105 protein-coding genes, 2 tRNA genes, 4 pseudogenes and 1 riboswitch (1 of these 112 cut by a window edge) are annotated in these 115,343 nt (G+C 51.8%); of the genes and pseudogenes, 50 read left to right on the plus strand and 61 right to left on the minus strand.

The annotated features are described in order from the left end of the window. The first annotated feature begins 279 nt into the window (after positions 1-279). Positions 280-987 carry a DUF554 domain-containing protein gene (locus ACQ29O_RS19470; RefSeq protein ID WP_000234470.1) on the plus strand — a complete coding sequence of 236 codons (708 nt, stop codon included), beginning with the start codon at positions 280-282 and terminating at the stop codon, positions 985-987. A 105-nt stretch (positions 988-1,092) separates the two neighbouring features. After that, positions 1,093-1,168: transfer RNA gene (locus tag ACQ29O_RS19475), tRNA-Phe, on the plus strand. Positions 1,169-1,326: 158 nt separating this feature from the next. Here the strand turns inward: ACQ29O_RS19475 and ACQ29O_RS19480 are convergent. The 4 genes from ACQ29O_RS19480 to ripC all read right to left on the minus strand — a co-directional run bounded on the left by ACQ29O_RS19480 (position 1,327) and on the right by ripC (position 4,515). After that, complete coding sequence (locus ACQ29O_RS19480) at positions 1,327-1,707, minus strand: VOC family protein (RefSeq protein WP_000582672.1); 381 nt, start codon at positions 1,705-1,707, stop codon at positions 1,327-1,329. A gap of 64 nt (positions 1,708-1,771) precedes the next feature. Next, on the minus strand, positions 1,772-3,097 hold the full coding sequence (ripA, locus tag ACQ29O_RS19485; protein ID WP_000982336.1) for an itaconate CoA-transferase RipA/Ict: 1,326 nt from the start codon (positions 3,095-3,097) through the stop codon (positions 1,772-1,774). 24 nt (positions 3,098-3,121) lie between these two features. Beyond that, positions 3,122-3,649 (minus strand): (R)-specific enoyl-CoA hydratase RipB/Ich, encoded by a 528-nt coding sequence (ripB, locus tag ACQ29O_RS19490; RefSeq protein ID WP_001094307.1) that lies wholly within the window; start codon positions 3,647-3,649, stop codon positions 3,122-3,124. A gap of 23 nt (positions 3,650-3,672) precedes the next feature. After that, complete coding sequence (ripC, locus tag ACQ29O_RS19495; RefSeq protein WP_001112897.1) at positions 3,673-4,515, minus strand: itaconate degradation C-C-lyase RipC; 843 nt, start codon at positions 4,513-4,515, stop codon at positions 3,673-3,675. A 91-nt stretch (positions 4,516-4,606) separates the two neighbouring features. On the opposite strand from ripC, the gene ripR reads away from it, so the two are divergent. Beyond that, positions 4,607-5,485 (plus strand): itaconate degradation transcriptional regulator RipR, encoded by an 879-nt coding sequence (gene ripR / locus ACQ29O_RS19500; RefSeq protein WP_001746933.1) that lies wholly within the window; start codon positions 4,607-4,609, stop codon positions 5,483-5,485. A 47-nt stretch (positions 5,486-5,532) separates the two neighbouring features. On the opposite strand, the gene ACQ29O_RS19505 is transcribed toward ripR, so the two are convergent. Continuing rightward, a complete protein-coding gene (locus ACQ29O_RS19505) occupies positions 5,533-7,272 on the minus strand; it encodes an arylsulfatase (protein WP_000712462.1) in 1,740 nt (579 codons plus the stop codon). A 68-nt stretch (positions 7,273-7,340) separates the two neighbouring features. Continuing rightward, the gene (locus tag ACQ29O_RS19510) at positions 7,341-8,525 is read right to left on the minus strand and encodes an anaerobic sulfatase maturase (RefSeq protein WP_000933440.1); all 1,185 of its coding nucleotides are present in this window, start codon (positions 8,523-8,525) and stop codon (positions 7,341-7,343) included. Between the two features lie 511 nt (positions 8,526-9,036). On the opposite strand from ACQ29O_RS19510, the gene ACQ29O_RS19515 reads away from it, so the two are divergent. Beyond that, entirely contained in the window at positions 9,037-9,720 is a 684-nt protein-coding gene (locus tag ACQ29O_RS19515) for a helix-turn-helix transcriptional regulator (RefSeq protein WP_001275355.1), read from the plus strand. Between the two features lie 103 nt (positions 9,721-9,823). On the opposite strand, the gene ACQ29O_RS19520 is transcribed toward ACQ29O_RS19515, so the two are convergent. The 4 genes from ACQ29O_RS19520 to ACQ29O_RS19535 all read right to left on the minus strand — a co-directional run bounded on the left by ACQ29O_RS19520 (position 9,824) and on the right by ACQ29O_RS19535 (position 13,757). After that, the gene (locus ACQ29O_RS19520; RefSeq protein WP_000100100.1) at positions 9,824-10,381 is read right to left on the minus strand and encodes a DUF3156 family protein; all 558 of its coding nucleotides are present in this window, start codon (positions 10,379-10,381) and stop codon (positions 9,824-9,826) included. Beyond that, positions 10,359-11,858, minus strand: coding sequence for an APC family permease (locus ACQ29O_RS19525; RefSeq protein ID WP_000475964.1), 1,500 nt, complete (start codon positions 11,856-11,858; stop codon positions 10,359-10,361). Before ACQ29O_RS19525 ends, ACQ29O_RS19520 begins: the two co-directional genes overlap by 23 nt. A 208-nt stretch (positions 11,859-12,066) precedes the next feature. Next, positions 12,067-12,441 carry a cupin domain-containing protein gene (locus ACQ29O_RS19530; RefSeq protein WP_000542978.1) on the minus strand — a complete coding sequence of 125 codons (375 nt, stop codon included), beginning with the start codon at positions 12,439-12,441 and terminating at the stop codon, positions 12,067-12,069. 14 nt (positions 12,442-12,455) lie between these two features. Then, complete coding sequence (locus ACQ29O_RS19535) at positions 12,456-13,757, minus strand: NAD(P)/FAD-dependent oxidoreductase (protein WP_001092818.1); 1,302 nt, start codon at positions 13,755-13,757, stop codon at positions 12,456-12,458. A 161-nt stretch (positions 13,758-13,918) separates the two neighbouring features. Between ACQ29O_RS19535 and ACQ29O_RS19540 the strand changes: the two genes are divergently transcribed. Further along, positions 13,919-15,403: an aldehyde dehydrogenase family protein gene (locus ACQ29O_RS19540; protein ID WP_001286396.1), complete on the plus strand. Its 1,485-nt coding sequence runs from the start codon at positions 13,919-13,921 to the stop codon at positions 15,401-15,403. Between the two features lie 135 nt (positions 15,404-15,538). Here the strand turns inward: ACQ29O_RS19540 and iraD are convergent, their stop codons facing one another. The 5 genes from iraD to ACQ29O_RS19565 all read right to left on the minus strand — a co-directional run bounded on the left by iraD (position 15,539) and on the right by ACQ29O_RS19565 (position 20,670). Continuing rightward, entirely contained in the window at positions 15,539-15,919 is a 381-nt protein-coding gene (gene iraD, locus ACQ29O_RS19545) for an anti-adapter protein IraD (protein ID WP_000988938.1), read from the minus strand. Further along, positions 15,919-16,404, minus strand: coding sequence for an Hcp family type VI secretion system effector (locus ACQ29O_RS19550; protein WP_000338753.1), 486 nt, complete (start codon positions 16,402-16,404; stop codon positions 15,919-15,921). Before ACQ29O_RS19550 ends, iraD begins: the two co-directional genes overlap by 1 nt. Positions 16,405-17,129: 725 nt before the next feature. Continuing rightward, the gene (locus ACQ29O_RS19555) at positions 17,130-18,053 is read right to left on the minus strand and encodes a polysaccharide deacetylase family protein (protein WP_000540888.1); all 924 of its coding nucleotides are present in this window, start codon (positions 18,051-18,053) and stop codon (positions 17,130-17,132) included. Between the two features lie 38 nt (positions 18,054-18,091). Next, the gene (locus ACQ29O_RS19560) at positions 18,092-18,970 is read right to left on the minus strand and encodes a carbon-nitrogen hydrolase family protein (RefSeq protein WP_000089248.1); all 879 of its coding nucleotides are present in this window, start codon (positions 18,968-18,970) and stop codon (positions 18,092-18,094) included. Positions 18,971-19,365: 395 nt separating this feature from the next. Beyond that, positions 19,366-20,670, minus strand: a complete 1,305-nt coding sequence (locus tag ACQ29O_RS19565; RefSeq protein WP_000784371.1) for an MFS transporter — start codon at positions 20,668-20,670, stop codon at positions 19,366-19,368. 404 nt (positions 20,671-21,074) lie between these two features. Between ACQ29O_RS19565 and uxuA the strand changes: the two genes are divergently transcribed. The 3 genes from uxuA to uxaC all read left to right on the plus strand — a co-directional run bounded on the left by uxuA (position 21,075) and on the right by uxaC (position 25,266). Next, positions 21,075-22,259, plus strand: coding sequence for a mannonate dehydratase (gene uxuA, locus ACQ29O_RS19570; RefSeq protein ID WP_000815479.1), 1,185 nt, complete (start codon positions 21,075-21,077; stop codon positions 22,257-22,259). Positions 22,260-22,369: 110 nt separating this feature from the next. Further along, complete coding sequence (locus ACQ29O_RS19575) at positions 22,370-23,842, plus strand: fructuronate reductase (protein ID WP_000437127.1); 1,473 nt, start codon at positions 22,370-22,372, stop codon at positions 23,840-23,842. A gap of 11 nt (positions 23,843-23,853) precedes the next feature. Beyond that, entirely contained in the window at positions 23,854-25,266 is a 1,413-nt protein-coding gene (uxaC, locus tag ACQ29O_RS19580; protein WP_000190182.1) for a glucuronate isomerase, read from the plus strand. Between the two features lie 298 nt (positions 25,267-25,564). Here the strand turns inward: uxaC and ACQ29O_RS19585 are convergent, their stop codons facing one another. Further along, positions 25,565-26,620 carry a methyl-accepting chemotaxis protein gene (locus ACQ29O_RS19585; protein WP_000475253.1) on the minus strand — a complete coding sequence of 352 codons (1,056 nt, stop codon included), beginning with the start codon at positions 26,618-26,620 and terminating at the stop codon, positions 25,565-25,567. Between the two features lie 669 nt (positions 26,621-27,289). Then, positions 27,290-29,146 (minus strand): bifunctional glutathionylspermidine amidase/synthase, encoded by a 1,857-nt coding sequence (gene gss / locus ACQ29O_RS19590; protein ID WP_000033685.1) that lies wholly within the window; start codon positions 29,144-29,146, stop codon positions 27,290-27,292. A gap of 226 nt (positions 29,147-29,372) precedes the next feature. On the opposite strand from gss, the pseudogene yghU reads away from it, so the two are divergent. Further along, positions 29,373-30,238, plus strand: a pseudogene (yghU, locus tag ACQ29O_RS19595) (glutathione-dependent disulfide-bond oxidoreductase). Between the two features lie 67 nt (positions 30,239-30,305). Here yghU and ACQ29O_RS19600 read toward each other — a convergent pair. The 14 genes from ACQ29O_RS19600 to ACQ29O_RS19665 all read right to left on the minus strand — a co-directional run bounded on the left by ACQ29O_RS19600 (position 30,306) and on the right by ACQ29O_RS19665 (position 42,493). Beyond that, the gene (locus tag ACQ29O_RS19600) at positions 30,306-31,016 is read right to left on the minus strand and encodes a molybdate ABC transporter substrate-binding protein (protein ID WP_001220943.1); all 711 of its coding nucleotides are present in this window, start codon (positions 31,014-31,016) and stop codon (positions 30,306-30,308) included. Continuing rightward, positions 31,016-32,068: an ABC transporter substrate-binding protein gene (locus tag ACQ29O_RS19605; protein WP_001032020.1), complete on the minus strand. Its 1,053-nt coding sequence runs from the start codon at positions 32,066-32,068 to the stop codon at positions 31,016-31,018. The genes ACQ29O_RS19600 and ACQ29O_RS19605 overlap by 1 nt, the downstream gene beginning before the upstream one ends. A 75-nt stretch (positions 32,069-32,143) precedes the next feature. After that, positions 32,144-32,392: a hydrogenase maturation factor HybG gene (gene hybG, locus ACQ29O_RS19610; RefSeq protein ID WP_000334889.1), complete on the minus strand. Its 249-nt coding sequence runs from the start codon at positions 32,390-32,392 to the stop codon at positions 32,144-32,146. Positions 32,393-32,419: 27 nt separating this feature from the next. Next, positions 32,420-32,761: a hydrogenase maturation nickel metallochaperone HypA gene (gene hypA / locus ACQ29O_RS19615; RefSeq protein WP_000544946.1), complete on the minus strand. Its 342-nt coding sequence runs from the start codon at positions 32,759-32,761 to the stop codon at positions 32,420-32,422. After that, positions 32,754-33,242, minus strand: coding sequence for a hydrogenase-2 assembly chaperone (gene hybE / locus ACQ29O_RS19620; protein ID WP_000004950.1), 489 nt, complete (start codon positions 33,240-33,242; stop codon positions 32,754-32,756). Before hybE ends, hypA begins: the two co-directional genes overlap by 8 nt. Further along, a complete protein-coding gene (locus ACQ29O_RS19625; protein WP_001221962.1) occupies positions 33,235-33,729 on the minus strand; it encodes a HyaD/HybD family hydrogenase maturation endopeptidase in 495 nt (164 codons plus the stop codon). The genes hybE and ACQ29O_RS19625 overlap by 8 nt, the downstream gene beginning before the upstream one ends. Beyond that, a complete protein-coding gene (gene hybC, locus ACQ29O_RS19630; RefSeq protein WP_000083044.1) occupies positions 33,729-35,432 on the minus strand; it encodes a hydrogenase 2 large subunit in 1,704 nt (567 codons plus the stop codon). The genes ACQ29O_RS19625 and hybC overlap by 1 nt, the downstream gene beginning before the upstream one ends. Further along, entirely contained in the window at positions 35,429-36,607 is a 1,179-nt protein-coding gene (gene hybB, locus ACQ29O_RS19635; RefSeq protein ID WP_000017678.1) for a Ni/Fe-hydrogenase cytochrome b subunit, read from the minus strand. Before hybB ends, hybC begins: the two co-directional genes overlap by 4 nt. Further along, positions 36,597-37,583, minus strand: coding sequence for a hydrogenase 2 operon protein HybA (gene hybA, locus ACQ29O_RS19640; RefSeq protein WP_001081714.1), 987 nt, complete (start codon positions 37,581-37,583; stop codon positions 36,597-36,599). Before hybA ends, hybB begins: the two co-directional genes overlap by 11 nt. 2 nt (positions 37,584-37,585) lie before the next feature. Then, positions 37,586-38,704, minus strand: coding sequence for a hydrogenase 2 small subunit (gene hybO / locus ACQ29O_RS19645; RefSeq protein WP_000145430.1), 1,119 nt, complete (start codon positions 38,702-38,704; stop codon positions 37,586-37,588). A gap of 189 nt (positions 38,705-38,893) precedes the next feature. Next, positions 38,894-39,181, minus strand: a complete 288-nt coding sequence (locus ACQ29O_RS19650) for a DUF2623 family protein (RefSeq protein ID WP_001059120.1) — start codon at positions 39,179-39,181, stop codon at positions 38,894-38,896. 84 nt (positions 39,182-39,265) lie between these two features. Then, a complete protein-coding gene (locus tag ACQ29O_RS19655; RefSeq protein WP_020937179.1) occupies positions 39,266-40,909 on the minus strand; it encodes a methyl-accepting chemotaxis protein in 1,644 nt (547 codons plus the stop codon). Between the two features lie 306 nt (positions 40,910-41,215). Then, on the minus strand, positions 41,216-41,710 hold the full coding sequence (locus ACQ29O_RS19660; RefSeq protein ID WP_000439335.1) for a TIGR00645 family protein: 495 nt from the start codon (positions 41,708-41,710) through the stop codon (positions 41,216-41,218). Positions 41,711-41,989: 279 nt separating this feature from the next. After that, positions 41,990-42,493: an ESA_00282 family adhesion-associated protein gene (locus tag ACQ29O_RS19665; RefSeq protein ID WP_001519110.1), complete on the minus strand. Its 504-nt coding sequence runs from the start codon at positions 42,491-42,493 to the stop codon at positions 41,990-41,992. A gap of 103 nt (positions 42,494-42,596) precedes the next feature. On the opposite strand from ACQ29O_RS19665, the gene ACQ29O_RS19670 reads away from it, so the two are divergent. The 3 genes from ACQ29O_RS19670 (at position 42,597) to ACQ29O_RS19680 (ending at position 44,406) form a co-directional block, all read left to right on the plus strand. Next, a complete protein-coding gene (locus ACQ29O_RS19670; protein WP_000936451.1) occupies positions 42,597-43,007 on the plus strand; it encodes a hypothetical protein in 411 nt (136 codons plus the stop codon). After that, on the plus strand, positions 42,994-43,398 hold the full coding sequence (locus ACQ29O_RS19675; protein ID WP_000665661.1) for a hypothetical protein: 405 nt from the start codon (positions 42,994-42,996) through the stop codon (positions 43,396-43,398). The genes ACQ29O_RS19670 and ACQ29O_RS19675 overlap by 14 nt, the downstream gene beginning before the upstream one ends. A gap of 123 nt (positions 43,399-43,521) precedes the next feature. Then, the gene (locus ACQ29O_RS19680; RefSeq protein ID WP_000019038.1) at positions 43,522-44,406 is read left to right on the plus strand and encodes an SDR family oxidoreductase; all 885 of its coding nucleotides are present in this window, start codon (positions 43,522-43,524) and stop codon (positions 44,404-44,406) included. Positions 44,407-44,518: 112 nt separating this feature from the next. Here ACQ29O_RS19680 and exbD read toward each other — a convergent pair whose 3' ends face one another. Further along, a complete protein-coding gene (gene exbD, locus ACQ29O_RS19685; protein WP_001251479.1) occupies positions 44,519-44,944 on the minus strand; it encodes a TonB system transport protein ExbD in 426 nt (141 codons plus the stop codon). 6 nt (positions 44,945-44,950) lie between these two features. After that, positions 44,951-45,685, minus strand: coding sequence for a tol-pal system-associated acyl-CoA thioesterase (gene exbB, locus ACQ29O_RS19690; RefSeq protein ID WP_020937180.1), 735 nt, complete (start codon positions 45,683-45,685; stop codon positions 44,951-44,953). Positions 45,686-45,936: 251 nt separating this feature from the next. Between exbB and metC the strand changes: the two genes are divergently transcribed. Continuing rightward, positions 45,937-47,124, plus strand: coding sequence for a cystathionine beta-lyase (gene metC / locus ACQ29O_RS19695; RefSeq protein ID WP_000130265.1), 1,188 nt, complete (start codon positions 45,937-45,939; stop codon positions 47,122-47,124). Positions 47,125-47,263: 139 nt separating this feature from the next. Then, a complete protein-coding gene (yghB, locus tag ACQ29O_RS19700) occupies positions 47,264-47,923 on the plus strand; it encodes a DedA family general envelope maintenance protein YghB (protein WP_000268444.1) in 660 nt (219 codons plus the stop codon). Positions 47,924-47,986: 63 nt separating this feature from the next. On the opposite strand, the gene ACQ29O_RS19705 is transcribed toward yghB, so the two are convergent. After that, positions 47,987-48,883, minus strand: coding sequence for an AraC family transcriptional regulator (locus tag ACQ29O_RS19705; RefSeq protein WP_253336097.1), 897 nt, complete (start codon positions 48,881-48,883; stop codon positions 47,987-47,989). 192 nt (positions 48,884-49,075) lie between these two features. Here ACQ29O_RS19705 and yqhD point away from each other — a divergent pair, with 192 nt between their 5' ends. The 4 genes and pseudogenes from yqhD (at position 49,076) to ACQ29O_RS19725 (ending at position 53,323) form a co-directional block, all read left to right on the plus strand. After that, positions 49,076-50,239 (plus strand): alcohol dehydrogenase, encoded by a 1,164-nt coding sequence (gene yqhD / locus ACQ29O_RS19710; protein WP_001058726.1) that lies wholly within the window; start codon positions 49,076-49,078, stop codon positions 50,237-50,239. Positions 50,240-50,344: 105 nt separating this feature from the next. Then, on the plus strand, positions 50,345-51,172 hold the full coding sequence (gene dkgA, locus ACQ29O_RS19715) for a 2,5-didehydrogluconate reductase DkgA (protein WP_000013100.1): 828 nt from the start codon (positions 50,345-50,347) through the stop codon (positions 51,170-51,172). 165 nt (positions 51,173-51,337) lie between these two features. Then, a pseudogene (locus ACQ29O_RS19720) lies at positions 51,338-52,823 on the plus strand (DASS family sodium-coupled anion symporter). A gap of 44 nt (positions 52,824-52,867) precedes the next feature. After that, the gene (locus ACQ29O_RS19725; RefSeq protein WP_000128242.1) at positions 52,868-53,323 is read left to right on the plus strand and encodes an HIT family protein; all 456 of its coding nucleotides are present in this window, start codon (positions 52,868-52,870) and stop codon (positions 53,321-53,323) included. Between the two features lie 157 nt (positions 53,324-53,480). Here the strand turns inward: ACQ29O_RS19725 and ACQ29O_RS19730 are convergent, their stop codons facing one another. Together ACQ29O_RS19730 and ACQ29O_RS19735 are read right to left on the minus strand one after the other, a co-directional pair. Further along, positions 53,481-53,675, minus strand: a complete 195-nt coding sequence (locus tag ACQ29O_RS19730) for a hypothetical protein (protein WP_000525384.1) — start codon at positions 53,673-53,675, stop codon at positions 53,481-53,483. A 202-nt stretch (positions 53,676-53,877) separates the two neighbouring features. Next, the gene (locus ACQ29O_RS19735) at positions 53,878-56,049 is read right to left on the minus strand and encodes a YgiQ family radical SAM protein (protein WP_001274474.1); all 2,172 of its coding nucleotides are present in this window, start codon (positions 56,047-56,049) and stop codon (positions 53,878-53,880) included. Between the two features lie 486 nt (positions 56,050-56,535). Between ACQ29O_RS19735 and ACQ29O_RS19740 the strand changes: the two genes are divergently transcribed. Genes ACQ29O_RS19740 through ACQ29O_RS19750 form a run of 3 tightly spaced genes read left to right on the plus strand, consistent with a single transcriptional unit; the run spans position 56,536 to position 59,361 of the window. Next, positions 56,536-57,519, plus strand: a complete 984-nt coding sequence (locus ACQ29O_RS19740) for a TRAP transporter substrate-binding protein (RefSeq protein WP_000799367.1) — start codon at positions 56,536-56,538, stop codon at positions 57,517-57,519. Between the two features lie 41 nt (positions 57,520-57,560). Then, positions 57,561-58,043, plus strand: coding sequence for a TRAP transporter small permease (locus tag ACQ29O_RS19745; protein WP_001221825.1), 483 nt, complete (start codon positions 57,561-57,563; stop codon positions 58,041-58,043). 10 nt (positions 58,044-58,053) lie between these two features. Then, a complete protein-coding gene (locus tag ACQ29O_RS19750; protein ID WP_000345261.1) occupies positions 58,054-59,361 on the plus strand; it encodes a TRAP transporter large permease in 1,308 nt (435 codons plus the stop codon). A gap of 44 nt (positions 59,362-59,405) precedes the next feature. On the opposite strand, the gene ftsP is transcribed toward ACQ29O_RS19750, so the two are convergent. The 5 genes from ftsP to ACQ29O_RS19775 form a co-directional block, all read right to left on the minus strand. Next, positions 59,406-60,818: a cell division protein FtsP gene (gene ftsP / locus ACQ29O_RS19755; protein ID WP_000010657.1), complete on the minus strand. Its 1,413-nt coding sequence runs from the start codon at positions 60,816-60,818 to the stop codon at positions 59,406-59,408. 73 nt (positions 60,819-60,891) lie between these two features. Further along, positions 60,892-61,629, minus strand: coding sequence for a 1-acylglycerol-3-phosphate O-acyltransferase (plsC, locus tag ACQ29O_RS19760; RefSeq protein ID WP_000965730.1), 738 nt, complete (start codon positions 61,627-61,629; stop codon positions 60,892-60,894). Positions 61,630-61,885: 256 nt separating this feature from the next. Then, positions 61,886-64,144: a DNA topoisomerase IV subunit A gene (gene parC / locus ACQ29O_RS19765; protein ID WP_001281910.1), complete on the minus strand. Its 2,259-nt coding sequence runs from the start codon at positions 64,142-64,144 to the stop codon at positions 61,886-61,888. Between the two features lie 110 nt (positions 64,145-64,254). Next, positions 64,255-65,121, minus strand: a complete 867-nt coding sequence (locus tag ACQ29O_RS19770; protein WP_000998803.1) for an AraC family transcriptional regulator — start codon at positions 65,119-65,121, stop codon at positions 64,255-64,257. 71 nt (positions 65,122-65,192) lie between these two features. Next, positions 65,193-65,585 carry a YgiW/YdeI family stress tolerance OB fold protein gene (locus ACQ29O_RS19775; RefSeq protein ID WP_000731545.1) on the minus strand — a complete coding sequence of 131 codons (393 nt, stop codon included), beginning with the start codon at positions 65,583-65,585 and terminating at the stop codon, positions 65,193-65,195. A gap of 151 nt (positions 65,586-65,736) precedes the next feature. Here ACQ29O_RS19775 and qseB point away from each other — a divergent pair, with 151 nt between their 5' ends. The 4 genes from qseB to ACQ29O_RS19795 all read left to right on the plus strand — a co-directional run bounded on the left by qseB (position 65,737) and on the right by ACQ29O_RS19795 (position 68,776). After that, a complete protein-coding gene (gene qseB / locus ACQ29O_RS19780; protein WP_001221573.1) occupies positions 65,737-66,396 on the plus strand; it encodes a quorum sensing response regulator transcription factor QseB in 660 nt (219 codons plus the stop codon). Beyond that, positions 66,393-67,742, plus strand: coding sequence for a quorum sensing histidine kinase QseC (qseC, locus tag ACQ29O_RS19785; RefSeq protein WP_000779338.1), 1,350 nt, complete (start codon positions 66,393-66,395; stop codon positions 67,740-67,742). The genes qseB and qseC overlap by 4 nt, the downstream gene beginning before the upstream one ends. A 106-nt stretch (positions 67,743-67,848) precedes the next feature. Beyond that, positions 67,849-68,430 carry an NAD(P)H-dependent oxidoreductase gene (locus ACQ29O_RS19790; RefSeq protein WP_000065416.1) on the plus strand — a complete coding sequence of 194 codons (582 nt, stop codon included), beginning with the start codon at positions 67,849-67,851 and terminating at the stop codon, positions 68,428-68,430. A gap of 31 nt (positions 68,431-68,461) precedes the next feature. Then, the gene (locus ACQ29O_RS19795) at positions 68,462-68,776 is read left to right on the plus strand and encodes a putative quinol monooxygenase (RefSeq protein WP_000958587.1); all 315 of its coding nucleotides are present in this window, start codon (positions 68,462-68,464) and stop codon (positions 68,774-68,776) included. A gap of 124 nt (positions 68,777-68,900) precedes the next feature. On the opposite strand, the gene parE is transcribed toward ACQ29O_RS19795, so the two are convergent. The 5 genes from parE to nudF are packed head-to-tail and all read right to left on the minus strand — an operon-like array spanning position 68,901 to position 73,305. Further along, entirely contained in the window at positions 68,901-70,793 is a 1,893-nt protein-coding gene (gene parE, locus ACQ29O_RS19800; RefSeq protein ID WP_020937182.1) for a DNA topoisomerase IV subunit B, read from the minus strand. 27 nt (positions 70,794-70,820) lie between these two features. Next, a complete protein-coding gene (yqiA, locus tag ACQ29O_RS19805; RefSeq protein WP_000105725.1) occupies positions 70,821-71,402 on the minus strand; it encodes an esterase YqiA in 582 nt (193 codons plus the stop codon). Next, on the minus strand, positions 71,402-72,229 hold the full coding sequence (cpdA, locus tag ACQ29O_RS19810) for a 3',5'-cyclic-AMP phosphodiesterase (protein ID WP_000444734.1): 828 nt from the start codon (positions 72,227-72,229) through the stop codon (positions 71,402-71,404). Before cpdA ends, yqiA begins: the two co-directional genes overlap by 1 nt. A gap of 24 nt (positions 72,230-72,253) precedes the next feature. Beyond that, positions 72,254-72,676: a DUF1249 family protein gene (locus ACQ29O_RS19815; RefSeq protein ID WP_000833404.1), complete on the minus strand. Its 423-nt coding sequence runs from the start codon at positions 72,674-72,676 to the stop codon at positions 72,254-72,256. Beyond that, entirely contained in the window at positions 72,673-73,305 is a 633-nt protein-coding gene (nudF, locus tag ACQ29O_RS19820) for an ADP-ribose diphosphatase (RefSeq protein ID WP_001231952.1), read from the minus strand. Before nudF ends, ACQ29O_RS19815 begins: the two co-directional genes overlap by 4 nt. Before the next feature lie 200 nt (positions 73,306-73,505). Here nudF and tolC point away from each other — a divergent pair, with 200 nt between their 5' ends. The 3 genes from tolC (at position 73,506) to ACQ29O_RS19835 (ending at position 77,034) form a co-directional block, all read left to right on the plus strand. Then, entirely contained in the window at positions 73,506-74,981 is a 1,476-nt protein-coding gene (tolC, locus tag ACQ29O_RS19825; protein ID WP_072200835.1) for an outer membrane channel protein TolC, read from the plus strand. A gap of 212 nt (positions 74,982-75,193) precedes the next feature. After that, positions 75,194-75,865, plus strand: a complete 672-nt coding sequence (locus tag ACQ29O_RS19830; RefSeq protein ID WP_020937183.1) for a DUF1190 family protein — start codon at positions 75,194-75,196, stop codon at positions 75,863-75,865. Between the two features lie 5 nt (positions 75,866-75,870). After that, positions 75,871-77,034, plus strand: a complete 1,164-nt coding sequence (locus ACQ29O_RS19835) for a glutathionylspermidine synthase family protein (RefSeq protein WP_000442833.1) — start codon at positions 75,871-75,873, stop codon at positions 77,032-77,034. A gap of 61 nt (positions 77,035-77,095) precedes the next feature. On the opposite strand, the gene ygiD is transcribed toward ACQ29O_RS19835, so the two are convergent. Continuing rightward, entirely contained in the window at positions 77,096-77,884 is a 789-nt protein-coding gene (ygiD, locus tag ACQ29O_RS19840) for a 4,5-DOPA dioxygenase extradiol (RefSeq protein WP_020976779.1), read from the minus strand. Positions 77,885-78,024: 140 nt separating this feature from the next. Between ygiD and zupT the strand changes: the two genes are divergently transcribed. Beyond that, a complete protein-coding gene (gene zupT / locus ACQ29O_RS19845) occupies positions 78,025-78,798 on the plus strand; it encodes a zinc transporter ZupT (RefSeq protein WP_000115874.1) in 774 nt (257 codons plus the stop codon). A gap of 66 nt (positions 78,799-78,864) precedes the next feature. On the opposite strand, the gene ACQ29O_RS19850 is transcribed toward zupT, so the two are convergent. Beyond that, positions 78,865-79,041, minus strand: coding sequence for a hypothetical protein (locus ACQ29O_RS19850; RefSeq protein WP_000469259.1), 177 nt, complete (start codon positions 79,039-79,041; stop codon positions 78,865-78,867). Positions 79,042-79,440: 399 nt separating this feature from the next. On the opposite strand from ACQ29O_RS19850, the gene ACQ29O_RS19855 reads away from it, so the two are divergent. The 3 genes from ACQ29O_RS19855 to dsbI are packed head-to-tail and all read left to right on the plus strand — an operon-like array spanning position 79,441 to position 82,620. Beyond that, positions 79,441-81,237 (plus strand): aryl-sulfate sulfotransferase, encoded by a 1,797-nt coding sequence (locus tag ACQ29O_RS19855; RefSeq protein WP_000460263.1) that lies wholly within the window; start codon positions 79,441-79,443, stop codon positions 81,235-81,237. A gap of 19 nt (positions 81,238-81,256) precedes the next feature. Further along, positions 81,257-81,928 carry a thiol:disulfide interchange protein DsbA/DsbL gene (locus ACQ29O_RS19860; protein WP_000096230.1) on the plus strand — a complete coding sequence of 224 codons (672 nt, stop codon included), beginning with the start codon at positions 81,257-81,259 and terminating at the stop codon, positions 81,926-81,928. A 14-nt stretch (positions 81,929-81,942) separates the two neighbouring features. After that, the gene (gene dsbI, locus ACQ29O_RS19865; RefSeq protein WP_000345576.1) at positions 81,943-82,620 is read left to right on the plus strand and encodes a protein-disulfide oxidoreductase DsbI; all 678 of its coding nucleotides are present in this window, start codon (positions 81,943-81,945) and stop codon (positions 82,618-82,620) included. A gap of 170 nt (positions 82,621-82,790) precedes the next feature. On the opposite strand, the gene ribB is transcribed toward dsbI, so the two are convergent. After that, positions 82,791-83,444 carry a 3,4-dihydroxy-2-butanone-4-phosphate synthase gene (ribB, locus tag ACQ29O_RS19870; RefSeq protein WP_001076978.1) on the minus strand — a complete coding sequence of 218 codons (654 nt, stop codon included), beginning with the start codon at positions 83,442-83,444 and terminating at the stop codon, positions 82,791-82,793. A 105-nt stretch (positions 83,445-83,549) separates the two neighbouring features. Next, positions 83,550-83,748, minus strand: a riboswitch (FMN riboswitch). A 132-nt stretch (positions 83,749-83,880) separates the two neighbouring features. Between ribB and ubiK the strand changes: the two genes are divergently transcribed. Next, a complete protein-coding gene (gene ubiK, locus ACQ29O_RS19875; protein ID WP_000566824.1) occupies positions 83,881-84,177 on the plus strand; it encodes a ubiquinone biosynthesis accessory factor UbiK in 297 nt (98 codons plus the stop codon). Positions 84,178-84,251: 74 nt separating this feature from the next. Here ubiK and glgS read toward each other — a convergent pair whose 3' ends face one another. After that, a complete protein-coding gene (gene glgS, locus ACQ29O_RS19880) occupies positions 84,252-84,461 on the minus strand; it encodes a cell surface composition regulator GlgS (protein ID WP_000928927.1) in 210 nt (69 codons plus the stop codon). Positions 84,462-84,718: 257 nt separating this feature from the next. On the opposite strand from glgS, the gene ACQ29O_RS19885 reads away from it, so the two are divergent. The 3 genes from ACQ29O_RS19885 to ACQ29O_RS19895 all read left to right on the plus strand — a co-directional run bounded on the left by ACQ29O_RS19885 (position 84,719) and on the right by ACQ29O_RS19895 (position 87,336). Further along, complete coding sequence (locus tag ACQ29O_RS19885) at positions 84,719-85,339, plus strand: OB-fold-containig protein (RefSeq protein WP_000171739.1); 621 nt, start codon at positions 84,719-84,721, stop codon at positions 85,337-85,339. An 18-nt stretch (positions 85,340-85,357) separates the two neighbouring features. Continuing rightward, positions 85,358-87,037, plus strand: coding sequence for a flotillin family protein (locus tag ACQ29O_RS19890; protein ID WP_000342895.1), 1,680 nt, complete (start codon positions 85,358-85,360; stop codon positions 87,035-87,037). 239 nt (positions 87,038-87,276) lie between these two features. After that, complete coding sequence (locus ACQ29O_RS19895; RefSeq protein ID WP_192936148.1) at positions 87,277-87,336, plus strand: type I toxin-antitoxin system Ibs family toxin; 60 nt, start codon at positions 87,277-87,279, stop codon at positions 87,334-87,336. 159 nt (positions 87,337-87,495) lie between these two features. Here the strand turns inward: ACQ29O_RS19895 and hldE are convergent, their stop codons facing one another. The 3 genes from hldE to ACQ29O_RS19910 all read right to left on the minus strand — a co-directional run bounded on the left by hldE (position 87,496) and on the right by ACQ29O_RS19910 (position 93,239). Continuing rightward, complete coding sequence (gene hldE / locus ACQ29O_RS19900; RefSeq protein WP_000867680.1) at positions 87,496-88,929, minus strand: bifunctional D-glycero-beta-D-manno-heptose-7-phosphate kinase/D-glycero-beta-D-manno-heptose 1-phosphate adenylyltransferase HldE; 1,434 nt, start codon at positions 88,927-88,929, stop codon at positions 87,496-87,498. A 47-nt stretch (positions 88,930-88,976) separates the two neighbouring features. Then, positions 88,977-91,820, minus strand: coding sequence for a bifunctional [glutamate--ammonia ligase]-adenylyl-L-tyrosine phosphorylase/[glutamate--ammonia-ligase] adenylyltransferase (gene glnE / locus ACQ29O_RS19905; RefSeq protein ID WP_000188308.1), 2,844 nt, complete (start codon positions 91,818-91,820; stop codon positions 88,977-88,979). A gap of 117 nt (positions 91,821-91,937) precedes the next feature. Continuing rightward, positions 91,938-93,239 (minus strand): inorganic triphosphatase, encoded by a 1,302-nt coding sequence (locus tag ACQ29O_RS19910; protein WP_000046227.1) that lies wholly within the window; start codon positions 93,237-93,239, stop codon positions 91,938-91,940. 241 nt (positions 93,240-93,480) lie between these two features. Between ACQ29O_RS19910 and ACQ29O_RS19915 the strand changes: the two genes are divergently transcribed. The 3 genes and pseudogenes from ACQ29O_RS19915 to ACQ29O_RS19925 all read left to right on the plus strand — a co-directional run. Further along, positions 93,481-94,095 (plus strand): TIGR04211 family SH3 domain-containing protein, encoded by a 615-nt coding sequence (locus tag ACQ29O_RS19915; RefSeq protein ID WP_001125341.1) that lies wholly within the window; start codon positions 93,481-93,483, stop codon positions 94,093-94,095. 62 nt (positions 94,096-94,157) lie between these two features. Beyond that, positions 94,158-95,399 (plus strand): multifunctional CCA addition/repair protein, encoded by a 1,242-nt coding sequence (locus tag ACQ29O_RS19920; RefSeq protein ID WP_000708447.1) that lies wholly within the window; start codon positions 94,158-94,160, stop codon positions 95,397-95,399. A gap of 20 nt (positions 95,400-95,419) precedes the next feature. Beyond that, positions 95,420-95,504 (plus strand): annotated as a pseudogene (locus tag ACQ29O_RS19925) (hypothetical protein); the annotation flags it as partial. Here the strand turns inward: ACQ29O_RS19925 and bacA are convergent. After that, positions 95,503-96,324: an undecaprenyl-diphosphate phosphatase gene (gene bacA, locus ACQ29O_RS19930; protein WP_001281933.1), complete on the minus strand. Its 822-nt coding sequence runs from the start codon at positions 96,322-96,324 to the stop codon at positions 95,503-95,505. The pseudogene ACQ29O_RS19925 and the gene bacA sit on opposite strands and share 2 nt — an antisense overlap. 97 nt (positions 96,325-96,421) lie before the next feature. Next, a complete protein-coding gene (gene folB, locus ACQ29O_RS19935) occupies positions 96,422-96,781 on the minus strand; it encodes a bifunctional dihydroneopterin aldolase/7,8-dihydroneopterin epimerase (RefSeq protein ID WP_000355776.1) in 360 nt (119 codons plus the stop codon). Positions 96,782-96,887: 106 nt separating this feature from the next. On the opposite strand from folB, the gene plsY reads away from it, so the two are divergent. Together plsY and ACQ29O_RS19945 are read left to right on the plus strand one after the other, a co-directional pair. Beyond that, positions 96,888-97,466 carry a glycerol-3-phosphate 1-O-acyltransferase PlsY gene (plsY, locus tag ACQ29O_RS19940; RefSeq protein WP_253336076.1) on the plus strand — a complete coding sequence of 193 codons (579 nt, stop codon included), beginning with the start codon at positions 96,888-96,890 and terminating at the stop codon, positions 97,464-97,466. A 16-nt stretch (positions 97,467-97,482) separates the two neighbouring features. Further along, positions 97,483-97,626: pseudogene (locus ACQ29O_RS19945) on the plus strand (fumarate hydratase); the annotation flags it as partial. 122 nt (positions 97,627-97,748) lie between these two features. Here ACQ29O_RS19945 and tsaD read toward each other — a convergent pair. Further along, on the minus strand, positions 97,749-98,762 hold the full coding sequence (gene tsaD, locus ACQ29O_RS19950; RefSeq protein WP_001264392.1) for a tRNA (adenosine(37)-N6)-threonylcarbamoyltransferase complex transferase subunit TsaD: 1,014 nt from the start codon (positions 98,760-98,762) through the stop codon (positions 97,749-97,751). A 227-nt stretch (positions 98,763-98,989) separates the two neighbouring features. Here tsaD and rpsU point away from each other — a divergent pair, with 227 nt between their 5' ends. The 3 genes from rpsU to rpoD all read left to right on the plus strand — a co-directional run bounded on the left by rpsU (position 98,990) and on the right by rpoD (position 103,182). Further along, on the plus strand, positions 98,990-99,205 hold the full coding sequence (gene rpsU / locus ACQ29O_RS19955; protein WP_001144069.1) for a 30S ribosomal protein S21: 216 nt from the start codon (positions 98,990-98,992) through the stop codon (positions 99,203-99,205). A 234-nt stretch (positions 99,206-99,439) separates the two neighbouring features. Beyond that, the gene (gene dnaG, locus ACQ29O_RS19960) at positions 99,440-101,185 is read left to right on the plus strand and encodes a DNA primase (protein WP_000918865.1); all 1,746 of its coding nucleotides are present in this window, start codon (positions 99,440-99,442) and stop codon (positions 101,183-101,185) included. Positions 101,186-101,334: 149 nt separating this feature from the next. Further along, positions 101,335-103,182, plus strand: coding sequence for an RNA polymerase sigma factor RpoD (gene rpoD / locus ACQ29O_RS19965; RefSeq protein ID WP_001519776.1), 1,848 nt, complete (start codon positions 101,335-101,337; stop codon positions 103,180-103,182). Between the two features lie 123 nt (positions 103,183-103,305). Here the strand turns inward: rpoD and mug are convergent, their stop codons facing one another. Next, positions 103,306-103,812 carry a G/U mismatch-specific DNA glycosylase gene (gene mug, locus ACQ29O_RS19970; protein ID WP_000237776.1) on the minus strand — a complete coding sequence of 169 codons (507 nt, stop codon included), beginning with the start codon at positions 103,810-103,812 and terminating at the stop codon, positions 103,306-103,308. A 125-nt stretch (positions 103,813-103,937) separates the two neighbouring features. Here mug and ACQ29O_RS19975 point away from each other — a divergent pair. Then, positions 103,938-104,013 (plus strand) — tRNA-Ile (locus tag ACQ29O_RS19975). A 79-nt stretch (positions 104,014-104,092) separates the two neighbouring features. Here ACQ29O_RS19975 and ACQ29O_RS19980 read toward each other — a convergent pair. Beyond that, positions 104,093-104,860 carry a siderophore-interacting protein gene (locus ACQ29O_RS19980; RefSeq protein WP_000213760.1) on the minus strand — a complete coding sequence of 256 codons (768 nt, stop codon included), beginning with the start codon at positions 104,858-104,860 and terminating at the stop codon, positions 104,093-104,095. Positions 104,861-105,091: 231 nt separating this feature from the next. On the opposite strand from ACQ29O_RS19980, the gene ACQ29O_RS19985 reads away from it, so the two are divergent. Then, positions 105,092-105,739 carry a PadR family transcriptional regulator gene (locus ACQ29O_RS19985; protein ID WP_000983441.1) on the plus strand — a complete coding sequence of 216 codons (648 nt, stop codon included), beginning with the start codon at positions 105,092-105,094 and terminating at the stop codon, positions 105,737-105,739. On the opposite strand, the gene ACQ29O_RS19990 is transcribed toward ACQ29O_RS19985, so the two are convergent. After that, positions 105,736-107,304 (minus strand): methyl-accepting chemotaxis protein, encoded by a 1,569-nt coding sequence (locus tag ACQ29O_RS19990; protein ID WP_000478463.1) that lies wholly within the window; start codon positions 107,302-107,304, stop codon positions 105,736-105,738. The genes ACQ29O_RS19985 and ACQ29O_RS19990 overlap by 4 nt on opposite strands. A gap of 387 nt (positions 107,305-107,691) precedes the next feature. Further along, positions 107,692-109,212, minus strand: coding sequence for a methyl-accepting chemotaxis protein (locus ACQ29O_RS19995; protein ID WP_000094642.1), 1,521 nt, complete (start codon positions 109,210-109,212; stop codon positions 107,692-107,694). A gap of 428 nt (positions 109,213-109,640) precedes the next feature. Between ACQ29O_RS19995 and ygjG the strand changes: the two genes are divergently transcribed. Together ygjG and ACQ29O_RS20005 are read left to right on the plus strand one after the other, a co-directional pair. Beyond that, positions 109,641-111,020, plus strand: coding sequence for a putrescine aminotransferase (gene ygjG, locus ACQ29O_RS20000; protein ID WP_001576371.1), 1,380 nt, complete (start codon positions 109,641-109,643; stop codon positions 111,018-111,020). A 170-nt stretch (positions 111,021-111,190) separates the two neighbouring features. Next, a complete protein-coding gene (locus ACQ29O_RS20005; RefSeq protein ID WP_000121528.1) occupies positions 111,191-113,209 on the plus strand; it encodes an NADPH-dependent 2,4-dienoyl-CoA reductase in 2,019 nt (672 codons plus the stop codon). Between the two features lie 80 nt (positions 113,210-113,289). On the opposite strand, the gene rlmG is transcribed toward ACQ29O_RS20005, so the two are convergent. Further along, complete coding sequence (rlmG, locus tag ACQ29O_RS20010) at positions 113,290-114,426, minus strand: 23S rRNA (guanine(1835)-N(2))-methyltransferase RlmG (RefSeq protein ID WP_000019999.1); 1,137 nt, start codon at positions 114,424-114,426, stop codon at positions 113,290-113,292. Positions 114,427-114,511: 85 nt separating this feature from the next. Here rlmG and ACQ29O_RS20015 point away from each other — a divergent pair, with 85 nt between their 5' ends. Both ACQ29O_RS20015 and ACQ29O_RS20020 read left to right on the plus strand, forming a co-directional pair. After that, positions 114,512-115,009, plus strand: a complete 498-nt coding sequence (locus ACQ29O_RS20015; protein ID WP_000202966.1) for a M48 metallopeptidase family protein — start codon at positions 114,512-114,514, stop codon at positions 115,007-115,009. A 151-nt stretch (positions 115,010-115,160) separates the two neighbouring features. Next, on the plus strand, positions 115,161-115,343 hold the beginning of the coding sequence (locus tag ACQ29O_RS20020; protein ID WP_000951045.1) for a SanA/YdcF family protein. Its footprint extends 510 nt past the window's final position; the window shows 183 of its 693 coding nt (coding positions 1-183); the start codon lies at positions 115,161-115,163; its stop codon lies off the right edge, out of view.

The following is a 115,343-nucleotide window of genomic DNA, read 5'->3' on the forward strand; positions in this document are numbered from 1 at the left end:
CAGTGAGCGTGCGCTGCCCTCACCGCATAGCGGGGATGACAAAAAAAGGAAAGAAAGGGGCAAACCTCGCGCAGTCAGGCGACAGTGAAGACAATATAAAGGCGCTATGTTCATCCCGGCGAGCCCCATGCTGGCAGGAGAAATTTCGCGCAATCATGGCACCTTTCACCAGGCGGCGCAAGGTAAAATCAGCGCTCTATACGTCACAGATAATCAAGCTATTAACAGCTTAATCGCGTGATAATAAGGCAATTTGAAAGACAAATAACAGGAGTCATTGTGGTAATTGGACCTTTTATTAACGCTGGCGCAATTTTATTCGGCGGCGTTATTGGCGCGCTGTTAAGTCAGCGTCTGCCAGAACGGATTCGCGTCTCAATGACGTCTATTTTTGGTCTGTGCTCTCTGGGAATTGGCATTCTGCTGGTGATGAAGTGCGCTAATCTTCCGGTGATGGTGCTGGCGACGCTGGTCGGCGCGCTTATCGGCGAGTTTTGTTTGCTGGAAAAAGGCATTAATGGCGCAGTCGCGAAAATCCAACAATTATTTATGGCATCGGGTAAGAAGCCGACACACGACTCATTTATTCAAAGTTACGTCGCTATCATTGTACTTTTTTGCGCCAGCGGCACCGGTATTTTCGGCGCGATGCATGAAGGGATGACCGGCGATCCAAACATTTTGATCGCTAAATATTTTCTGGATTTTTTCACTGCCATTATTTTCGCCTGTTCGCTTGGCATCGCCGTTTCGGCGATTTGCGCGCCGATGTTGATTATCCAGTTAACGCTTGCCGCCTGCGCCACCCTCATTCTTCCACTGACCACGCCGGCAATGATGGGCGACTTTAGCGCCGTGGGTGGACTGCTGCTGGTGGCTACCGGCTTGCGTGTATGTGGAATCAAAATGTTTCCGGTAGTGAATATGCTCCCGGCGCTGTTGCTGGCGATGCCGATCTCCGCCGCATGGGCGATGTTTTTTGCCTGATTCTGCGTGCAATAACAACAAAGTGGTGATAGATTGTGCAGTCTACGTTGATTTGAAGAAATTTCATTGACGAAGCGAGGCGATTACGGTTTAATGCGCCTCGTTGCCCGGATAGCTCAGTCGGTAGAGCAGGGGATTGAAAATCCCCGTGTCCTTGGTTCGATTCCGAGTCCGGGCACCACCTTTCCTTTTTTATGCTTTCTTATGAATACCTCGATGTCTTCAAGTCAATAAGTTTGAACATAGACTCTTTCCAGAAATTATTGCCATATGATCTCCATTAGACCAATATAAACGGATGCGTGATCATAATAAAGGCAGTAATAGTAAGTTTTAACATTAAACATACTGCGAAATTTCAATTAAGTTTCCATCAGGGTCCCTGATGTAGATAGACATTATCTCGCCTGTGGCTCCAGTTCTCTCAACCGGGCCTTCAACAATGGGAATGCCTGCCTGTAAGATCTCAGACACAACATCATTTATCGGTGTCGATGTAATAAAACATAAATCGGCAGATCCCGGCGTTGGTCTACTCGCTTTTGGTTCGAACTCCATTTCTTGCTGATGGAGGTTAATTTTTTGCGCTCCAAATATTAACGCTTTTCTGTTTTGTTTAAATGTTACCGCAGAAAAACCAAGTACCTCTTCGTAGAATCTTATTGTGGTTGATATATCAGATACCGTTAATACAAGGTGATCAATTCTGTCAATTATCATTTGAATAGACTCATGATGTTTATATTTTAGGGATGCTACATTAAAAAATAGCATTAACCTACTTTTAAATCAGATGCATTTTTTTTGCATCTACTCTAAGTTGCTGCCGAAAATTGGGATGTGCCAATTCAATGATGCTGAGCGCACGCTCGGTTGAAGAGAGCCCCTTCAGGTTTACGGAGCCAAATTCAGTGACTATCCAGTGCGTATCCGTTCGTGGGGTTGTTACAGGCCCCTCAAGGCGGGGAACAATACGAGAAATCGTATCATTCGCGGCCGTTGAGCGGGTCGTAATAATGGAACGACCTCCTTTAGATGCATATGCGCCTCTGACAAAATCCAATTGCCCTCCTGAAGCGCTGTACTGGTGTCCAAACAAATATTCAGAGTTACAGGCACCAGTGAGATCGATTTGTAAGGTAGCGTTAATGGAGACAACATTCTCATTTTGCGCAATGATCCCCGGATCGTTAACATAATCGACAGGCCGACTAAAAAAAGAGGGGTTGTCGTTGAGATAGTCATACATATCCTTTTGTCCCATAGCAAAAGTAAATACAGACATTCCCCGGTCGATATTTTTACGCTGATTGGTAACGACGCCTTGTTGAATCAAACTTACCAACCCCGGATTCAGCGCCTCTGTATGGACCCCCAGATCATTATGTTCCTTGAGCGCATTACAGATGAGCTCCGGTAATGCGCCGACCCCCATCTGGAGACAAGCGCCATCTGGCACAAGAGAAGCGATAATCTGACTGATAGCAATATCTTCGGCTACGGCAGTACGTATTGGTAGTTCAATTAAAGGGACATGGTTTTCAACAATGGCGTCAATTTCTGAAATATGGATTGCAGCACCTTCTCCATGAACGCGCGGCATATATTTGTTAACTTCGACAATAAGCTTTTTAGCTGTCCTCGCAATCCGGGTGGAATAATCGTTTCCAGTTCCAAAATTAAAATAGCCATACTTATCCATAGGGGACACGGTGTGAATAAAGGTATCAATACCAATATCATCAGCTAGTAATCGCGTCGCCTGATGAAAATTTGAAGGTACATAGTTAACTATTTTTCGCCCGGAACTCTCAATCCCCTGACGTATTAAAGCCCGTTCAATACCGGTAATAAACATACTGTAGAGATGAATATAGTCACTTAGCTCATAACGGAAAATAGTGTTCCCGGCAATGCTGGCTGTTTCATAACAGTAAACCCGCAGATCGTTGATTTCTCCCCTTTTCGCTCGCTTTGCCAGCGCATTCAGCAAAGCTGGAGGCTCTGCTGCAAACATTCCCATAGAGAGGTGACTGCCGGAGGTAATTAAAGTAACCGCCTCGTCAGGCGTCACGCATTTTTCGGCATACACTGCATTAACATTCATCATGACTCTAAACCTCAGGGCGATTTCTCAATAAGCGGCGTCTTCTTCAGGCGAACATCCACAGCAATAAACTAACATTGTTCGTTCGAAGCGCATGACCTCTACACCATTCTGGTTAATACCACATGTCCGAACGGTAACGATGCCTTGTCCCGGGCGACTATTTGACAGGCGTTTGCTGAGTACAGTGCTTTCAGCATAAAGTGTATCCCCTGCGAAAACCGGATGGACGGCTTGTACCTTATCCCAGCCAAGATTGGCCACGACCTTGGCGCTGACAGTACGCACGCTCATACCGGTTAAAAGCGCCAGAGTGAACGTTGAATCAACCAGTAACTTTTTCCATTCCGTTTTGCTGGCGTAAGCCGCATCGAAATGGACCGGCTGCACATTGAGAGTGAGCAGGGTAAACCACACATTATCGGCGTCCAGAACCGTCCGGCCGGGACGATGTTCAAAAACATCACCGGGATGAAAATCCTCCCAGTAAAGACCCGAAATTTCTCGGTAGCGCCCCTCGCTAATGGTTTTATAAGCGGGTAATAACGTGTTCATAATCAATTCCTCTGTTAATAAAATCAGGAAAAGATCCCTGCCCGGGCGAGTAATCTCCGGGCCTGACGGGCAACGGCTGCATCTATCATCATGCCGCTAACGATCCCGACGCCTTTGGCATTCTCTGTCAGTACTGCACGAGCATGATTAATTTCTGCCGTTGTAGGAGTAAATGCGGCGTTGATTACACTAATCTGAGCGGGGTGAATAGCCGATTTTGCAGAAAAACCAAAACTGAGCGCCTGCAGCGTTTCCTCTTTCAGACCTGAAAAATCGCCTATATCAAAGAAGGGAGCATCTATTGCAAGAAGCCCTTTCATAGCGCAGGCAGCCACTATTCTGGCCCGCGCCAGCGCAAGAGGCTCCCAGGCGGGTGTCGCGCCAATGTCAGCCGCCATATCTGCGGCGCCAAACATCAACCCGCAGAGTCTGGGGGTGGCGTCCGCAATAGACTCTACGGCATTAAGCCCAACAACTGACTCAATAATGCCAATAAGGCGAGTATCAGAACCAGCCATCATGATAAGACTATCCACGATTTGCAGGTGCGCGGCTGACTCTGTTTTCGGAAGAATAATGTAATCAGGAAAAAAACGGCATTCCAGTAACATATGCAGGTCTTCAATGCCAGCATGAGTATTCATTCCATTAATTCTTAATGCTATTTTCAGCGATGAGTTTGGTCGGGATGAAAGGAACTGCATCGCAATTTTCCGGGCCTGCGCCTTGTCATTCGGGGTGACGGAATCTTCAAGATCGATAATAGAAATATCCGCCGCACTTTCAACTGCTTTTATGAAACGTTCTGGTCGAATTGCTGGGGTAAAAAGCCAGCTACGTGTCGGTGTATGAGAAATATCGGGCATATTGCACCTCCTGTTAACCTCACTATGCGCTCGCTGGTTTCATTATTCCAATATATGATGGTGCCATTCTTAATTGCTTTTGGAGATGAGGATGGAACTGCGCCATATTCGCTATTTTCTCGCCGTCGCTGAAGAGCGGCATTTCACGCGGGCTGCGACAAAATTAGGCATAGGTCAGCCGCCGCTAAGCCAACAGATTAAGGATCTGGAAAGAGAGCTGGGAGCGCAGCTATTCCGGAGAGTGCCTCATGGCGCGGAATTAACCGAGGCTGGAAAAGCATTTTATGATGTTGTTAAAGGGATGCCTGCTACCGCGACAAGAGCCGTGCTGGCGGCGCGGCGTGTTGCCAGGGGGGAATCGGGCGTGTTAAGGGTGGGTTTTACTGCCTCTGCGGCATTTAACAGTGTGGTGCCCGGCGCAATCCGTACTTTCAAGCGGGCTTATCCTGACGTTCGTTTGCAGCTTGAGGAAGGAAATACAACTAAACTGGCTGATGAATTGAATGAAGGATCGCTGGATGTTGCCTTTCTGAGACCCGGTTTTACAGGCAATGAACGGTTCCAGCTCAGGTTACTGTCTGAAGAGCCAATGGTTATTGTGCTGGCAGAAACGCATCCTGCTGCGGCGTGTAAACAGATTGCACTCTCGATTCTCAAAGATGAGTTTTTTTTACTCTTCCCACGTGAAATCGGCCTGTCGCTTTATGACGCAGTGATCAAGGCCTGCGGTAAAGCGGGCTTTGAACCGAAAATTGGTCAACTCGTGCCGCAAATTTCGTCAGTCATTAACCTTGTGTCGGCAGAGATGGGCGTGTCGATGGTTCCAGATTCAATGAGACAGGTTAATGTCAAGGGAGTAGTATACCGCCCCGTTGCAGACCAGATGCCCGTCGCAAAGCTGGCTCTGGCATACCGGCGCGGCGATACATCGCCAACGCTGAGAAACTTCATCCTGAAAGTCACTGGCTGAATGCGGTTATGTGAGCGTTGAATAATCATTTGAAACGTAACCAATAATTATTGGTCCGATTTTGTGTCTAAAGGAATCGCTAACGGAGCAGGAACTGGCTGCAATGTCTGTGGATCGACAGCCAGATAACGCCCGGTTTTACTGTCGATACCCACATAATCGATAAGCTTGCCTTTGGCATAAAGCACCATTGTCTGTTTTGCAAATGCCTCATATGCACTGCTCAGTATTTTCACTTTATCCACATAATCTGCTGCGAGATTATGCGTTTCCAGGGGGGCACGTTGCAGGTTGAATAATTCCCATGGAGCATTACCCGCCTGTGGGAATACTGTGACAAGACGACGCAATTTCCATTCCCCATCTATCCAGGCCGCCTGATTATGGAGTTCAACACCATATTGTGTGCGAGGCGCGTGCAGACTTTCACCGGTCAGATAGCGTTTAAAACTCACGCCGATCATTGGCAGTGTCGGTCTTTCAGATAATGATTTACTGGCATCAATACCTGCAAATTCATAGAGCGTGGGCGCAACATCATACGCCGCCATCGTGGCGTTATCTATGGCGCCATGATGGATGATACCAGGACCGGAAATCATAAAACTGGTATTAATTCCCCCCTGACCGCTGGTCGTTTTGTGATAGCGACCATAAGGCGCATTGCTGACATCAGCCCAGTGGGGACCATAAGAGATAAATGAATTTTTACGACCAATATTTTCGTAACGATTATCGAATTGCTTCCAAAAATCTGGTTCAGATTCATAGTGAAAGCCCTCTGCCGGATTCACCCCATTATCACTTAAGAAGACCAGAATCGTGTTTTTATCGCGCCCGGTCTTTTTTAATGTCTCAATAACGGTGCCAATCTGTGCATCCATATTGGCGATCATAGCAGCGTAAACCTGCATCACCTTCGCCGTATATTTCTGCTGTTCCGGGGTCATTGCCTGCCATTCTTTATCAAGTTCCAGTCCTGGCAGAGGTATGTCATCACGCAGGAAACCCAGTTTCTTCAAACGAGCAATACGCTGACGATAGACGTTTGCATAGCCCTGTTCATACTGACGTTTAAAACGACTAATCCATTCATCCGGCGCCTGCAGAGGATCATGTGGCGCAGTAAAGGCCAACCACGCGAAGATAGGTTGTTCCCGTGGCGTCTCGCTGATCCAGCGATTAATCTGGCTGGCATAGGCTTCGCTGGAGTAAAAACTAGAGGGCAGTGAAATGCGCTGATTGTCACGGGTATAATAGGTATGAAATATCTCCACGGTTCCCAGCGGCACGGCATCATCAAAGTGACTGGCGCCTCCCCCCATCAAGGCGAAAGAATGACGAAAGCCCCGATCTTTTGGCGTCGAGCCTGGCGTAAAACCAAGATGCCATTTACCCGCCATCAGCGTATTGTAACCAGCATTTTTAAAGCGTTCAGCCATGGTCGTCACCCGATCAGTCAGGCGCAATTCATAGCCTTCCTTACCTATGGTATTTTCATACCACCACATACCGCCTATACCCGCTTGCTGACTGGTGTTCCCGGTTAATAGCATCGCACGGGCGGGAGCAGACATGGGAGACGTGTAATATTGACTCATCCGCACGCCGTTCTCAGCCATCGCCTGCAAATTAGGCGTTGGGATTTCCCCACCGAAGGGAGTGATATCAGAATATCCCATATCATCAGCGATAATCACGATAATATCAGGACGTTCGTTTTGCGTACTGTGCGCCGTACCGGAGAAGATAATGCTGAGTGTGGCAAGTGTTACTTCTTTTTTCACGGCTTATTCTCCATTTCAGACTACGGATGTTGTACAAGAGCGGCGGGCAAATGCGGCAAGAGGAACCATCAGCCCGAAAATCTACCCATAACGTCAGCACGCCAGGCTTTCAGTCCATTCAGATCCCGGGGCCAGGCGCGTAGCGGAGCCAGAATCTCCGTGAAAAAAGAGTAATAGCCGCTACAAAGTCGGTTGTAGCCGGCACTGTTGATATGTGCGGGGCAGCCTCCCTGGCAGACTATTTTCACAGAACACCGTTGACACTCCCGGCGCTGGCTTTTCTTAATACCAAAGGGAAGCCGGGTTGCGGAATCTACGGCTGGCGCTAACGTATTATTAGCAAGCTGTCCCAGGTAATGCTGGCTATTAATCAGATGATCGCAGGCATAGAGTTTGCCGTCCGGCTCCATGACCAGATTCGTTCCGCAGCGGGCGGAATGGACACAGGTGGCGCTGATATGCGTAAAATATTGTGCCCATGCCTGTTCAATGTTGATCACAAAAACCCGTCCCATATCGCCGCGTTTGCGCCATTGACGCCAGATATCAATCATGAAACGTCCCCAGTTATCCGCACTCAATTGGTAACGTTGCTGTAGGGCGTTGCCTTCGTTCATCAGTGGCTGAAATTGCAGATAACGAGCGCCAAGGCTAACAACATGATCGTAGATGGCTGCCGCATGGCGAGCCATGTCATCATGCACGACAATCAGTACATTAAAATCGACTCGATAGTGTTGTAACAATGTGATTCCCCGCAACACCGCCGGATAGCTGGCCTCGCCGCGTTTGCCCGGACGATGATGATTTTGCAAGTCTTCACTGCCCTCAAGACTGATGCCAATAGTAAAATTATTGTCGCGAAACAGACGGCACCAGGCATCGTTTAACAACGTCGCATTCGTTTGCAGACTATTACTGATCGTCACGCCGTCAGGCGCATATCGTTGTTGAAGCGCTATTACCTTTTTATAAAAACCGATTCCGGCTAAAAGCGGTTCACCGCCTTGCCAGACAAAATTAATTTCACGCGCACTGGCAGGTTGCGCCGCAATATAGCGACAAATAAAAACCTCCAGCGTTGATTCATTCATTTTTTCTACGGGCGTTTCGCCCTGTGGGTAATAACAATAGCGGCAGGCCAGATTACATGCAGGGCCTATGGGTTTTGCCAGAATATGAAAGGGTATCTGCGCGCGATATTCCGTCATTACGGGGATTTGTTGTTGCCGTAATGTGTTGAGATTCAACATTATTCTGTCCTGTAGTTATCATTTCTGATGCGGAGACATGACTCACATTTCGCAATAGCGTTCGTCTGGCGCTGCGGGCAGAATGCCGAGAGCAGGCTGTATCTATTGATACGCCGGTTTTCTGCATAGCGCATGACGCTATTGAAGTGTTATTTAGCAAATCCTGTCTGAGCCAGAAATTAAGTCTCTGTTAACCTGCGCTATTACAGAAAATCATAGAACAGGCGTCTCAAAAGAATATCGTCCTGAAGGACGAGAACTCACGGCATTTTCAGGAGATGAGTCAACCGCGACAGAAAAAATTATATTAATAATTTTAAATTATTTTTTAGAATAACCAGACAGGATTTAAATTAAAATCATTTATTTTCAATATGTTATAAAAAATACCGCAACATGCGTCACATTATTAACATGTGAATGATTGTGTTAACCGAATGTAAATTGTATGTTTCAACATACCACTATTTTACTGCGCCCCGACGCGCTCATCCGGATGGAAGGAGATAACATGTCAGCCTTATCAACTACTGGCCATAATGACGGGATCACTCTCCATTGCTTACAGAGCATTGCGCAACTCATTCCTCTGTCGTCGGCGGTTTTTTATCGTGTTAATGCTTATTTAAAGCCGGAAGCCTATGTTTTACATAATATTTCTAATAGCACACACCAACAATATCTGGAGCATTTTCAACCATTAGACCCGCTATCGCCTTCCCGATTCGGCCAACAGGTTATTACAGTAGCGACGATGACGCCCGGCATCTGTGCTCGTCATCGCCATTATTATCATGAATTTATGCTACCTAATCATGTGTGCGACATGATTGAGATCTTTATTCGTCGGGGCCATCGTATTATCGCGGGCATTTCATTAATGCGCGATATACCTTTTTCCAGCGAAGAGCGTTTGCGAGCCCAGGCAGTACAACCATTACTGGGACTGGCAATTCATGATTCTCTTCAGGAAGACAACGATCTGGCGTCAATATTGACCGCCAAAGAGCGTGAAATTGTGGGAATGGTCTGCGAAGGGGCCAGCAACAAATTGATTGCCCGTCAGTTGAATATTTCTCTCTCAACAGTGAAAACGCATTTACGTAATATTTTTGCTAAAACAGAAGTGATAAATCGCACGGAACTGGTTTCCCGAACCAGAATGTCTTCGGTACAACATTCACAGCATATGTGAAAGCGTGCTTTTTAACCCGCGTCAATTGCGGGTCTTTTCCCCATTGTCATATATGCCTGAATTAATACCACTCTCTGAGCTGATGCCTCAATAAAATGTCATATTATCTGGCGTCGGTATCCTGTTGCAGCCATTGATTCATGGCCTGATTGATCATATTTATCACACTAAGCAGAAGAACACGCTGGTGCCGCTCAAGCCGCAGATAACGGCGCAGCGGCGGCATTTTACAAACCACTTCGCTACCAGCCCATAGCTCAATGCCGCAATACCATTCCTTATGATGTAAAACCAGCGTAAACCGACGATAATCCAGTTCACTCAGTGCCTGTTGTAAATTGGGGAAACAATTAAGATAGTTAATCAGCCCGGCGGTACTTTTGCTGCCAGTAAAAATGACGGGATAACGTTTCAGCCATCCGGGCTGATGAACGCGAATTTTGCCCTGCAAAGGATAATTGATTGTGCCTTTCACCCTGAATTCACAACTGTGAATACTGGCCATGAATAACCGTTTTTGCTGAACATGGCAGATAACCTGGGTAAATGCATTCAGATGCAGCACGGCGCTATGTTCGGTCAATTTTTCACAACGCCAGCCGCTCAAATCACGTAACACCATATTCATTAATGCGTTCTTAAACCAGGGGACGGAGGACATCTGGCGTCATCTCTTCATTGTTTCGCTTTTCATAATTGCCCATAGCCCGTTCCACGACCTCTTCTACCGGAAGCGGGAGGAAAGGATTAACCCGTTGCACACATAATGTCCAGAATAAGGCATAGGCGGCAGTCAATCCAAGCATAATACCGAATGGTATAAGTACATCCCGACTGTTCATTCCTGGAGGCGCGATATTAATAATGGCGATAATAATACCCACGCTCGAAATAATCTGAGGTAAGGGAAACCAGGGGGCCCGGTAAGCGCGTGGTAAATCGGGGCGCCGAATACGTAAGATAACGACCGATAACGTTACCAGCAGATAAGCTACTCCCCAGGCGCAGACCGCAGCGAGGATCAGCGGAACAATGTGGTCGATATCACCGTTCAGATACCAGGCATGTAAACAGGGAATCGCAACACCGAATGCGATGGCGATGACCGGTGTTTTAAAGCGGGGGTGCAACCAGGTCAGAAACCGCGGCAAAGCGCCGTCCAGCGCCATGCCGTATATAATACGCGGTACTGCCGCCATTAGCGTATTAATCGTCGCACATCCCGCTAACAACAACCCCACGCCCAGCCAGTATTGCCCGACATGTCCCATGACACGATTGGCAAAGGCGGGAATAGCCATCGGCGTATCCAGTAAAAAGATATGGTTTGCCGCATCGACCACCACATTATTTACCTGCCGGTTAATCGCAGCGCCATAGAGGAACATACAACCTGCCACCGCTAAAAGGCCAAGCGCCATCGCTCTGGGAATCGTACGATGCGCTTTTTTAATTTCCGGCGCCATTGGCGTGACCAGTTCACAACCGACGAACATAAACATCGCCATGCCAATATAACCAAACAGACCAGAAAGATTACTGACATCAAGCGGTGCGCCAAACCACCCGGAATGATGAGTGACCGGGGATAACAGGATCCCGCATAAACCGAAGATGGTCAGGGTAGTCCACATACCGAATGTAAGAAACACTTCCACCTTGCCAAATACTTCAACACCAATGGCATTCAGTAACCCGAAAACCACTACCATGCCGACGCCAACCATCCAGGTATTGTGCTGCATGGCCACGTGTTCGCTAACAGACTCAAAGTTCACCAGCGCCATGACGCCAGCGAGAATCGTTTCTGCCGTGCCGGCAAAAATGTGTACGATCAGGTAAGCGCAAAGCGCACCGGTGATAGCGAAAAAACGCCTCATCCCGCAGGAAATATAGTCGTAGACGGAGCCAGTCGTGGGAATAAGCGTTGCCGCTTCGGCAAAGGTGGTAATCTGCGCTTGCATCATAATAAATGCCAGTAATACCGCAAGAGCAAAGGTATCTCCCCCTGAGCCAAAACCACTGGTCACGGTCAGGATCACCGGGCTTGCCATAATCAGCCCGACGGAGCTGGCAAGCGTCGTGGGGAAACCAATAACGCCACGTTCAAGATGGCTGGCAAGTCTGTTTTTAAACATGGTCAACCTCTTCACTATTATTACAACAATAAATTACCGCTCCGGAATAACGCTTATTTATGGCAGGCACCGTATCTAACAGGTATCGTCCTGAAGAGGGATAACGGTAAATAACGTTGTGACGCCGTCCCCGCATGCGCTAATAGCAAGTGGGGAGCGCGTTATTCTCCCCAGTGATGCCAACGCTACTGACGAACAATTAAAGGATTCAACCCTGCTTATGGCTTTCAACTTTTGCCAGATAATGTTTTACAAAACGGGGCGTTAAAACTTTCCATGCCACTTCGGTTCCCTGTTCAACAAACCAACTATCGCCTAGTGAAAAACGTATCGGTTCCTGACCCGCAACAGTGAGTTCCACTTCCCCTTCCAGCACGGTTGCGTGCTCGGTAAAGGGATAAATCATAGTGAAACCGCCGCGGGTCGATGAAAACAGTCCACAGGTAAATACGTCCTCAGGTTTACCGTAAATCATCGCAACGGCGACCTGGGGATCGCCTTCTGTTGGCAACGCCCCCAACAGGCTGACACTCCCGATTGGCTGTAATTCAGGAACAGGTTGATTGAGTTTAAAAGCGTGCATTAATGTTCTCCTGGTTAATTCCGGCCTTTCCAGAAACCGGCTGTTTGATGTATCAGTTTTCCCGCACTGACCAGCAATAGACGTAGACTGTCGCGACCATAAATTGTCGCGTGGGGAATGCTACTCATCAGACGATACCGCTCGGAACCGCCATTTATTCCTTCGGCCAGGATTTTGCATACAATATGGGAAGGCGTGACGCCAAATCCGGAATAACCCTGAACATAAAAAACATTATTGTGCTCACGAAGCGTGCCAATCTGCGGAAACAGATTCGCGCTACAGGCCATCGGTCCGCCCCAGGCAAAATCGATTTTAACGTCTTTCAAATAAGGAAAGACCTCCGTCAACAGAGTGCGGTTCCAGGCAGCAAAATCGTGCGGGGTATATTCAAGAAACCTTGTGGCGCTGCCAAACAGCAGACGGTTTTCTTTTGTGAGACGGTAGTAATTTATCACCGGGCGGATATCACTAAAAGCCCCGCGCAAGGGACTGATCCGCTCAACAAGCTCGCTGGAGAGAGGTTCTGTAGAGACCTGATAAGAATAAGTAACCAGCGTTTTCTTATAAATTTCTGGTTCCAGATTATTGAGAAAACTATCACAGGCCCACAGCAATTTGGCCGCTTTTACGCTGCCCATCGCAGTACGTACCCGCACAGTTTTACCGTAACTGACCTCAACCACAGGTGAATATTCGAATATCTTCACCCCCAGCGAATTCGCAGCCTGAGCGGAGCCCAGCAATAAATTCAGCGAGTGGACATGCCCTCCCCCCATATGCTTGAGAACACCGCAGTAGACGTCGGAACCAATAACCTGCTGCACGTCTTTACCGGTATAGAGTTCAATATCATCTTCCGGCGTAGCAGCTTTGAATTCTTTTTCCCATTGTTGCAGCGTTTTTAACTGCCGCTGGTTGTAGGCCAGATAACCATATCCGGGGACAAAATCAGCCTCAATATGGTATTTACGAATTCGCTCCCGAATAATACCTGCGCCGAGGTTCGAGATTTTAAACAGCGTCTCCATTCCCGCTGCGCCTACATATTTTTTAACGGCTTCGATGTCGTGACCTATACCGGCCATCACCTGACCGCCGTTTCGCCCGGTGCCGCCATACCCAAGATGGCGGGCTTCCAGAACGACAACATTAGTGATCCCCTGCTCCGCCAGTTCCAGCGCGGTATTGATGCCTGAAAAGCCACCGCCAATGATCACCACATCGGCATCAATATCGTCTTGCAGAGCAGGAAAATGCAACGGGTATTTTTTCGTCGCGCCGTAGTAATTCAACGCATCGATTTTTGTATTCATCGCGTTACCTTGTCATCACGCTTGACTAAGACCGCTATCACAGCACGGTAACGTTTTACAAAATATCGTCCGGAAGAATGACGTTCTTTGGAACGATATTCAGTTCCAGGCAAGTATGTTGAGATGGAAAAACGTACATTCCTGACCTACAGGCACTTCTGATGAGCGACGTGACATTACTTGCCGAAGTAACGACTTTTTTACGCCAACGACACGGACAATTTATTGCAGGTGAACGTCAGGCCGGAAACGGCACGAACTTCTCGGTCACTAACCCAGCCACCGGCAAAATCATCGCCGACGTTGTGTCGGCAACCCCTGCGCAGGCAGAAGAGGCCATGCAGAGCGCCAGACGGGCGTTTGATGTCTGGCGTAAAATGCCAACGTTACAACGCGGCGCATTACTGCTGAAACTGGCTGATACTCTTGCCGCTCATCGTGAAGAGTTAGCTCAACTGGAAAGCGTCTGTTCAGGTAAAACGATTACGCTGTCGCGCGGTCTTGAACTCGATCAGTCAGTGGCCTTCCTGCGTTACTTTGCCGGTTGGGCAGGAAAAATAACCGGTGAAACGCTGAATGTCTCCCTGCCATCAATGGGAGAAGAGAGATACACAGCGTTTACCCAACGCCAACCCATTGGCGTGGTCGTCGGTATTGTGCCGTGGAATTTCTCAATTATGATTGCTATCTGGAAGCTGGCCGCAGCGCTGGTATGTGGCTGCACCATCGTCATTAAACCAAGTGAATATACCCCGCTGACACTGCTGCGAGTCGCTGAACTGGCTAAAGAGGCAGGTTTCCCTGATGGCGTAATTAACGTGGTAAACGGTGCTGGCGGTGAGATAGCGCAACAGCTGATCGCGCATCCAGATTGCGCCAAAGTGAGTTTCACCGGGTCAGTTGAGACAGGTGAGAAAGTCCGGCGTTCGGCAACATCGTCAGGAAAACGCGTTACCCTCGAACTGGGAGGGAAAAATGCGGCGCTGTTTCTCAATGATCTCTCGGCACAAGCCATGGTCAACGGTATTCTTGAAGCCGGTTATCTGAATCAAGGACAGATTTGTGCTGCCGCAGAGCGTTTTTATCTGCCCCAGGAAAAACTGGATACGGTCATGACGCTCCTCAGGAAACGGTTATCGGAGATCGTGCCCGGCTCGCCTTTAGATGAAAAAACGGTGATGGGCCCGCTGGCGAATCAGGTTCAGCTTGAAAAAGTGCTGCATCTGATTCAACGCGCACGGGAAGAAGGGGATACTATTGTTTACGGCGGTGAAACTTTACCCGGCGGAGGGTTCTTTTTACAGCCGACAGCGGTAAAAGTGCGTAGTAAAAACAGTACGCTGATGCACGAGGAGACCTTTGGCCCTGTCTGTAGCTTTATCGGTTATCAGAATGAAAAAGAGGCGCTTTCGCATATCAACGCTTCGCCATTCGGCCTTGCTGCAAGTGTGTGGTCGGAAAATATGTCTAAGGCATTACGCTACGCTGAAGATATTGATGCTGGCATGGTGTGGGTCAATATGCATACCTTCCTCGATCCCGCGGTACCCTTTGGAGGGATGAAAGGATCGGGTAGTGGTCGTGAATTTGGCAGCGCGTTTATTGATGACTATACCGAACTTAAATCTGTCATGGTCCGTTATTAACCATCCTGAAAATGATGCAGGCAGATCAACCATACCGAAAGGTGGACTGTCTGCCTGATTATCAGGTTCGCTCGCTGCGTTTTTTTGCTTTTGGGATAATGTTAAACGCCCGGCCCGGCGTTCCTTCCTGCATTACTAGCGCCATCTACCGTTAGAGTAGGCTATCTCCAGCCTTAACGGTTCAGACTCATCCTGTAACATCGCTTCCAAAGACAACGCCAGCGTCTGATGATGGGCATCTTTTACACTGACTTTCAGCATGTTGATGCTCGGTTCATAACGTAAAATAGCAGCGCGAAGCTCACGGCAAAACCAGTTGAGAACCCGTTTGTCACCCACATTCACCTCGTGCCATTCCGGCATACCCCGAGTGAGCAGCGGCGGTAATGTCTCGCCACCTGGCACGGCGCAAGAGTTGAATAAACACATTAACTTGCGTCGTACCAATTCATGTGGGCTTATCCCCTCAACCAAGAGCCTGTCGAATAGCGCGACCGGAATGGTTGGCGTCATCATCATTTCCCTATCTGGTCCATCGCCAGATCCCATACTGACGTTCTGGACTCCTGCTGAGCGCCGTCTGATTTCTCGGCAGTGATTTGCCATTCGATTTTCGTGAAGTTCAGCGACATCGTTTCCACCGGCTTACCGCCGGCGCCGCCGCTAACACTGAGTTGTGATATCAGCACGTTTGTCAGGGTATAAACGATAAGCGACCGCATTTTGCCGTCGTCATTGCGGCACAACGTCAGCACCGCGGTTCTAATTAGCCTCCCGCTACAGCAGTACTCATTGAGCACAGGCGTGGCGAGGTCGACAAATTTGGTGAGCGACATTTCACCAACATGCGCGCGCCCGGAAGTCCGCTCAGTGAGGCTAACATCGTTATTTACCTGCATTGCCACATTGTGGCTATAAGACATGATCTCTATCTGATCTTCAAAGCCTTCAACCTGGCTTTCGCCTTTGATATTGTCGAGCTTTAAAAAAATCGCATCCATGATTTATCTCCTTGTTGATCAGGTGGCAGTTCAGCAGCCAGACGAATACCGGCGGCCAGCGCTTGTGACTCTTATTAAAAGCGCAACGACCAAAAAACACAGCGTGAAAAGCGCCAGGTTTGCAGGGATTTTGCCGACGTTTACCCACGTCTGATGAACGTTATTCCGCTGGTTGCAAAGCAATAGAGGGTTTTGGCCCGCTGTGGCCAAATACAATTGAGGTTATACTGAACGCTCTCTGCCATATTCAATCCCTTTTATCGCAAAGTATCCCTGGTGCCGGTATCACAGCGTCGTTATTCAAAAATTGACATTTCAGAATAATAATCAGCTATATATAAAAAACACATCAAAAAGCAAATATCAACTTAATTTTTACTTATTTAATAAAAAAATCCAAATTGATTTACATCAATTAACACACACAAAAACATTAAAAATAAAAGGGTTAAATGAAAATTAATCACTATGGAAATTTTATTTTTCTTAATACTCACATTATAAATGTTATTTGCTTATTATCCTGTGAAAACTAAAAAATGATTTAAATCAAAAAACAAACTATTCTCGTTGATTAACGTTTTGACCGAAATAAAAAAGATTTTATACGTCCCGGGATAGTCTCCCTTTCTGATGGACAATATGCATTAACGAGCGGGCAAACAGGTAACTTCTGCCCGGGTAATCCGTTACCCGACTGATATTAACATTGTCATGAGGTGATATCATTTGCCCGGCCAGCCATAATCATCCGGAACCGGCGCTACGCCACGAACATCAGGACGGAGCATTTTTTGTCGATCCTCTTCGTCATCCACCCAGACACTGGCTATCTCTTCACAGGTTGCAAACCATACGCCATCATGCCCTTTAATATGTTCAATCAAACGTGACAACATCATCATATGATGCCCATGACCGATTATCTGCGGATGAAGGGCCATCGCATATAAACCGTTTTCCTGATGGTGATAAGCATAGGTAAAAATATCCTTCCAGCGTCGCAGAACACCGTCAGTATCGCTCATCCCCTCCTGGTTGCCGGTATACGCCAGTGCGGGAAAATCATCCAGATACCAGCTAACAGGAATTTCCAGAATCGCGCTGGCCGGGCCTGCGATATTTCCCGTCTCCCAATTCACCTGCCAACGTTGAGGATGGTAAGGCACAAGATCTCTCGCCATCAGGCTACTGTCATAGAGAAAACCGGCTTCCTCCAGAAGATCCAGCGTATTCTCGCTATAATCCCAATAGGGAGAACGGTATCCCACAGGGCGTATGCCGAAATGTCTTTTATAACAGGCGAACGCCAGATCCATAAGTCGGCGTTCTGTATCACGATTCACCAGCGTCGGATTTTCATGATAGTAGCCATGGTGAGCGATTTCATGCCCGGCATCAAAAATTGCTTTAATGATTTCCGGGAAGGTGTCTACAGTGTGTCCGGGAATAAAAAAGGTGGTTTTGATATTATTTTCTTTGAACAATTTCAGAAGCCTTGGTACGCCAACTTGAGCACCAAACTCTCCTCGTGACATAAAGGATGGCGACGGTCGATTAAATCCGCCCAGCCATAAAGACTGAGCATCTACATCAACACCAAGATTGACCGCAATCCTTTTACCCTCAGGTAATTTTAAATATCCCATAACGACCTCCAGCTAATACATAGAAGGGACACATTCTGTTATTTAATGTGTGATGGCCAGATATTATATATGCCTGCTTTTCTGCGTCTGTCCTTGAACGTTGTTGCTGCCCCCCCAAGTCTATTTTCATATAGAACATCGAGGTTAATTTCTCCTGAAATGACATCCTCTTGATTGACGTGCGCCTCTGCGATAATACCTTGTGGATTTTTCCACACGACATCACAGGGGCTTAAAATTGAACTTCGGGCCCAGCAGCCTGGCAGTGGCCCGCCCGGGTTTCCGCCCAGGCAACAGTGAACAAGATAAATTTGATTTTCAATACAACGTGCGTGGCAACAATGCCTGACTCGCCAAAATCCCTGTTCAGTAAACGTAGCGGAAGGCGTTAAAATTAACTCCGCACCCTGTTCCGCCAGCGTCGCGGCACACTCCGGTATTTCTGCTTCATAACAAATATTAAAACCCACCTTTGCAAATGGCAGTTGAAAAACAACCATTTTATCGCCTTCCTGAGTATACCAACCCCGTTCAGCCGGGAAGATATGCGTCTTACTGTGAGCATAATGTTCGCCATCGGGTCCCCATATATGCGCAACATTCTCATAGCGATCTGCTCCAGTCTGCTCCAGATGAGAGCCAGCAATAATGAACTGTCCTCTTTCTTTCGCTTCCTGTTGAAAAAGCTGCTTATAGGCATCCGTGAACTGATCAATTAAAGTAAGGTGTGAAATGGGTCTTTCTTGCCATTTTTTCAATAATGTAAATAACTCAATGGTAAATAGCTCCGGGAAGATAACGACATCAGCACCCTGACTTTTATTAAGAAGTATCCTTACCTTTGTTATGAAATCTTCAAAAGTGTTTATTTCGATAACAATATACTGACAGGCTGAAACAGTAAAATTACGTGACATCGTGATATCCCCGGCATGAAATTTAAACTTAAATTAACGTATAGCGCATGGAGAATATTAGGGAGCGGACATTACGACATCAGGTTATTTTTTGTGAAGCTGCGCAAAATATATGGGGAAAAGAGTAGAAGCATTGAACCTTTATTTACATAAAGGGGACTTTATCGATGATCGCAGCGAGACAGAGAGTCGATAAAAATCCAGGCGAAAAACAATAACCCTTACCACAATATTATTTTCAGCATCTGAAAATAATCAGGCAAACTAAATGATAACGCGCTGGTATAAAACCAACGCGTATTTTTACCGATAAGGGTAATGAAGACGGCCACCCGAAGGTGGCCGTTAGAACCCGGTAGCGCTTCGCTTATCAGGCCAGTGAAACCGAGACAGCTTTAGCGGTGAGACGCCAGCGGCTGTTCCGTCATTGGCGGGTGGTGCTTTTCTGGATCTTTAATCAGTACCCACAGGATGATGGCGCCGATAATATCGAACAGACTGAGTGCAATGAAGAACGGGCCGTAACCGATAATAGCGACCAATGCCCCCATAAACAGGTTGAAGCTTAACTGTCCCATCCATGCCGCAGATCCTGCCAGACCGGCAACCGTCGCGACCTCATTTTTCTTGAACAGGTCAGCGCTCATGGTAATCACGACGGTAGACAGCGTCTGGTGCGCAAAACCGCCAATACTCATCAATGCAATGGCGACATACGGGTTAGTCGTAATGCTGACAAAACCGATCGAAATCATCAAAACAGCGCCGATGGTAAAGCTACAACGACGCGCATTGATCGTGGTCATGTGCATCTTTTCCATGAAGAACTTCGCCAGGAAACCGCCTGCAACGCAGCCAAAGTCCGCCGCCAGGAACGGCAGCCAGGCAAACATGGCGATCTCTTTTAACGGCAGATGCATCACGTTAATCAGATACAGCGGCATCCAGAAACTCAGCGTTCCCCATGCCGGGTCAGCCAGAAAACGGGTAATCGCCAACGCCCAGAAGTTACGCTTTTTAACGATCTCTTTAACGGCCGGTTTTTTATTATCGTCCTGGAGATAGCTTTCCTGGCCGTCTTCGATATAACGCAGCTCTTTGTGGGTGATCCACGGGTGTTTATTTGGCGAGTTATAAATCAGGAACCAGGTGATGGCGAACAGCACGCCGATCCCACCGGTAATCACAAACGCCATTTCAGTACCGATGCCGCTATCAGCAAAGGTCAGCATCGCCCAGACCACCAGCGGCGGCGCCAGCATCGCGCCAATCGAAGTACCGATATTAAACAGTCCCCCCGCAATACCGCGTTCTTTCGTCGGGAACCATTCGGCGCTGGCTTTAATCCCGGCCGGAATCGCTGACGCTTCGGTTAGCCCCATCAGACCACGCAGAAATGCCAGACTTATCCAGCCGCCGGCCAGCGCGTGCGCCATGTTGATCAGCGACCATAACAAGGCAAAGATAAAGAAGCCGATTTTCAGTCCGATGACATCCATCAAATAGCCGGTGATCGGCTGCGCAATGGTGTAACAAAGCTGGAAGGCGCTCACCACCCAGGAATATTGTTGCTCATCAAAATGGAGTTCTTTCATCATCGCTGGCGCCGCAACGCTAAGCGAGCTACGGGACAGGTAGTTTACGATGGTCCCTACGCAGACCAGGCCGATAATCCACCATCTTAATTTTGTCATCTTCATGATAAAGCCTCGTTAAAAAACATTAGCTCCGCGCCGTCTGACCTGTAGCGGGAAAACTGAAATCACAAAAATTGGTTGACCAATCAATATTTTCTCATCCGGACCGGTCAAAATCTGGCGGCAACTCCCGCCCTTAATATTCTTGAAATAAATACATCAACTCATTTCAAGTTGAATGGTGAATGCTTTTCACCCAGCAAAAATTGGCACAGATCAAATAAATAAAATTGGCAGACCGTGAATGATGATATTTGTGATTTGGTTAGCCAATTTAGACAATAAGGTTGACATGAGAAAAATTTTGGTTGAATTTAGGGGTCAGAACGGGTTTACAAAGCACGTTTCGATGTTGGCTGGCAATGGGTCAACCACGAAGACGTTATCGCAAGAAGAGGAAACGAGATATGAAACAAACCTGGCGCTGGTACGGACCTAACGACCCGGTAACGCTGTCAGATGTACGCCAGGCTGGCGCAACCGGCGTGGTAACGGCGTTACACCATATCCCGAATGGAGAAATTTGGTCGATAGACGAGATCCAGAAACGTAAAGCTATCGTTGAAGAGGCGGGTCTGGAGTGGTCTGTGGTAGAGAGCGTACCTATCCACGAAGATATCAAAACCCACACCGGTCAGTACGATTTATGGATCAAAAACTACCAGCAAACGCTGCGTAACCTGGCGCAATGCGGTATCTATACGGTTTGCTATAACTTTATGCCGGTGCTGGACTGGACACGTACGGATCTGGAATACGTATTGCCGGATGGTTCAAAAGCGTTGCGTTTTGACCAGATTGAATTCGCCGCGTTCGAACTGCATATCCTGAAGCGTCCGGGAGCAGAAGCCGACTATACGGCAGAAGAAATTGCTCAGGCAGAGCGACGTTTCGCCACCATGAGCGAGGAAGACAAAGCACGTCTGACCCGCAACATTATTGCCGGTTTACCTGGCGCGGAAGAAGGCTATACGCTGGATCAGTTCCGTCAACACCTGGCGACGTATAAAGATATCGATAAAGCAAAACTGCGTGAACATTTTGCCTATTTCCTGAAAGCCATTATTCCGGTTGCCGACGAGGTTGGCGTGCGTATGGCCGTTCACCCTGACGATCCGCCGCGCCCTATTCTCGGCCTGCCGCGCATTGTCTCTACCATTGAAGACATGCAATGGATGGTGGAAACCGTTAATAGCATGGCGAACGGCTTCACCATGTGTACCGGATCTTACGGCGTGCGCGCCGACAACGATCTGGTTGATATGATCAAACAGTTTGGTCCGCGCATCTACTTTACGCATCTGCGCTCTACGCTGCGCGAAGAGAATCCGAAGACCTTCCACGAGGCCGCCCATTTGCACGGCGATGTGGATATGTATGAAGTCGTTAAAGCGATTGTGGAAGAAGAGCACCGTCGTAAAGCCGAAGGTAGCGACGATCTGATCCCAATGCGCCCGGACCACGGTCATCAGATGCTGGACGATCTGAAGAAGAAAACGAATCCGGGTTATTCCGCCATTGGCCGTCTGAAAGGGCTTGCGGAAGTCCGCGGCGTCGAACTGGCTATCCAGCGCGCTTTCTTTAGCAAATAACCTTCTTTCGCATGGCGCGACGCGTCATGCGATTTCCCCTACTCAATGCAATAGCAACATGCCTCGCCCCGGAGATCGCGGGCGAAGACGTCGAATGACAGGAGTTTGCAATGGAACAGAATATCGCCACCGCCCAGGTTTCCGTCGCCCGCCCAAACTGGGACAAATCACGTCTGGTATCCCGTATTGTGCATCTGGGCTGCGGGGCGTTTCACCGCGCGCACCAGGCGCTCTTTACCCATCATTTACTGGAAAAGAGCGACAGCGACTGGGGCATTTGTGAAGTGAACCTGATGCCGGGTAACGACGCGCGGCTGATCGCGAACCTGAAAGCGCAAAATCTGCTGTACACCGTTGCAGAACGCGGCGCAGAAAGCACCGAACTGAAAATTATCGGTTCAATGAAAGAAGCGCTGCACCCTGAATTCGACGGCCATGCAGGGATTCTGGCGGCAATGGCGCGCCCGGAAACCGCCATCGTCTCCTTAACCGTGACCGAAAAAGGCTACTGCACCGACCCCGCCAGCGGCGAGCTTGATGTCAATAACCCGCTGATCCAAAACGATCTTGCCCATCCACAGCAGCCTAAATCCGCCATTGGCTATATTGTCGAAGCGCTAAACATGCGCCGGGAGCAAGGACTGAAAGCTTTTACCGTGTTGTCATGCGATAACGTACGCGAGAATGGTCACGTCGCGAAGGCTGCCGTCCTCGGCCTGGCAAAAGCTCGCGATGCCGCCCTCGCCGCATGGATTGCCGACAATGTGACCTTCCCCTGCACCATGGTTGACCGCATTGTTCCGGCGGCGACCGAAGAGACGCTACAACTGGTTGCCGACCAGTTAGGGGTTTATGATCCTTGCGCTATCGCCTGCGAACCCTTCCGCCAGTGGGTCATCGAAGATAACTTTGTGAATGGTCGCCCGGACTGGGACACCGTCGGCGCGCAATTCGTTGCAGATGTCGTACCGTTTGAAATGATGAAGCTGCGTATGCTTAACGGCAGTCACTCTTTCCTCGCCTATCTGGGTTATCTCGGCGGGTATGACACTATCGCCGATACCATGACCAACCCGGCTTACCGTCGCGCGGCGCTGGCGCTGATGCTTGATGAACAAGCGCCGACGTTATCAATGCCGGAAGGCACCGATCTGGAAGGGTATGCGAATTTGTTGATCGCGCGTTTCACTAACCCCTCGTTGAAACACCGCACCTGGCAGATCGCGATGGATGGCAGTCAGAAACTGCCGCAGCGTTTGTTGGACCCGGTACGTCTGCACTTGCAACAGGGCGATGACTATCGCCGCCTGACGCTGGGCGTCGCCGGATGGATGCGTTACGTCGGCGGTATCGATGAACAAGGTAAAACCATTGATGTCGTCGATCCGCTGCTCGCGCAGTATCAGGCGATTCATCAGCAATATCAGACGCCGGAAGAACGCGTTCGCGGGCTACTGGCCATCGAGTCTATCTTTGGCAGCGACCTGCCGAAGAACCACGAATTTGTGCAAGCCGTTACCGACGCTTACCAACAGCTATTGCAGAACGGCGCGAAAGCCACGGTAGAAGCGCTGGCTAAGTAAGGAGATAAATCATGGCTACGTTTATGACTGAAGATTTTCTACTTAAAAACGACATTGCCCGCACGCTGTACCATAAATACGCCGCGCCCATGCCGATTTATGACTTCCACTGCCATTTAAGTCCGCAGGAAATCGCCGACGATCGCCGTTTCGATAACCTCGGTCAGATCTGGCTGGAAGGCGACCACTATAAATGGCGAGCGCTACGAAGCGCAGGCGTGGATGAGTCGCTGATCACCGGCAAAGAGACCAGCGATTATGAAAAATATATGGCCTGGGCCAATACCGTACCAAAAACGCTGGGCAATCCGCTGTATCACTGGACGCACCTTGAACTACGCCGTCCATTTGGCATTACAGGTACGCTGTTCGGACCGGATACCGCGGAAAGTATCTGGACGCAGTGTAATGAGAAACTGGCGACGCCGGCCTTTTCCGCGCGCGGTATTATGCAGCAGATGAATGTGCGGATGGTCGGAACCACCGACGACCCGATAGATTCTCTGGAATATCACCGCCAGATAGCCGCCGACGACAGCATTGATATTGAAGTCGCGCCAAGCTGGCGCCCCGACAAAGTTTTCAAAATCGAACTGGACGGCTTTGTCGATTACCTGAGGAAACTGGAAGCGGCGGCAGATGTCAGCATTACCCGTTTCGACGATTTACGTCAGGCGCTCACTCGCCGCCTCGACCATTTCGCCGCCTGCGGCTGCCGCGCGTCGGATCATGGCATTGAAACGCTGCGATTTGCGCCGGTGCCCGACGACGCGCAGCTTGACGCCATTCTGGGCAAACGTCTGGCTGGCGAAACGCTGAGCGAACTTGAGATCGCCCAGTTTACCACGGCGGTGCTGGTCTGGCTGGGCCGTCAGTACGCCGCGCGCGGCTGGGTGATGCAGCTACATATTGGCGCGATCCGTAATAATAATACCCGGATGTTCCGCCTGCTGGGGCCGGATACCGGCTTTGACTCCATTGGCGATAATAACATTAGCTGGGCGCTCTCCCGTTTGCTCGACAGTATGGATGTGACCAATGAACTGCCCAAGACTATCCTCTATTGCCTGAACCCACGTGATAACGAAGTCCTAGCGACCATGATCGGTAACTTCCAGGGGCCGGGAATTGCCGGAAAAGTGCAGTTTGGTTCCGGCTGGTGGTTTAACGATCAGAAAGACGGTATGCTGCGCCAACTGGAGCAACTGTCGCAAATGGGACTGTTAAGTCAGTTTGTCGGGATGCTGACCGACTCCCGCAGTTTCCTTTCTTATACGCGACATGAATATTTCCGTCGTATTCTCTGTAACCTGCTGGGACAGTGGGCGCAGGACGGAGAGATTCCTGATGATGAAGCGATGCTAAGCCGTATGGTTCAGGATATCTGCTTCAATAATGCCCAGCGTTATTTCACGATTAAATAATCGCTATTAATCTGTGAGCACAGGTCTCAGGTATTTCGAGGGGCAGGAAGGCGGTAAGAGAGTGAGAAATTTAGCAGTAACGCACTTTTCCAGCCAAAGTCTGGCCGCCGATAAAAAGCAAAGATGTCGCTGATTAATCCCGAATCACTTACTAAGGTAAGTGATTCGGGTGAACAAACACAGCCATCTTCTGCGTCATGCTTCTTTTCTCTGTCCGGAATAACTCCAGTGCAGAAAGTGCGATACATCAGTCCTTTGATGATGGCTCCTGTTGGTTATACGGTAATAACTCATGACTTCACAGTGTGGTTTCTTTTAACAAATCGACAGCCAGCATTTCCAGCTGGTTAACCACCTCATTACTGGATCGCTCCATTCTGTCGAGTTCTTGCGACATCGCATTCATATCGCCTGCGGCAAAATAGTTCAGCGCAGAGTGGCCAGCGGTATGCACCTCTTTATGAGGCGCTTCCAGACTACGGAAACTGTAGTAATTGCTAAACTGCTGTCCTTCAAAACCGTAGTACCATTTCCCCAGACGACACTGATCGTGCATCGTTATTTTACTGTTTATGTCTTTATTTAAGAGTAATTTGTAGACTTCCATTTTCCAGATAACATGGTCAACTTTGACAATATTCAAAAACTGCACCGTAGAGATGTACTGCATGACCGATTTCATGCTCAGCGATTTATCGATGACGATGCCAATAGACTCCACAATTTGATTTATGTTAGTCGTAATATTATCAATAACCGGCTGTTGGTTATCCAGTACCTCACTCACTCTGGCCGTATTATCTTTGATTACAGAGGTTAACGTACTGACGCTTTTCGAACTGTGTTTAACATCTTCGGACAGGTTTTTCACCTCTTTCGAAATAACGCTAAAACCACGCCCGGCATCCCCTACGCGCGCGGCCTCGATCGCGGAGTTAATCGCTATCAAATTGGTCTGGTTAGCGATCTTCTGTATCTCTTTAATACACGCATTAATTTGCGTTAAGGAGGTATTTAAGTCGCCCATACGACAGCCAATATCCGATGAAGTCGTGCCAATTTCGGTGATAAATTCCACGAGCGATTTTAATGAACTTCTGGCTTTATCATTCTGTTCGTTAAGTTCATTAATGCGTTCTTTTTCAATGTTGAGCTGCTCACAGGACTTAATGATGGCATTACGAATGATATCGATCGTCGAGATCCCCATCAGAATTTTTTGACACAGTATCCGCTCATAAGGCTCAGGAGTATCCACCACCACGTCAGATGCATTAGCGCCAGATTCTGCTGGCGGCGGTATTTTTACAACATTATTATTCCAGTGGCGCAAGCCTAATACTTTTTTAAACATATACCATTCTCCTTATTATATGTGGACATCCTGATCTATGCCTGGATAAAGTATTATCAACTCATGCTAACATAATGAAAAATCGGCTGTCATCTGCCATAACCATACGTTCACCAGAATAAGACAAAACGTCCACTAAACTTAAATAATTACAGAGTAAACTATTCAATAATACCATTAATAGTCATAATGGAAGTCGCTTCGCTTTATACGGAAATATTATTTACAAGGCTGACAACAATAGCTGAATAATAATTAACTGCATTTACTTAGGTGTAGCTATATCTCGCCACGAAGATTGCAGACAGGGTTTAAACGCAAACTTTTGCAATAGAAAAATAACCTAACGTAAACTTTTTATATGACCAATAATATCATTTGGACTCATCAATATATTATGCTGTCCGTTTACCAGCCAAACAGGCATGACCTAAATCCAAAGGAATGGGGGCAGCGTAACCAGCCGCAAAAAGTATCGAGTAGCCGAAAATCAGGAAACGGATGCGCCAACGCGGCGAGCGTCACCGCCTGCGTCAGAAAAGTTAAGAATAATTTGTGATATTATTTCTCATATGTTACCAGTAAATGGCAGGCTGATAGCCGTTCGCTGGTAAACACAACAGGCGGGATATCGGCACCCACGCCGATATCCCGACGAGAATGACCCCGTTACGCTTTGATGACGATTAACGGTTCAATATCGCTCTCTTTTTTAATGACTAATGAATCATCGCCGCGCAGGCACGTACCGCCGTAGTTACCGCCCACGGTAAACGTACAGACCTGAATATACTTCCCGGCGACCTTCGGCAGGCACCACAACTGCTGATAGATATTTTTCTGCGTGGCGAACTTGCCGCTGGTTTTATCCAGGAGCTCTTCCTGATGGCTCACCAAATCAATATTACTACCGCAACGTCCGGCAATCGGTTTTACCGCATAGCCGGTCTGCACCAGCTCATCGTTAACGGTAAAATCCGTGTCGAGCAAATAGCGATGATGCGGGAAGAGCGACCACAGGATGGGCAGGATCGCTTTGTTACCCGGGATCACCGTCCACAGCGGTTCAAACACCAACACTTCCGGGCGCAGTAATACATCAATCAGCCGGACTTCATTTTCCGGGTGCCCGGTACGAATAGGCACTGCGGCATACTCCGTCTCGCTGACTTCGCGTATCTGCTCCATCGCCGTTTCCCACGCCCAGGTTTTCCAGACACAATTCACCAGCCGTCCGTCGCCATCGATCAACTGCCCGGCGTCATCCCAGCGCAACTCGCCCAGACCGCGGAGAATTTTGCTCGCGAAACCGGCCTGATGCAGCGCCTGCTGCATAAACTGCGCGTGATAGTCCTCCTCGATATCATCATCCTGCATGATATGGACGAAAGGACGCGCTTTACTGTGTTTCCAGGCGCCTGCCAGCTCGTTAATTAAGCCCTCCGCCGGGTTATGCCCTTTACCGGTATAGCCCTGCTCAGCCCATTTTTCGAGAATTAATCCCGCTTCGGTATGGCATGATGCGGAATCGGCATTGTATTCATAGACTTTCAGCCCGCGTTCATCCATGCAGAAATCCATACGACCGGTGATCATATGGTGACGACGGCGCTGCCAGGAGAGACGCAGGCGCGGCCAAAGAATTTTGGGGATATCGAATAGCGCCAGCAGATTATCGTCTTTTAAAACTTTGTCCGTGGCGTGCAGGTACATCAAATGCAACTCATTGGTCGCTTTGATAAGCTCCTGTTCAGCGCTCTCGGTGATGGTAAAATACTGGTACGGGTCCTGATTGATAACGTGTCCGTTCGCCTGTACATAGGCTTTTTGTAACGGATCGCGCTCATCCAGCCACGGACCGTCAAACTGACCTTTCTCTGGCAGTCTTGCGCCGCGAATCGCCAGCGACTGATTCGCGATGTCAGGCTGTGACAAACTGTATTGCGTGTCGTCGGTCTGGATCATCCAGCCTAAAATCGTCGTGTCATCAAAGGTGTCGCGCAGGGTGTAACACCCGTTTTCTACGACCATTTCCAGTTCGCGAGTCCACTGCTGCCCTGGCGGCAATGGCGTGTGGATAACGTTTTGCTCAGCAATACGAATTTTGTTATCCAGGAGTTGGGTGATAATCGCAACGTGCCCGGTTTCGTTAAACTCGCCGCCCTTTTGCCAGATGAGCAACGCCCCGGCCTCCGGCGCGCGCGGCGAACCGTTCGGGAAGGCCTGCAAAGGCAAAATATTGTCATTCACGACCTCGCGCAGAAAACGCAGCGAGAAAATTTCCCAGGCCATGCCGACGTCAGTAAAAACAACGCCATAATTCAGAAAGAGAAAACGGCGGGCAAATTCCACGCACTGCCATTTATGCCCCATGTATTCATCGTCGATGTAGCTACGAAAAGCTGCGTCGTCGTCGTCCCACGGATCGAGGGAATTGTAATCTGAAGAGTAGATCGCTACGCCGCCGGGGGCGTAACCCAATAATGTCCCGAAGGGGGCATCCTGACTGGTGGTTCCTTTGCTCATGCACTTACCTCAAAACAAGACCGCCTGAGCAGCCTGGCGTGATTTCGCTCTGATTGTCTGCTCTGTGACACTAACCGGACAGAGGTCGACATAATCATACACCTCAATAAGGCACACTGAGGCCAGAAGGTTAAAATTTCACTCGCCGGAATGTCCCAATCGGTTAAATGTCCGACTAGCAAGCTGCTACACTGCTTCAACACCACCACTGTGAAGGCAGGTCAATATGGCAGATAATACTTATCAACCCGCAAAAGTCTGGACGTGGGATAAATCCGGCGGCGGCGCGTTCGCTAACATTAATCGCCCGGTTTCCGGCCCGACGCACGACAAAACGCTGCCCGTCGGCAAACATCCGTTACAGCTTTATTCGCTGGGACGCCTAACGGCCAGAAAGTGACTATTATGCTGGAAGAGCTCCTGGCGCTGGGCGTGACCGGCGCCGAATATGACGCCTGGTTGATTCGCATCGGCGAGGGCGATCAGTTCTCCAGCGGCTTTGTTGACATCAATCCGAACTCAAAAATCCCGGCGCTGCGCGATAACTCACACAACCCGCCGATTCGAGTTTTTGAGTCGGGCGCAATTCTTGTTTATCTGGCGGATAAGTTTGGCCATTTCCTGCCGCAGGATCTGGCTAAGCGCACAGAAACCCTTAACTGGTTGTTCTGGCTACAGGGCGCGGCGCCGTTCCTCGGTGGCGGTTTCGGTCATTTCTATCATTATGCGCCGGTAAAAATTGAGTACGCCATTAATCGCTTCACCATGGAAGCCAAGCGTCTGCTGGACGTGCTGGATAAGCAGTTAGCTCACCACCCGTATGTCGCGGGAGAAGAGTACACTATTGCCGATATGGCCATCTGGCCGTGGTTCGGCAACGTGGTGCTGGGGAATGTCTATGATGCAGCGGAGTTTCTGGATGCCGGAAGTTATCAAAACGTACAACGCTGGGCGAAGCAGGTAGCCGAACGTCCGGCGGTAAAGCGGGGGCGCATTGTCAACCGGACCAACGGCCCATTGAACGAACAGCTTCACGAACGCCATGACGCCAGCGACTTCGAAAACAATACCGAAGATAAACGTCAAAGTTAAACCATGATGCCGGATGAGGTAGTAATGTCGTCATCCGGCATGGTATTCCCTGCTGACGCTTCGCTTATCAGTTCTGCGAGTGTGTCATATTCGGCGCTTCACTAAACCCATGTTGCATGAGAATCAACCTCGCCCGTGCTGACAGTAAAAAGTCGGCAAGCGTTTTTCCCTGCTCGCTCAGGCAGGCAAAGCCATATTCAGCCACGGGATTATAAGGTTCCGGGATATCAACCACTCGCAGCGAATTAACCTGCCGTAGCCTGGGAGCATAGCTGGCATAGCCGATAAAGATATCGGTGTAATCATGATTGATGAGCCATTCCGCAGCCAGCCGGCCCGCCGGTAACGGCAAAGTCTGCCTGCCGCCAACCAGCGCTACCGCGCGTTTTCGGACCGCTTCGCCCTCCTTGCCCATCCGCGAAAAAAGCTGCTGCGTATAATCGCCGGAAGGATCGCAACCTGCTGTTGAGGTGCCGATCCGCAGATCCCGCCGGGTTAATAGCGACAGCCAGTCCTCGCCTTCACGCATCGCCTGTGCCCGCACGCTCAGGCACAAACGGTTCGTCGTAAAAGGCGCGACCCGCAGCGCCCGCCCGCTTTCCAGCAGCGCCTGCGGATGCGCCAGGTTCGCCGAAGCAAAAAAGTCGCACGCTTCGCCCGCTTCGATGCGTTCACGTAACAGCCCCGCCGGACCGAAATCACATACCGCATCCGCCTGAAATGCCGCCATTAGCTGCGGCCAGACGACGCGCAAGCTCCCCGCAGCCAGTATTCGCATCACTGTACGCCCTGATAGTCAGTACGGTAAAAACGTTGATACCAGTCGTTAGCGGCCTTTTGCATGTCAATATCGTGGAATTTTTCCGGATAGAGTTTTTTCGCCATCCACAGTTCGCCGATTCCCACCGCCTCCGGCATCGGATATCCCCAGGCTTTGGCATAATCCGGCATCAGGTAAACCCGATGATGCTTCACCGCGTCAATGACCTGCCACTGGGGATTGTGCAGGATCTCATTGACGACCTTTGGATAGCGATTCTGGACAAAGATTACCTGTGGATCCCAGGCGATCACCTGCTCCATTGTCACCTGCTTAAAGCCTTTCACCGAGGATGCCGCTACATTCAGCGCCCCCGCATGGGCCATCATCAGACCGGTGTATTTACCGGAACCGTAGGTGGTCAGCTCCGGATTCGCCATATAAGCGCGAACCCGCTCATTTTCAGGAACCGACTGCAAACGGTCGCTGACCATCTTGCGACCTTTATCCATCGCCTCAATCAGCGCTTTCGCCTCCTGCGGTTTATTGACGATATCGCCAATCAGCGTTATTCCTTCACGCAGCCCGCGATTATAAGCCTGCTCTTCATCGGCCAGGGTCGGGTTCATTTTAGCCCGCTCGCCAGCAACATCATGGCGCAGCGAAATCGCCACCACCGGAATGCCAAGACGGCTGATTTTGTCGATCATCTCCTGCGGAGCGTAATTCGTGACAAACACCACCTGCGGGCGCAGCGCCACCAGTTTTTCAGGATCAACGTGCGTTAGATCGCCCAGCGAGGCTTTTTGCGCCAGTTCCGGCGCCAGACGCGCATAGCCGTCGCCTAATTGCTGTTTCCAGTTCGCCATGACCCCAACGATTTTGTCAGTGGCATTCATCTGTACAAGGAGATTGAGCGTTTGATGCTGGAGCACCACCACTCTGTCGACGGTGTCGGGAACCGTGACCTGGCGGCCAAGTTGATCGGTAAAAGTACGCGCCGCCTGTGACATTAACGGCCAGCAAAAAAGCAACGCCAGCAGAGAGAGCTGGCGCAAAAATTTATTCATAGGTTTCGCCCCACAATCGATATATAAATAATTATACAGCGATTATAGAGCGATATAATAGAGGTGATTAAGGGATCACGCGCTGGTGATGTCGTACTCCATGCGGCGCAGCGCATCTAACGTGGCTTTCGCTTCGTCTTCGTCAATGATGCTCATCGCAAAACCAACGTGTACCAATACCCATTGCCCTACCAGATCGGCTGGCTTACCTTCACAAATCAGAGCAATATTGACATCACGTTTGATGCCACACACTTCCACCTGCGCAAGCTGGTGAATATCATCTCCGACGGCCAGCACCTGACCGGGGACGCCAATACACATAATTAACCACCTGAAATAAAATGCGGGTTATTCGACCTCAATACTCTTTACTTTCAACGAATCGCCGGTATCCACCCGCAGGCGATCGCCATGACAACGCGGACATTGCGCGTCATGCCTGAGAATTTCCACCACCTGACTGCAATCCCAGCACCAGGCCTGGGCCGGTCTGTAGTCGATGTGCAATTCGCACCCTTGCGCTAAAGTTCCCTGGCAGGCGATGTCAAAGCTGAAACGAACCGCGCGCTCTTCAACGCACGAAAGCGCGCCTATCTCCAGCCATACGCCGGTGACGCGCGCCACGCCGTGCTGTTCTGCCTGCTGCTGAATAATTTCAACGGCGCTTTGGCAAAGAGACAGCTCATGCATTCTCACAGCTCCGACGGCCAAACAGCAACGCACGCCGGCTTGTCTGCGGCGCATCAGGATTGCTTACCGGCAGGGATAACAGCATCCGCGCGCAGTCATCCGCCAGCCGGACGCCCTCTTCCGGCGACAGGCTACGGGAAAGCGGCGACATCAACGAGCAGGCAAGATATTGTGAAACGCCTTCCAGTTCGCCAACGGTAAAGGTCATCGTGCCATAAGGCAGTTGCAGACCGAGTTTTTCACCGATGGTACGCCCGGGCCAGATCTGGTCCGGGCCAGGGAAGATTAATGCGCTTAACATCCACGGCGTAATTACCGTGCCCGTCCATTGTCCTTCAAACAACGTAAAATCAGAGACATGCACCGGCATAGTCGGATGCAGAAACGAAAGATCGTGCATCGAACGATGGGCTATCTCTTCAAACGCCGCCTGAACCCGGGCGACGGGCGCCGTGTCGAATCCGGAAAACGTTTCAGACATGCGCCGTCTCCTTAGGAATTGCTTCGACGCCGGATTCTCGCAGCGCAGCAAGAACCTGCTCAAGCGCAGGTTCAATCATCGCCTCGACGGTTGGCGTTAAGCCGATGTGCGGTTCCAGCGACTGTGGAATAACGCCGACCAGGGTCAGTTTCTTCGGAAACTCGCCGGTAAAGCGGAGGGCCGACAATACGTCGGCCAGTCCAAGCTGATGGGGGGAGATTTTGTTGGTGAACAGCGCCGGAACTTCATCGTCGCGCAGTACCATAATGGTTCCCGGCGCGTTCTTTTTCGACACGATGGCGTCGGCAATGATCAAATGATCCCGACTCGCCATATCGCCAAGAAGTTCCATTCCCGCCGTACCACCATCCAGAATCTCAACGAAATCCGGCAGGGTGTATCGTTGCTCTAACGCTTCAACAATACGCACCCCGATGGCTTCATCGGTCAGCAAAATATTGCCGACCCCTAAGACTAATATCCGCATTACAAAACCTTCACCGAGACCACTTCATTGCCATCGGCGTCCACCACGTGTACCGCGCACGCCATGCAAGGGTCGAAGGAGTGGATGGTACGTACCACTTCCAGCGGCTTCGCCGGATCGGCGATCGGCGTACCGACCAGCGACTGTTCGTACGGCCCCACGTCATCGTTGAAGTTACGCGGACCTGAGTTCCAGGTCGATGGCACCACCGCCTGATAGTTACTGATAATACCGTCTTTAATCACCATCCAGTGAGACAGCATACCGCGCGGCGCCTCCAGGAAGCCCACGCCTTTGAACTCGCCCGTCGCCGGAATGTTCGGCTTCACAAACGTGGTGTAATCGCCTTTGCCGATATTTACAATCAGCGCGTTGTATTGATCCTGCAATATGTTTTGCAGTTCACAACAGTGAACGGTACGCCCGATGATACGACCCAGCGTAGAGTGAAGTTGCGCCATTTCCAACGTTTTGCCGGTCAGCTTCTGATAAAGCGCAATGATTTCATTGAGCTTGGTCTGCGTGGATTCACGACCTGCAGCCAGTTTACACAGCATGTTCGCCAGCGGCCCGACTTCGACGGTTTTGCCGTAGAATGTCGGCGACTTGACCCATGAGTATTTACCGTCATCCGACCAACCGTCGTAAGCCGGGATCGTAGTGCCTTCCCACGGCGCCTGCGGCGCTTCATCTTTGTACCAGGCGTGCTTCGCGCTCTCCTGAATACCTTTAATCAGGAATTCGTCGGAGTGAGAGGTGATCGGACGGTATGTCGACAGATCGGCATTGGTAATGTAACCGCCCGGGAACAGGAAACTGCCGTTTTTACCGTCGGTCGGGAATTCCGGCGCGCTCAGGTAGTTCACCGCGCCTTTGCCGCGCTCCAGCCATTCCGGATAGTAGGCCGCGATGACTGCGGTATCCACTTTATACACCTGCTCGACAAAATCGCTCAGCTTATCGATAAACGATTTGATGTACATCAGGCGTTCAAGGTTCAACGTACCGATGCTGTCGAGATTGATCGGGTTCGCCACCCCACCGACCGCCAGGTTCTGGATATGCGGCGATTTACCGCCCAGCAACGCCACCACGCGGTTAGCGTCACGCTGACATTCCAGCGCCTGCAGATAGTGGGCGACCGCAATCAGGTTGACCTCCGGCGGTAACTGCATTGCCGGGTGCCCCCAGTAGCCATTGGCGAAAATACCTAGCTGACCGCTGGCGACAAGATCCTTGATCTTGTTCTGAACTTTCGTGAACTCTTGCGCGCTGTTCAGGTGCCAGCTCGACACGCCATCCAGCATCGCGGAGGCTTTTTCCGGATCGGCTTTCAGCGCAGAGGTAATGTCCACCCAGTCCAGCGCAGAGAGCTGGTAGAAATGGACAATGTGGTCATGGGTGGTATGCGCCGCCAGAATAATATTACGGATATACTGCGCGTTGACGGGAACATCAATATTCAGCGCGCTTTCCGCCGCACGAACGGAGGAGATCGCGTGAGTTGTCGTACAAACGCCGCAAATACGTTGCACAATCATCCACGCATCGCGCGGATCGCGGTTCTTCACGATCTCTTCCATACCGCGCCACATGGTGCCGGACGCCCATGCTTTGGATACGACGCCGTTCTCAATTTCGCAGTCAATGCGTAAATGACCCTCAATACGGGTTACCGGATCAATAGTAATTCTCTGGCTCATGCTTTGCTCGCCTCATGACGATTATGATCGTTTTGTTTTAAAGGAGGAAGTATCGGCAGTAGACGAATGAGTACGATGTATGCACAAATCTCAATAGCCACAAAACCAATAGAAATCAACAATTCTTCCCAAGTTGGGAAGTAGTGGTAGCCGCCACCCGGGTTGAATGCCACCAGCGAATAGGTCAGACGCCACGTCGCGCAGCCCAACAGCGCGCTCAGCGCCGACAGGTACAGCATACGAGAGTCATTACGCAGTTTCGCCACACGCAGCACCACTAACGGGAAGACCATCAGGACGACTTCAATCCAGAACATAGCGGAGTAAAAATCGCCGGCAAACGCATAGGACAGCTTGTCGCGATAAATCAGTTCGCCAAAGCGCAGGACGACGAAAATCGCCAGCAGCACGCTGATGGTATTCGTCAGCTTAACAAACAAATTTTTCTCATCCGGACCGTTTCCTTTCAGGCCTGCCTGAACCAGCGAACCCTCAAATATGACAATGGAGAAGCCCATGATAAACGCGGTCAGAACCGAGAACAGCGGCAGCATTTCATAGCTTTGCCATAGCGGATGCACTTTATAGCCCGCCGAGATCATCAATGACCCCATTGAGGACTGGTGCATCGTCGGCAACAGCGCGCCCAGCGCGATAATAAAGAACATCACCTTATTCAGACGCTTGAGCGACACTTTCCAGCCCAGACGTTCAAACAAGGCAGGCGCAAACTCCAGCGCCATCACGCCGATGTAGATGGTCATACAGACCGCCGTCTCAAACAGTACCGAGTTCACGTTGAAGTGACCTGGAATGTAGAAGTACGGCAGGTTCCAGTAACGACCGACGTCGATAGTGATCGACAGGCCGCCCAGCGAGTAACCAAACAAGCTTGCCAGCAACGCCGGGCGCACCAACGGATGGTATTGCCCACGGTTAAAGACATATACCGCCCATGCCAACGCCCAACCGCCGCAGGCAAAGCCAGTGCCGATCAACAGGTCAAAGGCAATCCAGACGCCCCATGGGAAACCGCCGTTCAGGTCGGAAACGGAGCCCAACCCGAAGACCAGACGCTTCACGATAAGGAGCATACACAGGACGATTAACGGTCCAAAAATAATGACCGGTTTACTGATGATTTTTCCGCCCAGCGGTTTTGGATCATGACTCATGATCGTCTCCTCCATCGTGATGGTCGTTTTTGCTATTACGACGAACCAGCACGGTTAAGCCCGCCAGCGCAGCCAGGGGTAGTATCATGCCTTTATAAAGCGTGTGTTGAACATGCTCGGAGCGCGCTCCGGTTGAAAGGTCATCCAGCTTCGGCAGATCCAGATCTTCATAAGGAACGCCTGTCAGCACCAGCACCTGAGTACCACCGCCCTCTTTTTCACCGTAGAGGTGTGGGTAGTATTTAGGCACCGTATGCAGATAGGTGTCGTCCGTTTTCAACGTCTGGCGCGGATAGTGATATTCACTGCCTGGTTTGAGGGCCAGACGTTTTTTCGCTTCCGCCATCAGCTCTTCACGAGTACCGAAAATGACGGCCCCTGCCGGACAAACTTCCACACACCCAGGCAAACCGCCTTTATCCAGACGCTCAACGCCTTTCTGGTTACACAACTCACACTTGTGAAGCGCGCCAAACGGGTTGTTGTAGTCGTACTTAGGTACGTTGTACGGACAGGCGACCATACAGTAACGGCAGCCGGTGCAGACATCTTTGTCATGGTGGACGATGCCGGTTTTCGGATCTTTTTTCAGCGCCGACACCGGGCAAACGGAAACGCAGTTAGGATCAACGCAGTGCATACACTGTTTCTTGATGTAGGCATAGCCGTTCTCTTCCTGATCTTTGTTCACGCCCGTGCCGCTACGCCATACCTGAATAATGTTATTGGTATACGGCGACAGCTTGTCGTTGTTCGACCAGGTCTGCTCCCCTTCCGGGTTACGCGCCGGGAAGTTGATATCCTGACACTTTGTGACGCAGGCCTGACAGCCCACGCACAGAGTGGAGTCATACAGCATACCCAGCGAACCTGGAATCGGCGGACGGTTTTCTGCAGCCGCATGGCTGACAGACGGCGCGGCGCCCAACAGCAATGCTCCACCGGAGGCTGCTTTAATAAAGTCACGTCTGTTCACGGTTATTCTCCCCGTGAGTCAGCGTTATCTTTCTTTTGCTGACGCCCCAGTTCACGTACCGCCATCACGCTGACGCCGGCAACCAGACCGACTACGCCGCCAAGCAGACCGACAGCGCCCGCAGAGATATTGCCGCCTTCTTTCATATTGACGTCAGGTTTCTCTGAACGCGGAGTTTGGTTTTCGACATTAGCAAGCTGGTGAATGCCCTTATGGAAGCCGATACCTTCTTCGTTACAGCCATAGCAAGGATGACCGATCGCCACTGGCCAGACGCCGCCAACGTCACAGAACTGTAACGTAGAACAGTTGCCCCAGGTTTCCGGCCCTTTACAGCCAAGATGGTAGAGACACCAGCCCTGACGGTGGCCTTCGTCGCCAAATTCTTTGGCAAAACGGCCTGCGTCGAAGTGTGGACGACGTTCGCAATGCTCATGAATCAGACGGCCATAGGCAAAGGTTGGACGATTTTTCGCATCCAGCTTCGGCGGCGTGCCGTAAGTGATGATATGCGCGACGGTCGCCAGGAAGTTATGCGGGTTTGGCGGACAACCTGGAATATTGATAACCGTTTTGCCCGGTAAGACTTCCTGCAGACTGACAGCGCCGGTTGGGTTTACGCCAGCCGCAGCAACGCCGCCCCATGCCGAGCAGGAACCGATAGCGATAATCGCGGCTGCGCCGTCAGCGGCTTTGCGGATGTGATCCACGATCGGCTCGCCGGCAACCATGCAGTAGATACCGTTATCTTTTAGTGGGATAGAACCATCCACCACCAGAACATATTGCCCTTTATACTTCTCCAGAGCGTTATGTTTGTTTTCTTCGACCTGGTGACCGAATGCGGCGGAAAGTACCTCGTGGTATTCCAGAGAGATAGTCTCCAGAACGAGGTTTTCAACGGTTGGGTGTGTAGCACGAAGCAGTGATTCGGTACAACCGGTACACTCCTGAGCGCCAATCCAGATAACGGGCGGACGCTGTGGATTGGATACCGATTCTGCCATTTCTGCGGCGGCTTTGCTACTGAGCCCCATAGTAGCGGCCAGTGCTGCACAAAGCTTCATGAAATCACGACGGTTAATGCCGTGAGAAGTGATGAGAGTATTATCTCCAGTCATTTTATAGTTATTCCGTTACGAAGACCTGGCTTTTATTTTGCACTGTTCGCGAAGAAGTTATTGCGATCGGTACGCCATTTACCACACTTTTTTTATGGTTATGTGCGCCATAATACTTCGACGGAACAGTAAAACGAAGGGAAGAGGCGATAGTGTAATTAATTAAAGCAAGATAATACCCCTGTTGGATCAACCTTCGAGTCGATAACCGACCATAAAGAAGCGAACCGCCATCCCGGAATGATTCTCTTTAAAGAAATCCATCACCATTTCTTTATCCAGACCATAGCGACGCGTCAGAATTCCGGCCTCCCACGCGCTAAGTTGACGATCGCCGGTCTTTTCGAACATACGGTGTGTAAAACCCAATACAAAGCCACGTTTATACTCAGAACAGAAATTCACCGCATGATGCGCGCTATATGCATATGGCGCGTGCAACCCAGCCATTAACCCTTTCCCAAAATGATTATTCATCTGACCTCCTTAGTCGCTATATAATAAATTATATAGCTACTGATTAAATGAAGGCCAGCGCATTACGCGCTTTTTTGCTTCACATCAGAAGGAAACCCATTCATCAGTAGACTGTGCGGGAGCCGACGCCATTCTCTGAACGCCAGGCGCCGCTTTCGCCGTTACGCGTTGTTGCGGCTCACTAGCGGAAAGCCGGAACTGCTGTACGGAGCGTTGCAAATCCTCCGTCTGCCGTTCCAGCGCCGCCGCCGCCGCGGAAACCTGCTCAACCAGCGCGGCGTTTTGTTGCGTAACGCTATCCATTTGCGTGATCGCCACGCCAACCTGAGAAATACCTTTACTCTGTTCTTCGGAGGCGGACGCGATCTGTTTCATAATCGTCGTCACTTCCGTGACGCCGCGCAGGATGGCGTCCATCGTCGCGCCGGTCTCCTGGACCAACTGCGCGCCCTGCGCTACGCGACGTACCGATTCGCCAATTAAGGCTTCAATTTCTTTCGCCGCCCCCGCGCTGCGGCTGGCCAGGTTACGTACCTCACCGGCGACCACCGCGAAGCCGCGTCCCTGCTCGCCCGCTCTGGCCGCTTCTACCGCTGCGTTCAAGGCCAGAATATTGGTCTGGAAAGCAATACTATTAATTACGGTAGTAATTTCCGCGATCTGCTGCGAACTGGCGGAAATACCGTTCATTGTTTCTACCACATCGGAAACCAGTTCGCCGCCTTTTCCTGCCGTTAGCGAGGCGGCATCCGCAAGCTGACTCGCCTGGCGAGCGTGTTCGGCGTTCATTTTCACCGTTGCGGTAAGCTGTTCCATGCTGGCGGCAGTTTCTTCCAGCGCGGCGGCCTGTTCTTCCGTTCGGGAAGAGAGATCGTTATTACCGGTAGAAATTTCCGTCGCGCCGCGCCAGATATTGTCGCTTCCGGCGCGGATCGTACTCACGGCTTCGCGTAAACTGTCCTGCATCGCGCGCAGTAGCGGCACCAACCGGCCTACGCAGTTACGCCCCAACGCTTCAATCGGCTGGCTAAGATCGCCTTGCGCGATACGCTGAAACTGCTGACGGATACGCTCCAGCGGTTTCACCATCATTGCAACCAGATAGCGATCGGTAAAAATCAGGATAGCAATGCCCAGAATCACCGCCGTGATAAGCAGGATGCGGATGGTATAGGTTTTACCATCGACCATCACACGGGTGTTATCCAGCATGGCGCCAGCTTCATGACTAAACCGTTCCGCGCTGGCGCCGAACGCGCGACTGAGTGCGGGCGTGACCGTACTGGCATGTTCGCTCCAGGCGGTTAGCGATCCTTGCTGCGCCAGTTGCATTTGAGGAACGACGCCTTTCTCCAGCAAGGCCTGCCAGTTGGACAAGACCTCCCTTGAGATATCAGGGTTCATCGGCCCTGGCAATAGCGATTTCATCTCCTCCAGCTTCTGACGCATATTCTCGAGCGACTGCCGGGCGGGCGCAAAATCGGGCGTGCCGCCGCCGATTTTTACATCCATCGCACGGCTAAGGCGGGTAACAAAGCGGAAATATTGATCGTTACCTTGGCTTAGCACCGTCATTTGCCGCACAAGATGCCGGTCAATATCATTTCCTTCCGAAACTTCGGATAAAGCATGGACGCTGTATAACCCCACCCCCGACCAGAGTAGACAAAAAAGTCCCAGTATCGTCAGCATGACCATACGAATAGTAAAGTTTTGCAGCAAACGCATATGAATTTCCTTGCTGAATATAAGAGATTAGTCATCTGATGATGACGCACTCTCGTTATCGGCAAGGCGCGGAGAATATATAATGCATTCTCCATTTTTTTACAGTTATCGCCGTTTACGTACCCGCAGATGTTATATATCTGTGAACACAGAGAAAATCTTTTAGTCTTATTACTGAGTAAATGAATAGATGTAGTAAAAATATTGCGTAAGGCTGCAGGGAGACGGTTATCCGCCGTTAAAGAAGCGCTGTTTTACAGCCGGGCTCAGCGTCCTTTGCCCGACTGCCCCGCCGTTGACGGCGGCTCAATGGTTATGCCGCGTCAATCTGTCCAGATAGCCCATAACGAATGCCGACAGGACAAAGGTCAGATGGATGATGACATACCACATTAATTTGTTATCCGGGACGTTTTTCGCGTCCATAAACACGCGTAACAGGTGAATGGAAGAGATAGCGACTATCGATGCCGCCACCTTATTTTTTAGCGACGTCGCATCCATTTTCCCCAGCCAGTTCAGCTTCTCCTTGCCCGCAGAGATATCCAGCTGAGAGACAAAATTCTCATACCCGGAGAACATGACCATCACCAGCAATCCGCCGACCAGCGTCATATCAACCAGCGATAACAGCACCAGAATCAGATCGGCCTCCGCCAGGGCAAAAACGTTCGGCAGAACGTGTAGAATTTCCTGGAAAAATTTTAGCGCTAAAGCGATCAGCGCCAAAGAGAGGCCAAAATACACCGGCGCGAGCAGCCAGCGAGACGCATACATTACATTTTCAAGAAAGCGTTCCATAGGGACCTGTCAGGTAACTAAAACCAGCAACAGTATATCTCAACCATGCAACATCAGATCAACATGCCAGTTAAGAGCCTATCCCACCAGGCGTTATTGGCGCAGCCAGTTTGGACACGGACAGCGCGCAAAAACCGGAGCGTACACGTAGTACGTGAGGTTTGACTCGCTACGCTCGCCCTTCGGGCCGCCGCTAGCGGCGTTCAAAACGCTAACGCGTTTTGGCGAGCACTGCCCAGGTCCAAAATGGCAAGTAAAATAGCCCTAATGGGATAGGCTCTAAATCTCATCCGGGTTAACCTGCGGGCGCTGATATTCCGGCCATACCAGCGCGACCAATGCCGGGTAGGCTTCAAGACTGAACTCGCGAAAACACTGGCGTAAATTAAGGACGTCCAAATCCGAATACGGCACCTTTTCTCCGTTCAGACAACGCTTCTTAATATTGTCGTAATACTTATAAACGGCAGAGTTAAGGTCGCTGCAACGACGCTGTGCGTCAAATAATCCAGGCGTTTCATTCAACTCAGTCATTGTCATTCGTTTTATCGTTGCATGAAGGAAATCGATATATTCATGGTTAACGCGCCAGTACCATACCGGCGTTATCGAATTCATTAATACTGAGAAATGATCTTCGCCCTCTTCCTTTGTCATGGGTTCAGTTTGATTTAAATTTACGATTTTTCCACCAGGACGTTTTTTATTAACCTCCCACATCAGGAAGAGTATCGCGCCGGTCAGTAATAGCAATATAATAACAGAATAAAAAATACTGTTCATAGCAGGCTCCATTTTTTTTGATTTTAAAATTACGCCATGTTATTGTCAACGAAACCTACACTATTAAAAATAGTATACCACTGATCGTAAAGGATATTTAGTCATGCTTCCTGAGCATCTGGTTTCCTCTCATTTTCGCCTGTCATCGCCGCCCCCTGAAGCCACAGAAAACAGTAAAAATTTGCCTCAGGGAAAGACAAAACTCAGCGATTACGAGCCCGATATTTTAATTTGCGCTAACGCAACCGGGCAACACAGAAACGTATTATTTGAAGAACGCGACCGTCATATTAAAGAACGTCTGTATTGTGTGGCTAAAATTGAAACGTTTGCCCGCCTGATAAACGCACTACAGGCAGAAGGCTATATTGATGCCCAAACACTAAGTAAAATACTGGCGGATAAAACCGCAATGATAAATGAAAAAGGTAATGCCATTTGGCTTAATTTAATCACTCGCGAAACCAATATGCCGCTATTTTATTCACTGGAAGATAAAGATGAAAGAAGTTGAAGACAATAACGTTTATTTGGCTTTAGACAACCATAAAAGTGATGAATTTATCTTAAAGCAAAATCTTGCAGCGCTAATCGCCAGTAAAAATGCCACCCTGGAAAAGGTAACGCAGGAGGTGGTATCCATACCGGCGGCGTTAGTGCGCCTGAAGTGGCAAAACCGACGAGAGATGTATACGTTACAGGTCAAAGAGGAGATTTATGGCGCGACCATCAATGCTATTATCGAGCAGCATCCTGAATTACGAGACAAAATTATGTCTCGTCTTGAAAGTGACTGGCAGCATCTGCTGGCTCGCGAGACGGCAACCTTACGTCTGACGCGTAAGCTTTCCGATGGCGACTACCGGACGCGCAACGTCACCACCGTCGCACGGCAAGAAAAATAACCTTCATGGCTAGTTAACTCTGTTGTGAATACGGGCGAAGCATAAGGATCGTTCTGATTCTCCCTCTTACGGTAGTAAAAGTGTCTACGCTTAAAGGGTGTTCAACCTGAAGGGAGAAGCTCAATGTCTCATCTATACGACCCTACCACGCAGTATTACACCGGCGAATATCCTAAGCAAAAACAGCCGGCGCCCGGCGTCCAGGCGAAAATGACGCCTGTTCCTGACTGTGGCGAAAAAAGTTATGTCGGCAGTGGTCGCCTTAAAGATCGTAAGGCGCTGGTGACAGGGGGCGACTCCGGGATTGGGCGCGCTGCCGCTATCGCTTACGCGCGTGAAGGCGCAGATGTCGCGATCAACTATCTGCCAGCGGAAGAAGAGGACGCCCAGCAGGTTAAAGAGCTGATTGAGGAGTGCGGTCGTAAAGCGGTGTTATTGCCAGGCGATCTTAGCGACGAATCCTTCGCCCGTTCGCTGGTCCATAAGGCGCGTGAAGCGCTGGGCGGGCTGGACATTCTGGCGCTGGTAGCCGGTAAACAGACGGCAATCCCGGAGATAAAAGATCTGACCAGCGAGCAATTTCAGCAAACCTTCGCCGTTAACGTTTTTGCCCTGTTCTGGATAACCCAGGAAGCGATTCCGCTGCTGCCAAAAGGCGCCAGTATTATCACGACGTCGTCTATCCAGGCGTATCAGCCCAGTCCGCACCTGCTGGATTATGCGGCAACCAAGGCGGCAATCCTCAATTACAGCCGTGGCCTGGCGAAACAGGTGGCGGAAAAAGGAATTCGTGTGAATATTGTCGCGCCTGGCCCTATCTGGACAGCGCTGCAAATTTCCGGCGGTCAAACCCAGGATAAAATTCCGCAGTTTGGTCAGCAGACGCCAATGAAGCGGGCCGGCCAACCGGCAGAGCTGGCGCCGGTGTATGTCTATCTGGCAAGCCAGGAATCCAGTTACGTTACCGCAGAAGTGCACGGCGTGTGCGGCGGGGAGCATTTAGGCTAACGCATGAAGTCGATTAAGGTGGCGCAATTCTGTTAAGCAAGGCGCCATCTTAGGCAATAAAAAAGCCGGGTGGCGACTTCGCCTTACCCGGCCTACAGCGTCAGCAGAATACTTATTTCGCTTTCGCGGTCTCTTCGCCGACCAGACCAATCTTGAGATAGCCCGCCTGATGCAGCATATCCATCACTTTCATCAGGGTTTCATACTCTACGGTTTTATCCGCACGGAAGAAAATCGTAGTATCCTTTTTCCCTTCCGTCAGGGCCGTTAGCTCGGCAATCATCGTATCATCCGTCACCGGATCGTTACCGATAAACATGGTGTTATCCGTTTTCACCGACAGATAAACCGGTTTTTCCGGACGCGGCTGTGGCGTACTGGTAGAAGCGGGCAGATTCACCTTGACGTCCACCGTCGCCAGCGGCGCAGCCACCATAAAGATAATCAGCAGAACCAACATGACATCGATAAACGGCGTCACGTTGATTTCATGCATTTCGCCGTTGTCATCCAGGTTCTCGTTAAGACGCATTGCCATGACGCATTACCCTACCCGTAATTTCTGCGCGGCGCGTACCGGCTGCGCACTGGCGCTCGCATTCAGATCAAGATCGCGGCTTTGCAGCAGCAATACCTGCGCCGCCACGTCACCCAGCGTCGCTTTGTAACTGCCTATCTGACGTGCGAAGATGTTGTAAATGACGACCGCCGGGATCGCGGCTACCAGCCCAATCGCCGTCGCCAGCAGCGCTTCCGCAATACCAGGAGCGACCACCGCCAGGTTGGTGGTCTGCGTTTGCGCAATACCGATGAAGCTATTCATAATGCCCCATACGGTGCCAAACAACCCGACGAAGGGGGAAATGGCGCCGATCGTCGCCAGATAACCGTTGCCTCGTCCCATGTAGCGGCCAACCGCTGCGACGCGACGTTCCAGACGGAGGCCGGTACGTTCTTTAATCCCTTCGTTATCTTCGCTGCCCTGAGAGAGTTCCAGTTCATTCTGCGCTTCATTGATGAGCTGTGCGCTGAGGCTTTTTGCGCTGAAACCTGCCGCAATGTCGGAAGCCTGATCTAAAGAGCGCGCATCGGCTAATTGCAGTTGTTCGCGCTTTAAGCGGCGCTTTTGCGTGAAAAATTCAACGCTTTTACTGAAGAAGATAGCCCAGGTGACGACTGACGCCAGAATCAAACCAATCATCACGCACTTCACGACAATATCGGCGTGCTGATACATGCCCCAGACGGAAAGATCCGTCTGCATCAAATTATTACCCACTCTGTATCTCCAGGACGCAAATCACAAAATCTGAGCATAATAATATCAAAACAACGTCGAATTGATAGTCGTTCTCATTACTATTTACATACTGCCGCACCTTTACTGCTTTTTCTTTGCGCTTACGCATTAAAAAAGCCACCTGTTTTTATTTTGGCAAAATTTTCATCTGTATCACACGTCGCCAGGGTGCAGATGGTTATATTCATGCTAGTTTAGACATCCAGACGGTTAAAATCAGGAAACGCAACATGACGGATAAACAGTTGGATACCAAACTGGTAAACGCAGGACGCAGCAAAAAATACACGCTTGGCTCAGTGAATAGTGTGATTCAACGCGCTTCTTCACTGGTGTTTGACACCGTCGAGGCCAAAAAACACGCTACCCGCAATCGCGCCAACGGCGAATTATTTTACGGACGCCGGGGAACGCTGACCCACTTTTCGCTCCAGGAAGCCATGTGTGAACTGGAAGGCGGCGCCGGATGCGCGCTCTTCCCGTGCGGCGCGGCGGCGGTCGCCAACACCATTCTGGCATTCGTTGAGCAGGGCGACCACATCCTGATGACCAACACAGCCTATGAACCCAGCCAGGATTTCTGCAGCAAAATTCTCGGCAAACTGGGCGTGACGACAAGCTGGTTCGACCCGCTCATCGGCGCTGATATCACGCAACATATTCAACCGAACACGAAAGTCGTATTTCTGGAATCCCCCGGTTCTATTACCATGGAAGTACATGATATTCCGAGCATTGTTAGTGCGGTCAGACGCGTCGCGCCAGAAGCCGTCATCATGATTGATAATACCTGGGCGGCTGGCGTTCTGTTCAAAGCTCTGGAATTCGATATTGATATCTCTATCCAGGCGGGCACTAAGTATCTGATTGGTCATTCTGATGCGATGGTCGGTACTGCCGTTGCAAATGCGCGCTGCTGGGAACAATTGCGGGAAAACGCCTATCTGATGGGGCAAATGCTCGACGCCGACACGGCTTATATGACCAGCCGCGGTCTGCGCACACTCGGCGTGCGACTGCGCCAGCATCAAGAAAGCAGCCTCAAAATCGCCGCATGGCTGGCGAACCATCCTCAGGTCGCGCGCGTTAATCATCCGGCCCTGCCGGGTAGCAAAGGTCATGCGTTCTGGAAACGAGACTTTACAGGCAGCAGCGGCCTGTTCTCCTTTGTGCTCAATAAAAAGCTGACCGAGGCAGAATTATCAGCCTATCTGGATAACTTTTCGCTGTTCAGTATGGCCTACTCCTGGGGAGGCTACGAATCGCTGATTATTGCTAATCAGCCGGAACAGATCGCCGCGATTCGTCCCGCAGGCGGCGTAGATTTTACCGGTACGCTGGTCCGGGTGCATATTGGTTTAGAGAGTGTTGATGATTTGATCGCTGATTTAGCCGCCGGCTTCGCCAGAATTGTGTAAAGTTGCCGGGGATGGACATATATGCAGACAATTTCCGTGGAAAAGTCTGCGTTTGTTGCGTCCGGGATCAAGGCATCCCGGACGATTCAGGAGTACAATAGGCGAATAAAAGCATAAATGCTGTTCCACAGGAAAGTTCATGGCTGTCATTCAAGATATTATCGCTGCGCTCTGGCAACATGATTTTGCCGCGCTGGCGAATCCACACGTTGTTAGCGTCGTCTACTTTGTCATGTTCGCCACGCTATTTTTAGAAAACGGTCTGCTGCCAGCATCATTCTTACCTGGCGATAGTCTGCTGCTACTGGCAGGCGCGTTGATCGCCCAGGATGTGATGCATTTTTTGCCGACGATTGGCATTCTCACCACCGCGGCCAGTCTCGGCTGCTGGCTAAGTTATATCCAGGGACGCTGGCTCGGTAATACGCGTACCGTCAAAGGCTGGCTGGCGCAGCTTCCGGCAAAATATCATCAGCGCGCCACCTGCATGTTTGACCGCCACGGTTTGTTAGCGTTGCTTGCCGGGCGCTTTCTGGCGTTTGTCCGCACTCTGCTGCCAACAATGGCGGGTATTTCCGGCCTGTCCAACCGCCGGTTTCAGTTTTTTAACTGGTTAAGCGGCCTGCTGTGGGTGACTGTCGTGACCAGCTTCGGCTACGCGCTCAGTATGATCCCGTTTGTTAAGCGCCATGAAGACCAGGTAATGACATTTTTAATGATCCTTCCCGTCGCGCTACTGGTCGCCGGACTGTTAGGTACGCTGGTCGTGGTGATTAAAAAGAAATACTGTAACGCCTGACGTATCCATAATCGGCCAGGATGGCCCGATTACGCTTCGTTGACCCGTGGCGGGATGCCCCACTTAGCTCCCTTGCATTGTCCGCATTCTTGCCGCATCTTCGCCCGGCGTAACGCCAAAATAACGTTTAAACTCCCGGCTAAACTGCGATGCGCTCTCATAGCCGACCCGCATCGCCGCGGCGCTGGCCTTCATACCGTCGTAAATCATCATCCGCGCTTTATGCAGTCGGTAGCTTTTTAAATACTGCAACGGCGAGGTGCTGGTGACCGCCTTAAAATTATGGTGAAACGCCGACACGCTCATGTTCGCTTCTGCCGCCAGTTGCTCAACATTCAGGTTCTCGGTGTATTTCATTTCGATCTGTTTAAGTACGCGACTGATCAGGCTAAAGTGCGTCTGGCGACTAACCAGTGCAAGCAGCGCCCCGCCGCGCGGTCCCATCAGCACATGATAAAGAATTTCGCGAATAATTTGTTTTCCCAGAATCCGCGCATCCAGCGGGCGCTCCATCACATCCAGCAATCTTTCCACCGCGCATAAAATCTCGTCCGACAGCGTGGCGGAGTTAATCCCACTGGCCGCCATCGGCAACTGGAAACGTTCATCTTCGCCAATGTCCATGAGCAACTCTTGCAGTTGCAGCACATCAATGTCGAGCCGAATACCGGCCAGTGGTACCTCCGGCGTTGCCCAGGTCTCGCATTCAAAAGGGAGCGGCACGGTCAGTAAGAGATATTCATTAGCGTCATAACGAAACTTGCGCTTGTTAATATAGCCAATTTTATGGCCGGAAAAGAGAAATATGATGCCAGGCTGATACATGACCGGCGTGCGCGGCCCCGGTTCAACACCATACAACAGACGAATGCCCGCCAGCCGCTCGCTGATTATTTTATCATTATTTTTTAAATGATTAATTTTATCCGCCAACTGTAAGCAAATTGCTTCACGATTCATAACGCGCCATTTTTTCATCAAATCCACTCCGCTGGATTGTGCGCATTTTTAGCGATTTTCTCCAGCATTCTGGAGAAATAGGCAAAACATTGGCAGAAATGTGCATTGAGAGACATCCCTCACAAGACCACAATGATGACCATCAGGCAGACAGCCGCCTGCCCTCTTTTTACCCACATAAGGGAATGAGCAATGAACAATTTCAAATTACATACCCCTACCCGCATTCTGTTTGGTAAAGGCGCTATCGTCGATCTTCGCGATCAAATCCCGCAGGACGCCCGCGTGCTGATTACCTATGGCGGCGGTAGCGTGAAAAAGACCGGCGTACTGGCGCAAGTTCAGGAAGCGTTAAAAGGACTGGATGTTCGGGAGTTTGGCGGTATTGAACCGAACCCGTCCTATGAAACGCTGATGAAGGCCGTGCAGCTTGTGCGCGACGAAAATATTACCTTCCTGCTGGCCGTTGGCGGCGGTTCCGTACTGGACGGCACCAAATTTATCGCCGCAGCGGCGCAGTATACGGACGGCGTCAATCCGTGGCACATTCTGGAAACCGGCGGTACTGAGATTCGTAGCGCAATCCCGATGGGGTCTGTGCTGACCCTACCGGCAACCGGCTCAGAATCGAACGCCGGCGCAGTCATTTCCCGTAAAACCACTGGCGACAAACAGGCCTTCCACTCCTCGTTCGTGCAACCGGTGTTTGCCGTACTGGACCCGGTCTACACCTATACATTGCCGCCGCGCCAGGTTGCGAACGGCGTCGTGGATGCTTTCGTCCATACCGTTGAGCAGTACGTCACTTACCCGGTTAACGGCAAAATTCAGGATCGTTTCGCCGAAGGTATTTTACTCACACTGATCGAAGAAGGTCCCAAAGCGCTGCAAGAGCCTGAAAATTATGACGTCCGCGCTAACGTGATGTGGGCCGCTACTCAGGCGTTGAATGGCCTGATTGGCGCTGGTGTTCCGCAGGACTGGGCGACACATATGCTGGGCCATGAGCTTACCGCGATGCACGGTCTCGATCATGCCCAGACGCTGGCTATCATTCTGCCTGCGCTATGGAACGAAAAACGAGACGTTAAACGTGCAAAACTCCTGCAATATGCTGAACGTGTATGGAATATCACCGACGGTTCCGACGACGAGCGTATTGATGCCGCCATTGCCGCCACCCGCCGTTTCTTTGAACAGATGGGCGTGCCTACCCGTCTGTCCGATTACGGTCTGGATGGCAGCACTATTCCGGCGCTACTGGCTAAACTTGAGGCGCATGGATGCACAAATTTAGGTGAAAATCAGGATATTACGCTGGATGTCAGCCGTCGGATTTATGAAGCGGCGCGCTAAGGTTTTTTCGCCTCTGACTTTCGTTTTTGGCCATTTCGTCCAGACTTAAGTCACTTAGTCTCGCCGGACCCGACTCCGGAGAGCCAATTAAAAGAGGAACACATCATGGCTAATCCAACCATTATCAGGCTACAGGATGGCAACGTAATGCCACAACTTGGGCTGGGAGTCTGGAAAGCAAGCAATGAAGAGGTGATCGCGGCGATTCATAAAGCGCTGGAGGTGGGCTATCGATCGATTGATACCGCCACAGCATATCAGAATGAAGAAGGCGTCGGCAAAGCGCTAAAAGCAGCGAGCGTGGCGCGGGAAGAGCTGTTTATCACTACCAAGTTGTGGAATGACGATCAAAAACGTCCCCGCGAAGCCCTGCAGGAGAGTCTGAAAAAACTGCAGCTTGATTATCTCGATCTCTATCTGATGCACTGGCCCGTACCGGCTATCGATCACTATGTCGACGCCTGGAAAGGCATGATCGCGCTGCAAAAAGAGGGGCTGGTAAAGAGTATCGGGGTCTGTAACTTTCAGATCCATCACCTCCAGCGTCTGATCGATGAAACCGGCGTTACCCCTGTGATCAACCAGATCGAGCTTCACCCCTTGATGCAACAGCGCCAGCTACATGCGTGGAATGCGACGCATAAAATCCAGACCGAGTCCTGGAGCCCGCTGGCGCAGGGTGGCGAAGGCGTATTCGATCAGAAAGTGATTCGCGAACTGGCGGATAAATACGGCAAAACGCCCGCCCAGATTGTTATTCGCTGGCATCTGGACTGCGGGCTGGTCGTCATTCCGAAATCCGTCACCCCTTCCCGTATCGCGGAAAACTTTGCTGTCTGGGATTTCCGTCTCGATAAAGATGAATTAGGCGAGATCGCAAAACTGGATCAAGGAAAACGCCTCGGTCCCGATCCGGATCAGTTCGGCGGTTAAGCCGGATTTATCGCACGCCATGCCCGACGATGTCGTCGGGCTTTTTTGCATTCCGAAACATTAAGAAACAATTACGCGCATTTAACAGTATATTTCCCCCACACACAAGCGCAGAATTATTCTGATTTTGTGAATATTTATTCATATTTATTATGAATTTACTTAATACATATAAAATATTTATGGATGTGTAATTGTGGCGGAAAAAAAATCTCAGGGCGTCAAATGGCTCCCATTTATTCTTATTCTGGTTATCGCCGCCGGACTGTGGCAGCTAACGCCCCCTTCCGGGTTAAGCGCGCCGGCCTGGCATTCCGCGATTATTTTTGTCGCGACGATCGCCTCTATCGTGGCGAAAGTGCTGCCTATTGGCGCAGTCGGTATTATCGGCATCACCGTCTTTGCGCTCGCCTATGCTGCCGGCGACAAAACGGCCAGCGGCGCGATTACCACGGCCTTGAGCGAGCTGAACAGTTCGCTGATCTGGCTTATCGTCGTCGCCTTTATGATTGCCCGTGGGTTTATCAAAACCGGGCTGGGTCGGCGTATCGCCCTACAAATGATCCGTCTGTTAGGTAAACGAACGCTGGGTCTGGCTTATGGTCTGGCGTTTGCCGATCTGATCCTCTCCCCCGCGATGCCCAGTAACACCGCGCGCTGCGGCGGCGTGATTTACCCGATCGCCGACTCGCTGGCGCGCAGCTTTGATTCACATCCGGAAGATGAGTCTCGCAGCAAAATCGGCACCTTTCTGATCACCTGTATTGGCAATGTTAACGACGTCACCGCCGCACTGTTTATGACCGGTTATACGGGTAACCTGCTGGCGGTAAAACTGGCGGCGAACGCCGGCGTTACGTTGAGCTGGGGAAGTTGGTTTATCGCCGCGCTCCTGCCTTGCCTGGTCTCTTTTCTTATCGTCCCGCTGCTGGTCTACTGGCTGACGCGTCCGGAAATTAAACATACGCCGGATGCGCCGGATTTGGCGCGCAAAGAGCTGGCGCAAATGGGCAGTATGACGCGCGGCGAGTGGCTCATGCTGGCGACCGTCGGCGTGTTGCTGGTGCTATGGATTTTTGGCAGCTCGCTCGGCGTGGATGCCACGACGGCCTCTTTTGTCGGTCTCTCTATTTTATTACTGAGCGGCGTGCTCACCTGGGAAGACGTTAAAAGCGAAAAAGGCGCCTAGGATACGTTGATTTGGTTTGCCGCGCTGCTGATGATGGCTAACCAGTTGAAGAAACTAGGATTCACCAGCTGGTTTGGCAACCTGATTGGCGACAGCATCGGCAGCACGATGCATGGAACCAGTTGGATAATCATCCTGCTGCTGCTTAACGCAGCCTATTTTTATACCCACTATTTTTTCGCCAGCGGCAACGCGCAAATCGCCGCGCTGTATGCGGTATTTCTGGGCGTCGGTCTGCATCTGAATATTCCGGCGGCGCCGATGGCGCTCATGCTGGCGTTTACCAGCAGCCTGTACTGCTCTCTTACGCAGTATACCCACGCACGCGGCCCCATTCTTTTTGGCGCCGGCTATGTACCGACGGGCGTCTAGTGGCGAACGGGATTTATTATCAGTCTCTTTAATCAGGCGGTCTTTTTGACAGTCGGCCTCGCATGGTGGAAAGTGTTAGGGTTGTATTAAACGCTTAACTCATCGATAAGCCCCTCGGTTAACGGAGAAATGGAATGACCTGCATTTTCTGTCAAATAGTTGAAGGTAAAGCACCTTGTCATAAAGTTTGGGAAGATGAGCATCACCTGGCTTTTTTGTCGATTTTTCCGAATACCGATGGGTTTACCGTAGTGATCCCGAAAAAACATTACCCCAGCTACGCGTTCGATCTACCGCCGCAGGCGTTAGCGGACCTGATGCTGGCGACCCAAAAAGTGGCTAAGAAACTGGATAAGGCTTTCCCGGATGTCAGTCGTACGGGAATGTTCTTCGAAGGTTTCGGCGTAGACCATGTGCACAGTAAATTAAGCCCCATGCACGGTACTGGCGATTTAACCCACTGGAAACCGATTGAATCGCGGCAGAATAAATTTTTCGAACAGTATGAAGGATATCTGTCGTCACACGATCATGAACGGGCTGATGATGAAAAACTGGCCGCGCTGGCGGCCAGAATTCGTGAGGCATAAATACGGAGCACTTCTGCCGGATGGCGGTGTAAGCACCTTATCCGGCCTACAAAACTGTGCTATTCATAGACCTGATAAGCGCAGCACCTTCAGGCATTATACCTTAGATTATATACTTCTTATCTATTTTAATATATCAACCCTAGTAGGTTAAATATTACGGCGCGTGGCTAAATATTTCGTACAAAAACCATCCAGGAATAGCGGCAATAACACCCATTAAAATTATCCCTGCAAGAGTCATTTGCCTATCTTCACGTTTTTCCATACTACATGCTTTAATAGCCATTATGAATATAACAACAGCTATTATAGCAATTACGATAAAACAGGGAATAATAATCATACCCATGATATCCCCTCCTCTGGGGCTGTATAAAAGCATCATGCCTTAATCATTAAGGTAATATATAATTAATTTATACAATCAATAATATTTAAATAAAATATAAAGCTCCCCGTAATTTAGCAATTACTAAAGACCGATACAATATATTTAGATGTCTGTTACTTCCAAAAACATTAGCTTCCAGAAGCAACAGATTCAAAGGTAATTAACGCCCTGCGCCTTTCCCGCGCTTCTTATTAGCGGCAAGCCCCTGCCGCTGACGTTCCACCGGCGTATGCTTGGTCAACGCCGGGCGGGTATTGCGGTTCTGGCGACGCGCTTCGCGCATCTCTTCAATGGTCGGCGCAGGCACCAGACACTCACGGCGACCGCCAATCAAATGCTTTTTCCCCATCGCTTCCAGCGCCTGGCGAATCAGCGGCCAGTTCGCCGGATCGTGATAACGCAGCAGCGCCTTATGCAAGCGACGTTGCCTGTCTCCCTTCGGCACCACCACATCTTCACTCTTATAACCAATTTTACCCAGCGGGTTTTTGCCGGTGTAATACATGGTGGTCGAATTCGCCAACGGCGACGGGTAGAAGTTCTGCACCTGATCCAAACGGAAGCGGTGGCGCTTGAGCCACAGCGCCAGATTCACCATATCCTCGTCCCGCGTGCCCGGATGCGCGGAGATAAAATACGGGATCAGATACTGCTCTTTTCCGGCCTGTTTAGAGTAAAGGTCAAATAACTCTTTAAAGCGATCGTAGCTGCCCATACCCGGCTTCATCATTTTCGACAGCGGACCTTCTTCAGTATGCTCCGGCGCAATCTTCAGATAGCCGCCCACATGATGGCTCGCCAGCTCTTTAATGTAGCGAGGATCTTCTACGGCGATGTCGTAGCGCACGCCGGAGGCAATTAAGATTTTCTTAATGCCTTTCAGCTCACGGGCGCGGCGATAAAGATTGATCGTCGGCGTATGGTCAGTATCCATATGCGGACAGATATCCGGATAGACGCATGACAGGCGACGACAGGTCTGCTCCGCACGCGGCGACTTACAGCGCAGCATATACATGTTCGCGGTAGGACCGCCCAGATCGGAGATCACGCCGGTAAACCCCGGCACCGTGTCGCGGATCGCTTCGATCTCGTTGATAATAGAGTCTTCCGAGCGGCTCTGAATGATGCGCCCTTCATGTTCAGTGATCGAGCAGAAAGAGCAGCCGCCAAAGCAGCCGCGCATGATATTGATCGAAAAGCGGATCATCTCATAGGCCGGAATACGGGCATTGCCGTAAGCCGGGTGCGGCACACGCTGATACGGCAGCGCAAACACGCTATCCATCTCTTCAGTGGAGAGCGGTATGGCGGGCGGGTTGATCCAGACATAGCGGTCGCCGTGTTTTTGCATCAGCGCCCGCGCGCAGCCAGGGTTAGTTTCGTGATGCAGAATACGCGACGCATGGGCGTACAGCACCTTGTCGCCTTTCACCTTTTCAAAGGATGGCAGCAGGATATAGGTTTTTTCCCACGGCTTCGGACGCGGCGGCTGCACGGTAATCGCTTTAGCTTCCTGCTTTTTCGGCGCGACCGGCTTGTTATCCGCGCACGGCAGATCCTCACCATAGGGATGGGGAATTGGATCGATTTTACCCGGCGTGTCCAGACGAGTGGAGTCGACGCCGCTCCAGCCAGGCAGCGCTTCTTTAACCATAATCGCAGTGTTACGCACGTCGCGAATCTGATCGATGGTTTCGCCCATTGCCAGACGGTGCGCCACTTCCACCAGCGGACGCTCGCCGTTGCCAAACATCAGCATGTCGGCTTTGGAATCGACTAACACCGAACGACGCACAGTATCAGACCAGTAGTCGTAATGCGCGGTACGGCGCAGACTGGCCTCAATGCCGCCAAGGATCACCGGGACATCTTTCCACGCTTCTTTGCAACGCTGGGTATAGACCAGCGTGGCGCGGTCCGGGCGTTTGCCCGCGACGTTATCCGGGGTGTAGGCGTCGTCATGGCGCAGCTTACGGTCGGCGGTGTAACGGTTGATCATCGAGTCCATGTTGCCGGCGGTGACGCCGAAGAACAGGTTCGGTTTTCCCAGACGCATAAAGTCGTCTTTGCTGTTCCAGTCAGGCTGGGCGATGATCCCCACGCGGAAGCCCTGCGCTTCCAGCATACGACCGCAAATCGCCATGCCGAAGCTCGGATGGTCGACGTAGGCGTCGCCGGTTACCAGAATAATGTCGCAGCTATCCCAGCCAAGTTGATCCATCTCGTCACGTGACATCGGCAAAAACGGCGCCGGCCCAAAGCAGGCGGCCCAGTACTGCTGCCAGGAGAAAAGGTCGCGATCCGGTTGGATCAGGGAGATAGCGCTCATATTGCTTCCAAAACGATTGGCAAAAAAATAATCAAAGGTCGGGGATTATAAGCCGTATCTATAGCGAAAATGAAGGAGATTATCGCCTTATATGCAGGGCTGGCGCGAAATAGAAACAACTTTAAACGGCCTGGCCTGATGTGTTTGAAATTGGTCTTATGAATATCTCCAAATTGGTATGCAATTAATTATACCCACGTCTAAAAACGCAGTATCGCCATAACAACAAAAAGTAAAAAATATCATATTATCAGTAATATATAAAAAAACTTCGCTGAATTGCTCACGGCACTGTTTTTACCATGACTTTCTTCTGTGAACCAGATCTCTTTCTTTGGTCTATTGATTAAATTAAATTGGCTGACAGAGTTCAGGGGATAAAGAACACCATCACCACGCCTTTCCCCTACGCAATACCTTACGTATCAGCAGGTTATTAATTAATCAACGATAACCACAGGAATCCCAACCTATAAGGAAGCAGATATGAAAAACACACGTTCATTCACAACATCAGCGGTATTACTGGCCGGCTGTTTGCTACTGGCATTTCCAGCGCTCGCCAAAACCACGCTGAAACTGAGCCACAATCAGGATAAAAGCCACGCCGTTCACAAAGCGATGAGCTATCTGGCCGATAAAGCGAAAGCCTATTCGGACGGCGAATTAAATATTCGTATTTACCCCAACGCCACGCTGGGCAACGAACGTGAATCGCTGGAATTGATGAACTCCGGCGCTCTGCAAATGGTGAAAGTCAATGCGGCATCGCTGGAGTCTTTTGCGCCGGAATATAGCGTGTTTAGCCTGCCGTTTTTATTCCGCGACCGCGATCACTACTACAACGTACTGAAAAGCGACTTAGGGAAACGCATTCTCGCGTCCTCCGAAAGCAAAGGCTTCGTCGGCTTAACCTGGTACGACGGCGGCGCCCGCAGTTTTTACGCTGGTAAGCCCATCACTCAACCCGACGATTTAGCCGGTATGAAAATCAGAGTGCAGCAAAGCCCCAGCGCTATCGCGATGGTGAAAGCGCTCGGCGGCGTGCCGACGCCGATGGCGCAAGGCGAACTCTATACCGCGCTCCAGCAAGGCGTGGTCGATGGCGGCGAAAACAACCCCGTGGTTTATGCCGATATGCGTCATGCGGAGGTGGCGAAATTCTATTCCCGCGACGAGCACACGATGGTGCCGGATGTCCTGGTCATCAGTACCAAAGTACTTAACAAATTGAGCGATAAAGAGCGGAAAGCGTTATATAAAGCCGCAGATGAATCCATGCAGCAAATGAAAGACGTCATCTGGCCCGCCGCGGAAAAAGAGGCTTATGAGAGCATGAAGGCCATGAATGCGACCGTTGTTGATATTGATAAATCCGCGTTCAAACAGCGTGTTAAGCCCTTGTTTGATGAGTTCCGCGCGAAAGATGCTCAATCAGCGAAGGATCTGGAATACATCGAGAATATGTAAATCTGCCGGGCAGGGTTCTCCTGCCCTTTACAGGATGTAATATGCGAATACTCACCAATGCACTGAACAAAATACTGGCCGGGTGCTGCTGTATTATTCTGGCGATCATGGTTGCCTGCGTATCCTGGCAGGTGGCGGCGCGCTTTATATTCAACGCGCCAAGCAGCACGCTCGACGAATTCACCCAGATTCTTTTTATGTGGATGATTCTGTTAGGCGGCGTCTATACCGCCGGATTAAAAAAACATTTAGCTATCGATTTGTTAGCGCAAAAACTCTCCCGAACGCCCGCCCTCGTGCTCGACAGTATCATTCAGGTGATTATTACCGTGTTCGCGCTGATTTTTATGGTGTACGGCGGTGATATTATTGTTGAAAAAGCGGCGCACGTCAGCCAAATGTCCCCGGTATTAAAATGGCCTATGGATAAAGTCTATTGGGTCATGCCGATTAGCGGCGTCATCCTGGTGTACTACACCATTGTGAACGTTATTGATAATTATCATCAGCGCCATCTTCGCTAACGAGGGATATATGGACTTTGAATATATTTACCCAATAATTGTTTTATTTGGCAGCTTTGCCATTATGCTGGCGGTCGGCGTTCCTATTACATTCGCTATCGGGCTGTCGTCCTTATTCTCAATCCTGATAGCCCTTCCCCCGGATGCGGCAATCTCGGTTATTTCGCAAAAAATGACCGTCGGTCTCGATGGCTTTACGCTGCTGGCGATCCCCTTTTTTGTGTTAGCCGGCAATATCATGAATACCGGGGGAATCGCCCGGCGCCTGGTGAATCTGGCTCAGGCGTTAGTTGGCCGCCTTCCCGGCTCGCTGGCGCACTGCAATATTCTGGCGAACACCCTGTTTGGCGCGATATCCGGCTCGGCTGTCGCTTCTGCGGCCGCGGTGGGCGGCATCATGTCGCCATTACAGGAAAAAGAGGGCTACTCTCCGGCGTTCTCTACGGCGATCAACGTCGCTTCGGCGCCGATTGGCCTGATGATCCCGCCCAGCAATGTGCTAATTGTCTATTCGCTGGCTAGCGGCGGCACCTCTGTCGCCGCCCTGTTTTTGGCGGGCTACCTGCCCGGCATCTTAACCGCGCTGGCTTTAATGACGGTAGCGGCGCTGTATGCCCATCGCCACCATTACCCGGTTGCCGAACGCATCAACCTGCGGCAGTTTCTGTCGGTATTCCGCGATTCATTGCCCAGCCTGTTGCTGATATTTATTATTATCGGCGGCATTATCGGCGGCGTATTTACGCCAACAGAGGCCTCTGCGATCGCGGTAATCTATAGCCTGGCGCTGGCGGCCATTTATCGAGAAATTAATGTGAGTAAGTTGCGCGATATTCTGCTGGATTCGGTAGTAACCAGCTCTATTGTTCTCTTACTGGTCGGCTGCTCAATGGGAATGTCATGGGCGATGACCAATGCTGATGTTCCTGAACTGATTAATGAAATGATTACCAGCGTGTCCGAAAATAAATGGGTCATCTTGCTGATTATCAATCTCATTTTGTTACTCGTCGGGACGTTTATGGATATTACCCCGGCTATTCTGATCTTTACGCCTATTTTCCTTCCCATTGCTCAACATCTGGGAATCGACCCTGTCCATTTTGGCATTATTATGGTTTTCAATTTAACCATCGGACTGTGTACGCCCCCGGTAGGCACTATTTTGTTCGTCGGTTGCAGTATCGGCAAAATCAGTATTGATAAAGTCGTCAAACCGCTATTACCGATGTTTCTGGCACTCTTTGTGGTCATGGCGATGATTTGCTACTTCCCGCAGTTGAGTCTGCTGCTTCCCACGCTGTTTGCTCCTTCCTGAAAACCCTGACGGGTCTGCGCTATTCAGACCCGTACTCGGACGCTTTACGACGCCGGATTCACCAGCATTTGCCCAATCGAGCCGCGGTCAGCCATTTCCAGCGTCTGGCTGTTGAAATAGAACGGGAAGTGCGGCCAGGACGGCTGACCGTAATAGACCAGCAATTCGACTTGCCCATCCACCCAGACGGTATCTTTCCAGCCTCTATCTTCCGGGAACGGCATAGCGCCGTTGATGTTACGAATCAGGAAAGAGACGCCCTCAATATGGAACGACTGCGGCATATCGGCGCGTACCGTCCAGCGCTCCCAGGTGCCTTGTTGGGCGGTAATATCAATGCGATTCACATCCCACAGTTGGCCGTTAATCCCCGGATCGTCGCCAAGACTGATGTCCCGACTGCGGACAGGCGCGCCGCTCATGATCTCCGTCGGCAACAGACGCATCGGCAGATTATCGGTCACCAGCGGCAGCAATCCGGTTGGCCGTAACGTCAGCACCAGGGTCGAAACCAGAATACTGGAAGGCTCAAAGAAACCGCGAATCCGATCGACTATGCTGGCCGCTTCCCCGCAGGTGATCGAGACTTCGTCGCCGTTGGTCATATCAACCAGGATTTCACGTCGCTCGCCGGGCGCCAGTGACAACTGTTTGACGGAAACCGGCGCAGGTAAAAAGCCCTGATCGCCTGAAATCACATGCAGCGCCCGGCCATCGCTCATCTGAAGCTGATAGCGCCGCGAGTTCGAGGCGTTCAACAACCGTAACCGCACCCAGCCGCGGGACACTTCGACATAGGGGCTTTGCGCGCCGTTCACCAGCAGCGTATCGCCGACAAAACCACCGCTTCCCGGTTCGCTGTACTCCGGCGTCCCAAAGTTATCCAGCCGTTTATCCTGGATAATGACGGGAAAATCATCCACGCCGTAATGGTTCGGAATGGGCAGCGTTTTACTAATGTCGTCTTCGACCAGCCACATTCCGGCCAGGCCGTTATACACCTGCTGCGCAGTGCGGTTAGGCGTGTTAGCGTGATACCACAGCGTCGCGGCGCTCTGACGAATCGGCAACACCGGCGCCCAGTCCGCGTTCGGCGACATCATACGCGCCGGGCCACCCATCAGCGGCCCCGGCACCAGTAAACCAGCAACCGTCATGGAGACATTTTCCGCCAGGCGGTTGCTATAGATGAGTTTAACGTCATCGCCTTTCCAGACGCGGATTGTCGGCCCCAGATAACGACCGTTCACTCCCCAGACCGGCGCGCGCGTGCCTTGCGTAAAGGACCAGTGCGCTCGCTGTAGCGTCATAAACAACGGCTGCCCGCGACGGGACTCCAGCAACGGCGGAACAGGCAACGGCTGTTGCTGACCGGCAGCATTCGCCCTGAGGGGAATCGCGCCTGCACATAGTGCGATTCCCGATGCCTGAAGAAACTGACGCCGACTGAATGACATATAAGCTCCATGTAAAACAGGCTAAAGAGTTGTGCCTGAAAAAATGATTTCTACAATAACAGAGTAAGACTGCTTAAACCTTACCGGTCGCTTCACGTTCCGCAACCTCTTTATCAAGTTCCGCGATTTTTTGCTCCATTAACGCACGGCAGTGGGCCGCCAGCTCGCGAACCTGATCTTTACCATATTCGCTGACATCGACTGGCGGCAGCATTTCCACAATAACCAGTCCGTTGTTCAGGCGGTTTAGATTGACTTTGTTAGAGGTGTTGGAAACGCAGACAGGAATGATCGGCACACCAGCCGCGATAGCCGCATGAAACGCGCCGGTTTTAAACGGCAGCAGACCGCGTCCCCGGCTACGCGTACCTTCAGGGAACATCCAGATAGAAATACGGCGCTTTTTAAAATGGTTAACCACTGCCGCAATGGTGCTATGCGCTTTGGCGCGGTTATTACGGTCAATCAACAGATTACCGGTCAGCCAGTACAGTTGCCCAAAAAACGGGATCCAAAGCAGGCTTTTTTTCCCCACCGTCACCGTTGGCGGCTGCACAATATTCGCCGCCGTGACCATATCATAATTATTCTGGTGGTTAGCAATATAGATAGCATTGCCATAGTTTTCCGCGTCGGCGGGTTTGCGGCACTCCACTTTCAGGCCAAACAGCGGGGCCAGACGACCGAACATATGTCCAAACGTCGCCACGTGTTTTGGGTTACGTGGGCTGAAAAGGCAGTAAATAGAACCGAAAACACAGACCAGAATGGAGTAAATAACGGTAACAATAAGACGAAAAATATATAGCATAACAACCTCTGAAGGCCTAAGAGCCCGGCATTCTACGTCACCTGAAATTCAGGTTAGGATTTTGGTAAGTGTGGCTCTCTGGAAAAACGTATTGTTAATCGCAATGCACGAATAAACAACGGTTTTACGGGAAATTTTAATGTTAATCCGATCTGAAACCGTAGGCCGGATAAGACGCTACTGCGTCGTCATCCGGCAACGGCAGAGCGCCGGATGGCGGCTTAGATGCCTTGTCCGGCCTACGGGCGCCCCTGTCTTACTCTTCGCTGTCGCCATGACTTACGCGATGCGGCGAATCAATCTCAATGCGATCGATACGCTGCAGGCCGCGCATTAATGTGCCACGGCGTCCGCGTTCACCGACTACCTTTTGTAACTCTTCAGGGCGCAGTTTGATTTTGCGCTTCCCGACATGGATAGTCAGAGTGCTTTGTGGCGGCAGCACGTACAGGTGCGCCAGTCCATCATCGCCTTTCGCCGCTTCTGCAGAGGGGATATTAATGATCTTATTCCCTTTGCCTTTCGACAGCTGCGGCAGAGAGTCTACCGGGAACATCAACATCCGTCCGGCCTGGGTAATCGCCAGCAGCATATCGTGCTCGTCTTCAATCACCAGCGGCGGCATGACGTGCGCATTTTCCGGCAGTGTAATCAACGCCTTACCGGCACGGTTACGGGCAACCAGATCGTTAAACGTACAAACGAAGCCGTAGCCCGCATCCGACGCCATCAGCAGTTTCTGGTCATCGCCTTCCATCAGCATATGCTCTACGGTCGCCCCCGGCGGCAGCGTGAGTTTGCCGGTCAGCGGCTCGCCCTGCCCACGCGCCGACGGAAGCGTAATGGGATCAATAGCATAGCTGCGCCCGGTGGTATCAATAAACACCACCGGTTGATTACTCTTACCTTTCACCGCGGCTTTAAAGCTGTCGCCCGCTTTATAGTTAAGCCCCGGCGCATCAATATCATGACCTTTGGCGCTGCGCACCCAGCCCATCTGCGACAGCACGATAGTCACCGGTTCGGACGGCAGCATGTCGTGTTCGCTCATCGCTTTAGCTTCTTCGCGCTCACGCAGCGGAGAACGGCGATCGTCGCCATAGGCATCGGAATCTGCCTGTAGCTCTTTTTTCAGCAAGGTATTCATTTTGCGTTCGGACGCGAGAATGCCCTGCAACTGGTCACGCTCTTTTTCCAGCTCGTCCTGCTCGCCGCGAATTTTCATCTCTTCCAGTTTGGCGAGATGACGCAGTTTCAGTTCGAGAATCGCTTCCGCCTGGGTTTCGCTGATGCCGAAACGCGACATCAGCGCGGGTTTCGGCTCATCCTCGTTACGGATAATCTCGATCACTTCATCGATGTTGAGAAACGCCACCAGCAAACCTTCGAGGATATGCAGGCGCTTAAGCACTTTCTCCAGACGATAGTTCAGACGACGGCGCACCGTGTCGCGGCGGAACGCCAGCCACTCGGTGAGGATCTCCAGCAGGTTTTTCACCGCCGGACGACCATCCAGACCGATCATGTTCAGGTTAATACGGTAGCTTTTTTCCAGATCGGTGGTGGCGAACAGATGGTTCATCACCTGCTCCATATCCACACGGTTGGAGCGCGGGACAATCACTAAACGCGTCGGGTTTTCGTGATCCGATTCATCGCGCAGGTCGTCCACCATCGGCAGTTTTTTATTGCGCATCTGCGCAGCAATCTGCTCCAGCACTTTTGCGCCAGATACCTGATGCGGCAACGCGGTGATCACCACGGCGCCGTCTTCTTTGGTCCATACCGCGCGCATACGCACGGAGCCACGCCCATTTTCGTAAATTTTACGAATTTCCGCACGAGGGGTAATGATCTCCGCTTCGGTCGGGTAATCCGGCCCCTGGACGATATCCAGCAACTGATCCAGCGTCGTTTTCGGCTGCTCAATCAGCGTAATCGCCGCTTTCGCCACTTCTCGCAGGTTATGCGGCGGAATATCTGTTGCCATGCCCACCGCAATACCGGTGGTGCCGTTCAGCAGGATGTTCGGCAGACGCGCCGGTAACATTTTCGGTTCCTGCATGGTGCCGTCGAAGTTTGGCACCCAGTCCGCCGTCCCCTGACCGAGTTCGCTTAACAGCAGCTCGGCGTATTTGGACAGGCGGGATTCGGTATAACGCATCGCCGCGAATGACTTCGGATCATCCGGCGCGCCCCAGTTCCCCTGGCCATCGACCAGCGGGTAACGGTAAGAGAACGGCTGCGCCATCAGCACCATGGCTTCATAGCAGGCGCTGTCGCCATGCGGGTGATACTTACCCAGTACGTCACCAACGGTACGGGCGGATTTTTTAAATTTAGCGGTGGCGTTCAGCCCCAGCTCTGACATCGCATAGACGATGCGGCGCTGTACCGGCTTCAGGCCGTCGCCAATAAACGGCAACGCACGATCCATGATCACGTACATGGAGTAGTTTAAGTAGGCGTTTTCCGTAAATTCATGTAGCGCAAGGCGCTCTGCCATATCGCTCATTAACAGGGGATCCTCAATCTGCATGCTGACCGTTCGGACGGCAATATTGCCGCAGATAATACCCTATCTCACGGTCTGAGTCACAAACCGTGAGACAGGTGGCGAGGAAGTTAACGAAGCGGCAGATAGATATCCGTCAGCAGCTCATGTTCCGCGACCTCATGGACGAAATTCAGGTACTGGAAGAAGACCGGAAAATCGCGCGGCGTCTCACCGCTGGCGGGTAGCCATTCGCGGAATAAATACCACACACTCTCCGGGAGGCTGTCGAGCGATCCCTGATGGCGCACCACCGCGCAGCGCCCGCCAGGAATCTCGCTATTCACCACGCCAACGTCATTTTCGGCTATCGGCTGGCGGACGCTGCCGCAGATATCAAAGCGGAATTGAGCCGGCGGCGTCGTCTGCGGGTCGTGCCAGGCAATACCAAAAGTTTGACTGCTGGCAATCGGCGACTGGCCCGTTTCGCGTCGCCATGCAATAAATTTCGCCGCGCTGGCGTTGACCTTATCCGGATGCCCCAGATGCGTCAGCATCGCGACGCGGGTAGGTGGAAATTCAACGATTTTTACGTCCATGACATGCTGCTCCTGTAACGCAAGTTTAGGAACGCGTTGGTGCCAGGCCAGCCAGTCCGGCGATTGCCGAAACCGGCACGGGCTTTGACCAAACGCGGTTTTGAAAGCACGTGTGAACGACTCCGGATTCTGAAATCCGGCATCCAGCGCGATATCGATAACTTTATCTTGCGGATTAAACGCCAGCCGCCATGACGCCCGGCGCAAACGCAGCCACTGGATATAGCGATAGAGCGGAAGCCCGCTCCAGACGGTAAACTGCCGGTGAAAATGAAACGGCGAGCTGTGCGCCATCCGGCTTAACGCCTCAAGCGACAGAGGCTCATCCAGATGACGCTCAATGTGGTCGCAAACGCGCCGCAGACGTTCGGAATAAGCCGCGCTGATCAGGTCATTCATCACTGCCTCCTTGTGGCCTATTCTGCCCACCGGGCGGCTGTGAATCCTGACCGATCTTGCGCAATGTGGGATTACGGATTCACTTTACGAATCTGTTTTACGTCGATTTCGACAGAGTTCCAGTCTTTATCCACTTCACCCTGAATTTCAACGGTATCCTGCGGGGTTACGGTCAGGCCGTTCCAGCGCTTGTGGTCAATATCCACATTGATAGTACCGGTCGCATCTTTAAACACATACAGGTCGTCGGAAATGTGCTCGACGATATTCCCGCGCAACGTTACCCACGCATCGTCACGCAGCGATTTAGCGCTCTCTACCGTCGTGCTGCTGCCGTTCGGGCCGACAAATCCGCCGCCTTGCGTTTGCGTCGCCGACGGGCCGGAGAAACCGCCCTGCTGAGCCGCCAGAACCGGGGTAGAACACAGTGCCATAACGGCAACGATTGCAGCTAATTTTTTCATGATTACTTTTCCCTTTCATGTCGTTTCAGATCCATTTAATAAGGTAATCCTTAACAACTTCTTAAGGCAAAAAAAGAATCTTTTTTTCTGTACATCGCCTGCGGCGACAAGGTTAACTGACGGTAACGCGAGTTACCGCAAGGAAGAACAGATGCGAATTTTACTGGTAGAAGATGACACACTTATTGGCGATGGCATAAAAGCGGGCCTGAGTAAAATGGGTTTCAGCGTCGACTGGTTTACCGAGGGACGTCCGGGCAAAGAGGCGCTTTACAGCGCGCCTTATGATGCGGTTATTTTAGATTTGACGCTGCCAGGCATGGACGGACGGGATATTTTGCGCGAATGGCGCGAAAAGGGTAAACAGGAACCGGTACTGATCCTGACGGCGCGCGACGCGTTAGCAGAGCGCGTCGAGGGGCTACGTCTGGGCGCCGATGACTATTTATGTAAACCTTTCGCGCTCATTGAGGTCGCCGCCCGTCTGGAGGCGCTGGTACGCCGCGCCAGCGGTCAGGCCAGTAGCGAATTGCGCCACGGCCAGGTGACGCTCAATCCAGGCAATCTCGTCGCGACGCTTGCCGGCGAACCGCTGGCCCTAAAACCAAAAGAGTTCGCGTTGCTGGAACTCTTACTGCGCAACAAAGGTCGCGTGCTGCCGCGCAAGCTTATTGAAGAGAAGCTGTATAACTGGGATGACGACGTGTCCAGCAATGCAGTGGAAGTCCATGTTCATCATTTACGCCGCAAGCTCGGCAGCGAATTTATTCGCACCATGCACGGCATCGGCTACACCCTGGGTGACGCATGAAATTGACGCAACGTCTCAGCCTGCGCGTCAGGCTGACGCTTATTTTCCTGATTCTGGTCTCCATCACCTGGGCAATCTCCAGTTTTGTGGCCTGGAGAAAGACGACGGATAATGTCGACGAGCTGTTTGACACACAGTTGATGTTGTTCGCCAGACGGCTTAGCACCCTCGATCTTAACGAGCTCAACGCCCCGCAGCGCATGGCGCATACGCCAAAGAAATTAAAACATGGGCATATCGATGACGATGCGCTGGCGTTCGCCATCTTTTCCGCTGATGGCAAAATGTTGCTGCATGATGGCGACAACGGCCAGGATATTCCGTATCGCTATCGCCGGGAAGGTTTCGACAATGGCTATCTGAAGGATGACAACGACCTCTGGCGTTTTTTGTGGTTGAACTCGGCGGACGGCAAGTATCGTATCGTCGTCGGTCAGGAGTGGGATTACCGCGAAGATATGGCGCTGGCGATCGTAGCGGCGCAATTAACGCCGTGGCTGATCGCCCTTCCCTTCATGCTGCTGATTTTATTGCTCCTGCTTCACCGCGAGCTCAGACCGTTGAAAAAACTGGCGCAGGCGCTACGCTTCCGGTCGCCGGAATCGGAAACGCCGCTCGACGCCAAAGGCGTACCGAGCGAGGTTCGCCCACTGGTCGAAGCGCTTAATCAGCTTTTTAGCCGCATCCACTCCATGATGGTGCGCGAACGGCGATTTACCTCCGACGCCGCCCATGAATTGCGCAGCCCGCTGGCCGCGCTGAAAGTACAAACCGAGGTGGCGCAGCTCTCGGGCGACGATCCGCTATCGCGTGATAAAGCGCTGACCCAGCTCCATGCGGGGATCGATCGCGCCACGCGGCTGGTCGATCAGCTACTGACGTTATCGCGTCTCGACTCGCTCAATAATTTGCAGGATGTAGCGGAGATTTCGCTGGAAGAGCTGCTGCAGTCCGCGGTAATGGATATTTATCATCCGGCGCAGCAGGCGAATATCGACGTGCGTTTACAGCTTAACGCCCATGACGTCATACGTACCGGCCAGCCGCTACTCTTAAGCCTGTTAGTGCGTAACCTGCTGGATAATGCGATTCGCTACAGTCCGCAAGGCAGCGTCGTCGACGTTACCTTACATGCCCGCAGCTTCACCGTCAGAGATAATGGCCCTGGTGTAGCGCCAGAGATTCTGACGCATATCGGCGAGCGTTTTTACCGCCCGCCTGGCCAAAGTGTGACCGGCAGCGGTCTGGGATTATCAATCGTCCGTCGCATCGCTACGCTGCACGGCATGACGGTGTCGTTTGGCAACGCCGCGGAAGGTGGATTTGAGGCCGTAGTAAGTTGGTAACACAGACTTTTGCCAAAAACGCAAAAGACTTTGCACATTTTGCTAATTTCACCGCACCGCCCGTCAGCGTAGAATCAGCAGCAAACGCATTTCTTGAGGACACAAAATGAGTAACATCCTGATTATCAACGGGGCGAAAAAATTCGCGCACTCCAACGGCCAGTTAAATGACACCCTGACCGAAGTTGCCGATGGGCTGCTGCGCGATCTGGGTCATCAGGTTAAGATCGTCCGCGCCGACAGCGACTATGACATTAAAGAAGAGGTGCAGAATTTCGTCTGGGCTGACGTGGTGATTTGGCAGATGCCAGGCTGGTGGATGGGCGCGCCATGGACAGTAAAAAAATATATGGATGATGTCTTTACCGAAGGTCACGGCACGCTCTATGCCAGCGATGGCCGCACGCGTTCCGATGCCGCTAAAAAGTACGGTTCCGGCGGTCTGGTGCAGGGGAAAAAATATATGCTGTCACTGACGTGGAACGCGCCGATGGAAGCATTTACCGAAAAAGATCAATTTTTCCACGGCGTAGGCGTAGATGGCGTCTATCTGCCATTCCATAAAGCCAACCAGTTCCTGGGCATGGACGCGCTGCCAACGTTTATTGCCAACGACGTGATTAAAATGCCGGATGTTCCGCGCTATACCGCAGAATATCGCAAGCATCTGAGCGAAATTTTTGCTTAACTGGTCATCCTGGAATTAGAAGGAGTTAACCATGCTTACCGTCATTGCCGAAATTCGCACGCGTCCGGGCCAACATCACCGTCAGGCCGTCCTCGACCAGTTTGCGAAAATTATTCCAACCGTTCTTAAAGAAGAGGGGTGCCACGGTTACGCACCGATGGTGGATCATGCCGCGGGCGTGAGTTTTCAGACTCTGGCGCCTGACTCGATCGTGATGATTGAACAGTGGGAAAGCGTTGCGCACCTTGAGGCGCATCTGCAAACCCCGCATATGAAAGCCTACAGCGACGCGGTAAAAGACGATGTGCTGGAAATGAATATTCGTATTCTGGAATCCGGCGTTTAAGTTATTACCCTCGTCTGACGTCTCCCTGATGCGATGCGCAAGTGTCGCCATCAGGCTGCGGCGTCATGTCGAATTCGCTTATCCGGCCTGCGGCGCGCAGACCGGATAAAGCGTGCAACAATCGTTACACGTCGAGATCCGCGAGATCGCCTTTTTCCTGTAGCCAGTTGCGTCGATCTTCAGAACGTTTCTTCGCCAGCAGCATATCCATCATCGCGTTAGTACGCTGATCGTCTTCATCGCTAATGGTGAGCTGCACCAGGCGGCGAGTATTTGGATCAAGCGTGGTTTCGCGTAACTGCATCGGGTTCATTTCACCCAGGCCTTTGAAACGCTGTACGTTCGGCTTGCCTTTCTTACGCTTCAGTTGTTCCAGTACGCCCGCCTTCTCTTCTTCCGTCAGCGCGTAATAGACCTCTTTACCCAAATCGATACGGTATAGCGGCGGCAGCGCGACGTAGACATGACCATTCTTCACCAGCGCGCGGAAATGTCTGACAAACAGCGCGCAAAGCAGAGTAGCGATATGCAAACCATCGGAGTCCGCATCCGCCAGGATACAGATCTTGCCGTAGCGCAGCTGACTCAGATCGTCGCTGTCCGGATCGATACCGATCGCCACGGAAATATCATGCACCTCTTGCGAGGCCAGCACTTCATCGGAAGAGACTTCCCAAGTGTTAAGGATCTTACCTTTGAGCGGCATGATCGCCTGATATTCGCGATCGCGCGCCTGCTTGGCGGAACCGCCCGCCGAATCCCCTTCCACAAGGAACAGCTCGGTCCGATTAAGATCCTGCGCGGTACAGTCCGCCAGTTTCCCCGGCAACGCCGGACCGCTGGTGAGCTTTTTGCGTACCACTTTTTTTGCGGCGCGCAGTCGCCGCTGCGCGCTGGCAATCGCCATCTCTGCCAGTTGTTCCGCCGCCTGCACGTTCTGGTTCAGCCACAGGCTGAAGGCATCTTTCACCACGCCGGAAACAAATGCCGCACATTGACGCGACGACAGACGCTCTTTGGTCTGCCCGGCAAATTGCGGGTCCTGCATTTTCACGGAGAGCACATAAGCGCAGCGATCCCAGATATCTTCCGCCGACAGTTTGACGCCGCGCGGCAGAATATTGCGGTATTCGCAAAATTCGCGCATCGCGTCGAGCAGGCCCTGGCGCAGACCGTTGACGTGCGTCCCCCCCTGCATGGTCGGGATCAGGTTGACGTAGCTTTCCGTCAGTAATTCGCCGCCTTCCGGCAGCCACAATAGCGCCCAGTCAACAGCTTCCGTTTCACCGTTAAAATTACCGATAAACGGCTTTTCCGGCAGCGTCGGCAGGCCGTTTACCGCTTCGCCCAGATAGTCGTTCAGACCATCCTGGTAGCACCAGCGCTGCTCGCTGTTATTCACTTCATCTTTAAAAGTGATTTCCACGCCGGGACACAGCACCGCTTTTGATTTCAGAACGTGCATTAAGCGAGAGACAGAAAAACGCGGGCTGTCGAAGAAACTTTCGTCCGGCCAGAAATGGACGCTGGTGCCAGTATTACGTTTACCGCAGGTGCCGACAACCTGCAAATCCTGCACTTTCTCGCCGTTTTCAAACGCGATGTTATAGACCTGACCGTCGCGGCGCACGGTCACTTCCACGCGCTTTGACAGGGCATTCACGACCGAAATCCCCACCCCATGCAGACCACCAGAGAACTGATAGTTCTTATTGGAGAATTTACCGCCGGCATGAAGCCGACAGAGGATCAGTTCTACCGCCGGAACCCCCTCTTCCGGATGGATATCCACCGGCATCCCGCGTCCGTCGTCAATCACTTCCAGCGATTGATCGGCATGTAAAATGACATCCACGCGTTTGGCGTGACCTGCCAGTGCTTCATCCACACTATTATCAATTACTTCCTGACCCAAATGGTTGGGACGGGTCGTATCGGTGTACATCCCCGGGCGGCGGCGTACCGGCTCAAGCCCAGTGAGTACCTCAATGGCATCAGCGTTATAAGTTTGCGTCATGGTTTAATTAGCAATTCGAATTGATTGTCAGCAACTGTGCAGTCCAAGAAAATCGACAATCTGGTTGAAATAATCTTCGAAGCCCGTGAATGCGTGATTACCACCCTCGGTCACTGTCTGACGGCAGGAGGCGTAATATGCCACCGCCTGGCGGTAATCCAGCACTTCATCGCCCGTCTGTTGCAGTAGCCAGATCAGGTCCGGCGCTTCCAGCGGGTCAATCTGCATGACTTTAAGATCATAAATATGGCGAGACTCTAGCACATATTGCTGCCCGGTGTAGGGGTTCTCGTTCTGACCGAGATAGTCGGTCAGTAATTCAAAGGGCCGCACGGCGGGATTCACCACCACAGCCGGCAGCATAAAACATTGCGACAGCCAGGTGGCGTAATAACCACCCAGCGACGATCCTACCAGCCCTAATGGCGCACCGCCATGCTCAAGCACGAGAGATTCCAGCAACTCCGCCGCATCGGCAGGATACGGCGGTAGTTGAGGGACGATCATCTCGACATGCGGATGACGCTCCGCCAGCCAGTTTTTTAGCTGGCACGCTTTTGCCGAGCGAGGGGAACTGTTGAATCCGTGCAAATAGAGAAGCGTAGACATCAGTATCCTTCCGAAGCGGTATCGGGTCGGAACCGGGTATCCTGCAGGCGATGCACTTCCGTCTCCAGGACGCCGTTCGCCTGGAGCTCCAGCGTACGCCAGCCCGGCGCGATAGTATCCAGCGTAAAGTTCGCGCAGTGCGGTTTGAACTGTACGCAGGTTGACGGCGACGCCAGCAGACGCCGTCCGTTCCAGTCGAGATCCAGCTCCTGGTGAATATGTCCGCATAGCAGATACTTTACACGCGGGAAATTCGCCAGCACGCTATCCAGCTCACCAGCATTACGCAAGCTGTGCTGATCCAGCCAACTGCACCCTGCCGGCAACGGATGGTGGTGCAACAGGAGCAATGTCTGTCTCTCTGGCGCATCGGCGAGCTTACGCTCAAGCCATTCCAGTTGGAACTCGCTCAGTTCGCCATGCGGGACGCCAAACACCTGGCTATCCAGCAACAAAATCTGCCATTGTTCACCGATTAACACGCGTTTAGCCGGGGAAATCCCCGCCTCTTGCAGCGCGCTGTACATTGCCGGCTGAAAATCATGATTGCCCGGTAGCCAAACGCAAGGCGCGCGAAAGCTTGCGATACCCTCAGCAAAATGCTGATAAGCCGCAGCGGATTGATCCTGCGCCAGATCGCCGGTGGCCACGATCAGATCATATTCATACTGTTGCGCCCGAATAGCCTCCAGCACGGCCTGGTAACTTTCCCAGGTATTGACGCCTAACAGCGTTTCATGCTTTTCGGCAAACAGGTGAGTATCTGTAATTTGTAAAATCCTGACTCGGGCCTCACCAGCCAGAGGTAGGGTTAACAGGCTTTCCAAATGGTGTCCTTAGGTTTCACGACGCTAATAAACCGGAATCGCCATCGCTCCATGTGCTAAACAGAATCGTAGCCAGTCGGCCAGAAACTGATTAATTTGATGCTTTTCGTCGCGTTGATGCAACTTTTTATTTGGATAATCATACCGCGCTTTGAAGCGAAAGATCTGCTGGCTTGAACACACTTCAGCCACCATCGCATCATGGTAGAGGCGCACCGTCAGCGACGGCAGGCTCCAGTAGGTGATGGCTGGCGCCGTTTGCTCGATCGTTACAAGCGTAGTGTATCGGGTCGATTCCACAATCGTTAACCGATATTGTACGTTGCCCACCTGATAGCTCACCGTTTCACCGGGGGCGTCATTGCGCGGCAGCAGGCGGCGCAATTGCGAAAAATTGGTTTCGCACAAACGCATCATTTCTGGGAAGTCAGGTGTATAACGCTTCATTTTTTCCACTCGTTTTTTAACTCTTGATGATGCAACTGAAGCCATTGCAAAGCGATGACTGCGGCTGCGTTGTCGATTTTCCCCTCTTCTACCCACTGGTATGCCTGTTCCCGGCTTACCACATGAACCCGAATATCTTCGTTTTCATCCGCCAGACCATGAATACCTACCGCGGTCGTGGCGTCCACTTCACCCACCAGAATAGATGAGCGCTCGCTGGTTCCTCCTGGACTCGCCAGGTAACTGATGACCGGTCGGGTGCGGCCTACGGTCAGCCCCGCTTCTTCCATCGCCTCCCGCCGGGCGACCGCCTCAATGGTTTCGCCTTCTTCTATCATGCCGGCGACCATCTCCAGCAGCCACGGCGTAACGCTTGTGTCGTACGCGGCAATACGAATCTGTTCGACCAGCACCACCTCGTCGCGTTCAGGGTCAAAGGGTAGCAAGACGGCGGCGTGCCCGCGCTCAAAAATTTCGCGCTTTACCTCGCCACTCATTTCTCCGTTGAATAAACGATGGCGGAATCGATACACATCCAATGAAAAAAAACCGCGATAGCGCGTTTCCCGTGCAATAATTTCTACATCGCTTTTGGTGAAAGTAACTGGCAAGTTGTCTGATTTACGCATTGTGCTGCCCTGCTAGCAATAATGATTAAATGATGAATTTCAAGGGTGGTTGACTGCTGTTTTATCACCCTTGTGGTAAATTGGTGCCAATTAAGGCTCGTATGGCACGTAACGCCAACTTTTTGCAGTGGCGGATTCTGCTAGAATCAGCAATTATTTTTACAAATTGATCAGCGCTAAATACTGCTTCACAACAAGGAATGCAAATGAAGAAATTGCTCCCCATCCTTATCGGCCTGAGCCTGTCGGGGTTCAGCACACTAAGCCAGGCAGAGAACCTGATGCAAGTTTATCAGCAAGCACGCCTGAGCAACCCGGAATTGCGTAAATCCGCTGCCGATCGCGATGCTGCATTCGAAAAAATTAACGAAGCGCGTAGTCCTTTACTGCCGCAACTGGGTTTAGGTGCCGACTACACCTACAGCAACGGTTATCGCGATGCGAACGGTATCAACTCCAATGAAACCAGCGCTTCCCTGCAATTAACGCAGACACTGTTTGATATGTCGAAATGGCGTGGGCTCACCCTGCAAGAAAAAGCAGCAGGCATTCAGGATGTCACCTATCAGACCGATCAGCAGACGCTGATCCTCAATACCGCGAACGCGTATTTTAAGGTATTGAACGCTATTGATGTGCTTTCCTATACCCAGGCGCAAAAAGAGGCTATCTACCGTCAGTTAGATCAAACGACGCAACGTTTTAACGTGGGTCTGGTCGCCATTACCGACGTGCAAAACGCCCGTGCGCAATATGATACCGTACTGGCGAATGAAGTGACCGCCCGCAACAACCTGGATAACGCGGTAGAAGAGCTGCGCCAGGTGACCGGCAATTATTACCCGGAGCTGGCGTCGCTTAACGTCGAGCATTTTAAAACCGACAAGCCTAAAGCTGTTAATGCGCTGCTGAAGGAAGCGGAAAACCGTAACCTGTCGCTGTTGCAGGCGCGTTTAAGTCAGGATCTGGCGCGCGAGCAAATCCGTCAGGCGCAGGATGGTCATCTGCCGACGCTGAATTTAACGGCCTCAACCGGCATTTCTGATACCTCTTATAGCGGTTCTAAAACCAACGCCGCCCAGTACGACGATAGCAACATGGGGCAGAATAAAATCGGCCTGAACTTCTCCCTGCCGCTGTATCAAGGCGGGATGGTTAACTCGCAGGTAAAACAGGCGCAGTATAACTTCGTCGGCGCAAGCGAACAGCTGGAAAGCGCGCACCGTAGCGTGGTGCAGACCGTACGTTCTTCCTTTAACAATATTAACGCCTCCATCAGCAGCATCAACGCGTATAAACAGGCAGTCGTTTCCGCGCAAAGTTCTTTGGATGCAATGGAAGCCGGTTACTCGGTCGGTACACGTACCATTGTTGACGTACTGGATGCCACCACCACTCTGTATGATGCCAAGCAGCAACTGGCCAACGCGCGTTATACCTATTTGATTAATCAGTTAAATATCAAATATGCGCTCGGTACGCTGAACGAGCAGGATCTGCTCGCGCTTAACAGTAAGTTGGGTAAACCTATCCCGACGTCGCCGGAAAGCGTAGCGCCGGAAACGCCAGATCAGGATGCTGCCGCAGACGGTTATAATGCCCATAGCGCCGCGCCGGCAGTACAGCCGACCGCCGCTCGCGCCAACAGCAATAACGGCAATCCGTTCCGGCATTGATAAGTTATTCGCTGGCGCTGCGCTTATCAGACCTGTGCCCTTGTAGGTCTGGTAAGCGCGGCGCTACCTGTCATAAAGCCGCGCCTGAACGTAAGACAACGTAAAGATCCTGCTATTCCGCCGCATTCTCGCCTTTTCTCGCTTCAATTTCGACCAGTCATCCTCTATTCTGAACGCATGTTGTATTTACCACAGGGTCCTGGAAGACAAATATGAAACGGACAAAATCCATCCATCACGCATCATTTCGCAAAAGCTGGAGCGCGCGGCATTTAACGCCGGTCGCCCTGGCGGTTACGGCTGTTTTTATGCTGGCTGGCTGTGAAAAAAGCGATGAAACCGTATCGCTGTATCAAAACGCTGATGACTGTTCAGCGGCGAATCCGGGCAAAAGCGCGGAGTGTACAACCGCGTATAACAATGCGCTGAAAGAGGCCGAACGTACTGCGCCTAAGTACGCTACACGCGAAGATTGCGTCGCTGAGTTTGGCGAAGGTCAGTACCAGCAAGCGCCCGCACAGGCTGGCATGGCGCCGGAAAATCAGGCGCAGGCCCAACAATCCAGCGGCAGTTTCTGGATGCCGCTTATGGCAGGTTACATGATGGGGCGTCTGATGGGCGGCGGCGCAGGCTTTGCGCAACAGCCGCTGTTTAGCTCGAAAAACCCGGCCAGCCCTGCATACGGCAAATATACCGATGCGGCAGGTAAAAACTACGGCGCGGCGCAACCGGGCCGGACAATGACCGTACCGAAAACCGCGATGGCGCCGAAACCTGCCACCACAACAACCGTTACCCGCGGCGGTTTTGGCGAATCCGTCGCCAAACAGAGCACCATGCAGCGTAGCGCTGCCGGTACTTCAACACGTTCGATGGGCGGCTGATACGCATGGAAAGAGTCAGTATTACCGAGCGCCCGGACTGGCGCGATAAAGCGACTGAATACGGGTTTAATTTTCACACTATGTATGGTGAACCGTACTGGTGTGAAGACGCTTATTACAAGTTAACGCTCGCCCAGGTGGAAAAACTGGAAGACGTTACCGCCGAGCTGCACCAGATGTGCCTCAAGGTAGTAGAACGCGTCATCGCCAGCGATGAGCTGATGACGAAGTTTCGTATTCCAAAACATACCTGGGGTTTTGTTCGCCAGTCCTGGCAAACGCAACAACCGTCGCTCTATTCCCGCCTCGATTTGGCCTGGGACGGCATCGGCGAGCCTAAGCTGCTCGAAAATAATGCCGACACGCCAACATCGCTGTATGAAGCGGCGTTTTTTCAGTGGATTTGGCTGGAAGATCAGATCAACGCGGGCAATCTGCCGGAAGGCAGCGATCAGTTTAATAGCCTGCAGGAAAAACTGATTGAACGCTTTGCTGAACTTCGCGAGCAGTACGGTTTTCAGTTGCTGCATCTCACCTGCTGTCGCGATACGGTTGAGGATCGCGGCACCATTCAGTATTTACAGGACTGCGCGGCCGAAGCGGAAATCGCCACCGAATTTCTCTATATCGACGATATTGGTCTGGGGGAAAAAGGCCAATTTACGGATCTGCAGGATCAGGTCATTGCGAACCTGTTCAAGCTCTATCCGTGGGAATTTATGCTGCGCGAGATGTTTTCCACCAAGCTGGAAGATGCCGGCGTGCGCTGGCTGGAACCGGCCTGGAAAAGCATTATCTCCAATAAAGCGTTGTTGCCACTGTTGTGGGAGATGTTCCCTGACCATCCGAATCTGTTGCCTGCGTATTTCGCCGAAGACGAACATCCGCCAATGGATAAATATGTCGTGAAACCGATCTTCTCCCGCGAAGGGGCGAACGTATCGATTATTGAGAACGGTAAAACGATCGAATCCGTGGAAGGCCCGTATGGCGAAGAGGGTATGATCGTGCAACAGTTCTATCCGCTGCCAAAATTCGGCGACAGTTACACCCTGATTGGTAGCTGGCTGATTAACGATCAGCCCGCCGGAATTGGTATCCGTGAAGATCGGGCGCTGATCACCCAGGATCTCTCCCGCTTCTATCCGCATATTTTTGTCGAAGGATAGATTCTCCTGTAAGCCCGATGCGCGTAGCGCCATCGGGCAATCATTCAGCGCCTTATCCGGCCTACCCCATCTGCACCGACAACATACTTATACTGCCCATCTCAATACCGTCGACCGGGATGGTGATAGGTTCCTTGCCGTCCCAGGCGCCAAGTACATACAGCAAAGGTAAAAAGTGCTCCGGCGTCGGGTTCGATAAGGCCCCCCCTTCATGTTGCAGATAATTCACCAGCGGGTGCTGTTCTACCGGCCCCTGCCACGTCAGATTGGCTTTCACAAAGTCATTAAATGACGCCGCCCAGGGATACGGTATATTGTCACCGTGCCAACGCACAGTCCGCAGGTTATGAACCACATTCCCGCTGGCCACCAGCATCACGCCTTCGTCACGCAGCGTCGCCAGTTTACGGCCCACCTCAAAATGCCATGCCGCCGGTTTGGTACTATCAACACTAAGCTGCACCATCGGGATATCCGCATTCGGATACATCTTGATCAATACGCCCCAGGAGCCGTGATCAAATCCCCACGCTTCTTTATCGAGCGCGACGGGAACGGGAGCCAACAGTTCAACCAGACGCTGCGCCAGCGCAGGCGATCCAGGGGCCGGATAATGCGTGTCATACAGCGCCTGCGGAAAACCGCCAAAATCATGGAGAGTTTGCGGCCTTTCCATCGCTGTGACGCCCGTCCCGCGGGTATACCAATGCGCCGACACCACCACTATCGCCTGTGGTCGCGGCAGGGCTTCCCCCAATCGCCGCCAGGCGCGGGTATAATCATTATCGTCCAGCACGTTCATCGGGCTGCCATGCCCAAAAAACAATGCTGGCATACACGTTAAAGACATGATGTTATCCTTACAGGAAAGACATTTTGTTAACATCACCATACGCTTTCTTCACAGAGGAAGAACTCAGATAACTATGATGAAGATCATCAGTTATTTTGAAGGTCAGGTTCGGACGGCAAATTGATAAGGAGTAATGGATGTCAGTACCACTTATTCTGACCTTACTGGCGGGCGCCGCCACCTTTATTGGCGCGTTTCTTGGCGTTCTCGGCCAAAAACCGTCTAACCGCGTGCTGGCTTTTTCGCTGGGCTTCGCCGCAGGGATCATGCTGCTTATCTCGCTGATGGAGATGCTGCCCGCCGCGCTTGATACCGAGGGGATGTCGCCTGTACTGGGCTACGGAATGTTTATTATCGGCCTGTTGGGCTACTTCGGGCTGGACCGCCTGCTTCCTCACGCTCATCCGCAGGATCTGGTGCAAAAAAGACAGCAGCCGCTTCCCGGCTCGATAAAACGCACTGCGATTTTATTGACGCTCGGCATTAGCCTGCACAACTTTCCGGAAGGGATCGCCACCTTTGTCACTGCCAGCAGCAATCTTGAACTGGGTTTCGGCATCGCACTGGCGGTGGCGTTGCACAATATTCCTGAAGGTCTGGCGGTTGCCGGCCCGGTTTATGCCGCGACGGGCTCAAAACGTACCGCGATTTTTTGGGCCGGTATCTCCGGCATGGCGGAAATTCTTGGCGGCGTACTGGCGTGGCTGATTTTGGGCAGCCTGGTTTCACCGATCGTTATGGCGGCTATCATGGCGGCAGTCGCCGGCATTATGGTGGCGCTCTCCGTCGATGAACTGATGCCGCTGGCAAAAGAGATCGATCCTAACAATAACCCCAGCTATGGCGTGCTTTGCGGTATGTCCATCATGGGGCTCAGTCTCGTCATTTTGCAGACGATAGGTATCGGTTAAGAGAAACGTCGCGCCGGATGCAGGCCTTTAGCCAAGCAACATCCGGCTGCCCGTCAAGGATATGCGCTATTTCTGCTCATTCATCACGCTGTCGCCTTCGCTCGTCTGGCGAAAACGTTTCGTTCGCGCTTCAAGTAATGCATCTCTGTCCTGCCGAAACGCTCTGCAATAACGCTTCATATGGCAAATATACCCTACTACCACCAGAACGATTAATATTATCCAATACCAGGCAATAAACATCCTTTTTACCCTTAAAATTTAACATCACTAAACATTTAACGTTAAAATTTTACATACCCTTATTTTGACGTATTCATATACTGGCATATTTGTGGAACAAATAAATGATTTTGATCATATAAATCAGTGGTGAAACACAATAATGAAAGAGGTATTAAGCAGAAAACAATGTCGATAAGATCACACTTCGTACTAATTTATATTGTTCTTAAAATATCACACTCCTACTATCGACTCACTCAGGCAATTAAAAAATATTGATACAGAATATACTTTAAAATAAGTAACAGCATCATGACTTATATTTAAAGACCAATCATTTACCTCATTTATTATTCATAAAAACATAGTATATTCAGAAGTATTATATTTAGAAGTTGTATATAAGGAGATATATCCATGTTTGACCAATACCGGAAAACAATACTTGCCGGCGCCGTCGCACTGACATGCGGACTCACCGCAGCCAGTACGTTTGCCGCAGGTTTTCAACCGGCACAGCCCGCAGGGAAATTAGGCGCAGTCGTTGTCGATCCTTACGGAAATGCCCCTCTCACCGCGCTGGTGGAATTAGATAGCCATATTATTTCAGACGTTAAAGTTACTGTACATGGCAAAGGGGAAAAAGGCGTTCCTGTTACTTATACCGTTGGGAAAGAGTCTTTAGAAACCTATGACGGTATTCCTATTTTTGGCCTTTATCAGAAATTTGCCAACAACGTCACGGTAGAATATAAAGAAAACGGCAAAGCCATGAAGGATGACTATGTGGTGCAGACGTCCGCCATCGTCAACCATTATATGGATAACCGTTCTATTTCAGATCTTCAGCAAACGAAAGTTATTAAAGTCGCGCCAGGATTTGAAGATCGCCTTTATCTGGTAAATACCCATACCTTTACGCCGCAGGGCGCTGAATTTCACTGGCACGGCGAAAAAGATAAAAATGCGGGTATTCTTGATGACGGTCCGGCGGGCGGTGCTTTGCCTTTCGATATCGCCCCTTATACGTTTGTGGTTGACACCCAGGGTGAATACCGCTGGTGGCTGGATCAAGATACCTTCTACGACGGCCACGATATGAATATCAACAAACGCGGCTACCTGATGGGTATTCGTGAAACGCCTCGCGGCACCTTTACCGCGGTGCAGGGCCAACACTGGTACGAGTTTGACATGATGGGGCAAATTCTTGCCGATCACAAACTGCCGCGCGGGTTCCTGGATGCGTCTCATGAATCCATCGAAACCGTGAACGGCACCGTACTGCTGCGCGTCGGCAAACGCGATTACCGCAAAGAAGACGGCATACATGTTCATACGATTCGTGACCAAATCATTGAGGTTGATAAGTCTGGCCGCGTAGTAGACGTTTGGGATTTAACCAAAATCCTCGACCCTATGCGTGATGCGCTGCTCGGCGCGCTGGATGCGGGCGCAGTATGCGTGAACGTCGATCTGGCCCATGCCGGACAGCAGGCGAAACTCGAACCGGATACGCCGTATGGCGATGCGCTTGGCGTTGGTGCCGGTCGTAACTGGGCGCACGTCAACTCTATCGCTTATGACGCGAAAGACGACTCCATCATCCTTTCTTCCCGCCATCAGGGTATTGTAAAAATTGGTCGCGATAAGCAGGTGAAATGGATACTGGCACCGTCTAAAGGCTGGAATAAGCAGCTAGCCAGTAAATTGCTGAAACCGGTAGACGATCATGGTAAGCCGTTGACCTGTGACGAAAACGGCAAGTGTAAGGACACCGATTTCGATTTCACCTATACCCAACATACGGCATGGCTTTCCAGCAAAGGCACGTTAACGGTCTTTGATAACGGCGATGGTCGCGGCCTGGAGCAACCGGCTCTACCGACCATGAAATATTCCCGTTTTGTCGAATATAAGATCGATGAGAAGAAAGGCACCGTACAACAAGTTTGGGAATACGGTAAAGAACGTGGATATGATTTCTATAGTCCTATTACCTCGGTTGTTGAATATCAAAAAGACCGCGACACCATGTTCGGCTTTGGCGGTTCTATTAACCTGTTCGACGTTGGTAAACCCACAGTCGGCAAACTGAATGAGATTGACTATAAAACGAAAGAAGTGAAAGTTGAAATTGATGTGCTGTCGGATAAACCCAACCAGACTCACTATCGTGCATTACTGGTTCATCCAACGCAAATGTTTAAATAAATAACGGGAAGGAATTAATATGTCATCTAAATGGATTACCTCTTTATTTAAAAGCGTAGTATTAACCGCGGCATTGGTCACTCCTTTTGCGGCATCGGCTTTTACCGAGGGCACAGATTATATGGTTCTGGAGAAACCGATTCCTAATGCGGATAAAACGCTGATTAAGGTATTTAGCTACGCCTGCCCTTTCTGCTACAAATATGACAAAGCCGTAACAGGTCCGGTTTCTGATAAAGTAGCCGATCTCGTTACGTTCACTCCGTTCCACCTGGAAACAAAAGGCGAATATGGCAAACAGGCCAGCGAAGTATTTGCAGTCCTGATCGCCAAAGATAAAGCTGCCGGGATTTCGTTATTTGATGCTAAATCACAATTCAAAAAAGCGAAGTTCGCCTGGTATGCGGCTTACCATGATAAGAAAGAGCGCTGGTCAGATGGGAAAGATCCGGCGGCATTTATTAAAACCGGGCTGGACGCCGCAGGCATGAGCCAGGCTGATTTTGAAGCGGCGCTGAAAGATCCTGCCGTTCAGGAGACTCTGGAAAAATGGAAAGCCGCCTATGACGTTGCCAAAATTCAGGGTGTTCCGGCTTACGTCGTCAACGGCAAGTACCTTATCTATACCAAAAACATCAAATCCATCGATTCTATGGCTGAACTCGTTCGGGAACTGGCCACTAAAAAATAAGCAGGGAAACGATTATGGATTTTATTAAGGGATTATGGCGAGACCTACGCGCAAGACCAGTAGATACGCTGGTGAGATGGCAGGAACAGCGCTTTCTGTGGCTGTTAATGGCCATCGCGATGGGAGGGTTAATTATCCTGGCGCACTCGTTCTTCCAAATCTATCTCTACATGGCGCCGTGCGAACAGTGTGTTTACATTCGTTACGCGATGTTTGTGATGGTAATTGGCGGGGTGATTGCGGCGATAAATCCCAAAAATATCGTGCTGAAGCTGATTGGCTGCATCGCGGCGTTTTATGGCAGCATTATGGGCATTAAGTTTTCTATTAAGCTTAATGGTATCCATCATGCGGTACATAATGCGGACCCCGATTCACTTTTTGGCGTGCAAGGATGTTCGACTGACCCGACCTTTCCTTTCAACTTACCGTTGGCGGAATGGGCACCGGAGTGGTTTAAACCTACCGGAGACTGCGGTTATGACGCGCCTATCGTCCCTGATGGCGTAACGCTCAGTAGCGTACAGCAGTGGTTTGTCGATCTCTACCAGCAGTCCGAAGGCTGGTATCTGCTTCCGCCCTGGCACTTTATGAACATGGCGCAGGCATGTATGTTGGCCTTTGGGTTGTGCCTGATTCTGCTGCTGGTGATGAGCGGCGCCTGGGCATTGAAACTGGCCAGAGGCAAATAACCTGAATAGATAAACCAAAGCAGAGGTCTGCATTCAGGCCTCTGCTTTTCTCACAATAATTTTACCATTCAGCTTATTCGTCGTTCTTTGAAACTGAACAATATGGCACCGAAGGAATACAAAAAAGCCGATGACATCTCATCGGCTTTTTTCAACCATGATCCGTTCGATCAGCTGGCTTTGCGCTCATGCGCCTGGCGGTAAGCCACCAGATCTTCAATCGTGACTACCGCCATATTATGCTGGCCTGCAAACGCGATACACTCCGGCGCGCGCGCCATCGTCCCATCGTCGTTAGTCAACTCGCACAGTACACCTGCAGGTTTAAAACCGGCCAGCGTCATCAGATCGATGGTCGCCTCCGTATGACCCCCGCGCGTCAGCACGCCGCCCGCCTGAGCGCGCAGTGGGAAAACGTGCCCCGGACGGTTAAGATCGGACGGTTTTGCGCCATCCTTAATTGCCGCACGCACCGTAGTGACACGGTCAGCGGCGGAAACGCCGGTGGTCACGCCTTCTGCGGCTTCAATGGTCACGGTAAAACCGGTGCCGTAGGCGCTGGTGTTGTTTTCCACCATCATTGGCAAGTCGAGCTGCTTACGACGATCTTCAGTAATACACAGGCAAACAATACCGCTACCGTGACGAATGGTTAACGCCATCTGTTCTACGGTCATCGTCTCTGCGGGGAAAATCATATCGCCTTCGTTTTCACGATCTTCATCATCAAGCACCATCACACCGCGTCCTTCACGCAGCGCATCCAGTGCAAGTTCAACACGTTCAAAAGGCGTACCAAAAGAGGAAAGTAGCGTCTGATTCATGGTAAAAAAACCTCATTAACATTATGGTTACCAGAATCAGGGCAGTCTTAGGAGTGCCGACAAGCGGCAAAAAAATAACGTGAGCGGGTCCATGCCCGACTGGATCGTTACCCTCTCCCATCCGGACTTTAACCGTCGGCCCCGGAATTACACCGGATCTGCTGACCTTTTCGCTATGGCAAAAAGCGCTCGCGGGCTTTCAACCTGCTCTCCGCGTTCCGTCACGGCGCGCCGTGATGAGAAATGCGTTAAACATCGCTGATTTACCGCCGGTGGGGAATTTCGCCCCGCCCTGAGAATAAGCGGGTTAACTATAACACTATTGATTACCTTCATCAACGCCTTTACTCCGTATGACGTCACACAATTCTGGTTTATGGCGTCCACATATCGCACTACAATAAGAGCTAACACTTACCAGTTCAGGGAAACCACAATGATTGACCCGAAAAAAATTGAGCAAATCGCACGCCAGGTTCATGAGTCAATGCCGAAAGGTATTCGCGAGTTCGGGGAAGATATCGAGAAAAAAATCCGTCAAACGCTGCAATCTCAGCTGACGCGTCTCGATCTAGTGAGCCGCGAAGAGTTTGATGTCCAGACTCAGGTCTTGCTGCGCACCCGGGAAAAACTGGCGCTGCTGGAGCAACGCCTCAGCGAACTGGAAGCTCGCGACAAGCCTGAAGAAGTAAAACCTGCGCCCGCCATCCCGCCAGTCGATCCACAAGAGTAAAAACGTGAACGGGCCTGACGGCCCGCTCATATAAGATCTGAATAATGTCCTGCGCCTGTATAAGGGAGCCTGCATTAGTGTTCTAATTCTAACCTTTTCGCCTGAGTCGCCTGCTGGCAGTAAAGCGCGTAACGCTTGCAAAACCAGTCGCGATGCTCCTCGTCCATATTGCCGGTTACCGCCTGGATATCAACAGGACGCCCCTCCGCCTGCATTCTGGCAAAACTGCGCGCCAGAAAATCAAAATTATTTAGTGAATAGACGTTATTGTTGTTCATCAGCATACCCTCCAGTTATTGAATTCTGTTAAGGCTATATGCTTTTTCTAATTTCAGTATTTCCCTATATGTACGGCGGTTTTATACATAACGTGCGCAAATTTAATGCGCAAAATCACAATATTCACCAAAGATAACGACGGATAAATCGCTTTTCGGACTTAAGGAGATATGGGTCACATGATATTGTAACGCAATGAAATAACAAGCATGAAAATTATCACGCGAACATCCTTCTGAAGGCGGCGACAAGGATAGAAAATATGACCTTATTTGCGGAGTATAACAGCCCCTATCTGTTTGCCATCGCGTTCGTTTTCTTTATCGGCGTGCTGGAGATGATTTCGCTGATTTTTGGCCACTTTCTTTCAGGCGCGCTCGACGCCCATCTCGATCATTATGACGCCCTGTCATCCGGCCCTGCGGGCCAGGCGCTTCATTATCTGAATATTGGACGCGTTCCCGCCCTGGTCGTCCTCTGTCTATTGGCCGGTTATTTCGGCCTCTTCGGTATCCTCATCCAGCATGGCGGGATCATGCTCTGGCAAGCGCCGCTCAGCAATCTGCTGCTGGTCCCGTTGAGCATTGTCCTGTCGGTCTTTGCCGTGCATTACAGCGGAAAAATCCTCGCGCCCTGGCTACCCAGAGATGAAAGCTCCGCCCTCCGGGAAGAGGAATTTATCGGCGGCATGGCGATTATTACCGGCCACGCCGCCGTCGCCGGTACACCTTGCGAAGGAAAATTTACCGATAAGTTCGGCCAGATTCACTATTTACTGCTGGAACCCGAAAAGGGAAAAGAATTTAAAAAAGGGGACAAGGTGCTGATTGTCTGCCGACTTTCCGCAACGCGTTATTTGGCTGAGCGTACCTTCTATGTTTAATTGAGAGGAACTTACATAATGGATGATGTTTTTGGCATATTGCCATCATGGATGTTTACCGCCATCGTTGCGGTTATCGTCTTACTAATTATCGGGATCATTTTTGCTCGCCTCTATCGCCGCTCATCTGCGGAACAGGCGTTTGTCCGTACCGGGCTTGGCGGGCAAAAAGTGGTGATGAGCGGCGGCGCTATTGTGATGCCAATCTTTCACGAAATTATTCCGATCAATATGAATACCCTAAAACTTGAAGTCAGCCGTGCTACCGTCGACAGCCTGATCACCAAAGATCGTATGCGCGTTGACGTGGTCGTTGCTTTCTTCGTACGTGTAAAACCCTCTGTTGAAGGTATTGCCACCGCCGCACAAACGCTTGGCCAGCGAACGCTGTCGCCGGAAGATCTTCGTATGCTGGTTGAGGATAAATTCGTTGACGCCTTACGCGCTACCGCGGCCCAGATGACGATGCATGAGCTACAGGATACGCGTGAAAACTTCGTTCAGGGAGTACAAAACACCGTTGCGGAAGATTTGTCGAAAAACTGCCTGGAGCTGGAAAGTGTCTCATTAACCAACTTTAACCAAACGTCCAAAGAGCATTTCAATCCAAACAATGCCTTTGATGCCGAAGGTCTGACGAAACTGACGCAGGAAACCGAACGCCGCCGTCGTGAACGTAATGAAGTGGAACAGGATGTGGAAGTGGCGGTGCGCGAAAAGAACCGCGACGCGCTTGAGCGCAAGCTGGAAATCGAGCAACAAGAAGCCTTTATGACTCTGGAGCAGAAGCAACAGGTTAAAACCCGCACCGCCGAACAAAACGCTAAAATTGCCGCTTTTGAGGCCGAGCGCCATCGTGAAGCAGAACAGACGCGCATTCTTGCTGAGCGGCAGATCCAGGAGACGGAGATCGAACGTGAGCAAGCAGTACGGTCCAGGAAAGTTGAGGCCGAGCGTGAAGTACGTATTAAAGAGATCGAACAGCAACAGGTGACAGAAATCGCCAACCAGACGAAATCTATCGCCATTGCCGCCAAATCCGAGCAGCAATCACAAGCAGAAGCGCGCGCCAACGACGCGCTGGCCGATGCGGTTCGCGCCCAGCAAAACGTAGAAACCACCCGCCAGACCGCCGAAGCGGATCGCGCCAAGCAGGTCGCTCTGATCGCCGCGGCGCAGGATGCGGAAACCAAAGCGGTCGAACTGACCGTTCGGGCAAAAGCAGAGAAAGAAGCGGCAGAATTGCAAGCCGCCGCCATCATCGAACTGGCGGAAGCAACGCGTAAAAAAGGTCTGGCGGAAGCCGAAGCGCAACGGGCGCTGAATGACGCTATCAACGTACTATCTGACGAACAAACCAGCCTCAAATTTAAACTAGCGCTCTTACAATCGTTGCCTGCTGTTATTGAGAAGTCTGTTGAACCGATGAAATCCATCGACGGCATTAAGATTATTCAGGTCGATGGCCTCAATCGCGGCGCGACGGCGGGCGACGTCGCCGCTGGCGGCGCTAACGGGGGAAACCTGGCGGAACAAGCGTTATCTGCCGCGCTCACCTATCGTACCCAGGCACCGCTGATCGATTCGCTGTTAAACGAGATTGGCATCGCTGGCGGCTCGCTAAAGGCGCTGACCACGCCGTTGGTTTCATCGGCAACGGATGAGATTAATCGCGAAGCAACGGTAAAAGAGCAATAACTCCCCGCTATATCTCCTGTCCCTGGCCATAAGGCCGGGGATTTTTTTATCTTTTTTCCACCTTGTCTGTACAAAGCGTTATGACCAGCAGGCCATTTTGCGTGGGCGATCCAGTAACGCAAAATCGGCGGGATAAAGCCCTTGCGCCAGACAGGCCACTCACCAACAATCGCGATGTCAGCAAGGGGCTGAAACGGGAAAGCCCCTCCCGAGGAAGGGGCTGTAATAAGGAAAGGGTTATGATGCACCAGGTCATCATACTGATTGTTCTGTTACTGATAAGTTTCCCAGCTTACTAACAGCCAATCAGAGGGGGGAGAGATCCCCTCTCACCCTTATTCCTTTACTTTAGGTCGAAAAAAAAGCAGCGTCAACCGCGAGATACGCGTCGAAACAAAATGTCCGACGCACCTTCAAAATCAGCGCCCGCAGCGTCTGTAACGCCTGATGACGCGGTTTTACTTCTCGCTCTCGGTCTGGATCTTTTTGATGATATTGGTCGTGGAACAACCATCTTCGAAGTTCAGCACCATGACTTCGCCGCCGTTGGCCCAGACCTCTTCGCTGCCCGCGATCTCTTCCGGCTTATAGTCGCCGCCTTTTACCAGCAGATCCGGCAGAATACCGGCAATCAGTCGTTGCGGCGTATCCTCTTCAAAAGAGACAACCCAGTCGACCGACTCCAGCGCGCCCAGCACGATCATACGCTGTTCGAGCGGATTAACCGGACGGCTGTCGCCTTTCAGACGTTTAGTCGAGGCGTCACTATTGACCGCAACAATCAGGCGGTCGCCCAGTTTGCGCGCGTTCGCCAGATAAGAGACGTGGCCCGCGTGCAGAATATCGAAAACGCCGTTGGTCATGACCACTTTCTCGCCACGCTTACGCGCGCTGGCGACGGCCTGTCTCAACTCCTCTTCGGTCATAACGCCGAAGCCGGTATCCGCGCGTCCGCGCACTGCGTTTTCCAGCTCAATAGGGGAAACCGTTGACGTCCCGAGTTTACCTACCACTACGCCCGCCGCCGCATTGGCGAAATAACACGCCTCTTCCAGGGTATTTCCCGCCGCCAGCGTCGCCGCCAGCACGCCGATCACCGTATCGCCCGCACCGGTAACATCATAAACTTCCTGCGCCTGCGTCGGCATATGTAGCGGCGCTTTATTCGGTTGCAGCAGCGTCATTCCCTGTTCGGAACGCGTGACCAACAGCGCGGAAAGGTCGTAATCGGCAATGAGCTTCATGCCGCGTTCAACCAGTTCGTCTTCGCTTTTACATTTCCCCGCGACCGCCTCGAATTCAGAAAGGTTTGGCGTCAGCAGCGTGGCGCCGCGGTAACGTTCAAAATCCGTTCCTTTCGGATCGATGAGCACCGGCACGCCCGCCTGGCGCGCCAGGGAAATCATAGTCTGCACGCTGGTCAGAGCGCCTTTGGCATAATCGGACAACACCAGCGCGCCGATCGATCCCAGCGCCTGGTTGATACGCTCATGCAACGGCTGCGGGTCCACCCCCTCAAAGCCTTCTTCAAAATCAAGACGAATGAGCTGCTGATTACGTGATAGCACGCGCAGTTTAGTAATTGTCGGATGCGTCGGCACAGAAACGAAGTCGCACTTCACATTGACCTCCGCCAACGTTTTGCTCAGCGCGCGCGCGGCGTCATCAATACCCGTCAGGCCGACCAGACGGGCGTTCGCTCCCAGAGACGCAATGTTCATCGCCACGTTCGCCGCGCCGCCCGGACGTTCCTCAACGGTATTTACCTTAACCACGGGCACCGGCGCTTCCGGTGAAATACGGCAAGTGGGGCCATACCAATAGCGATCCAGCATTACATCACCCACAACCATGACGCCTGCACGTTCAAACGCTGGCAGATTTACTTTCATTCCTGTCTCCTGAGAGATTCAAAATTTGCGCGCGATAATAGCATAATTCAAACGGCTACCAGCCACTTCCGCCAGCTTGCCTGCACCAGCGCGCGCTCTTTGCTAAAACACGTCTGCGCCACATGACCGGGAAGCTCCTGCAACGCCAGGTGGTGCAGTTCATCACGCAGTGTGGTGTAGGCTACCGTCAGCGCCTGCGCCTCGTGTTCATCCATAATGCCGTTTTGCGCCAGAAGCTCCAGGATGCGCACGTTATCAGACCAGCGCGTTAATTTAGGTTTTTCATGAGCGTAGCGCAGTACCAGATATTGCGCGATAAACTCAATATCCGTAATACCGCCTTCATCAGCTTTAATATCAAAACGATAACGATGCTTATTGCCGAGATGCGCCCGCATTTTCTCGCGCATTTCACGCACTTCAGTCTGCAATGTCTTGCCGTCGCGCGCCGTCGTCATGATAGTGCGGCGCACCGTATCAAACTGTGAGGTAAGCTGCGGGTCGCCATATACCACGCGAGCGCGTACCAATGCCTGATGTTCCCAGGTCCAGGCTTCATGCTGCTGATAATCGGCAAACGCGTCCGCTGAAGTCACCAGCATTCCCGCCGCGCCAGAGGGGCGTAGACGCGCATCCACCTCATACAAAATGCCGGAGGAAGTGCGCGTACTGAACAGATGCATGATGCGCTGCGCCAGGCGCAGATAAAACTGCCGCCCGTCGATTTCGCGTTCGCCGTTGGTCATGACGTCCATCGGACAGTCATGCAGGAAGATGAGATCCAAATCGGAACTGTAGCCCAGCTCCCATCCGCCCAACTTGCCATAACCGACAACCGCAAACCCCCGCCCCTGGCGCTCGTCCAGATGCGCTGGCTGACCATAACGCGCAACCATTTGCGTCCACGCCTGCTGCACCACAGCATCAATCATCGCCTCCGCCAACCATGTGAGGTGATCGCTTACTTTCATCACCGGCAGCGTACCGGCAATATCCGCCGCCGCAATCCGCAAAAGCTGTGCCTGTTTAAACTGGCGTAATGCCTCCAGTTGTTGTTCTTCGTCCTCTTCCGGCACGCGCAGCAAATATTGGCGTAATTCGTCGCGGTAAGCGTCGGTAGCCGTCGGCTGATAAAGAGTGCCGGGGTCGAGCAGTTCATCAAGCAACAACGGATAACGCGCCAGTTGGCTCGCTATCATTGGCGAAGCGGCGCAGAGCATAATCAGGTGTTTCAGCGCGCCGGGAAATTCGCTCAGCAGCTCCAGATAGGTGGTGCGAGTGACAATCCCCGCCAGCAACGGCGTTATCCGCGATAGCGTAACAGCGGCGTCTTCGCGAGAACAGACATCAGCAAGCAGGTGCGGCATCAGTTGGTCCAGCACTTGCCGCCCGCGCGGGCCGATAGGGCGTTTATCCAGTTCCTTACGGAAGTCAGCGATGAGGGTCAGAACTTGTCGCCGATCCTCATCGGCTAAATGCGCCAGCACTGGCGTCGAATCATCCTCCTGTAGCGCATCCTGCCATACTTCACGCCACGGCTCTGAACGTTCTTCCTCCTGCGGGGTATCGGCTTCATCATCGCCAATTAATTCGTTGAATACGCGGCGTACATTAGCCATATGATCCGTCAGTTCGCCAACAAGCTGCGGCCAGTTCTCCGCCTTCATTCCCCAGGCCAGCCGCGCCCGATTCAGATCGTCGGCAGGCAACGTTTGCGTCTGTTCGTCATTGATGCTTTGCAGCAGATTCTCCAGACGACGTAGAAAAAGATAGGCCACGCGCAGTTGCGCCACGTCATTCTCAGGCAGCAAATGCAGCGCAGCGATAGCATCCAGCGTTGGCAGTAACGAACGCGACTGTAGCGACGGCTCGCGCCCGCCGCGGATGAGCTGGAATACCTGCACGATAAACTCAATTTCCCGAATACCGCCCGCGCCAAGTTTAATGTTGTCTTTCAAACCGCGGCGTCGCACTTCGCGGGCGATCATCCCTTTCATATTACGTAGCGACTGGATGACACTGAAATCGATATAGCGGCGGAAAACGAAAGGCCGCAGCATGGCGCGTAATTCACGAGACCAGGCGTCGTCGTTATCGCCCATTAGCCGCGCTTTCACCATAGCGTAGCGTTCCCAGTCGCGTCCTTGCTCCTGATAGTAATCCTCCAGCGCGGCAAAACTCAGTACCAGCGGGCCGCTGTCGCCAAACGGTCGCAGGCGCATGTCCACCCGATAGACAAAACCATCCATTGTGGGCTGATCCAGCGCTTTGATCAGCCGCTGCCCGAGACGCGTAAAAAACTGGGCGTTATCGAGTTCACGACGCCCGCCCCGAGTCTCGCCATGTTCCGGCCAGGCGAAAATCAGATCGATATCAGACGAAAAATTCAGTTCGCCGCCGCCCAGCTTGCCCATGCCTAAAATCAACAGCGGCTGCGGAACGCCCTGCGGGTTACAGGGGGTTCCCCATTCGCGGCAACAGGCGGCATACAGCCAGTCGCGCGCCCCCACAATGAGCGTCTCCGCCAGATGGCTCAACTGTTGTAAAATAGTCTCATCGTCCACCAGCGACAGCGTCTGCGCCCAGGCGATGCGTACCATGATGCGACGACGAAAAAACCTCAGTTCACGCATCAGCGAGGCGTCGTCACAGACACCTGCCAACGCCTCCTGTAACCAGCCAGCATAATGTCGCCATTCATCAGCCTGCGGCGATGCGGATTCCAGTTCGGCAAGCCACTCCGGATGCGCTATCACGCTATCCAGCGCAAAATCGCTAAATGTAAGTACTGACTTCGCCTGCACGCTAAGCGATGTCTCAGTAAATCCTTCTGGTAGGCGCTCAACAACGGTCTGCCAGTACTGCGATAAGGGTGAAGAGAGCGGCGTCATTTAGGGGATATCCTTTAAATAATGCCGGATGGCGGCGTTTCGCCTGATCCGGCCTACAAGTCCGCATACCGTAAGCCTGATAAGCGCAGCGTCATCAGGCGCTTTCTACGGTTCTGATTATCGTTTTCCGCTGTGCAACCAGAACGGCTGCTGGTTAATGGCCTCATTACGGAAATGTTCAATTTCAATACGTTGTCCGGTAAGAATGGCGTGACGCAATCCCTGCCAGTTTTCCAGCCATGCCTGCGCGACCATCGCATCATAATACCCGGCCAGCAGTAAAACGCTGTCGATATCGCGAGTCAAACGCGGCAACTGGTCGCGATACTTATCACCCAGAGGTTGTCCAAAAACTTTTTTTAATTCAGCAGCATGACGAGAAAGATGAATGTCGGCGAAACGCTTAAAAGAATCGGCCATTTTGGCCTGCGCCTTCGCGTCCAGAAATGGCTGCCAGGCTTTCGTCACCAGCCATTCCGTCAATGCCAGTTTCGCCATCGCCGTTTGCGTACTATAAACGGCTGTGACGGCGGACACCGCGGATGTCATCGTCGCTTCCGCCTGGGTAAGTAGATCACGTAAGTGAGCGCTCGCTTTACGTGGAACAATGCCACCAAAAAGCATTAAGGCATGGCGCACTAATCCCATAGCATCCAGCACATGTTCTTCCGCCGACTCGTCGCCGCGCAGCCAGAGCTCTTCATGGTACTGCCACTGTGACAACGCCAGATCCAGCGAGACCTCCAGCCCTTGCTCTACCGTGGCTTTCGCGGCAGTCCGCAGAATTGCCGTTGGTGTATTCTCTCGCGGCGCATTCCCCTGCGCCAGGTGATAACCTCGCGCCGCCTTACTCAGACTGCCCTGACGCAAACCGGTTTGCGACAGCAGTTGCTTCGCCAGTTTTAACACGGCGCGCGTATCGCCGCGAAGCAACTCAAGCTCCAGCTCACAAATCGGTTCGGCAAACTCGCCCGCTTTTACGTCGCCGAGATCGAGCGCAATTTCAATCCTGCTGCCATCAACGTCCAGACACCATTTTTCCCGGTAAAAATCGGTACTGAACAGCGGCTGTACGCTTGATGCCAGGCCGGCGGGCAGGTTACCATCCGGCCAGACCTCCGCCGGAAGTTGCGTCAGATCCAGCACGGGTTCGCTTAGCGCGACATTGTATTCGGGTCGCTGGTGCAGCCCGCCCGTTACCCGGCCGGCAATTTTCATGGTCATTTCATAGCGCCCATTTTCACCACGAATACGCAGCCCCATATCATGGCGGCGTAGCCAGTTATCAGGCGTTTCGAAGTAGATATTCAGCAACTGGCTGGGCGCATGATGCTCGCCGCCGAGCGTATGAAGATGATTTCGCAGCGCATCTACGGCGTCGTGATTGACGATAAACTTTAATTCGATTTCCTGAGCCATGGCCTTGTACTTATGGGTTATGTCACATCTGGGAAGATTCTTGGCGAACTTACCCGCATTATTTTTGTCAGTAGATAGTATTTTGCGCCAAATTGCCATGCAACGAGCAATTTGACGGGCGTAAAAGTTTGACGTAGCGGCAAAGGCGACACAGATGATTCCGATTGATGTCGACTACTTTGCGTAGCGACACTGATGCCGTTACTATCGTTCCACTTTCTCTGACAATAACGACAGCCTGATGCCAAAATTACGCCTGATTGGACTAACTTTACTTGCGCTTAGCGCCACCGCCGTCTCTCATGCTGAAGAGACGCGTTACGTTTCTGATGAACTGAATACCTGGGTCCGCAGCGGTCCGGGAGATAATTATCGCCTTGTGGGTACCGTCAACGCCGGCGAGGAAGTCACGCTCTTACAGAGCGATGCCAACTATGGTCAAATTAAAGACAGTTCTGGTCGTACTGCCTGGATACCGTTAAAAGAACTGAATACCACACCAAGCCTGCGTACCCGCGTGCCGGATCTGGAAAATCAGGTCAAAACGTTGACCGATAAACTCAACAATATTGATACCACGTGGAATCAGCGCACCGCCGATATGCAGCAGAAAGTGGCGCAAAGCGACAGCATCATCAACGGGCTAAAAGAAGAGAACCAGAAGCTGAAAAACGAGCTGATTGTCGCGCAGAAAAAAGTTAGCGCCGCGAATCTGCAACTGGATGACAAACAGCGCACCATTATTATGCAGTGGTTTATGTATGGCGGCGGCGTATTGGGTATTGGCTTGCTGTTAGGGCTGGTGCTGCCGCATATGATCCCAAGCCGTAAACGCAAAGACCGCTGGATGAACTAAATCGCCTTCTCTGCGGCACTGTCTTATCATTAGAGGATGATCGTTTTTAAAAGGAAAGTGGCGTGAAGATTTATCTGGTCGGTGGTGCGGTTCGGGATGCGTTGTTAGGGCTACCGGTTAAAGATAAAGATTGGGTCGTTGTCGGCGCCACGCCGCAGGAGATGCTTGATGCGGGCTACCAGCAGGTAGGCCGTGATTTTCCTGTGTTTCTCCACCCGCAAACTCACGAAGAATATGCGCTGGCGCGTACCGAGCGTAAATCCGGTTCCGGCTACACGGGCTTCACCTGTTATGCCGCGCCGGACGTTACCCTGGAAGCCGACCTCCAGCGTCGCGATCTGACCATTAATGCTCTGGCGCGCGACGATGACGGCCAGATTATCGACCCTTACCACGGGCGCCGGGATCTGGAGGCGCGTCTACTGCGACATGTCTCTCCCGCGTTTGGCGAAGATCCCTTGCGCGTATTGCGCGTGGCGCGTTTTGCCGCCCGTTACGCTCATCTTAGTTTCCGTATCGCCGATGAAACACTGGCGCTAATGCGCGAAATGACCGCGGCAGGCGAGCTGGAACATCTGACGCCGGAACGGGTATGGAAAGAGACGGAAAATGCGCTTACCACCCGTAATCCGCAGGTTTACTTCCAGGTATTGCGCGACTGCGGCGCCCTGCGCGTCCTGTTTCCGGAAATCGACGCCCTGTTTGGCGTACCCGCGCCGGCAAAGTGGCATCCGGAAATTGATACCGGAGTTCATACGTTGATGACGCTGTCGATGGCCGCCATGCTCAGTCCGCAGCTTGATGTTCGTTTCGCCACGCTTTGTCATGACCTGGGCAAAGGCTTAACGCCGAAAAACCTCTGGCCGCGCCATCATGGCCACGGCCCGGCGGGCGTGAAACTGGTCGAACAGCTATGCCAGCGTTTGCGCGTCCCCAATGACCTACGTGATTTAGCTAAACTGGTCGCCGAGTACCATGATCTGATCCACACCTTTCCGATACTCCAGCCGAAAACGATCGTTAAGCTGTTTGACGCCATTGATGCATGGCGTAAACCGCAGCGCGTCGAGCAGATTGCGCTGACCAGCGAAGCCGATGTCCGTGGACGTACCGGCTTTGAAGCGTCGGATTACCCGCAGGGGCGCTGGCTGCGCGAAGCCTGGCAGGTGGCCCAAGCGGTACCGACGAAAGAGGTGGTGGAGGCCGGATTTAAGGGCATTGAGATTCGCGAGGAGCTGACGAAGCGACGAATTGCAGCGGTCGCCAACTGGAAAGAGAAGCGCTGCCCGAACCCCGCCAGCTAAACGCCATCCAGCACGATAAATTGCCTGATGGCGCTGCACTTATCAGACCGACAAAACAGTTAGGCCGGACAAGGCGGTACGCCGCCATCCGGCAGGTCAATCATCAGAAGAAAACAACGTAAACGGCAGCCGCCACCACAAAGCGGTAAATCGCAAACGGAATAAACGAGATACGCTTAATCAGTTGCAGGAAGGTCTTGATAGCGATCAGCGCCACCACAAACGCCGTCACAAAGCCCACTGCGAACATCGGAATATCCGCTGCGGTCAGGAATGACCAACTTTTGTAGAGATCCAGAACCGTTGCGCCCATCATCATCGGCACAGCCAGTAAGAACGAGAACTCAGAGGCGGCGTAACGGCTGACGCCCATCAGCATCCCACCGGAAATGGTCGCTCCGGAACGCGAGAAGCCCGGCCACAGCGCCAGACACTGGAAACAGCCAATCATAAACGCCTGACGATACGTCATATCATCCAGCCCCGGCGCGCGCGGTTCTTTCGGCTTCAGGCACTCGGCGGCAATCAGCAACAGACCGCCTACCACCAGCGCGTACATCACGTTAATTGGGTTAAATAGCGACTTGATCGTGTCATGAAAGACTAACCCCAGCACCACCGCCGGAATCATGCCCAGCAGGATGTGAATCAACGTTAATCGACCTTTACTTTCACCTTCACGCTGTAGCGGGCGGCCAAAGTGAATACCGATGAGGCCAAACAACCGCCGCCAGAACATCACCACGACCGCCAGAATAGATCCAAGTTGAATCACCACTTCGAATGTCTTGGCCGTATCGCCTTCAAACCCCAGCAGATGACCCACAATAATCATATGGCCCGTGCTGGATACCGGCAAAAACTCCGTCAATCCTTCGACCACACCCAAAATTGCCGCTATCAGCAGCGAGTGCATATCGCTCATCAATAAACCCCTAAAATGAAAAACACTGCAAAAATGGATCTCGCGTTAAGACCCCATATATAACCGTTTGGTTTAAAAAATATAAAATTATTTATTTTTATTTCAGATTATTGCCACGCTCAATAATTACCCCTACGTTCGCCGCGCGCGCGACGGCGCCAGGCTTGCTCAGTTTGATGCGAACCCACGGAGAATTGAATCGGCTAAGCAGCAGATCCGCCACCTCTTCCGCCACGCGCTCGACCAGAGCAAAACGCCCGCCTTCGACATGATTTATCACCGTGTCGGCGATATCCGCATAACTTAGACAATCTGCGACATCATCGCTTTTCGCCGACTTACGGTTATCCCACGCCATTTCGATATCGAACACCAGTTTTTGCTCGATAGTCTGTTCCCAGTCGTAAACACCGATAGTGGTGATTACCGAAAGTTGCTCTATAAATACAATATCCATCACGACCTGCCTGCTTTTTGGCTAACCCGGATACCACTTCCGGCGAAATGTGCGTATTATCCACAGAAATAGTAAATAAAACGACACTTTCAATACGGAACAGCTTATGAGTGCAATCGCGCCTGGAATGATCCTCTTCGCGTACCTCTGCGGCTCAATTTCCAGTGCCATTCTGGTTTGCCGCATCGCCGGGCTGCCCGATCCGCGAGAAAGCGGCTCCGGCAACCCGGGCGCGACGAACGTATTACGAATCGGTGGCAAGGGAGCGGCTGTCGCGGTACTTATTTTTGACATCCTTAAAGGCATGTTGCCCGTCTGGGGCGCGTATGCGTTAGGCGTTACCCCTTTCTGGCTGGGGCTTATCGCTATCGCCGCCTGTCTGGGGCATATCTGGCCGGTCTTTTTTGGCTTTAAAGGCGGGAAAGGCGTAGCAACCGCGTTTGGCGCCATTGCGCCCATCGGCTGGGATTTAACCGGCGTCATGGCTGGCACCTGGCTGCTGACGGTCCTGTTAAGCGGTTATTCATCGTTAGGGGCGATTATCAGCGCCTTGATTGCGCCGTTTTACGTCTGGTGGTTTAAACCGCAGTTCACCTTCCCGGTATCGATGCTGTCATGTCTCATTTTGCTGCGCCATCATGACAACATCCAGCGTCTGTGGCGTCGCCAGGAGACGAAAATCTAGACGAAGCTGAAAAAGAAACGCCAGAAAGATTGAGCTGGAACTGCGTCTGGAAGAGGGCCTCAACCGTCTGGGGATCGGCTCACAAGGGTTGACCGGCAATAGCTTGGTGATGGGCGTACATATCGAATCCGCCGCGCGTCACCCTTCCACCATTGGCGTGGTTAGGCGCGATTTTCGGCCTGATCTTCCTGGTGCTGCTGATCGTCTCCAGGCTGTTGTGGATGCCCGTCGTTTTGCTGTAAACCCGTTGGGGCGGCATGATGTCGCCCCCTTTCTCCGCTTTTACGCCGCCGGCAGCTCGGCCAGCGGCCAGCGCGGACGTACCGTTACGCCAAGATCCGCCGTAACGCCCGCCTTAAACCGCACCATTCCGGCATAGGCGATCATCGCCCCGTTGTCAGTACAAAACTCCGGACGCGCATAGAACACTTCGCCGCGGCGTTTTTGCATCATTTCGGCAAGCTTCGCGCGCAGCGTGCGGTTAGCGCTGACGCCGCCCGCCATGACCAGACACTTAAAACCGGTGCTTTCCAGCGCGCGCTTGCACTTGATCATCAGCGTATCCACGACCGCATCTTCAAAAGCGCGCGCGATATCAGCGCGAGTTTGTTCGTCGCCGCCATTACTACGAATGGTGTTAGCGGCAAAGGTTTTCAGACCGGAAAAACTAAAATCCAGCCCCGGGCGATCGGTCATCGGGCGCGGAAAGACAAAACGTCCCGCCGTCCCCTGCGACGCCATTTTCGACAGCATCGGGCCGCCAGGATAATCCAGCCCCAACAATTTGGCGGTTTTATCAAACGCTTCACCGGCGGCATCGTCAATCGACTCTCCCAGCAGTTCGTACTGACCGATTCCGGTCACGCTAATGAGCTGCGTATGTCCGCCGGAGACCAGTAGCGCCACAAACGGGAATTCCGGGGGATTATCTTCCAGCATTGGCGCCAGCAGATGACCTTCCATATGGTGTACAGGAATGGCCGGCACATTCCAGGCAAATGCCAGCGAACGCCCGACGGTTGCGCCGACCAGCAGCGCGCCGACCAGGCCCGGGCCTGCGGTATAGGCCACCGCGTCGATATCGCTCGCCGTCAGACCGGCTTCTTTTAATGCCGCCTGAATCAGCGGCACGGTTTTACGCACATGATCGCGGGAAGCCAGTTCAGGCACTACGCCGCCGTAGTCAGCATGTAATTTCACCTGACTATACAATTGGTTGGCTAACAGACCTTTTTTGTCGTCGTAAATAGCGATGCCGGTTTCATCGCAGGATGTTTCAATACCCAGTACACGCATGACTTGTTTTACCTCGCTCTAATACCGCGCAGTGTAGGTCGAATGCGGGTGGATGTATACCCTCAGTCCCGACTTCGTGTATACTCCCTCACCTTATAAAAGTCCCGTTCAAAAAAGGCCGCGGTGCTTTACAAAGCAGCAGCAATTGCAGTAAAATTCCGCACCATTTTGAAATAAGCTGGCGTTGATGCCAGCGGCAAACCGAATTAATCAAAGGTGAGAGGCACATGCCGGTAATTAAAGTACGTGAAAACGAGCCGTTCGACGTAGCTCTGCGTCGCTTCAAGCGTTCCTGCGAAAAAGCAGGTGTTCTGGCGGAAGTTCGTCGTCGTGAGTTCTATGAAAAACCGACGACCGAACGTAAGCGCGCTAAAGCTTCTGCAGTGAAACGTCACGCGAAGAAACTGGCTCGCGAAAACGCACGCCGTACTCGTCTGTACTAATCTTTTGAGAGCGGGCTGCTCTCAATTCAGATCGAGTTGTAGTTGTAAGGCCGTGCTTCCGAAAGGAATGCGCGGCTTGTTTTCGTTTATGCATTAGCATATACACAAAATCATTCATGCTGCGTCCAGGCGGCAAGAGAGCAAGTCCCCGGCGCTTACGCAAGTCAGCGACAGGGGTGAGCAAACGTAGCCAACACTACGCAGCCTGAAGAATGACGTGTATAAAAGGGGCATATGGCTGGACGAATCCCACGCGTATTCATTAATGACCTGCTGGCGAGAACCGATATCGTCGATCTGATCGACGTGCGCGTAAAACTCAAGAAACAGGGCAAGAACTATCACGCGTGTTGTCCATTCCATAATGAGAAAACCCCTTCTTTCACCGTAAACGGTGAAAAACAGTTTTATCACTGCTTTGGATGCGGCGCGCATGGCAATGCGATCGACTTTTTAATGAATTACGACAAACTCGAATTTGTCGAAACCGTCGAAGAATTAGCGGCCATGCATAACCTGGAAATTCCCTATGAAGCAGGCACCGGGCTTAGCCAGATAGAGCGCCATCAACGGCAAAACCTCTATCAGTTGATGAATGGTCTGAATGACTTTTATCAGCAGTCGCTTACCCATCCTGCGGCAAAACCTGCGCGTGACTATCTGCAAAAGCGCGGTCTGAGCGCTGAAATTATTCAGCGTTTCGCCATTGGCTTCGCGCCGCCAGGGTGGGATAACGCGTTAAAGCGCTTCGGTAATAACAGCGATAACAAGGCATTGTTGCTGGATGCCGGGATGCTGGTCAATAACGAGCAGGGCAGCACTTACGATCGTTTCCGTAATCGGGTCATGTTCCCTATTCGGGACAAACGCGGCAGGGTGATTGGTTTTGGCGGTCGAGTACTGGGGAACGACACGCCGAAATACCTTAACTCTCCGGAAACGGACATTTTCCATAAAGGCCGCCAGCTATATGGTCTTTATGAGGCTCAGCAATATAGTGCTGAACCGCAACGCTTGCTTGTGGTCGAAGGTTATATGGATGTCGTCGCACTAGCGCAATACGACATTAACTATGCGGTCGCTTCGCTGGGTACCTCAACCACGGCAGACCATATGCATATGTTATTCCGGGCGACGAACAACGTAATTTGCTGTTACGACGGCGACCGGGCTGGCCGTGATGCCGCCTGGAGAGCGCTGGAAACAGCAATGCCTTATATGACCGACGGTCGGCAGGTACGCTTTATGTTTTTACCTGACGGCGAAGACCCGGATACGCTGGTGCGTAAAGAAGGCAAGGCGGCTTTTGAAGCGCGGATGGAGCAGGCGCAGCCGCTCTCTACGTTTCTGTTTAATAGCCTCCTGCCGCAGGTGGATTTAAGCTCGCCGGATGGCAGCACGCAGTTAGCCGCACTGGCGCTGCCGCTCATTAATCAGGTGCCTGGCGACGCACACCGTATTCAGTTGCGCCAGACGTTGGGGCTGAAGTTAGGCATTTTCGATGATAGTCAGCTTGATCGTTTAGTGCCAAAACAGGCGGAAAGCGGCGTTTCCCGCCCGGCTCCGCAGCTAAAACGCACGACCATGCGTATACTGATAGGATTACTGGTGCAAAATCCGGATCTCGCGCCGTTAGTGCCGCCCTTAGACGCGCTGGATCAGAATAAGCTGCCTGGACTTGGCTTATTTAAAGAATTGGTCAAAACTTGTTTGGCTCAGCCAGGTCTTACTACCGGACAACTTCTGGAACTCTACCGTGGCACAAATGATGCTGCGACCCTTGAAAAATTATCGATGTGGGACGATATAGCAGATAAGGCGATTGCCGAAAAGACCTTTACCGACTCACTCAACCATATGTTTGATTCGCTGCTGCAACTGCGACAAGAAGAGCTGATCGCTCGCGATCGCACTCACGGTTTAAGCAGCGAAGAACGCCGAGAGCTCTGGACGTTAAACCAGGAGCTGGCCAGAAAATGAATTTAACGGCTTAAATGCCGCATATCGATCGGGAAGCCCCCGACAGCCGCAGTGAGAGGCAGCGGCCAAAATATAAGTATGCCCTCGCTTTAAATGTCGACAGCTATACCGTCGACACCAATCAAACGAATAAGTGTGGATACCGTCTTATGGAGCAAAACCCGCAGTCACAGCTGAAACTTCTTGTCACCCGTGGTAAGGAGCAAGGCTATCTGACCTATGCTGAGGTCAATGACCATCTGCCGGAAGATATCGTCGATTCAGATCAAATTGAAGATATCATCCAAATGATCAACGACATGGGTATTCAGGTAATGGAAGAAGCGCCTGATGCCGATGATCTGCTGCTGGCTGAAAATACCACCAGCACCGATGAAGATGCGGAAGAAGCTGCTGCACAAGTTCTGTCCAGTGTTGAGTCTGAAATCGGTCGTACGACTGACCCGGTACGCATGTATATGCGTGAAATGGGCACTGTTGAACTGTTGACCCGGGAAGGCGAAATCGACATCGCTAAACGTATCGAAGACGGGATCAACCAGGTTCAATGCTCCGTTGCCGAATACCCGGAAGCCATTACCTATCTGCTGGAACAGTACGATCGCGTTGAGGCTGAAGAGGCTCGTTTGTCCGATCTTATCACCGGCTTTGTCGATCCGAACGCGGAAGAAGAGATGGCGCCGACCGCAACTCACGTCGGTTCTGAACTCTCCCAGGAAGACCTGGATGATGACGAAGACGAAGATGAAGAAGACGGCGACGATGACGCCGCCGATGACGACAACAGCATTGACCCTGAACTGGCACGCGAAAAATTCGCTGAGCTGCGCGCGCAATACGTCGTTACGCGCGACACCATCAAAGCGAAAGGCCGCAGCCATGCTGCCGCGCAGGAAGAGATTCTGAAGCTGTCTGAAGTGTTCAAACAGTTCCGTCTGGTACCGAAGCAATTCGACTATCTGGTCAACAGTATGCGCGTGATGATGGATCGCGTGCGTACCCAGGAACGTCTGATCATGAAGCTCTGCGTCGAGCAGTGCAAAATGCCGAAGAAGAACTTTATCACGCTGTTTACCGGTAACGAAACCAGCGAAACCTGGTTCAACGCCGCTATCGCGATGAACAAACCGTGGTCGGAAAAACTGCACGATGTCGCGGAAGAAGTGCAACGCTGTCTGCAAAAACTGCGGCAGATTGAAGAAGAGACCGGTCTGACCATCGAACAGGTGAAAGACATCAACCGTCGAATGTCCATCGGGGAAGCGAAAGCCCGCCGTGCGAAGAAAGAGATGGTTGAAGCGAACTTACGTCTGGTTATTTCTATCGCTAAGAAATACACCAACCGTGGCTTGCAGTTCCTTGATCTGATTCAGGAAGGCAACATCGGTCTGATGAAAGCGGTAGATAAGTTTGAATACCGTCGCGGCTACAAGTTCTCCACCTATGCAACCTGGTGGATCCGTCAGGCGATCACCCGTTCTATCGCCGATCAGGCGCGCACCATCCGTATTCCGGTGCATATGATTGAGACCATCAACAAGCTCAACCGTATTTCTCGCCAGATGCTGCAAGAGATGGGCCGCGAGCCAACGCCGGAAGAGCTGGCTGAACGGATGCTGATGCCGGAAGATAAAATTCGTAAGGTGCTGAAGATTGCCAAAGAGCCAATCTCCATGGAAACGCCGATCGGCGACGATGAAGATTCGCATCTGGGTGATTTCATCGAGGATACCACCCTCGAGCTACCGCTGGACTCTGCCACTACCGAGAGCCTGCGTGCCGCCACTCACGACGTTTTGGCTGGCCTGACCGCTCGTGAAGCGAAAGTGCTGCGTATGCGTTTCGGTATCGATATGAACACCGACCACACGCTGGAAGAAGTGGGTAAACAGTTCGATGTTACCCGCGAACGTATCCGTCAGATCGAAGCGAAGGCGCTGCGTAAACTGCGCCACCCGAGCCGTTCTGAAGTGCTGCGCAGCTTCCTCGACGATTAATTCGCCGCACACGTATAAACGCCGCCGCAAGGCGGCGTTTTTTTATCAGGCCATGCGCAAGCGCCCTATTTGGCCTGCAGAATTTCTACACAGCGCGAGTATTCGCGCCCTCATTCCCCATTGCTATAGCCCACGCATAATGAGCGCTTGATCCAGTTCGCGATAGGCCTCGACCAGTTTTTCCGTTTTAATTCGGTTTAAGCCACTGGGATTCGGCAACACCCACACCATCGTCGCGCCAATGGCGATCTTTTGTTTACCCCAGGCGATACCACGCTGGCTGAATCCCTGTTCAAAAGCCTGTTTACCAAGCACCGCCAGCGCTGCGGGCTGGTAGTCCTCTATTTTTTCAATCAGGTTGCGTCCGCCGCTACGTAATTCATGCAACTTCACCTCAGTCGCTTGTACCGTCGGTCGATCGACGAGTTTCGTTACCCCGCAGCGAAAATCCAGTAATTTTTCCGCCTCTTCCGGTTTCAACTGTCGATCGGTGAAACCGGCCAAATGAATAACTTTCCAAAAACGATTCGCGGGATGCGCAAACGGAAAGCCGGTATTCGCCGAGGAGAGTCCCGGATTGATGCCGCAAAAAACCACCCGTAGCCCTGGCGCCAGTATGTCCTTAACCATTATTACTCCTGAGCAATACAACGTTCTTTAAGTATAACGGGTTGAAAACACATTGTTTATAAAAACAGCACCCGCACGGTTACGGCTGGATTACAGCGTAAAGTTACATTATAATCCACCGCCACGGCCCCTTAGCTCAGTGGTTAGAGCAGGCGACTCATAATCGCTTGGTCGCTGGTTCAAGTCCAGCAGGGGCCACCAAATTTTAGCTTTAAAATCATATAATTAAGCCACTCTAAAGAGTGGCTTTTTTGTTTCTGACAGGGCTCGCCCCATACCGCTATTTACGATGCCAATAGGCTGCCGCACGTACCAGGTGTGGATCAAACCCCTTTTCAAAGCACTGACTTAAACGTTTTACCGTTTTGCCTTCGCCAGTAATCCAGATGAAATAGTCTGATTCTGGTATTGTCAGCTGCGACAGGCGCGTTTGCATTGCCTGTTCATCGCCGCCAACAACATATTCCACAGTAATATCCGTCAAATGGGCGAGATAATCGCGGTATGCCGCATCCTGAATGCTCACCAGCGCGGTTACCGCAGGGCGCACAGGCAGACGGCTAAGCGATTCCAGACGACGACGTAGCGCAGGCATACCGGACTCATCGCAGACATAAACCTGACAGGCATACTCTTCCGGCACCACCAGCGAACCGCGCGGCCCGCCGATCGTCAGTGTATCGCCTTCACGGGCTTCCATTGCCCAACGGCTGGCTACGCCGCCATCGTGGATAAAGAAATCCAGCGCCAGCTCGCGACGCGCCTCGTCATACAGCGGCGTGTAATCCCTGGAGACCGGGCGAACGCCCTCCCCCCAGATAATGCCTTCCTCAGTGACTGTCGGAGGCGTAAAGCGACAGCCTGGCTCAGGGAAAAAAACTTTCGTGTGATCGTCAAAGCCCAGGGAGATGAAACCGTCCAGCGCCTCGCCGCCAAGTACGATCCGCTGAAATCCTGCGCTAATACGTTCTACCCGCAGAACGATCAGCTCGCGAAAACGCAGCTCATTACGAACACGCTGTGGGTAGCGTACGGATGATGTCGTCATTTTTTGCCTTCGTGAAGTAATACGATATATCTAAATTAAAGTTTTAAATGATAATGATTGTTAATCAGTAAAAATGCAACTGTTTTTTGATAGTGTTCTGGCAACACATCGCTAATCACAACTTCAAAATAAAACGTTATAAATTAATAGATTATATCAACAAGCGCTTTTATCCTTGCTAAAAACCATCATTTAGATATAAATTAGATATATCTAAATAAGCAGGAGGCAATGATGCAAAATCAACATGAAGGGTGTTGCAAAAACCGGGATCATATGCACGATGGTTGCTGCAAAGATCGAGAACATCAGCATGAAGGCTGCCATAGCGCGCATCAGCATGAGAACGCCAGTTGCGGCGGCGAGCACCGTCACGGACACGGCTGTGGTCGTCATGGACAGGGCGGTGGTCGACGTCAGCGATTTTTTGGCCACGGGGAACTTCGGCTGGTCATTCTTGATATCCTGACCCGGGACGCCAGCCACGGCTATGAACTGATTAAAGCGATAGAAAACCTGACGGGGGGCGGCTATACGCCAAGCGCTGGCGTGATCTACCCTACGCTGGATTTTTTACAGGATCAGCAATTTATCACGATTAGCGACGAAGAAGGAGGGCGGAAAAAAATCGCGATTACCGCGAACGGCGCGCAATGGCTTGATGAAAATCGCGAACACCTGACGCATATTCAGGCGCGGCTAAAAGCCCGTTGTGTGGGCATGGAGTTACGTAAAAATCCGCAGATGAAGCGGGCGCTGGATAACTTCAAGGCCGTGCTGGATCTGCGGATAAACCACAGCGATATCAACGACGCGCAAATCAAACGCATTATCGGCGTGATTGATCGCGCGGCGCTGGAAATCGCCGAACTGGATTAAGCGGGCTGCGTGTCCTCTTCGCGGACGCGGAACACGTTAACCAGCTCTTTTAAATGTAACGCCTGTTCGTTCAGCGACGCCGCGGCGGCAACAGACTCTTCCACAAGGCAGGAGTTTTGTTGCGTGGCGGCGTCAATCAGGCCAATCGCGCTGTTAATCTGCGAAATACCGTCAGTTTGCTCGCGGCTGGCCTGCCCAATCTCACGTAATATCACATCCATCTCTTCGACGTTATCCACCATGCCATTAATCAGGGCGCTGGCTTTCTCCACCAGGTGCATCCCTTCCTGAGTCTGACTGGTTGAATCTTCAATCAAATTACGGATTTCACTGGATGACGAGGCGCTCTTTTGCGCCAACTGGCGAACCTCTCCGGCGACAACGGCAAAACCACGTCCATGTTCGCCCGCGCGCGCCGCTTCAACCGCCGCGTTCAGCGCCAGAATATTGGTCTGAAAGGCAATGGAATCAATGATATTGATGATATCCGACATACGATTTGCCGTATCGTTAATGACGCGCATTTTCTGCGTCACTTGATTCATCATCTCCCCATTGTTTTTCACTACGCTGGCGGCGCCGGCAGAGAGTTTGGTCGCTTCACTGGTATGGTCAGCCGTATTTTTAACCGTGGCGGTAATCTGTTCCATCGACGCCGCCGTTTCTTCAACCGAGCTGGCCTGCTCTTCCGTACGCGCCGCCAAATCCTGGTTACCGGCGACAATTTGCGCCGCCGCTGTGGAGATACTTTCCGAACCGTTTTGCACTTCCTGTACGATATCCAGTAGACGCGTTTTCATCGCCATTAACGCTTGCAGTAGTACGCCTGTTTCATCTTTATAGTCGGTGGTGATATGGCGAGTCAGATCGCCATCGGCAATCGCCTCGGCAAAGCGTACTGCGTCATCAAGCGGCCGGGTAATAGAACGCACAATATACCATCCCATTACGCCTCCGGCGGCGATGCTTATCAGCGCCAAAGTGATTAACAGCGTCCGATTATTTTTAAAATCCTCTTTGACCTGCACGCTCGCTTCATGCATCTGCGCGTCCTGAACAGCGATAAGTTCCTGGACTTTGTCCTTATAGACTTTTTGCACCTGCACCGTTCTGGTCATCATCTCCTGAATGGCCGCCTGACGATTATTGCTTTGAATATCTTTCAAAATACGGAATCTGGACTCCAGGTATTGCTGGCGCGCTTCACGGATCTCATTAATGATTTTCTGTGAATCCGCATCGTGACTATTTTCCCTGGAAAGCTCATCCAGTAGCGCCGAAATGCGCTGGCTTATCTCACTGAGTTCTTTCTGCGAGCTCTGGCTCCAGCGCCCCTCTTCATCCAGTAACATGAGCTGCTGCGCGATGATGAAATCATTAAAATTATCGATTAACAGATTGGCTTTTACCGTGGTGGGATAATCATTGGTAATAATGTCCTGCATACCCGTATTAGCCCGATCAAGGCTAAACAAAGACAGAGCGGAACTCACCACCATGAGAACAATGAATAAGCCAAAGGCCATAAATAATTTTGAACGTATTTTAATGTTATGCAAAAACATATTTTCTCCCTGGGATTGCATATCCTCATACAGGAAGATTTATCGGCAATAATGTTACTAACTTTATGATATTGATCGCTTTTTATTTCTGAACATTATTAGTAAGTAATTTTTATTGTTCACAGAAAGATGAACCAAAAGTGACATAAATTGGCACTAATAATGAAAGAAATACGCTAAAAGGTTAACCATTTCTTATTTATTAACTGAGTTTATACCTATTAATAGGTAGGAAAGGGAGAAGGAATAAATATCACATTATTTTTAACATCACAGGCCACTGGTACTCTCTATGATGGCAGGCACCGCCTTCTATCAGAGCGCATCCGCCCGGTAAGCTTATTGCTACCGGGCGGATGTCATTACCGTTGCTACCTACAAATAAACTTAATGCAGTACCGTGACCGCATCCTCCAGCCGGCTGGCACGGTGTTTTACCATTGCGGAGACTTGTGCGCTCTCTTCCACCAGCGCCGCATTCTTCTGGGTTATGCGGTTCAACTCGTCCACGGCGCGAGTCAGGCTGGAAAGCCCATCTGTCTGTTCCTGCGTCGACTGGCTGATCCGTGCGATAAGCAGGGTGACATTTTGCACCTGGGCTACAATGTCATCCATGGTACGGCCTGCGGCGTGAACCTGCTCGGAGCCTGACTGCACCTTTGTTGCGCTGGCGTCAATTAATTTACGAATATCGTTCGCCGCATTAGCGCTACGGCTGGCAAGATGACGTACCTCGCCAGCAACCACGGCAAACCCTTTCCCCTGCTCGCCCGCTCTCGCCGCTTCTACCGCCGCATTCAGCGCCAGGATATTCGTCTGAAAAGCGATATCGTTAATTAGCGTGGTGATCGTCCCGATACGTTGCGTACTGTGAGCGATATCATCCATCGTTTTAATCACCGTATCCATCGCCTCACCTCCCTGAGTCGCCGCGCTACTGGCCGCCATGGAAAGCTTATCCGCAGCGGAAGCCGTCTCGGAATTGAGCTTCACGGACTCCGCCATCTGGTTCATGGTCGTTACCGTTTCCTGAACATTCTCCACGGTCTGACGGGTGTGTTCGTTCAGATCATTGTTACCCTTCGCCAGCCTTTCACTGCCGTTTCTGACGCTGGAAACCTGACTTGATACGTCATTGATCAGCCAGCGGCACATCAAGCCAAGCTGCCCCACGGCCCTCAGCATCAGCCCCAACTCATCGCTACGATTAAGGTGTTGTACGCTGTTGCGTTCGCCGGTCGCCACTTTCAGCGCCTGCGTCGCCACATTTTCAATGGGACGCACAATTTGCCATTCAAATAGCGCCGTACCTGCCAGCATCGCCAACGCGCCCAACAACAACGCCTGCCATGAGGCATCCGTACCGAACAGCGCCAACGCCAGCATTACGGCCATTAGCCCCATAATACTACGCACTCGCCAGCGAACAGGCATAGCGGGCAGTTTGCCCAGCAAGCCCTGACGAACCACCAGGCCTTTATGAATACGTTTACTACACCGCCCTTCATTTAGCGCCTGATATAAAGGCTCGACGGCGGCAATCTCATCATCCGTGGCGCGGGTACGGATCGACATATATCCCGTCACACGCCCTTCACGTATCATCGGTACCGCGTTGGCCCTCACCCAATAATGGTCGCCGTTTTTACGCCGGTTTTTCACAATGCCGCTCCACGGTTCGCCCTGTTTTAGGGTGTACCACATATCTGCGAAGGCAGCTTTCGGCATATCCGGATGACGCACCAGATTATGTGGCTGCGCCAGTAACTCGTTTAACTGATAGCCGCTCACCTGGACAAAAGTGTCATTGGCGTGAGTGATATAGCTTTCCAGGTCGGTCGTAGACATCAGAGTGGTATCATCATCCAGCGGGGTATTTAGCTGGCTGACGTAGGGATGAGAAGACATGATAGCGTCCTGTGCAGGTTATCTGGATGTTAATTTTTCGCTCAGATGTTATTTCGGCGCTAATCTATTTATCTTTAGTTGTTAAAATTGCTCTGGATCGCAATTTGCGATTAATCCTTAATATTTGTACGATTTTCACCTCATCCTGCGCCTTATTTTCATTATGAAATTGTTTAGCGTGGACAACCTTTTTCTTTAAAATCTGCCCTGGCTCACCTTTTTCTCACGCCGCTGCTAACGCAACACACCGTAAACCATAAAACAAGATCTGCTCAAAATGCATCCAATTGTTAACACATGACATTAAATGTTGTGTAAATGTGATTATCCCTGGTGTTTATCCCGATTTTCACTATGGGCTTAGACCCCGCTAATCCCTGCAATACTTAATTCAGTATCATGTGATACACGGCCCTCTGGAGCTCATTTTGAACAGGTTACCTTCCAGCGCATCGGCTTTGGCCTGTAGCGCGCACGCACTGAATCTCATCGAGAAGCGAACGCTAAACCATGAGGAAATGAAAGCACTAAACCGAGAGGTCATTGACTACTTTAAAGAGCATGTAAATCCAGGATTTCTGGAATACCGGAAATCTGTTACCGCCGGCGGGGATTACGGAGCCGTAGAGTGGCAAGCAGGCAGTTTGAATACGCTTGTCGACACCCAGGGGCAGGAGTTTATCGACTGTCTTGGGGGGTTTGGCATCTTTAACGTGGGGCACCGTAATCCTGTTGTGGTATCCGCCGTCCAGAATCAACTCGCAAAACAACCTCTCCACAGCCAGGAGTTACTTGACCCCTTGCGGGCGATGCTGGCAAAAACGCTGGCGGCGCTGACACCGGGGAAACTCAAGTACAGCTTTTTCTGTAACAGCGGCACCGAATCCGTCGAAGCGGCGCTAAAACTGGCAAAAGCGTATCAGTCGCCACGCGGCAAGTTTACCTTTATCGCCACCAGCGGCGCATTTCACGGCAAATCATTGGGCGCGCTCTCCGCCACGGCCAAATCCACCTTCCGCAGACCCTTTATGCCTTTACTGCCGGGCTTCCGCCATGTGCCGTTTGGCAATATCGACGCGATGAGCATGGCATTTAGCGAAGGCAAAAAAACGGGCGACGAGATAGCAGCCGTGATTCTGGAGCCTATTCAGGGTGAAGGCGGCGTGATCCTGCCGCCGCAGGGATACCTGACAGAGGTACGTAAGCTCTGTGACGAATTCGGCGCGCTGATGATTCTGGATGAAGTACAAACCGGCATGGGGCGTACCGGCAAGATGTTTGCCTGTGAGCACGAAAATGTGCAGCCTGATATTCTGTGTCTGGCGAAAGCCCTGGGCGGCGGCGTGATGCCGATTGGCGCCACCATCGCGACTGAAGAGGTGTTTTCGGTTCTGTTCGACAATCCCTTCCTGCATACCACCACTTTTGGCGGTAATCCGCTGGCTTGTGCTGCCGCGCTGGCGACCATTAACGTCCTGCTGGAGCAAAATCTCCCGGCCCAGGCGGAACAAAAAGGCGATACGCTCCTGGATGGTTTTCGACAACTTGCGCGTGAATATCCCAATCTGGTACACGATGCGCGCGGCAAAGGTATGTTGATAGCCATTGAATTTGTCGATAACGAAACGGGCTACCGTTTTGCCAGTGAGATGTTCCGTCAACGCGTGCTGGTCGCTGGTACGCTGAATAATGCGAAAACAATTCGTATCGAGCCACCGCTCACGCTAACCATTGAACTGTGCGAACAGGTATTGAAATCAGCGCGTAATGCGCTGGCGGCAATGCAGGTGAGCGTTGAAGAGGTTTAAAAACGATGCCGGATGGCGCTGTGCTTATCCGGCCTGTTTTCTCCGGGTCGCGGCCTCTTTTTTGAATCCCATCACAATCACCACATTCCCCTTTTCCCTTTTATCTCGCGACGGCTACAGTAGTAACTCATCCGACCACATAACAATAATTTTACATACTGGATACGCTTATGAGCTACCCATCGCTGTTCGCCCCGCTCGATCTGGGCTTTACTACTCTCAGAAACCGCGTGCTGATGGGATCGATGCACACGGGTCTGGAAGAACATCCTGATGGCGCCGAGCGCCTGGCGGCATTTTATGCCGAGCGCGCGCGACACGGCGTAGCGTTAATCGTCACCGGCGGTATTGCGCCCGTTCCCTCCGGGGTCGTGATGACCGGCGGCGCGATGCTGAACGACGCCAGCCAATTAACGCCTCACCGCGTGGTGACCGATGCCGTACATGCGCAAGGCGGTAAAATCGCGCTGCAAATTCTGCACACCGGACGTTACAGCTATCAGCCGCACCTGGTCGCGCCGTCGGCAATTCAGGCGCCAATCAACCGCTTTATGCCGCATGAACTGACGCATGATGAAATCTTGCAGTTAATCGACGACTTCGCGCATTGCGCGCAACTGGCGCGGGAAGCAGGCTACGACGGCGTAGAGGTGATGGGATCAGAGGGCTATCTGATTAATGAATTTCTCACCCGGCGAACTAACCATCGCGATGACGAGTGGGGCGGCGACTATACCAGCCGTATGCGCTTCGCGGTTGAGGTAGTACGCGCGGTACGCCAGCGGGTAGGGAACGACTTTATTATTATCTATCGCCTGTCGATGCTCGATCTGGTGGAAAATGGCGGCACGTTCGACGAAACGGTACAACTGGCGCAAGCCATTGAAGCCGCAGGCGCAAGCCTAATTAATACCGGCATTGGCTGGCATGAGGCGCGAATCCCGACCATCGCCACGCCAGTACCGCGTGGCGCCTTTAGCTGGGTGACGCGGAAACTCAAAGGTCATGTGTCGGTTCCGCTGATCGCGACCAATCGCATTAACGATCCGCAGGTCGCCGAGACGATCCTGACGCGCGGCGATGCCGATATGGTGTCGATGGCGCGTCCCTTCCTTGCCGATGCCGAATTCCTGACTAAAGCGCAATCCGGACGCGCAGATGAGATCAACACCTGTATCGGCTGTAATCAGGCCTGTCTGGATCGGATCTTCATCGGCAAAGTGACCTCCTGTCTGGTGAACCCACGCGCCTGTCACGAAACCCACATGCCGATAGCGCCGGCCATACGCAAAAAGAATCTGGCCGTTGTCGGCGCAGGCCCGGCGGGGCTGGCTTTCGCGATTAACGCCGCGTCGCGCGGCCATCATGTCACGCTGTTTGACGCCCAGAGTGAAATTGGCGGCCAGTTTACTATCGCCAGGCAGATCCCGGGTAAAGAGGAGTTTTACGAAACGCTGCGCTACTACCGTCGAATGATCGATGTTACTGGCGTTACGCTGAAACTGAGCCAACGGGTGAACGCAGAGGATCTTCAGCCGTTTGACGAAGCGATCCTCGCCTGCGGAATAGTACCGCGCCGCCCGCCGATAGACGGTATCGATCATCCAAAAGTATTGACCTACCTGGAGGTATTGCGCGATAAAGCGCCGGTTGGTAAGCGAGTGGCGATCATTGGCTGCGGCGGGATCGGTTTTGACACGGCCATGTATCTGAGCCAGCATGGCGAATCCACCAGCCAAAATATTGCTGAATTTTGTACGGAATGGGGAATTGATACCAGCCTGCAACAGGCAGGCGGTCTGCGCCCGGAAGGCCCGCGCCTGGCACGTAGTCCACGGCAAATCGTCATGCTGCAACGCAAAGCCAGCAAGCCGGGCGAAGGGTTAGGTAAAACCACCGGCTGGATCCATCGCGCGACGTTACTGGCGCGCGGCGTGAAGATGATCCCGGCGGTCAGTTACCAGAAGATCGACGACGACGGATTACATCTCTTGATCGGCGGCGAACCGCAGTTGCTGGAAGTGGATCATGTGGTGATCTGCGCCGGACAGGAACCTCGCCGCGAGCTGGCGGACCCGTTACGCGCCGCAGGTAAAACGGTACATCTTATCGGCGGATGCGATGTCGCGATGGAGCTGGATGCCCGACGGGCGATTGCCCAGGGCATCCGACTGGCGCTGGAGATTTAACGACTTTACCTGATGGCGCTGCGCTTATCGGGCTTACGCCGTCATACCGGTTTTATAGGCCGGTATGACGCTTGAGCGCCTTATCGACGGTGTCCCTGCTTCACCGCTTTCAAAATAACAAACTTATTGTTGGTTGCTATCGTCGCGCAATTACCGAAAATCTTCTTCAGCTTGTGGAAATAGTCCAGATGGCGGTTCGCCACAATATACAGTTCGCCGTTGATTTTCAGGCAGCGGCGGGCATGATGGAACATCTCCCAAGCGATATTATCCGTCAGCGCATGTTTCTGGTGGAACGGCGGGTTGCAGAACACAGCGTTAAAACGGAACGGCTCCACGCCGGAGAGCGCGTTGTTGATCATAAATTCGCAGCGTTCGAATGCTTCCGGCAGGTTCGTTTCTACATTCAAACGGCTGGAATCTACCGCCATCGGCGATTCATCGACAAATACTACGTTCGCCTGCGGATTTTTCGCCAGTAAGCTCAGGCCAATCACCCCATTGCCGCAGCCGAGATCGACAATCTCCCCGTCGAGGTTTTCCGGCAAATGCTGCATAAAGAAGCGCGCGCCGATATCCAATCCGGTACGAGAAAACACATTCGCGTGGTTGTGAATCGTCCAGCCTGTATCTTCCAGTTTCCAGCTTAGCGTTTGCGGCGCGTCGGCCAGTTGCGGATGACTGAAGGTACAGTTAATCAGGCGCGCTTTCTTCCACGCCAGCGTCGTCGTGGTTGGGCCCAGCACTTTTTCAAACAGTTCCAGCGTAGAGGTATGAATATCACGCGCTTTCGCGCCGGCGATAATACGCGTTTGCGCCGTAACGACCTTACGCAAAGCGCGTAACTGCTGTTCCAGCAACGCCAGTGTTTTCGGTACTTTAATCAATACCACGCCCGGTGCCTGCGGGTAGTCAGCGGTACTGTTGAGAAACGTTACGCTGGACTCCGCGATGCCGTTATGGCGTAAATTCTCTCGCGTACCCAGTTCGCTTAAATACGAATCGCCAATACTGTATGGCGAATGCTCCGCCAGCGCACAGCTTAGCGCGCCAAACGTATCATTCAGGATCAGCACCGGGCCGCGAATTTCCGTCTCATCCAACTGTTGCAGCAGATACTCATCGGCCGCCTCCCACGCCAGAAGCGGGTTAACATCATCCGTTTGCGGAAAACGTTTCAGCGTCAGTGAACGGAAACCGTCGTCTACGTGGCTCATTAGGCCTCCTGAATGGTAAAATTGCGGCGTTATCCCTGAAAAGGGTGCGTGAGTATACACTTTTTATCAGCAACATGGAGCTTTGATGACCTCACTAACTTACCTTCAGGGGTATCCGGAACATCTCCTTGCCCAGGTGCGCGCCTTAATCGCCGAGCAGCGCCTGGGAGCAGTGCTGGAAAAACGTTATCCCGGCGCGCATGATTACGCTACTGACAAAGCGCTATATCACTATACTCAGGAACTGAAAAGTCAGTTTCTGCGCAATGCGCCGCCCATCAATAAAGTGATGTATGACAGCAAGATCCATGTGCTGAAAAATGCGCTGGGACTGCATACCGCTGTCTCGCGCGTTCAGGGCGGCAAGCTCAAGGCAAAGGCGGAGATCCGCGTCGCCACCGTGTTTCGCAACGCCCCGGAGCCATTCTTACGGATGATTGTGGTTCACGAACTGGCACACCTGAAAGAGAAAGATCATAACAAAGCGTTTTATCAGCTCTGCTGCCATATGGAACCGCAGTACCATCAACTGGAGTTTGATACGCGACTGTGGCTGACGCATCAGGCGCTGTCGGCACAATAAATTCTGAAAATGCCCCTTCCCCCGTATCTTTTTAACGGCGTGGGCATAAAATCGGCGCGTTCACATTTCGCTCATTGCCTGCCGCCACGTCAAGGATGACGATCTGTAGAGGGTATTTTTTATCCACCGCCAACGGAACCGCGCAACAACCATGCTCTCACAATGTGCCCGTTTTATCCGCCGCCTCTGTTTTACACGCCGGGCGTTAACAGTGGCGTGTTTTCTGCTTGTCGCAGCAGGCGTCGCGCTTTTCTATTCCAACTGGCTTATCGTCAACGCCTCACAGCATCTGACATGGAATGACATTCAGACCGTTCCCGCCCGCAACGTCGGG

Source organism: Salmonella sp. GDC200615, assembly GCF_050574145.1.
GTDB classification, from domain to species: domain Bacteria; phylum Pseudomonadota; class Gammaproteobacteria; order Enterobacterales; family Enterobacteriaceae; genus Salmonella; species Salmonella enterica.

Coding starts and splice junctions, on each gene's coding strand:
- hybG (WP_000334889.1), bottom strand. CDS start 32,392: ATGTGTATTGGCGTCCCCGGTCAGGTGCTGGCCGTCGGAGATGATATT.
- ygiD (WP_020976779.1), bottom strand. CDS start 77,884: ATGTCTTTAACGTGTATGCCAGCATTGTTTTTTGGGCATGGCAGCCCG.
- ACQ29O_RS19655 (WP_020937179.1), bottom strand. CDS start 40,909: ATGCGTTTGCTGCAAAACTTTACTATTCGTATGGTCATGCTGACGATA.
- dnaG (WP_000918865.1), top strand. CDS start 99,440: ATGGCTGGACGAATCCCACGCGTATTCATTAATGACCTGCTGGCGAGA.
- glnE (WP_000188308.1), bottom strand. CDS start 91,820: ATGACGCCGCTCTCTTCACCCTTATCGCAGTACTGGCAGACCGTTGTT.
- ACQ29O_RS19510 (WP_000933440.1), bottom strand. CDS start 8,525: ATGTTGAATCTCAACACATTACGGCAACAACAAATCCCCGTAATGACG.
- ACQ29O_RS19560 (WP_000089248.1), bottom strand. CDS start 18,970: ATGTCACGTAATTTTACTGTTTCAGCCTGTCAGTATATTGTTATCGAA.
- ACQ29O_RS19555 (WP_000540888.1), bottom strand. CDS start 18,053: ATGGGATATTTAAAATTACCTGAGGGTAAAAGGATTGCGGTCAATCTT.
- ACQ29O_RS19995 (WP_000094642.1), bottom strand. CDS start 109,212: ATGTCTTCTCATCCCTACGTCAGCCAGCTAAATACCCCGCTGGATGAT.
- ACQ29O_RS19915 (WP_001125341.1), top strand. CDS start 93,481: ATGCCAAAATTACGCCTGATTGGACTAACTTTACTTGCGCTTAGCGCC.
- ACQ29O_RS19815 (WP_000833404.1), bottom strand. CDS start 72,676: ATGAAGCGTTATACACCTGACTTCCCAGAAATGATGCGTTTGTGCGAA.
- ACQ29O_RS19860 (WP_000096230.1), top strand. CDS start 81,257: ATGTCATCTAAATGGATTACCTCTTTATTTAAAAGCGTAGTATTAACC.
- parE (WP_020937182.1), bottom strand. CDS start 70,793: ATGACGCAAACTTATAACGCTGATGCCATTGAGGTACTCACTGGGCTT.
- uxuA (WP_000815479.1), top strand. CDS start 21,075: ATGAAACAAACCTGGCGCTGGTACGGACCTAACGACCCGGTAACGCTG.
- ACQ29O_RS20015 (WP_000202966.1), top strand. CDS start 114,512: ATGACCTCACTAACTTACCTTCAGGGGTATCCGGAACATCTCCTTGCC.
- ACQ29O_RS19855 (WP_000460263.1), top strand. CDS start 79,441: ATGTTTGACCAATACCGGAAAACAATACTTGCCGGCGCCGTCGCACTG.
- ACQ29O_RS19830 (WP_020937183.1), top strand. CDS start 75,194: ATGAAACGGACAAAATCCATCCATCACGCATCATTTCGCAAAAGCTGG.
- ACQ29O_RS19525 (WP_000475964.1), bottom strand. CDS start 11,858: ATGTTTAAAAACAGACTTGCCAGCCATCTTGAACGTGGCGTTATTGGT.
- ACQ29O_RS19605 (WP_001032020.1), bottom strand. CDS start 32,068: ATGAATAAATTTTTGCGCCAGCTCTCTCTGCTGGCGTTGCTTTTTTGC.
- dkgA (WP_000013100.1), top strand. CDS start 50,345: ATGGCTAATCCAACCATTATCAGGCTACAGGATGGCAACGTAATGCCA.
- bacA (WP_001281933.1), bottom strand. CDS start 96,324: ATGAGCGATATGCACTCGCTGCTGATAGCGGCAATTTTGGGTGTGGTC.
- rlmG (WP_000019999.1), bottom strand. CDS start 114,426: ATGAGCCACGTAGACGACGGTTTCCGTTCACTGACGCTGAAACGTTTT.
- yghB (WP_000268444.1), top strand. CDS start 47,264: ATGGCTGTCATTCAAGATATTATCGCTGCGCTCTGGCAACATGATTTT.
- rpoD (WP_001519776.1), top strand. CDS start 101,335: ATGGAGCAAAACCCGCAGTCACAGCTGAAACTTCTTGTCACCCGTGGT.
- ftsP (WP_000010657.1), bottom strand. CDS start 60,818: ATGTCATTCAGTCGGCGTCAGTTTCTTCAGGCATCGGGAATCGCACTA.
- qseC (WP_000779338.1), top strand. CDS start 66,393: ATGAAATTGACGCAACGTCTCAGCCTGCGCGTCAGGCTGACGCTTATT.
- ACQ29O_RS19725 (WP_000128242.1), top strand. CDS start 52,868: ATGACCTGCATTTTCTGTCAAATAGTTGAAGGTAAAGCACCTTGTCAT.
- ACQ29O_RS19650 (WP_001059120.1), bottom strand. CDS start 39,181: ATGAATAATCATTTTGGGAAAGGGTTAATGGCTGGGTTGCACGCGCCA.
- ripA (WP_000982336.1), bottom strand. CDS start 3,097: ATGATGAATGTTAATGCAGTGTATGCCGAAAAATGCGTGACGCCTGAC.
- hybE (WP_000004950.1), bottom strand. CDS start 33,242: ATGTCTGAAACGTTTTCCGGATTCGACACGGCGCCCGTCGCCCGGGTT.
- exbD (WP_001251479.1), bottom strand. CDS start 44,944: ATGGCAATGCGTCTTAACGAGAACCTGGATGACAACGGCGAAATGCAT.
- ACQ29O_RS19575 (WP_000437127.1), top strand. CDS start 22,370: ATGGAACAGAATATCGCCACCGCCCAGGTTTCCGTCGCCCGCCCAAAC.
- ACQ29O_RS19565 (WP_000784371.1), bottom strand. CDS start 20,670: ATGAAGATGACAAAATTAAGATGGTGGATTATCGGCCTGGTCTGCGTA.
- parC (WP_001281910.1), bottom strand. CDS start 64,144: ATGAGCGATATGGCAGAGCGCCTTGCGCTACATGAATTTACGGAAAAC.
- hybC (WP_000083044.1), bottom strand. CDS start 35,432: ATGAGCCAGAGAATTACTATTGATCCGGTAACCCGTATTGAGGGTCAT.
- ACQ29O_RS19480 (WP_000582672.1), bottom strand. CDS start 1,707: ATGATAATTGACAGAATTGATCACCTTGTATTAACGGTATCTGATATA.
- ripC (WP_001112897.1), bottom strand. CDS start 4,515: ATGCCCGATATTTCTCATACACCGACACGTAGCTGGCTTTTTACCCCA.
- ACQ29O_RS19775 (WP_000731545.1), bottom strand. CDS start 65,585: ATGAAAAAATTAGCTGCAATCGTTGCCGTTATGGCACTGTGTTCTACC.
- mug (WP_000237776.1), bottom strand. CDS start 103,812: ATGGTTAAGGACATACTGGCGCCAGGGCTACGGGTGGTTTTTTGCGGC.
- ACQ29O_RS19660 (WP_000439335.1), bottom strand. CDS start 41,710: ATGGAACGCTTTCTTGAAAATGTAATGTATGCGTCTCGCTGGCTGCTC.
- ACQ29O_RS19985 (WP_000983441.1), top strand. CDS start 105,092: ATGATGCAAAATCAACATGAAGGGTGTTGCAAAAACCGGGATCATATG.
- zupT (WP_000115874.1), top strand. CDS start 78,025: ATGTCAGTACCACTTATTCTGACCTTACTGGCGGGCGCCGCCACCTTT.
- ACQ29O_RS19730 (WP_000525384.1), bottom strand. CDS start 53,675: ATGGGTATGATTATTATTCCCTGTTTTATCGTAATTGCTATAATAGCT.
- ACQ29O_RS19770 (WP_000998803.1), bottom strand. CDS start 65,121: ATGAATGACCTGATCAGCGCGGCTTATTCCGAACGTCTGCGGCGCGTT.
- tolC (WP_072200835.1), top strand. CDS start 73,506: ATGCAAATGAAGAAATTGCTCCCCATCCTTATCGGCCTGAGCCTGTCG.
- tsaD (WP_001264392.1), bottom strand. CDS start 98,762: ATGCGTGTACTGGGTATTGAAACATCCTGCGATGAAACCGGCATCGCT.
- folB (WP_000355776.1), bottom strand. CDS start 96,781: ATGGATATTGTATTTATAGAGCAACTTTCGGTAATCACCACTATCGGT.
- ACQ29O_RS19535 (WP_001092818.1), bottom strand. CDS start 13,757: ATGAATACAAAAATCGATGCGTTGAATTACTACGGCGCGACGAAAAAA.
- ACQ29O_RS19735 (WP_001274474.1), bottom strand. CDS start 56,049: ATGAGCGCTATCTCCCTGATCCAACCGGATCGCGACCTTTTCTCCTGG.
- ACQ29O_RS19520 (WP_000100100.1), bottom strand. CDS start 10,381: ATGTCCTCCGTCCCCTGGTTTAAGAACGCATTAATGAATATGGTGTTA.
- ACQ29O_RS19850 (WP_000469259.1), bottom strand. CDS start 79,041: ATGTTTATTGCCTGGTATTGGATAATATTAATCGTTCTGGTGGTAGTA.
- ACQ29O_RS19600 (WP_001220943.1), bottom strand. CDS start 31,016: ATGCGAATACTGGCTGCGGGGAGCTTGCGCGTCGTCTGGCCGCAGCTA.
- ACQ29O_RS19675 (WP_000665661.1), top strand. CDS start 42,994: ATGAAAGAAGTTGAAGACAATAACGTTTATTTGGCTTTAGACAACCAT.
- hypA (WP_000544946.1), bottom strand. CDS start 32,761: ATGCATGAGCTGTCTCTTTGCCAAAGCGCCGTTGAAATTATTCAGCAG.
- ubiK (WP_000566824.1), top strand. CDS start 83,881: ATGATTGACCCGAAAAAAATTGAGCAAATCGCACGCCAGGTTCATGAG.
- ACQ29O_RS19530 (WP_000542978.1), bottom strand. CDS start 12,441: ATGCACGCTTTTAAACTCAATCAACCTGTTCCTGAATTACAGCCAATC.
- ACQ29O_RS19795 (WP_000958587.1), top strand. CDS start 68,462: ATGCTTACCGTCATTGCCGAAATTCGCACGCGTCCGGGCCAACATCAC.
- hybO (WP_000145430.1), bottom strand. CDS start 38,704: ATGACTGGAGATAATACTCTCATCACTTCTCACGGCATTAACCGTCGT.
- nudF (WP_001231952.1), bottom strand. CDS start 73,305: ATGCGTAAATCAGACAACTTGCCAGTTACTTTCACCAAAAGCGATGTA.
- ACQ29O_RS19980 (WP_000213760.1), bottom strand. CDS start 104,860: ATGACGACATCATCCGTACGCTACCCACAGCGTGTTCGTAATGAGCTG.
- hldE (WP_000867680.1), bottom strand. CDS start 88,929: ATGAAAGTAAATCTGCCAGCGTTTGAACGTGCAGGCGTCATGGTTGTG.
- ACQ29O_RS19585 (WP_000475253.1), bottom strand. CDS start 26,620: ATGTTTAAAAAAGTATTAGGCTTGCGCCACTGGAATAATAATGTTGTA.
- ACQ29O_RS19625 (WP_001221962.1), bottom strand. CDS start 33,729: ATGCGGATATTAGTCTTAGGGGTCGGCAATATTTTGCTGACCGATGAA.
- ACQ29O_RS19680 (WP_000019038.1), top strand. CDS start 43,522: ATGTCTCATCTATACGACCCTACCACGCAGTATTACACCGGCGAATAT.
- gss (WP_000033685.1), bottom strand. CDS start 29,146: ATGAGCAAAGGAACCACCAGTCAGGATGCCCCCTTCGGGACATTATTG.
- metC (WP_000130265.1), top strand. CDS start 45,937: ATGACGGATAAACAGTTGGATACCAAACTGGTAAACGCAGGACGCAGC.
- plsC (WP_000965730.1), bottom strand. CDS start 61,629: ATGCTATATATTTTTCGTCTTATTGTTACCGTTATTTACTCCATTCTG.
- ACQ29O_RS19705 (WP_253336097.1), bottom strand. CDS start 48,883: ATGAATCGTGAAGCAATTTGCTTACAGTTGGCGGATAAAATTAATCAT.
- iraD (WP_000988938.1), bottom strand. CDS start 15,919: ATGATGACGCCAACCATTCCGGTCGCGCTATTCGACAGGCTCTTGGTT.
- ripB (WP_001094307.1), bottom strand. CDS start 3,649: ATGAACACGTTATTACCCGCTTATAAAACCATTAGCGAGGGGCGCTAC.
- ACQ29O_RS19740 (WP_000799367.1), top strand. CDS start 56,536: ATGAAAAACACACGTTCATTCACAACATCAGCGGTATTACTGGCCGGC.
- ACQ29O_RS19540 (WP_001286396.1), top strand. CDS start 13,919: ATGAGCGACGTGACATTACTTGCCGAAGTAACGACTTTTTTACGCCAA.
- ribB (WP_001076978.1), bottom strand. CDS start 83,444: ATGAATCAGACGCTACTTTCCTCTTTTGGTACGCCTTTTGAACGTGTT.
- dsbI (WP_000345576.1), top strand. CDS start 81,943: ATGGATTTTATTAAGGGATTATGGCGAGACCTACGCGCAAGACCAGTA.
- qseB (WP_001221573.1), top strand. CDS start 65,737: ATGCGAATTTTACTGGTAGAAGATGACACACTTATTGGCGATGGCATA.
- glgS (WP_000928927.1), bottom strand. CDS start 84,461: ATGCTGATGAACAACAATAACGTCTATTCACTAAATAATTTTGATTTT.
- yqhD (WP_001058726.1), top strand. CDS start 49,076: ATGAACAATTTCAAATTACATACCCCTACCCGCATTCTGTTTGGTAAA.
- hybB (WP_000017678.1), bottom strand. CDS start 36,607: ATGAGTCATGATCCAAAACCGCTGGGCGGAAAAATCATCAGTAAACCG.
- rpsU (WP_001144069.1), top strand. CDS start 98,990: ATGCCGGTAATTAAAGTACGTGAAAACGAGCCGTTCGACGTAGCTCTG.
- ACQ29O_RS19515 (WP_001275355.1), top strand. CDS start 9,037: ATGTCAGCCTTATCAACTACTGGCCATAATGACGGGATCACTCTCCAT.
- ACQ29O_RS19670 (WP_000936451.1), top strand. CDS start 42,597: ATGCTTCCTGAGCATCTGGTTTCCTCTCATTTTCGCCTGTCATCGCCG.
- ACQ29O_RS19550 (WP_000338753.1), bottom strand. CDS start 16,404: ATGGATGCGATTTTTTTAAAGCTCGACAATATCAAAGGCGAAAGCCAG.
- ACQ29O_RS19835 (WP_000442833.1), top strand. CDS start 75,871: ATGGAAAGAGTCAGTATTACCGAGCGCCCGGACTGGCGCGATAAAGCG.
- ripR (WP_001746933.1), top strand. CDS start 4,607: ATGGAACTGCGCCATATTCGCTATTTTCTCGCCGTCGCTGAAGAGCGG.
- ACQ29O_RS19910 (WP_000046227.1), bottom strand. CDS start 93,239: ATGGCTCAGGAAATCGAATTAAAGTTTATCGTCAATCACGACGCCGTA.
- ACQ29O_RS19990 (WP_000478463.1), bottom strand. CDS start 107,304: ATGTTTTTGCATAACATTAAAATACGTTCAAAATTATTTATGGCCTTT.
- ACQ29O_RS19750 (WP_000345261.1), top strand. CDS start 58,054: ATGGACTTTGAATATATTTACCCAATAATTGTTTTATTTGGCAGCTTT.
- uxaC (WP_000190182.1), top strand. CDS start 23,854: ATGGCTACGTTTATGACTGAAGATTTTCTACTTAAAAACGACATTGCC.
- ACQ29O_RS19790 (WP_000065416.1), top strand. CDS start 67,849: ATGAGTAACATCCTGATTATCAACGGGGCGAAAAAATTCGCGCACTCC.
- ACQ29O_RS20005 (WP_000121528.1), top strand. CDS start 111,191: ATGAGCTACCCATCGCTGTTCGCCCCGCTCGATCTGGGCTTTACTACT.
- ACQ29O_RS19890 (WP_000342895.1), top strand. CDS start 85,358: ATGGATGATGTTTTTGGCATATTGCCATCATGGATGTTTACCGCCATC.
- ACQ29O_RS19885 (WP_000171739.1), top strand. CDS start 84,719: ATGACCTTATTTGCGGAGTATAACAGCCCCTATCTGTTTGCCATCGCG.
- plsY (WP_253336076.1), top strand. CDS start 96,888: ATGAGTGCAATCGCGCCTGGAATGATCCTCTTCGCGTACCTCTGCGGC.
- ACQ29O_RS19745 (WP_001221825.1), top strand. CDS start 57,561: ATGCGAATACTCACCAATGCACTGAACAAAATACTGGCCGGGTGCTGC.
- yqiA (WP_000105725.1), bottom strand. CDS start 71,402: ATGTCTACGCTTCTCTATTTGCACGGATTCAACAGTTCCCCTCGCTCG.
- ACQ29O_RS19665 (WP_001519110.1), bottom strand. CDS start 42,493: ATGAACAGTATTTTTTATTCTGTTATTATATTGCTATTACTGACCGGC.